105 protein-coding genes and 2 tRNA genes (2 of these 107 only partly in view) are annotated in these 112,244 nt (G+C 64.5%); 49 read left to right on the forward strand and 58 right to left on the reverse strand.

The genetic code is table 11. From position 1 onward, the window contains the following. Both aepY and NCR39_RS03505 read left to right on the forward strand, forming a co-directional pair. Positions 1-292, forward strand: the final stretch of a protein-coding gene (gene aepY, locus NCR39_RS03500; RefSeq protein WP_250450732.1) for a phosphonopyruvate decarboxylase. Its footprint begins 866 nt before the window's first position; 292 of the gene's 1,158 nt are visible here — the last part of the coding sequence; its start codon lies off the left edge, out of view; the stop codon is at positions 290-292. Next, positions 292-1,356 carry a 2-aminoethylphosphonate aminotransferase gene (locus NCR39_RS03505; protein ID WP_250450733.1) on the forward strand — a complete coding sequence of 355 codons (1,065 nt, stop codon included), beginning with the start codon at positions 292-294 and terminating at the stop codon, positions 1,354-1,356. Before aepY ends, NCR39_RS03505 begins: the two co-directional genes overlap by 1 nt. Here NCR39_RS03505 and NCR39_RS03510 read toward each other — a convergent pair whose 3' ends face one another. The 10 genes from NCR39_RS03510 to hemN all read right to left on the reverse strand — a co-directional run bounded on the left by NCR39_RS03510 (position 1,357) and on the right by hemN (position 14,538). Then, entirely contained in the window at positions 1,357-1,800 is a 444-nt protein-coding gene (locus NCR39_RS03510; protein ID WP_250450734.1) for a hypothetical protein, read from the reverse strand. A 92-nt stretch (positions 1,801-1,892) separates the two neighbouring features. After that, complete coding sequence (guaD, locus tag NCR39_RS03515; RefSeq protein WP_250450735.1) at positions 1,893-3,221, reverse strand: guanine deaminase; 1,329 nt, start codon at positions 3,219-3,221, stop codon at positions 1,893-1,895. Positions 3,222-3,250: 29 nt separating this feature from the next. Next, complete coding sequence (locus tag NCR39_RS03520) at positions 3,251-4,621, reverse strand: NCS2 family permease (RefSeq protein WP_250450736.1); 1,371 nt, start codon at positions 4,619-4,621, stop codon at positions 3,251-3,253. A gap of 48 nt (positions 4,622-4,669) precedes the next feature. Then, positions 4,670-5,692, reverse strand: a complete 1,023-nt coding sequence (locus NCR39_RS03525; RefSeq protein WP_250450737.1) for an adenosine deaminase — start codon at positions 5,690-5,692, stop codon at positions 4,670-4,672. An 18-nt stretch (positions 5,693-5,710) separates the two neighbouring features. Continuing rightward, positions 5,711-6,724: a xanthine dehydrogenase accessory protein XdhC gene (gene xdhC, locus NCR39_RS03530; RefSeq protein WP_250450738.1), complete on the reverse strand. Its 1,014-nt coding sequence runs from the start codon at positions 6,722-6,724 to the stop codon at positions 5,711-5,713. A 44-nt stretch (positions 6,725-6,768) separates the two neighbouring features. Further along, positions 6,769-9,135 carry a xanthine dehydrogenase molybdopterin binding subunit gene (gene xdhB / locus NCR39_RS03535; protein WP_250450739.1) on the reverse strand — a complete coding sequence of 789 codons (2,367 nt, stop codon included), beginning with the start codon at positions 9,133-9,135 and terminating at the stop codon, positions 6,769-6,771. Continuing rightward, the gene (gene xdhA / locus NCR39_RS03540) at positions 9,132-10,658 is read right to left on the reverse strand and encodes a xanthine dehydrogenase small subunit (protein ID WP_250450740.1); all 1,527 of its coding nucleotides are present in this window, start codon (positions 10,656-10,658) and stop codon (positions 9,132-9,134) included. Before xdhA ends, xdhB begins: the two co-directional genes overlap by 4 nt. Positions 10,659-10,908: 250 nt before the next feature. Beyond that, positions 10,909-11,427: a disulfide bond formation protein B gene (locus NCR39_RS03545; RefSeq protein WP_250451453.1), complete on the reverse strand. Its 519-nt coding sequence runs from the start codon at positions 11,425-11,427 to the stop codon at positions 10,909-10,911. A gap of 127 nt (positions 11,428-11,554) precedes the next feature. Next, a complete protein-coding gene (locus tag NCR39_RS03550; RefSeq protein ID WP_250451454.1) occupies positions 11,555-12,934 on the reverse strand; it encodes an amidase in 1,380 nt (459 codons plus the stop codon). Positions 12,935-13,155: 221 nt separating this feature from the next. Further along, complete coding sequence (hemN, locus tag NCR39_RS03555; protein WP_250450741.1) at positions 13,156-14,538, reverse strand: oxygen-independent coproporphyrinogen III oxidase; 1,383 nt, start codon at positions 14,536-14,538, stop codon at positions 13,156-13,158. Positions 14,539-14,658: 120 nt separating this feature from the next. Here hemN and NCR39_RS03560 point away from each other — a divergent pair, with 120 nt between their 5' ends. Genes NCR39_RS03560 through NCR39_RS03570 form a run of 3 tightly spaced genes read left to right on the forward strand, consistent with a single transcriptional unit; the run spans position 14,659 to position 16,462 of the window. After that, positions 14,659-14,931, forward strand: coding sequence for a YkgJ family cysteine cluster protein (locus NCR39_RS03560; RefSeq protein WP_350029650.1), 273 nt, complete (start codon positions 14,659-14,661; stop codon positions 14,929-14,931). Between the two features lie 49 nt (positions 14,932-14,980). Further along, a complete protein-coding gene (locus tag NCR39_RS03565) occupies positions 14,981-15,568 on the forward strand; it encodes a DUF1439 domain-containing protein (RefSeq protein WP_040051855.1) in 588 nt (195 codons plus the stop codon). Positions 15,569-15,628: 60 nt separating this feature from the next. Next, positions 15,629-16,462 (forward strand): undecaprenyl-diphosphate phosphatase, encoded by an 834-nt coding sequence (locus NCR39_RS03570; protein WP_250450745.1) that lies wholly within the window; start codon positions 15,629-15,631, stop codon positions 16,460-16,462. An 81-nt stretch (positions 16,463-16,543) separates the two neighbouring features. Here the strand turns inward: NCR39_RS03570 and trmB are convergent, their stop codons facing one another. The 3 genes from trmB to NCR39_RS03585 all read right to left on the reverse strand — a co-directional run bounded on the left by trmB (position 16,544) and on the right by NCR39_RS03585 (position 18,079). Beyond that, a complete protein-coding gene (gene trmB / locus NCR39_RS03575; RefSeq protein WP_250450747.1) occupies positions 16,544-17,278 on the reverse strand; it encodes a tRNA (guanosine(46)-N7)-methyltransferase TrmB in 735 nt (244 codons plus the stop codon). 106 nt (positions 17,279-17,384) lie between these two features. Then, positions 17,385-17,459 (reverse strand) — tRNA-Gly (locus NCR39_RS03580). A gap of 59 nt (positions 17,460-17,518) precedes the next feature. Next, complete coding sequence (locus tag NCR39_RS03585) at positions 17,519-18,079, reverse strand: YggT family protein (RefSeq protein WP_250450749.1); 561 nt, start codon at positions 18,077-18,079, stop codon at positions 17,519-17,521. Between the two features lie 741 nt (positions 18,080-18,820). Here NCR39_RS03585 and NCR39_RS03590 point away from each other — a divergent pair. The 3 genes from NCR39_RS03590 (at position 18,821) to NCR39_RS03600 (ending at position 20,723) form a co-directional block, all read left to right on the forward strand. Then, complete coding sequence (locus NCR39_RS03590; RefSeq protein WP_250450752.1) at positions 18,821-18,982, forward strand: hypothetical protein; 162 nt, start codon at positions 18,821-18,823, stop codon at positions 18,980-18,982. A 331-nt stretch (positions 18,983-19,313) separates the two neighbouring features. Further along, positions 19,314-19,625 (forward strand): hypothetical protein, encoded by a 312-nt coding sequence (locus tag NCR39_RS03595; protein WP_284507112.1) that lies wholly within the window; start codon positions 19,314-19,316, stop codon positions 19,623-19,625. 132 nt (positions 19,626-19,757) lie between these two features. Beyond that, on the forward strand, positions 19,758-20,723 hold the full coding sequence (locus NCR39_RS03600; protein WP_250450756.1) for a threo-3-hydroxy-L-aspartate ammonia-lyase: 966 nt from the start codon (positions 19,758-19,760) through the stop codon (positions 20,721-20,723). 12 nt (positions 20,724-20,735) lie between these two features. Here the strand turns inward: NCR39_RS03600 and NCR39_RS03605 are convergent, their stop codons facing one another. Genes NCR39_RS03605 through NCR39_RS03615 form a run of 3 tightly spaced genes read right to left on the reverse strand, consistent with a single transcriptional unit; the run spans position 20,736 to position 24,003 of the window. Then, positions 20,736-21,404, reverse strand: coding sequence for a LysE family translocator (locus NCR39_RS03605; RefSeq protein ID WP_250451455.1), 669 nt, complete (start codon positions 21,402-21,404; stop codon positions 20,736-20,738). Beyond that, positions 21,404-22,399 (reverse strand): asparaginase, encoded by a 996-nt coding sequence (locus NCR39_RS03610; RefSeq protein WP_250450757.1) that lies wholly within the window; start codon positions 22,397-22,399, stop codon positions 21,404-21,406. The genes NCR39_RS03605 and NCR39_RS03610 overlap by 1 nt, the downstream gene beginning before the upstream one ends. Beyond that, positions 22,396-24,003, reverse strand: a complete 1,608-nt coding sequence (locus NCR39_RS03615; RefSeq protein WP_250450758.1) for a UbiD family decarboxylase — start codon at positions 24,001-24,003, stop codon at positions 22,396-22,398. Before NCR39_RS03615 ends, NCR39_RS03610 begins: the two co-directional genes overlap by 4 nt. Before the next feature lie 589 nt (positions 24,004-24,592). On the opposite strand from NCR39_RS03615, the gene NCR39_RS03620 reads away from it, so the two are divergent. Beyond that, positions 24,593-25,747: a lytic transglycosylase domain-containing protein gene (locus NCR39_RS03620; RefSeq protein ID WP_250450759.1), complete on the forward strand. Its 1,155-nt coding sequence runs from the start codon at positions 24,593-24,595 to the stop codon at positions 25,745-25,747. A gap of 66 nt (positions 25,748-25,813) precedes the next feature. Here NCR39_RS03620 and NCR39_RS03625 read toward each other — a convergent pair whose 3' ends face one another. The 4 genes from NCR39_RS03625 to ribBA are packed head-to-tail and all read right to left on the reverse strand — an operon-like array spanning position 25,814 to position 29,181. After that, positions 25,814-27,007, reverse strand: a complete 1,194-nt coding sequence (locus tag NCR39_RS03625; RefSeq protein WP_250450760.1) for a pyridoxal phosphate-dependent aminotransferase — start codon at positions 27,005-27,007, stop codon at positions 25,814-25,816. Next, on the reverse strand, positions 27,004-27,432 hold the full coding sequence (nusB, locus tag NCR39_RS03630; protein WP_040051864.1) for a transcription antitermination factor NusB: 429 nt from the start codon (positions 27,430-27,432) through the stop codon (positions 27,004-27,006). The genes NCR39_RS03625 and nusB overlap by 4 nt, the downstream gene beginning before the upstream one ends. Beyond that, positions 27,429-27,947, reverse strand: a complete 519-nt coding sequence (gene ribH, locus NCR39_RS03635; RefSeq protein ID WP_250450761.1) for a 6,7-dimethyl-8-ribityllumazine synthase — start codon at positions 27,945-27,947, stop codon at positions 27,429-27,431. Before ribH ends, nusB begins: the two co-directional genes overlap by 4 nt. 58 nt (positions 27,948-28,005) lie before the next feature. Next, positions 28,006-29,181 (reverse strand): bifunctional 3,4-dihydroxy-2-butanone-4-phosphate synthase/GTP cyclohydrolase II, encoded by a 1,176-nt coding sequence (gene ribBA / locus NCR39_RS03640; RefSeq protein ID WP_250450762.1) that lies wholly within the window; start codon positions 29,179-29,181, stop codon positions 28,006-28,008. Between the two features lie 215 nt (positions 29,182-29,396). Between ribBA and NCR39_RS03645 the strand changes: the two genes are divergently transcribed. Further along, positions 29,397-29,720: a type II toxin-antitoxin system Phd/YefM family antitoxin gene (locus tag NCR39_RS03645; RefSeq protein ID WP_250450763.1), complete on the forward strand. Its 324-nt coding sequence runs from the start codon at positions 29,397-29,399 to the stop codon at positions 29,718-29,720. Beyond that, entirely contained in the window at positions 29,710-30,114 is a 405-nt protein-coding gene (locus tag NCR39_RS03650; protein ID WP_250450764.1) for a hypothetical protein, read from the forward strand. Before NCR39_RS03645 ends, NCR39_RS03650 begins: the two co-directional genes overlap by 11 nt. A gap of 33 nt (positions 30,115-30,147) precedes the next feature. Here NCR39_RS03650 and NCR39_RS03655 read toward each other — a convergent pair whose 3' ends face one another. The 4 genes from NCR39_RS03655 to NCR39_RS03670 form a co-directional block, all read right to left on the reverse strand. After that, a complete protein-coding gene (locus tag NCR39_RS03655) occupies positions 30,148-30,762 on the reverse strand; it encodes a riboflavin synthase (protein ID WP_250450766.1) in 615 nt (204 codons plus the stop codon). Positions 30,763-30,783: 21 nt separating this feature from the next. Next, complete coding sequence (ribD, locus tag NCR39_RS03660; RefSeq protein ID WP_250450768.1) at positions 30,784-31,905, reverse strand: bifunctional diaminohydroxyphosphoribosylaminopyrimidine deaminase/5-amino-6-(5-phosphoribosylamino)uracil reductase RibD; 1,122 nt, start codon at positions 31,903-31,905, stop codon at positions 30,784-30,786. Between the two features lie 24 nt (positions 31,906-31,929). Further along, on the reverse strand, positions 31,930-33,213 hold the full coding sequence (hemL, locus tag NCR39_RS03665) for a glutamate-1-semialdehyde 2,1-aminomutase (RefSeq protein WP_250450770.1): 1,284 nt from the start codon (positions 33,211-33,213) through the stop codon (positions 31,930-31,932). A 178-nt stretch (positions 33,214-33,391) separates the two neighbouring features. Next, positions 33,392-33,856 carry a hypothetical protein gene (locus NCR39_RS03670; RefSeq protein ID WP_250450772.1) on the reverse strand — a complete coding sequence of 155 codons (465 nt, stop codon included), beginning with the start codon at positions 33,854-33,856 and terminating at the stop codon, positions 33,392-33,394. A gap of 132 nt (positions 33,857-33,988) precedes the next feature. Here NCR39_RS03670 and NCR39_RS03675 point away from each other — a divergent pair, with 132 nt between their 5' ends. Beyond that, on the forward strand, positions 33,989-35,200 hold the full coding sequence (locus tag NCR39_RS03675; protein WP_250450774.1) for a Bcr/CflA family multidrug efflux MFS transporter: 1,212 nt from the start codon (positions 33,989-33,991) through the stop codon (positions 35,198-35,200). Positions 35,201-35,632: 432 nt separating this feature from the next. Here NCR39_RS03675 and NCR39_RS03680 read toward each other — a convergent pair whose 3' ends face one another. The 5 genes from NCR39_RS03680 to NCR39_RS03700 form a co-directional block, all read right to left on the reverse strand. After that, positions 35,633-37,765, reverse strand: a complete 2,133-nt coding sequence (locus NCR39_RS03680) for a prolyl oligopeptidase family serine peptidase (protein ID WP_250450776.1) — start codon at positions 37,763-37,765, stop codon at positions 35,633-35,635. A gap of 156 nt (positions 37,766-37,921) precedes the next feature. Beyond that, complete coding sequence (locus NCR39_RS03685) at positions 37,922-39,040, reverse strand: ABC transporter ATP-binding protein (protein ID WP_040051873.1); 1,119 nt, start codon at positions 39,038-39,040, stop codon at positions 37,922-37,924. 52 nt (positions 39,041-39,092) lie between these two features. Beyond that, positions 39,093-39,950 (reverse strand): carbohydrate ABC transporter permease, encoded by an 858-nt coding sequence (locus NCR39_RS03690; RefSeq protein ID WP_250450778.1) that lies wholly within the window; start codon positions 39,948-39,950, stop codon positions 39,093-39,095. Beyond that, entirely contained in the window at positions 39,940-40,881 is a 942-nt protein-coding gene (locus tag NCR39_RS03695; protein WP_040051875.1) for a carbohydrate ABC transporter permease, read from the reverse strand. The genes NCR39_RS03690 and NCR39_RS03695 overlap by 11 nt, the downstream gene beginning before the upstream one ends. A 200-nt stretch (positions 40,882-41,081) precedes the next feature. Then, a complete protein-coding gene (locus NCR39_RS03700; RefSeq protein WP_250450780.1) occupies positions 41,082-42,335 on the reverse strand; it encodes an ABC transporter substrate-binding protein in 1,254 nt (417 codons plus the stop codon). Between the two features lie 596 nt (positions 42,336-42,931). Here NCR39_RS03700 and zwf point away from each other — a divergent pair. From zwf to NCR39_RS03715, 3 genes are all read left to right on the forward strand, one after another. Beyond that, complete coding sequence (gene zwf / locus NCR39_RS03705) at positions 42,932-44,392, forward strand: glucose-6-phosphate dehydrogenase (RefSeq protein WP_250450782.1); 1,461 nt, start codon at positions 42,932-42,934, stop codon at positions 44,390-44,392. 138 nt (positions 44,393-44,530) lie between these two features. Continuing rightward, positions 44,531-45,253, forward strand: coding sequence for a 6-phosphogluconolactonase (gene pgl, locus NCR39_RS03710; protein ID WP_250450783.1), 723 nt, complete (start codon positions 44,531-44,533; stop codon positions 45,251-45,253). Then, positions 45,234-47,150 carry a bifunctional transcriptional regulator/glucokinase gene (locus tag NCR39_RS03715; RefSeq protein WP_250450785.1) on the forward strand — a complete coding sequence of 639 codons (1,917 nt, stop codon included), beginning with the start codon at positions 45,234-45,236 and terminating at the stop codon, positions 47,148-47,150. The genes pgl and NCR39_RS03715 overlap by 20 nt, the downstream gene beginning before the upstream one ends. Before the next feature lie 131 nt (positions 47,151-47,281). On the opposite strand, the gene NCR39_RS03720 is transcribed toward NCR39_RS03715, so the two are convergent. From NCR39_RS03720 to NCR39_RS03740, 5 genes are all read right to left on the reverse strand, one after another. After that, on the reverse strand, positions 47,282-48,403 hold the full coding sequence (locus tag NCR39_RS03720) for a porin (RefSeq protein ID WP_250451456.1): 1,122 nt from the start codon (positions 48,401-48,403) through the stop codon (positions 47,282-47,284). A 357-nt stretch (positions 48,404-48,760) separates the two neighbouring features. Beyond that, positions 48,761-49,930: a porin gene (locus NCR39_RS03725; protein WP_250451457.1), complete on the reverse strand. Its 1,170-nt coding sequence runs from the start codon at positions 49,928-49,930 to the stop codon at positions 48,761-48,763. A 514-nt stretch (positions 49,931-50,444) separates the two neighbouring features. Then, complete coding sequence (locus tag NCR39_RS03730) at positions 50,445-51,224, reverse strand: ABC transporter ATP-binding protein (protein ID WP_250450786.1); 780 nt, start codon at positions 51,222-51,224, stop codon at positions 50,445-50,447. A 31-nt stretch (positions 51,225-51,255) separates the two neighbouring features. Next, positions 51,256-51,969: an ABC transporter permease gene (locus tag NCR39_RS03735; protein ID WP_040051881.1), complete on the reverse strand. Its 714-nt coding sequence runs from the start codon at positions 51,967-51,969 to the stop codon at positions 51,256-51,258. A gap of 45 nt (positions 51,970-52,014) precedes the next feature. After that, positions 52,015-52,701, reverse strand: a complete 687-nt coding sequence (locus NCR39_RS03740; protein WP_040051882.1) for an ABC transporter permease — start codon at positions 52,699-52,701, stop codon at positions 52,015-52,017. 441 nt (positions 52,702-53,142) lie between these two features. Here NCR39_RS03740 and NCR39_RS03745 point away from each other — a divergent pair, with 441 nt between their 5' ends. Next, positions 53,143-53,841 (forward strand): pirin family protein, encoded by a 699-nt coding sequence (locus NCR39_RS03745; RefSeq protein ID WP_250450787.1) that lies wholly within the window; start codon positions 53,143-53,145, stop codon positions 53,839-53,841. A 98-nt stretch (positions 53,842-53,939) separates the two neighbouring features. Here NCR39_RS03745 and NCR39_RS03750 read toward each other — a convergent pair whose 3' ends face one another. Then, positions 53,940-54,530 (reverse strand): Spy/CpxP family protein refolding chaperone, encoded by a 591-nt coding sequence (locus NCR39_RS03750; RefSeq protein WP_250450788.1) that lies wholly within the window; start codon positions 54,528-54,530, stop codon positions 53,940-53,942. Between the two features lie 222 nt (positions 54,531-54,752). On the opposite strand from NCR39_RS03750, the gene NCR39_RS03755 reads away from it, so the two are divergent. Together NCR39_RS03755 and NCR39_RS03760 are read left to right on the forward strand one after the other, a co-directional pair. Then, positions 54,753-55,475, forward strand: coding sequence for a response regulator (locus NCR39_RS03755; protein WP_250450789.1), 723 nt, complete (start codon positions 54,753-54,755; stop codon positions 55,473-55,475). Further along, positions 55,459-56,799, forward strand: coding sequence for an ATP-binding protein (locus NCR39_RS03760; RefSeq protein ID WP_250450790.1), 1,341 nt, complete (start codon positions 55,459-55,461; stop codon positions 56,797-56,799). The genes NCR39_RS03755 and NCR39_RS03760 overlap by 17 nt, the downstream gene beginning before the upstream one ends. A gap of 46 nt (positions 56,800-56,845) precedes the next feature. Here the strand turns inward: NCR39_RS03760 and NCR39_RS03765 are convergent, their stop codons facing one another. Both NCR39_RS03765 and NCR39_RS03770 read right to left on the reverse strand, forming a co-directional pair. After that, positions 56,846-57,109, reverse strand: coding sequence for a double-stranded DNA-specific endonuclease (locus tag NCR39_RS03765; protein WP_040051887.1), 264 nt, complete (start codon positions 57,107-57,109; stop codon positions 56,846-56,848). 96 nt (positions 57,110-57,205) lie between these two features. After that, positions 57,206-58,891 carry a GGDEF domain-containing protein gene (locus NCR39_RS03770; protein ID WP_250450791.1) on the reverse strand — a complete coding sequence of 562 codons (1,686 nt, stop codon included), beginning with the start codon at positions 58,889-58,891 and terminating at the stop codon, positions 57,206-57,208. A 728-nt stretch (positions 58,892-59,619) separates the two neighbouring features. Here NCR39_RS03770 and NCR39_RS03775 point away from each other — a divergent pair. The 4 genes from NCR39_RS03775 (at position 59,620) to NCR39_RS03790 (ending at position 63,548) form a co-directional block, all read left to right on the forward strand. Then, positions 59,620-61,371, forward strand: a complete 1,752-nt coding sequence (locus NCR39_RS03775; RefSeq protein WP_250450792.1) for an ABC transporter permease — start codon at positions 59,620-59,622, stop codon at positions 61,369-61,371. Positions 61,372-61,383: 12 nt separating this feature from the next. Next, positions 61,384-62,754 carry an ABC transporter ATP-binding protein gene (locus tag NCR39_RS03780; protein WP_040051890.1) on the forward strand — a complete coding sequence of 457 codons (1,371 nt, stop codon included), beginning with the start codon at positions 61,384-61,386 and terminating at the stop codon, positions 62,752-62,754. Positions 62,755-62,934: 180 nt separating this feature from the next. After that, positions 62,935-63,129, forward strand: a complete 195-nt coding sequence (locus NCR39_RS03785; RefSeq protein ID WP_250450794.1) for a type II toxin-antitoxin system HicA family toxin — start codon at positions 62,935-62,937, stop codon at positions 63,127-63,129. A gap of 17 nt (positions 63,130-63,146) precedes the next feature. Beyond that, complete coding sequence (locus NCR39_RS03790) at positions 63,147-63,548, forward strand: type II toxin-antitoxin system HicB family antitoxin (protein ID WP_250450796.1); 402 nt, start codon at positions 63,147-63,149, stop codon at positions 63,546-63,548. 64 nt (positions 63,549-63,612) lie between these two features. Here the strand turns inward: NCR39_RS03790 and NCR39_RS03795 are convergent, their stop codons facing one another. The 3 genes from NCR39_RS03795 to NCR39_RS03805 form a co-directional block, all read right to left on the reverse strand. Next, positions 63,613-64,137: a hypothetical protein gene (locus tag NCR39_RS03795; protein WP_250451458.1), complete on the reverse strand. Its 525-nt coding sequence runs from the start codon at positions 64,135-64,137 to the stop codon at positions 63,613-63,615. Then, positions 64,134-64,688 carry a hypothetical protein gene (locus NCR39_RS03800; RefSeq protein ID WP_250450797.1) on the reverse strand — a complete coding sequence of 185 codons (555 nt, stop codon included), beginning with the start codon at positions 64,686-64,688 and terminating at the stop codon, positions 64,134-64,136. Before NCR39_RS03800 ends, NCR39_RS03795 begins: the two co-directional genes overlap by 4 nt. 249 nt (positions 64,689-64,937) lie before the next feature. Beyond that, complete coding sequence (locus tag NCR39_RS03805; RefSeq protein WP_250450799.1) at positions 64,938-66,005, reverse strand: sigma-54 interaction domain-containing protein; 1,068 nt, start codon at positions 66,003-66,005, stop codon at positions 64,938-64,940. A gap of 623 nt (positions 66,006-66,628) precedes the next feature. Between NCR39_RS03805 and NCR39_RS03810 the strand changes: the two genes are divergently transcribed. The 9 genes from NCR39_RS03810 to NCR39_RS03850 all read left to right on the forward strand — a co-directional run bounded on the left by NCR39_RS03810 (position 66,629) and on the right by NCR39_RS03850 (position 73,450). Next, positions 66,629-67,003, forward strand: a complete 375-nt coding sequence (locus NCR39_RS03810; RefSeq protein WP_250450801.1) for a hypothetical protein — start codon at positions 66,629-66,631, stop codon at positions 67,001-67,003. A 60-nt stretch (positions 67,004-67,063) separates the two neighbouring features. Then, positions 67,064-67,381, forward strand: coding sequence for an ElaB/YgaM/YqjD family protein (locus tag NCR39_RS03815; protein WP_250450802.1), 318 nt, complete (start codon positions 67,064-67,066; stop codon positions 67,379-67,381). Positions 67,382-67,446: 65 nt separating this feature from the next. After that, on the forward strand, positions 67,447-67,653 hold the full coding sequence (locus NCR39_RS03820; protein ID WP_250450804.1) for a hypothetical protein: 207 nt from the start codon (positions 67,447-67,449) through the stop codon (positions 67,651-67,653). 332 nt (positions 67,654-67,985) lie between these two features. Further along, on the forward strand, positions 67,986-69,389 hold the full coding sequence (locus tag NCR39_RS03825; RefSeq protein ID WP_250450806.1) for a sigma-54-dependent transcriptional regulator: 1,404 nt from the start codon (positions 67,986-67,988) through the stop codon (positions 69,387-69,389). Positions 69,390-69,599: 210 nt separating this feature from the next. Then, the gene (locus tag NCR39_RS03830) at positions 69,600-69,800 is read left to right on the forward strand and encodes a hypothetical protein (RefSeq protein WP_250450808.1); all 201 of its coding nucleotides are present in this window, start codon (positions 69,600-69,602) and stop codon (positions 69,798-69,800) included. Positions 69,801-70,048: 248 nt separating this feature from the next. After that, complete coding sequence (locus NCR39_RS03835) at positions 70,049-70,285, forward strand: hypothetical protein (protein WP_250451459.1); 237 nt, start codon at positions 70,049-70,051, stop codon at positions 70,283-70,285. A gap of 193 nt (positions 70,286-70,478) precedes the next feature. Next, positions 70,479-71,927, forward strand: coding sequence for an alpha,alpha-trehalose-phosphate synthase (UDP-forming) (otsA, locus tag NCR39_RS03840; protein ID WP_250450809.1), 1,449 nt, complete (start codon positions 70,479-70,481; stop codon positions 71,925-71,927). Positions 71,928-72,049: 122 nt separating this feature from the next. Further along, positions 72,050-72,409: a chemotaxis protein gene (locus NCR39_RS03845; RefSeq protein WP_502800173.1), complete on the forward strand. Its 360-nt coding sequence runs from the start codon at positions 72,050-72,052 to the stop codon at positions 72,407-72,409. Positions 72,410-72,532: 123 nt separating this feature from the next. Then, entirely contained in the window at positions 72,533-73,450 is a 918-nt protein-coding gene (locus tag NCR39_RS03850; protein WP_250450813.1) for a YihY/virulence factor BrkB family protein, read from the forward strand. Positions 73,451-73,604: 154 nt separating this feature from the next. Here NCR39_RS03850 and NCR39_RS03855 read toward each other — a convergent pair whose 3' ends face one another. After that, complete coding sequence (locus tag NCR39_RS03855) at positions 73,605-75,092, reverse strand: RNA polymerase factor sigma-54 (RefSeq protein ID WP_250450815.1); 1,488 nt, start codon at positions 75,090-75,092, stop codon at positions 73,605-73,607. 507 nt (positions 75,093-75,599) lie between these two features. Here NCR39_RS03855 and NCR39_RS03860 point away from each other — a divergent pair. After that, positions 75,600-75,941 carry a BON domain-containing protein gene (locus tag NCR39_RS03860; RefSeq protein ID WP_250450816.1) on the forward strand — a complete coding sequence of 114 codons (342 nt, stop codon included), beginning with the start codon at positions 75,600-75,602 and terminating at the stop codon, positions 75,939-75,941. Positions 75,942-76,269: 328 nt separating this feature from the next. After that, positions 76,270-76,506 (forward strand): hypothetical protein, encoded by a 237-nt coding sequence (locus NCR39_RS03865; protein ID WP_250450817.1) that lies wholly within the window; start codon positions 76,270-76,272, stop codon positions 76,504-76,506. Positions 76,507-76,663: 157 nt separating this feature from the next. Here NCR39_RS03865 and NCR39_RS03870 read toward each other — a convergent pair whose 3' ends face one another. Further along, positions 76,664-77,116 (reverse strand): PA2169 family four-helix-bundle protein, encoded by a 453-nt coding sequence (locus NCR39_RS03870; RefSeq protein ID WP_250450818.1) that lies wholly within the window; start codon positions 77,114-77,116, stop codon positions 76,664-76,666. Positions 77,117-77,307: 191 nt separating this feature from the next. Here NCR39_RS03870 and NCR39_RS03875 point away from each other — a divergent pair, with 191 nt between their 5' ends. Beyond that, positions 77,308-77,547, forward strand: a complete 240-nt coding sequence (locus tag NCR39_RS03875; RefSeq protein WP_250450819.1) for a hypothetical protein — start codon at positions 77,308-77,310, stop codon at positions 77,545-77,547. 62 nt (positions 77,548-77,609) lie between these two features. Here the strand turns inward: NCR39_RS03875 and NCR39_RS03880 are convergent, their stop codons facing one another. The 6 genes from NCR39_RS03880 to NCR39_RS03905 all read right to left on the reverse strand — a co-directional run bounded on the left by NCR39_RS03880 (position 77,610) and on the right by NCR39_RS03905 (position 81,917). Further along, positions 77,610-78,188, reverse strand: a complete 579-nt coding sequence (locus NCR39_RS03880; protein WP_250450820.1) for a glycine zipper 2TM domain-containing protein — start codon at positions 78,186-78,188, stop codon at positions 77,610-77,612. A gap of 82 nt (positions 78,189-78,270) precedes the next feature. Beyond that, positions 78,271-78,645 (reverse strand): DUF1488 family protein, encoded by a 375-nt coding sequence (locus NCR39_RS03885; RefSeq protein ID WP_250450821.1) that lies wholly within the window; start codon positions 78,643-78,645, stop codon positions 78,271-78,273. Continuing rightward, positions 78,642-79,193: a DUF4142 domain-containing protein gene (locus NCR39_RS03890; RefSeq protein ID WP_250450822.1), complete on the reverse strand. Its 552-nt coding sequence runs from the start codon at positions 79,191-79,193 to the stop codon at positions 78,642-78,644. Before NCR39_RS03890 ends, NCR39_RS03885 begins: the two co-directional genes overlap by 4 nt. Before the next feature lie 41 nt (positions 79,194-79,234). Then, complete coding sequence (locus NCR39_RS03895) at positions 79,235-79,786, reverse strand: type 1 glutamine amidotransferase domain-containing protein (protein WP_250450823.1); 552 nt, start codon at positions 79,784-79,786, stop codon at positions 79,235-79,237. A 143-nt stretch (positions 79,787-79,929) separates the two neighbouring features. Continuing rightward, positions 79,930-81,300, reverse strand: coding sequence for an MFS transporter (locus NCR39_RS03900; RefSeq protein ID WP_250450825.1), 1,371 nt, complete (start codon positions 81,298-81,300; stop codon positions 79,930-79,932). 113 nt (positions 81,301-81,413) lie between these two features. Then, on the reverse strand, positions 81,414-81,917 hold the full coding sequence (locus tag NCR39_RS03905) for a YbhB/YbcL family Raf kinase inhibitor-like protein (RefSeq protein ID WP_250450827.1): 504 nt from the start codon (positions 81,915-81,917) through the stop codon (positions 81,414-81,416). A 292-nt stretch (positions 81,918-82,209) separates the two neighbouring features. Between NCR39_RS03905 and NCR39_RS03910 the strand changes: the two genes are divergently transcribed. After that, positions 82,210-83,694 (forward strand): sensor domain-containing diguanylate cyclase, encoded by a 1,485-nt coding sequence (locus tag NCR39_RS03910; protein ID WP_250450829.1) that lies wholly within the window; start codon positions 82,210-82,212, stop codon positions 83,692-83,694. A 19-nt stretch (positions 83,695-83,713) separates the two neighbouring features. On the opposite strand, the gene NCR39_RS03915 is transcribed toward NCR39_RS03910, so the two are convergent. Then, entirely contained in the window at positions 83,714-84,088 is a 375-nt protein-coding gene (locus NCR39_RS03915; protein ID WP_250450831.1) for a hypothetical protein, read from the reverse strand. A gap of 140 nt (positions 84,089-84,228) precedes the next feature. On the opposite strand from NCR39_RS03915, the gene NCR39_RS03920 reads away from it, so the two are divergent. Further along, positions 84,229-84,918 (forward strand): TetR/AcrR family transcriptional regulator, encoded by a 690-nt coding sequence (locus NCR39_RS03920; protein WP_250450832.1) that lies wholly within the window; start codon positions 84,229-84,231, stop codon positions 84,916-84,918. A gap of 68 nt (positions 84,919-84,986) precedes the next feature. On the opposite strand, the gene NCR39_RS03925 is transcribed toward NCR39_RS03920, so the two are convergent. Continuing rightward, positions 84,987-85,844, reverse strand: coding sequence for a shikimate dehydrogenase (locus NCR39_RS03925; RefSeq protein ID WP_250450833.1), 858 nt, complete (start codon positions 85,842-85,844; stop codon positions 84,987-84,989). A gap of 271 nt (positions 85,845-86,115) precedes the next feature. On the opposite strand from NCR39_RS03925, the gene NCR39_RS03930 reads away from it, so the two are divergent. Together NCR39_RS03930 and NCR39_RS03935 are read left to right on the forward strand one after the other, a co-directional pair. Continuing rightward, on the forward strand, positions 86,116-88,005 hold the full coding sequence (locus NCR39_RS03930; protein ID WP_250451460.1) for a bifunctional sugar phosphate isomerase/epimerase/4-hydroxyphenylpyruvate dioxygenase family protein: 1,890 nt from the start codon (positions 86,116-86,118) through the stop codon (positions 88,003-88,005). A gap of 42 nt (positions 88,006-88,047) precedes the next feature. Beyond that, complete coding sequence (locus tag NCR39_RS03935) at positions 88,048-88,212, forward strand: hypothetical protein (RefSeq protein WP_250450834.1); 165 nt, start codon at positions 88,048-88,050, stop codon at positions 88,210-88,212. Between the two features lie 6 nt (positions 88,213-88,218). Here the strand turns inward: NCR39_RS03935 and NCR39_RS03940 are convergent, their stop codons facing one another. Beyond that, positions 88,219-88,608: a LamB/YcsF family protein gene (locus NCR39_RS03940; protein ID WP_250450835.1), complete on the reverse strand. Its 390-nt coding sequence runs from the start codon at positions 88,606-88,608 to the stop codon at positions 88,219-88,221. A gap of 68 nt (positions 88,609-88,676) precedes the next feature. Here NCR39_RS03940 and NCR39_RS03945 point away from each other — a divergent pair. After that, positions 88,677-88,751 (forward strand) — tRNA-Arg (locus tag NCR39_RS03945). Between the two features lie 107 nt (positions 88,752-88,858). On the opposite strand, the gene benD is transcribed toward NCR39_RS03945, so the two are convergent. The 5 genes from benD to catA form a co-directional block, all read right to left on the reverse strand. Then, positions 88,859-89,635, reverse strand: coding sequence for a benzoate diol dehydrogenase BenD (gene benD, locus NCR39_RS03950; protein ID WP_250450836.1), 777 nt, complete (start codon positions 89,633-89,635; stop codon positions 88,859-88,861). After that, entirely contained in the window at positions 89,632-90,654 is a 1,023-nt protein-coding gene (gene benC / locus NCR39_RS03955; RefSeq protein WP_250450837.1) for a benzoate 1,2-dioxygenase electron transfer component BenC, read from the reverse strand. Before benC ends, benD begins: the two co-directional genes overlap by 4 nt. A gap of 37 nt (positions 90,655-90,691) precedes the next feature. Next, the gene (gene benB / locus NCR39_RS03960; protein ID WP_250450838.1) at positions 90,692-91,180 is read right to left on the reverse strand and encodes a benzoate 1,2-dioxygenase small subunit; all 489 of its coding nucleotides are present in this window, start codon (positions 91,178-91,180) and stop codon (positions 90,692-90,694) included. Then, positions 91,177-92,535: a Rieske 2Fe-2S domain-containing protein gene (locus NCR39_RS03965; protein ID WP_250450839.1), complete on the reverse strand. Its 1,359-nt coding sequence runs from the start codon at positions 92,533-92,535 to the stop codon at positions 91,177-91,179. The genes benB and NCR39_RS03965 overlap by 4 nt, the downstream gene beginning before the upstream one ends. Positions 92,536-92,634: 99 nt before the next feature. Further along, a complete protein-coding gene (gene catA, locus NCR39_RS03970; RefSeq protein ID WP_250450840.1) occupies positions 92,635-93,570 on the reverse strand; it encodes a catechol 1,2-dioxygenase in 936 nt (311 codons plus the stop codon). Between the two features lie 175 nt (positions 93,571-93,745). Between catA and NCR39_RS03975 the strand changes: the two genes are divergently transcribed. The 3 genes from NCR39_RS03975 (at position 93,746) to catC (ending at position 96,246) form a co-directional block, all read left to right on the forward strand. Next, positions 93,746-94,669 carry a LysR family transcriptional regulator gene (locus NCR39_RS03975; RefSeq protein ID WP_250450841.1) on the forward strand — a complete coding sequence of 308 codons (924 nt, stop codon included), beginning with the start codon at positions 93,746-93,748 and terminating at the stop codon, positions 94,667-94,669. A gap of 103 nt (positions 94,670-94,772) precedes the next feature. Next, positions 94,773-95,900, forward strand: a complete 1,128-nt coding sequence (locus NCR39_RS03980; RefSeq protein WP_250450842.1) for a muconate/chloromuconate family cycloisomerase — start codon at positions 94,773-94,775, stop codon at positions 95,898-95,900. Positions 95,901-95,967: 67 nt separating this feature from the next. Beyond that, the gene (gene catC / locus NCR39_RS03985; protein ID WP_250450843.1) at positions 95,968-96,246 is read left to right on the forward strand and encodes a muconolactone Delta-isomerase; all 279 of its coding nucleotides are present in this window, start codon (positions 95,968-95,970) and stop codon (positions 96,244-96,246) included. Between the two features lie 19 nt (positions 96,247-96,265). On the opposite strand, the gene NCR39_RS03990 is transcribed toward catC, so the two are convergent. Next, positions 96,266-97,174, reverse strand: coding sequence for a LysR family transcriptional regulator (locus NCR39_RS03990; protein ID WP_284507083.1), 909 nt, complete (start codon positions 97,172-97,174; stop codon positions 96,266-96,268). A 195-nt stretch (positions 97,175-97,369) separates the two neighbouring features. Here NCR39_RS03990 and NCR39_RS03995 point away from each other — a divergent pair, with 195 nt between their 5' ends. The 6 genes from NCR39_RS03995 to NCR39_RS04020 all read left to right on the forward strand — a co-directional run bounded on the left by NCR39_RS03995 (position 97,370) and on the right by NCR39_RS04020 (position 109,640). After that, positions 97,370-99,283: an alkyl/aryl-sulfatase gene (locus NCR39_RS03995; RefSeq protein WP_250450845.1), complete on the forward strand. Its 1,914-nt coding sequence runs from the start codon at positions 97,370-97,372 to the stop codon at positions 99,281-99,283. A gap of 109 nt (positions 99,284-99,392) precedes the next feature. Next, the gene (locus NCR39_RS04000) at positions 99,393-103,217 is read left to right on the forward strand and encodes a LuxR C-terminal-related transcriptional regulator (RefSeq protein WP_250450846.1); all 3,825 of its coding nucleotides are present in this window, start codon (positions 99,393-99,395) and stop codon (positions 103,215-103,217) included. Between the two features lie 139 nt (positions 103,218-103,356). Then, the gene (locus NCR39_RS04005; protein WP_284507084.1) at positions 103,357-105,066 is read left to right on the forward strand and encodes a long-chain-fatty-acid--CoA ligase; all 1,710 of its coding nucleotides are present in this window, start codon (positions 103,357-103,359) and stop codon (positions 105,064-105,066) included. Between the two features lie 42 nt (positions 105,067-105,108). Beyond that, positions 105,109-106,539, forward strand: a complete 1,431-nt coding sequence (locus tag NCR39_RS04010) for an aldehyde dehydrogenase family protein (protein WP_250450848.1) — start codon at positions 105,109-105,111, stop codon at positions 106,537-106,539. 49 nt (positions 106,540-106,588) lie between these two features. After that, entirely contained in the window at positions 106,589-108,271 is a 1,683-nt protein-coding gene (locus NCR39_RS04015) for a GMC family oxidoreductase (RefSeq protein ID WP_250450850.1), read from the forward strand. Between the two features lie 55 nt (positions 108,272-108,326). Then, on the forward strand, positions 108,327-109,640 hold the full coding sequence (locus tag NCR39_RS04020) for an MFS transporter (RefSeq protein WP_250450852.1): 1,314 nt from the start codon (positions 108,327-108,329) through the stop codon (positions 109,638-109,640). Positions 109,641-109,773: 133 nt separating this feature from the next. Here the strand turns inward: NCR39_RS04020 and NCR39_RS04025 are convergent, their stop codons facing one another. After that, positions 109,774-110,904 carry a porin gene (locus tag NCR39_RS04025; protein ID WP_250450853.1) on the reverse strand — a complete coding sequence of 377 codons (1,131 nt, stop codon included), beginning with the start codon at positions 110,902-110,904 and terminating at the stop codon, positions 109,774-109,776. A gap of 352 nt (positions 110,905-111,256) precedes the next feature. Between NCR39_RS04025 and NCR39_RS04030 the strand changes: the two genes are divergently transcribed. Beyond that, positions 111,257-112,244: the 5' portion of an acyl-CoA dehydrogenase family protein gene (locus NCR39_RS04030; RefSeq protein WP_250450854.1), read on the forward strand. The gene runs 215 nt beyond the window's last position; only the first 988 of its 1,203 coding nucleotides appear in the window; its start codon is at positions 111,257-111,259; its stop codon lies beyond the right edge, outside the window.

Below are 112,244 nucleotides of genomic sequence, written 5' to 3' on the forward strand. Positions count from 1 at the left end.
GAACCTGCTGCATCTGTTGCTCGACAACGGCGCGCACGAATCGACCGGCGGGCAGGCGACCGTTTCGCGCGGCGTCGATTTCGCGTCGATCGCGTCGGCGTGCGGCTACGCGCTCGCGCTCGATGGCGACGACATCGGCGTGATCGATCGCCTGTTCGAAGCGAAAGCGCCCGAAGGCGCACGCTTTGCGCGGCTGTCGATCCGTACCGGCACGCCCGCCGACCTGCCGCGCCCGAAAATCACGCCCGAGGACGTGCGCGCGCGCCTGCAACGACACATTGGAGAACGCTGATGCTGCTGCTCAATCCTGGCCCCGTCACGCTGACCGAACGCGTGCGCAACAGTCTCCTGCAAACGGACTTGTGCCATCGCGAGCCCGAGTTCTTCGATCTGCAGGACGAAGCGCGCAAGCGTCTCGTCGCCGCCTACGAACTCGATCCCGCGAAATGGACGGCGGTGCTCATGACCGGCTCCGGCACGGCGGCGGTCGAAAGCATGGTCGCGGGCATCGTGCCGGAAGGCGGGCGTCTGCTCGTCGTCGAGAACGGCGTGTATGGCGACCGCATCGCGCAGATCGCGAAGCAGTACGGCATCGAGCATGAAGTCGTGAAGTACGAGTGGATGCAGGCGCCCGACATCGACGCGATCGTCGCCATGATCGACGCGAAGGCGTTCACGCATGTCGCGGTCATCCATCACGAAACGACGACCGGCCGCCTCAACGCCATCGATGCGCTCTCGCGTGCGTGCGGCGAGCGCGGCGTGGGCTTGCTCGTCGATGGCGTCAGCAGCTTCGGCGCCGAAGCGATCGATTTCGACGGCGGCGGCATCGTCGCGGTTGCGGCGACGGCGAACAAATGCCTGCACGGCGTGCCGGGCGCGGCGTTCGTGATCGTCCGGCGCGATGCATTGACGAAGGCCGCGAGCCGCACGTATTACCTCGGCATTGCGCGGCTCGCGAAGCTGCAGGACGAGCGCAACACGCCGTTCACGCCTTCCGTGCACGCGTATTACGCGCTCGTCGAAGCGCTGCGCGAGTTCGAGGACGAAGGCGGCTGGCGCGCGCGCCACGCTCGCTATGCGGCGCTGGCCGAACAGGTTCGCGCGGGGCTGGCCGCGCTGGGAATCGAGAGTGCGTTGCCGCCGGATGAATCGTCGGTGGTGTTGCGCGCGTATCGGCTGCCCGCGGGCGTCACGTACGAGACGCTGCACGACGCGCTCAAGGCCAAAGGCTTCGTGATCTACGCGGGGCAGGGCGGTTTGTCGAAGAGCCTGTTCCGCATCTCGACGATGGGCGCGCTCGATGCAAGCGACATGGACCGGCTGATCGCGTCGGTTAGCGAACTGCTGCGCTGATCAGGGCTTGCAGAAGATCGCCGTGACGAAGGGCGCGACGTGGTGCACCACCGCGTCGCTGCCCGCCGCGCGCACCCGCAGTTCCACTTCGTCGTCCCCGCCCCACACGACGGCGCCATACGCCGCGTCGCCGATCGGTTCGCCCTTGCCCTGCCTGAAGAGCGGATCGTCCTTCTGATACGCCACGAGCGCGTACACCTTGAAGCCATAAGCCGTCAGCGTCGATCCCTTCGTCGGCCTGAACGCGTTGACCGAATTCGGTTCGACGCGCATCGGCTTCTGTTCGAGCAAGCCGTCTTCCTGCAATGGCGCGATGAAGTCGTGCGGCGTGGACTTGCAATCGAGTTGCGATTCGATCGCCTTGACGCCGGCGTGCGCGAACGCAGCGGACGCAGTCAGCGCAACCGGCAAGGCGAGGCGGATGATTCGTCGGACGGGCGTCATGGCGAAGCGACGTAAATGGCATCGGGCATGCTAACCACAATGCAAAAAACATGCATGAGCCGCGTCGCGAAGAGAGCCCGCGCGAACGTCGCTCAGGCCGCCAGTTCCAGCTTCGCCGTCTTCCGGTTGTCGCGCGCATGCACGCGCTTGCCGGCCGCGTAGGTCTCGTACACCGCGCGATCGTCGCCCAGCAGCGCGAACGCAAAGAGCAATTCTTCGAGCGATTCCGTCCGCGCCGTGCGACGCGCAAGCAGCGGCGTCGCGGCCGGATCGAGCACGACGAAATCCGCTTCGCTGCCCGCCGCCAGCGTGCCGATCTTGTCGTCGAGATCGAGCACGCGCGCCGCGCCCGTCGTCGCGAGCCAGAACATGCGCGTCGCGGTCAGGTGATGCCCCGTCAGGCGCGCGACTTTATGCGCTTCGTTCATCGTTTGCAGCATCGAGAACGATGTCCCGCCGCCCACGTCCGTCGCGAGCGCGACCGGCATGTTTGACTTGCCAGCTTTCTCGAAATCAAACAAGCCGCTGCCGAGAAAAAGGTTCGATGTCGGACAGTGCGACGCCACCGCGCCGGTTTCGGCCATGCGCTGACGGTCGGCATCGTCGAGATAGATGCAGTGGCCATACACCGCACGCCGCCGCAACAAGTTGTAGTGATCGTAGATGTCGAGATAGCTGCGATGCCCCGGAAAGAGGCTCTCGACCCACTTGATCTCGTCGGTGTTCTCCGCGACGTGACTTTGGATGAACACGTCGTGATGCTTCTGCGCGAGCGCGCCGCACGCTTCGAGCTGCGCTTCGGTCGATGTCGGCGCGAAGCGCGGCGTCAGCGCGTAATGCTGGCGGCCGCGTCCGTGCCAGCGCGCGATGAGTTCTGCGCTGTCGTCATAGCCGGATTGCGCCGTGTCGCGCAGGAACTCGGGGCAATTGCGATCCATCAGCACCTTGCCCGCGACCATGCGCAGATCGCGCGCATCGCTTTCGGCGAAGAACGCATCGGCGGATTGCTTGTGGACCGTGCAGTAGACGAGCGCGGTCGTCGTGCCGCAAGCGAGCAGTTCATCGATGAAAAAGCTCGCCGTCTCGCGCGCGACGGCAGGATTCTCGAAGCCGCGTTCGACCGGAAACGTGTACGTGTTGAGCCACGGCAACAGGCCCGACGCGGGCGACGCGATCATGTCCGTCTGCGGATAGTGAATGTGCGAGTCGATGAAACCCGGCACGATCAGCTTGTCGCGCATGGTGTGGACGGTCGCGTCCGGGCCGAGCCTGTCGCGCAGGGACGCATACGCGCCAGCCGCGGCCACCTTGCCGTCCTCGACGATGAGCAGGCCATCGGCCTCGTACACGGCGCCGTCGGCGGCATGCGCGGGGTCGTCGCGGAAGGTGAGCAACTGGGCGCGGTAGGCGGTCTGAGTCATGATGCAACGTCTCCGATTTCTATGAATGTCTACAACTGCGAAAGCAGCACGATCGAGAATGCCGCGATGATCCACATCGCCGGCTTGATTTCCTTCGCGCGTCCCGTCGCCGACTTCAGCACGACGAACGCGATGAAGCCGTACGCGACGCCGTCCGTGATCGAGTACGTGAGCGGGATCAGGATCATCGCGAGGAACGCGGGAATGGCTTCATCGAAGCGATGCCATTCGATCTTCGTGATCGCTTCCATCATGAACACGCCGACGAGCACGAGCGCGGGCGCGGTCGCGATCGCGGGAACGAGCGAGAGAAGCGGCGAAAGGAACAGGAACGGCAGGAAGCACAGGCCCGCGACGACGGCGACGAGACCCGTGCGCCCGCCCGCCGAAATGCCCGCCGCCGATTCGATATACGCGTTCGCCGGGCTCGTGCCGAGCGGCGCGGAGACGAGCGCGGAGAAGGCGTCGACCATCATCGACTGGCGGATGTTGCGCGGATCGCCCTTCGCGTCGTAGAGCTTGCCGGCTTCGGAGATCGCCATGAACGTGGAGAGCGCGTCGAAGAACGACGTGAACAGCATCACGAAGATGAACGGCCAGTAGACCACTTTCAGCGCGCCGACGAGATCCAGTTGTCCGATGCCCGAGAAGTCCGGCGCGGAAAAGAGACCGTTCCAGTTGACGAGCGTTTTCGTGGCGATGGCGGCGGGCCAGTACGCGGTGCCGTCGCCCCAGACGCGGCCGATCGGAATCGCGATGATCGTCGTGAACACGATGCCGAGCATCAGCGCGCCGGTCACTTTGCGCGCGACGAGAATCGTCGTGACGGCGAGGCCGATCAGGAACGTGATGACGACCGGATTGAGCGATGCCGAATGCACGATGGTCACCGGATCGCCGACGACGAACTTCGCGTTCACGAGCCCGATCAGGCTGATGAACAAGCCGATGCCGCACGACACCGCATGCCGCAGGTTCGCGGGAATGGCATCGACGACGAGCTTGCGCGCGTTGAAGACCGCGAGCACCGCGAAGATCACGCCGGCCCAGAACACGCAGCCGAGCGCGGTCTGCCACGGCATCTTGCCGCCGTGAACCATCACGAACGCGAAGAGCGCGTTCATGCCCATGCCGGGCGCGACGAGCACCGGATTGCGCGCGTAGAGGCCCATCGCGCAGCTGCCGAGAAAACTGACGATGACGGTGGCCGTCAGCGCGGCCGGAAACGGCACGCCCGCCTGCGAAAGAATGCCCGGATTGACAACGATGATGTACATCGCCGTGAGAAACGTCGTGATGCCCGCGACGACTTCGGTCTTGGTGCGCGATCCCGCCGCGCGAATGCCGAAGAAGCGTTCGAGTGCGGTGGTGTCGCGTTGAGTGGTAACTGTGGTTTCCATCTTTATTGCTTGCAGTGCGTTATTGCGGTTATTGCGGGTTATTGCGGGTTATTGCTTCCAGTACGCGTCGAGGCGCGCGATCATGCCTTCGCGTTCTTCTTCGCTCACGAACGACGCTTCCAGGCTGTTGCGCAAGAGCGTGTAGACCTCCTTGTCGGAGAGCTTCAGCGCATCGACGATGGCGAAGTAATTCGCGTTGACGTAGCCGCCGAAGTACGCGGGATCGTCGGAGTTGATCATCACCGCGACGCCCTGATCGAGCAGGTCCTTCAGCGTGTGCTTCGTCATGTCGTCGAACACGCAGAGCTTGAGGTTCGACAGCGGGCACACCGTCAGCGCGATGCGTTCGTCCGCGAGACGCGCGACCAGCGCCGCGTCTTCGATGCTGCGCACGCCGTGATCGACGCGATCCACTTTCAGCAGATCGAGCGCTTCATAGACATACGACGGCGGGCCTTCCTCGCCCGCGTGCGCGACGAGCTTCAGCCCGCGTTCGCGCGCCTTCGCGAACACGCGCTCGAACTTCGACGGCGGATGGCCGCGTTCCGACGAATCCAGCCCGACGCCGATCAGCCGATGCGGATATTTGTCGAAGAGCGGCAGCGCGGAATCGAACGTGGCGAGCGCATCTTCTTCCGAAAGATGACGCAGGAAGCACAGGATGAGACGCGAACTCAGGCCGCGCGCTTCCGCTTCGGCGAGCGCGCCTTCGATGCCCGCGACGACCGTTTCGATCGGCACGCCGCGTTCGGTATGCGTTTGCGGATCGAAGAAGATTTCGGCATGCGCGACGTGGTCTTCGAGCGCGCGCTCGACGTAGGCCATCGTCATGTCGTAGAAATCCTGCTCGGTAAGCAGCACGCTCGCGCCGGCGTAATAGATGTCGAGGAACGATTGAAGATCGCTGAACGCGTAGGCGGCGCGCAGGGCGTCGATGGAGCCGTATGCGAGCTTCACGTTGTTGCGCTTCGCCAGTTCGAAGATCAGCTCGGGTTCGAGCGATCCTTCGATGTGGATATGCAGCTCCGCCTTGGGGGCGTGCGCGATCTTGTCGGCGAGTGTGGGATTCATGGGCTTGTTGTTGGGCAGTTAAACGGTTTGCGACGACGAAACATGCGCCATGTTGGCTTCGACCGCCTGCAGCAGTTGGGCTGCCGCTGCAACGGCGATCACTTCGGGCGCTTTATCGACGATGCCGTCGATGCCGATCGGACACACCATGCGTGCAATGCGCGCGGGGTCGATGCCGCGCGCCGCCAGCCGATGCTCGAACTGCCGGCGTTTCGTGTGCGAGCCGATCATGCCGAAGAACGCGAAGTCGCCGCGCGCGAGAATGCGTTCGGCGAGCGCGAGATCGACGGCATGGTTGTGCGTCATCACGACGAAATACGTGCCGGGCGGCGCGTTGTCGACGGCTTCGTCGGGGGCGTCGTTCGGCTCGATCGTCACGTTGCCGGGGACGAATTGCGCGGCCGGAAAAGCGGCGTCGCGTTCATCGACCCAGGTGACGTGACAAGGCAGCGTCGCGAGCACGCGCACGAGGGCCGCGCCCACGTGACCCGCGCCGAACAGCACCACCTTGAAGTCGCGCGGCGCGACGGTTTCGGTGAGCAGCGCGCCGCTTTCGTCGAAACCGGCGCCGTCCCACAACAGGCAGTCGGCGTCTTCCGCGCCCGGCTCGGGATCGGAGAGCATGACCGCGTCGGGCATCGGCGCGAACGAAACGCTGCGCACGGTCGAAAGACCTTGCGCCGTGCGTTTCGCAAGCGACGTCACCCAGTTGAGGTCCGACACGTCGAGCCGCTCGAAAGCGAGCACGACCGCGCCGCCGCAGCACTGGCCGAGGCTCGGGCCGAGCGCGAAACGCTCGAGCCTTCGCATGCGCTGCATGTGCATGCCGTCCTTCAGCACTTGCCGCGCGGTTTCGATCGCCTTCCATTCGAGATGGCCGCCGCCGATGGTATAGCGGGCGTCCTCGCGCGTGACGATCATTTTCGTGCCCGGCTCGCGCGGCGCGGAGCCTTCGACACGCGCGACCGTCACGAGCACGACGGCGTCGCCGTGCGCGAGCAGGTGTTGCAGGTCGGTCAGCCAAACTTGCATCGATGGGGCTCCGGAAAAAGATCGTGTTTGCGTCGTCGCAGGCGCTAGTTTACCGGCAGGGCTTCATTCGCCCCGACGGTGAGCGCGTCGAGCGCGTCGAGAATCGCTTCGGGCGTCGCGGGAGCGCGCAGTTTCGGCGCGTCGGGCGCATCGGGCGCGGTCGCCGCGATCGCACGCCGGATCGCCAGCAGCACCGAGAACGCGAGCAACAGCGGCGGCTCGCCGACCGCCTTCGAGCGGAAGATCGTCGGCTCGGCGTTGCCGTTTTCGTACAGCGCGACGTTGAACGCGGCGGGCGTGTCGTTGACGGCGGGAATCTTGTACGTGGACGGCGCGTGCGTCATGAGCCGCCCGTCGCGGTTCCACCAGAGTTCCTCGGTCGTGAGCCATCCCATGCCCTGGATGAAGCCGCCTTCCACTTGCCCGATGTCGATGGCCGGATTGATCGAGCGTCCCGCGTCGTGCAGAAGATCGGCGCGCAGGAGCTTCCATTCGCCGGTGAGCGTATCGACGACGACTTCCGACACCGCCGCGCCGTACGCGAAGTAATAGAACGGATGGCCGGTCAGCGTCTTCGCGTCCCAGTGAACTTTCGGCGTCGCGTAGAAGCCGTCCGACCACAACTGCACGCGCGCGAGATACGCGGCCGCGACGAGCTGATCGAACGGCATCTGCCCGCCGTTCGACGCCACGACGCCGCGGGAAAAGCGCACGTCCGCCGCCGCGCCGCCGAGCTGCTTCGCGGCGAGATCGGCGAGACGCGCGCGGATGGCGAGCGCGGCGTCTTCGGCCGCTTTGCCGTTGAGGTCGCTTCCGGTCGATGCCGCCGTCGCCGACGTATTCGCGACTTTCGACGTATCCGTTGCCGTCACCCGCACGCGCGCGAGGCCGATGCCGAACACGCTCGCCACGACCTGCGCGACCTTCGTGTTGAGTCCCTGGCCCATCTCCGTGCCGCCGTGATTGACGAGCACCGAGCCGTCCTTGTAGACGTGCACGAGCGCGCCCGCCTGGTTCAGGAACGGCACGTTGAACGAGATGCCGAACTTGACCGGCGTGAACGCGATGCCGCGCTTGAGCACCGCGCTCTTCGCATTGAACGCGGCGATGTCGGCGCGGCGCGCGGTGTAATCGCTCGATGCGATGAGCGCGTCGGAGAGCGGCGCGATCACGTTGTCCGCGACCGGCTGGCCGTACGGCGTGACGTCGCGCTCGCCGATGCCGTAGAAATTCGCACGCCGCACGTCGAGCGGATCGCGTTTCAGCCGATGCGCGATTTCATCGAGCATCACTTCCATCACGAGCGCGCCTTGCGGGCCGCCGAAGCCGCGAAACGCCGTGTTCGACTGCGTGTTCGTCTTGCAGCAGAACGCGCGGATATCGACATCGCTCAGGAAATACGCGTTGTCGAAGTGGCAGACCGCGCGCGTCGCGACCGCGCCGGACAGATCCGCCGAATAGCCCGCCCGCAGCGCGATGTCGACGCGCGCGCCTTCGATGCGGCCGTCGTCGTCGAAGCCCACTTCGTATTCGTAGACCGCGTCGTGGCGCTTGCCGGTGATCATGAAGTCGTCGTCGCGATCGGCGCGCAGCTTCACCGGGCGCTTCAACAGATGCGCCGCCAGCGACGCGACGCACGCGAACAGCGCCGATTGCGATTCCTTCCCGCCGAAGCCGCCGCCCATGCGCCGGCATTCGCACACCACCGCGTGCGACGGCCAGTCGAGCATATGCGCGACGACTTGCTGCATTTCGCTCGGATGCTGCGTCGAGCTGTAGACGAGGATGCCGTCCGATTCCTTCGGCACGGCGTACGCGACTTGTCCTTCGAGATAGAACTGCTCCTGGCCGCCGACTTCGAATTCCCCGCTAATGCGATGCTTCGCGCCCGCGATGCGCGCATCCGGATCGCCGCGTTTCAGATGCAGCGGCGGCAGCACGAACTGCTTGCGCGCTTTCGCTTCGCGCGGCGTCAGCACGGCTTCGAGCGGCTCGTAACGCACGACGTCCTCGCTGCGTGCGAGCGCGGCGGCGCGGCGCGCCTGATCGTGCGTCTCGGCGATGACCGCGAACACCGGCTGGCCGAGGTACTGGACTTCGTCGGCGGCGAGAATCGGATCGTCGTGCAGGACGGGGCCGCAGTTGTTCTCGCCGGGGATGTCGGTGGCGCTCAGCACGGCGATCACGCCCGGCGCGGCGCGCACGGCGTCGAGATCGAGCGAAACGATGCGCGCGTGCGCGTGCCTCGACAGCCCGAGCGCCGCGTGAAGCGTGCCGCGCAATTCGGCGATGTCGTCGGTGTAGATCGCCTCGCCGCTCACGTGCAGCGCCGCCGATTCGTGCGGCAGCGGGGCGCCCGCTGCGTCGCGCGCGGCGGCATCGAGTTCGACCGGTTCGCTGGCCTTGTTCATGGCTGCTCCTCGGAGACGGATGCGTGCGCGCCGAAGGCGAACGCGTTCACTTCGGCGAGCGCGAGCGGCGCGTCGGCACGCGTCTCCAGATAGAAACGCAACAGCACGTTGCGCGCCACCTTCGCGCGATACGCGCTCGATGCGCGCATGTCGGTGAGCGGCTGGAAATCGCTGTCGAGCGCGGCCATCGCGGCGCGCACGCTGGCTTCGGTCCAGTCGCGACCGGTGAGCGCGGCTTCCGCATTCGACGCGCGCTTCGGCGTCGCCGCCATGCCGCCGAACGCGATGCGCGCGTCCGTCACGCGATGCGCGCCGTCGAGCCTGATCGCGAACGCCGCGCAGACGGCGGAAATGTCCTGGTCGTAGCGCTTCGACACCTTGTAGGTGCGAAACCGCAAGCCGGCGTCCGGGCGCGGCACGCGGATCGCCGCGACGAATTCGCCCGCCGCGAGCGCGGTCTTTTGATACGCGAGATAGAACGCATCGAGCGGCACGGTGCGCGTCTTGTCGCCGTGTTGCAGCACGAGTTCGGCGTTCAGCGCGATGAGCGCGGGCATGGAATCGCCGATCGGCGAGCCGTTCGCCACGTTGCCGCCGATGGTGCCCGCATTGCGGATCGGCCGCGATGCAAAGCGCGTCCACAATTCCGCGAGTTCCGGGTAATCGGCGGTGAGCGCGGCGTAAGCATCTTCGAGCGATGCCGCCGCGCCGATCGTCAGATGCTGCGCGTCGCGCTCGATGCGCTTCAGTTCATCCACATTGCCGATGAACAGAATGTCGCCGAGATCGCGGAACTGCTTCGTGACCCACAGGCCGATGTCGGTGCTGCCCGCAAGCAGCCGCGCGTTCGGATTCGCTGCGCGCAGGCGGGCGAATTCGGCGCGCGTGACGGGCGCGCGATAGACGCTCGCGTCGCTGGCGTCGGTGCCATCGGCAGCGCGGTATTCGAAGGTCTGCGTGCGGCGCAATCGCGCGAGCGACGCCTCGATCGCCGCGCGGTCGAACGACGGCTGCGGGTAGTCGAACATGCGCTCGGCGGCATCGACGATCGGCCGGTAGCCGGTGCATCGGCACAGATTGCCGGAAATGGCGGTGGCGATTTCGTCGCGCGAAGGCGGGCCGGCATCGTTCGGATGCGCGTGATACAGCGCCCACAGCGACATCACGAAGCCCGGCGTGCAGAAGCCGCATTGCGAGCCGTGGCAATCGACGAGCGCCTGCTGCACCGGATGCAGCGCGCCGTCCGCGCCGCGCAGGTCTTCGACGGTGAAGAGGGCGCGGGAATCGAGCGTCGGCAGGAACTGAATGCACGCGTTGACGGCCTTGAGCGCGAGCTTGCCTGCTTCGTCGAGTTCGCCGACGACGACCGTGCACGCGCCGCAATCGCCCTCGGCGCAGCCTTCCTTCGTGCCGGTGCAAAGCTCGGTTTCACGCAGATGCTGGAGCACCGTGCGCGTGGCGGGCGCGTCGTCGATTTCGCGGACGGCGCCGCGCCAGAGAAAGCGGATGGTTTGCGTTGTCATGAGCGAGCAGGGACATTGCGGACCAGGCGCGCGTTACGCGGTTCGTCGCTTGTATCGCCAATAAGCGGCAAGCGGACTGCGCGCACGTAGATCGCCATCCAGCCTCGACCATAGCACCGCAATATCCCAAAAATATTTTCGGGACGGTATCAAGATTATGCGGAAGCGCTGATGCGGGGAAGCGAAAAGCGAAGGAGCGATTAAGCGACGCGCGCGGGCGGCAAACTGCGCGCCCGCGCGGAAGGAAGAATCAGCGGACGGCGGCGCGCAACCGGCGCTTCGAGAAAAGGCTCGCGAGCACGAGCACGAAGATGATGCCGAACGCAACGAGCGACCACTGCGGCAGCGAGAGGCCGAGTATCGGCGGATACGGCGTTTCGCAAAGACCGGCCACCTTGAACACCTGCGGCAACCAGCGCGCGGGCGGCAGGCTGTCGACGACGGGCTGCAGCGTATCGAAGCCGCAACTGAAGCCGGGACGCGCCTGCACGTAGACGTGCCGCACGGCCGTCGCGATGCCGCCGAGCGCGGAGAGCGCCACGAGCGTTTCGAGCACCGCAATGCCGCGCCAGCCGTTCAGCCCCGCGCCGAGAAACGCGAACAAGGCGATGAGCACGAAGAAATAGCGCTGGATGATGCAGAGCGGGCACGGATCTTCGTGCTGAAAGAACTGCAAATAGAGCGCGCCGCCGACGAGCGCCAGGCACACGAAGCCGAGCAGCGTGAGCAGCCGGCGTTCGCGTCGCAGGATGCGGTCGTCCTCGTGCATCGTGAAGTGATGGAGATGGTTGTTCATTATTTCGCAACGATTCGGGAAGAAGTGCGCCAGTTGGCGAGGATCGCGCGGGAATTCTAGCGCGATCCCCCGATGGCTCGATCGGGACGCGATGCCGCTTTCAGCGCGTCGTTTCCAGGACGGCTTCGACGGCGCGTCCGATGGACAGCAGCGTGTCGTCGCTGTTCGGCGCGCCCGCGAGCATCAGGCCGACGGGCGCCCCGCCGCGCGGATGGCACGGCAGCGACAGCGCGCAGGCATCGAGAAAATTGAAGGCGGTCGGATTGCGCAGAATCAGCGCGTTGGTGCGGTTGAACAGTTCGTCGTCGCCTTCCAGTTCCGCGATGCGCGGCGGCAGCACCGGCACCGTCGGGCAGAGAATGGCGTCGAAGCGCTGCCAGAGCGTCGTGCGCGCGGCTTCGATCATCGCAGCGCGCGCGTCGCACAGCTCGATGTAATCCGCCGCGCTCGCCGTTTCCGCGCGCATCAGACGCGCGAGCACGCGCGGGTCGTACTCCGCCGCGTGCTCCGCAATCAGCTTGCGATGCCACGCGTACGCTTCCATCGACACGAGGCCGAAGCGGTTCAATTCGGGCAGGCGGTCGAGCGGAGCGAAACGCACGTCGTCGACGAGCGCGCCCGCCGCCGACAGATGATTGACCGCCGCCTGAACCGCCTGCGCGACGGACGCTTCCACGCCGTCGGTCACGTAGTTCGTGAGTACGCCGAGGCGCACGCCGTCGAGCGGGCGCGTGGCGGGCACATCCGGCTCGCGCCCCGCCAGAATGCGATCCACCAGCGCGCAGCACGCGACCGATACGCCGATCGGCCCGAACGAATCGAGCGTTTTCGACAGCGGCACGCCGCCTTGCTTCGGGATGCGGCTCGCGGTCGGCTTGAAGCCGGCGAGACCGCACATCGCGGCGGGAATGCGGATGGAGCCGCCGGTATCGGTGCCGAGCGCGACGGCCGTCATGCCATCGGCCACCGACGCCGCCGCGCCCGCCGACGATCCGCCCGCGATGCGCGCGTCGCCCGGCACGTCGGCGTGATACGGCGAGCGCGGCGTGCCGTAGTGCGGATTCAGCCCGAGTCCGGAGAACGCGAACTCGCTCATGTTCGTGCGCCCGACGATGACCGCGCCCGCCCGCCGCAGCCGCGCGACCGTGATGGCGTCGGCTTTCGCGGGTGCTTCGTTTGCGAGCACGCGCGATCCGGCGCGCGTCACCTGGCCTTCGATATCGAAAAGGTCCTTCACGGAAACCGGAATGCCCGCGAGCGGCGACAGCACGATGCCCGCGCGGCGCAGCGCGTCGTGGGCGTCGGCGGCGGCGCGGGCGTGCTCGGGATCGACGTGCGTGAAGACGGTCGCGCCCTGGCCGTCCGGATCGGCAATGCGTTCGAGCGCTTTTTCGACGAGCGCGCGGCTGGTGGTGCGGCCGCATTTCAGGTCGGCGGCGAGGAGGGCGAGCGGGGCGAACTGCGGCGAAGTGGTCGGCATGGCGTCGGGCAGTGGCTTGCCGGCGGCAGGCTTCACTTCACGCATGCCGGACGGCGATCCGATGCGCCGCTTCGGGCGGGCGCATCGACGGTGTAAGGGCGGGCGCGGTCATCCGCCAGGGAAGACCGGGCGCCGAAGGTGGCTGTCATTCTAAGCCAGCGAAGTAAGAAATACTCGAAGAACGGCGCGTGCGCGGCGGAGTATTTCTGATGCGGATGCTTTCAGATGGTGCGCGAAAAGCGCTTGAGGCTCGCCTGTCCCAGATAGCGGTCGAATACCGATGCCACGTTGCGCACCAGCATGCGCCCGGCGGGAAGGACGCGGATCGCGTGGCCGGAAACGTCGATGAGACCGTCGTCGGCCATCGGCGCGAGGCGGGCGAGTTCATCGGCGAACGTGTCGGCGAACGCGATGCCGTGCGCGCGTTCCACGTCCGCGAAGTTGAGCGTGCCGCCGCACATGAGCCGCATGATGACGTCGCGGCGCAAGAGGTCGTCGGCGTTGAGACGCACGCCGCGTTGGATGGCGAACTGGCCGGCGTCGATGGCAGCGGCGTAATCGGCGAGATCGCGGGCGTTTTGCGCGTAGACGTTGCCGACCTTGCCGATCGACGATGCCCCGATGCCGATCAGATCGCAGTCCGCGTGCGTGCTGTAGCCCTGGAAGTTGCGCTGGAGCGTGCCGGCTTCGTACGCGCGCGCGAGTTCGTCGCCGGGCAGCGCGAAATGATCCATGCCGATATAGACGTAGCCCGCGTCGCTCATGCGCTCGATCACGCGCCGCAAAATGGCGAGCCGCACGGCGGACGACGGCAGCGCGCTTTCGTCGATCTGACGCTGCATCTTGAACAACGACGGCATGTGCGCGTAGCCGAACACGGAAACGCGGTCCGGCGCGAGCGCGATGATCGCGTCGAGCGTGCGCGTGAAGCGCTCGACGCTCTGATGCGGCAGGCCGTAGATCAGATCGACGCTCACCGACTTGAAGCCGTGATCGCGCGCGGCGCGCATGACGTCCTCGGTCATCGCGCGCGGCTGGATGCGGTTGACGGCTCGCTGCACGCGTTCGTCGAAATCCTGCACGCCGAGGCTCAGCCGGTTGAACCCGAGTTGGCGCAGCAACGCGATGGTTTCCGGCGACGCCTCGCGCGGATCGACTTCGATCGAATATTCGGCGCGCTCGTCGGCGACGAGATTGAAGTGCCCGGCGGTCGCGGCCATGAGTTCGACCATCTCGCCGTGCGAAAGGAAGGTTGGCGTGCCGCCGCCCCAGTGAAGCTGCGTGACGGGCCGCGCCGTGTCGAAGGAGGCGGCTTGCAGCGCCAGTTCGCGCTTCATGCGGTCGAGATACGGGCGGGCGTGCGCGCGATTCTTCGTCGCGACCTTGTTGCAGCCGCAGTAGAAGCAGACCGTGTCGCAGAAAGGAATGTGAAAGTACAGCGACAGATCCGCCGATGCGCCGCCGCGTGCGGCCGCTTCGAAGTAATGCGCGGGATCGAACGATTCCGTGAACTGGACGGCGGTGGGATACGACGTGTAGCGCGGGCCGTGTGCGTCGTAGCGGGCGAGCAGGTCCGGGCGGAAGAGGGTGTCGACGAGATTCATGGGCTGGCCTTTGCGATCCGTCAAGTTTAGCCAGAGCGGGCTAACGCGCCTTGCGTGATAACGTCGCAGCCGCGCGGGCGTGGGACAATGCCGGTTTCGTCGGCTTTATCTCGTATCGCCATGTCTTCCTCTTCCCATGCCTGCCGCGAAGGATGCGGCGCGTGCTGCATCGCGCCGTCGATCACGAGCGCGATTCCCGGCATGCCGCACGGCAAGCGCGCGGGCGAACCTTGCGTTCAGCTCGACGCCGACCTGCGCTGCAGGATCTTCGGCGACCCGCGACGGCCGGCTTGCTGCGGCGGTCTGCAGCCATCGGCCGAGATGTGCGGCGACACGCGCGAATACGCGATCGCCTGGCTGACGCAGCTCGAGGCCGAGACGCAACCGCAGTGACGTTCGCCTGTCCAAGCACCGTTCCAATATCGAATCGAGGAAACCCCGCATGACACACCCCGTCGCGCCGCGCCGGCGCCGGTTGATGCTGGCAGGGCTCGCCGCCTTGCCGGCGTTCGCGTTCGCATCGGCGGCGCGGGCCGCATCCATCTTTCCGTTTATTCCGGATCACTACACATTTTCGCAAAAGCAGGTGCAGGAAGCCGTCGCGCGCAAGTTTCCGCTGGAGCGCACGGCGCGGCAGATCTTCGATGTCGTGTTGAGCAATCCTGTCGTCGGCATGGCGGCGGATCGCAATCGCGTGACCGTGAAAGTCGATGCGCGGCTCGCCACGCCTTTCATGCCGAATCCGGTGAACGGCGCGTTCACGCTCTCGACGCAACTCGCCTACGACGCCCCGAGCCGCTCGGTCGTTTTGGTGTCGCCGACTGTTGACGATTCGCAGTTGACCGGTGACGCCGCGCAGTACAACCAACAAATCGCGGCGGCCGGCGCGATGCTCGCCGCCCAGCTCCTCGACCGCTATCCGATCTACACCTTCAAGCCCGAAGAATTGCAGTTTGCCGGCGTTTCTTACGAACCCGGTACAATCACAGTCCTTTCAAACGGCATACGCGTTCAGATCGTCGAGAAGTAAGTCGAAATCTTCGCGCGCAGTGCTCCGCCAACAGCGAAAACAGCAAACAAGGGCTGACGGATGGACTGGATTTTGATAGTGAAGGCGCTCGTTCTGGGCGTCGTCGAAGGCTTGACCGAGTTTTTGCCGGTTTCCAGCACGGGGCATCTGATCGTCGCGGGGAGTTTGCTCAATTTCACCGACGCGCAGGCGAAAACGTTCGACGTCGTCATCCAGTTCGGCGCGATTCTCGCGATCTGCTGGGAATATCGCGCGAAGATCGGCTCGGTGGTCGGCGGTTTGTCCAGCCGTCCGGACGCGCGGCGCTTCGCGGCCAACGTGATCATCGCGACGATTCCGGCCATCGTGCTCGGGCTGCTGCTCGAAAAGAAGATCAAGGCGGTGCTGTTTTCGCCGGTGCCGGTGTCGGTGGCGCTGATCGTGGGCGGCATCGTCATTTTGTGGGCGGAGGCGCGCCAGCGTGACCGCGCCGAGCCGCCGCGCGTGCATTCCGTCGACGATCTCACTTACGCCGATGCCTTCAAGGTCGGTCTCGCGCAATGTTTCGCGCTGATTCCGGGCACGTCGCGCTCGGGTGCGACGATCATCGGCGGGATGCTGTTCGGTCTCGACCGGCGCGCGGCCACCGAATTTTCGTTTTTCCTCGCGATCCCGATCATCTTCGGCGCGACGCTCTACGAAATGGCGAAGTACTGGCGCGCGCTGTCCGTCAACGATCTCGGGCTGTTCGCGATCGGCCTCGTGGCCGCGTTCGTGAGCGCGTTCGTCTGCGTGCGATGGCTGTTGCGCTACGTCGCGTCGCACGACTTCACGGCGTTCGCGTGGTATCGCATCGGCTTCGGGCTGCTGATTCTGATCGTCGGCTACAGCGGCGGGCTGAGCTGGGCGGATTGAGCTTTCTTCCTGCTCGCGCATGTGAAAACGCCACGGCTTGCCGTGGCGTTTTGCTTTCTGCTTTCCGCTTACGGCGTGGTGTTACTTGCGCCGGAACAGCAAATCCCACACGCCGTGTCCGAGCCGCAAGCCACGGCGTTCGAACTTCGTCACCGGGCGATACTCCGGGCGCGGCGCATAGCCGTCGGCGGTATTTTCGAGTTCGGCGTCCGCCGACAGCACTTCGAGCATCTGCTCGGCGTAGTTCTGCCAGTCCGTCGCGAGATGCAGATAGCCGCCCGGCTTCACGCGCGACACGAGCAGCGACACGAATTTCGGCTGAATCAGCCTGCGCTTGTGATGCCGCGCCTTGTGCCACGGATCGGGGAAATAGATGTGCACGCCGTCGAGGCTCGCGGGCGCGATCATGTGTTCGAGCACTTCCACGGCGTCGTGCTGGAGGATGCGGATGTTGCCGAGCTGCTGCTCGCCGATCAGCTTCAGCAGCGCGCCGACGCCCGGCTCATGCACTTCGACGCCGATGAAGTCATCGCCCGGGCGCGCGGCGGCGATTTCCGCGGTCGTCGCGCCCATGCCGAAGCCGATTTCCAGCACCCGCGGCGCGTTCCTGCCGAAGACGGCGCTCCAGTCGGCGAGTTCGGGCGAGTAGGGCACGATGAAGCGCGGACCGAGCTCGTCGATCGCGCGCTGCTGCCCCGGCGACACGCGGCCCGCGCGCGTGACGAAGCTGCGGATGCGGCGATGATGCAGCGTCGATGCTTCGCTGTCTGCGGGTTGCTCGGCGTCGTTGGCGTCGTCCTGGGGATCGTGATTCATGGCGAGATCGGAATGCGGATGCAAGAAGCGCTGCGCGGGATGGATAAAGCGCGCGCGGAAACTAAAAAGCCGCCTCGAAGATTGAAGGCGGCTTTCGCTGTGATGCTGGAGCGGGCGATGGGAATCGAACCCACGTCAGTAGCTTGGGAAGCTACGGTAATAGCCATTATACGACGCCCGCGTGAGTCGGCTATTGTAAGCGCAAGACGCGCCGCCGCGCAATTGCGGGCGGCGCCGCGCTCAGATGCCGAAGAGCGTCATGGAGACGGCGACGCGCGTGACCACCATCAGCAGCACCTGCACGATCACGAAAAGCAGGATCGGCGACAGGTCGATACCGCCGAGACGCGGCAGGATGCGCCGCAACGGATCGAGAAACGGCGCGGTGATCTGAAAGAGCAGCGGCATCGCGGGCGACTGCGGGTTGAGCCACGAGAGCAGCGCCATCAGGATCGTCATCCAGATGATGAGGTTCAGCGCCCACTTGACGACGGTCAGCACCGCGACCAGCAGAAGCATGGGCATCATGTAGGTCGGATCGACGCCGGCCAGCACGACCATCAGCGTGACATACACCGCCGCCGCGATGAACGCCGCGACGATGCTCGCCCAGTCGATCTTGCCGCCCGGCAGGATTTTTCGCAGCGGCAGCACGATCCAGTTCGTCGCCTGCATCACGGCGTTCGATACCGGGTTGTACGGCGGCATGCGCACGACCTGCATCCAGGCGCGCAGCAGAAGCGCCGCGCCGAAAAGGGTGAAAACGGTGTTGAGCAGAAAACGGGCGATATCGCCGAACATCTCGGGTCCTCTTGGAAACGTGCGCGGCGGTCAGCTGCGCCGGGGGTCGGAAAGCGACAACGAAAGCGAAAGCGATGGGGCGATGCGGCTCGTCAGCAGGCGGCGCCGGGCCGATGAGCGGCGGCATCGTCGTGAAAGAAAGCGCGCGGGTCGGGCGAGTCGTACGGACTGAGCTTGGTCATTGTTCGTTCTCTGGGCTGGATTTCACGCCGAAGTGCCCGCCGGAATACACCGTTGGCATCGGAAATGCCCGGGCATCGCGCGTCTCTTTTTTCCAACGATGGCGTCTTGCAATCCCCGCCCACCGCCAATGCCGGTGGGGCGCCGGACGTCACCTTAACATGGCTTGCGTATCGCTTGGGCGCGTTGGCGAACAAGCGTCAGCGATTGTGCCACGAGCAAAATGAAAGCGTACTGCAAGCACGCGGATCGGGCGCTCGCAGCGTTGGAAAACCCTGATGTTGTCAAAGCGATACTGTCCCGAGAAAGAGAAAAATGCCACGATACGATGACAGCATGCAAAAGAGATCAGCGAAGCCGGAAAATGAGCTGGATTTTCGGCATGGTTAGTGCTGAATGTGGCTTGGCACACGTCGAATGCAGTATTGGGTTTCCTTGCGAACATTAGTGGACGAACAGGGCGCGGAATACTTAACAAAAGACGGACTTCAACGGAATGGCATCGCGTGTCACTGCATGCGTGCGTTTCTCAAAGGTTTAATCGCTACGTTCGGAGGTCGCATGAGCATTTTCTCTTATCGAAAGCATCTGCGGTTCTTGAGCCAGGCTCAGCGGCGCCGCTGGTGGGATCAGAAGAAGCGGTTGACGCCGCGCGTCGTGATCGGGGCGGCGTATGTGCCGCCGAACGTTTCGCGCGAATTCGCTTATGTGAAAGTCGGCTGATATCAGCGGCTTTCAAGTTCGCGTAAAGCATTAAGTGCCCCGCTGGATGAACCGTCCAGCGGGGCTTTTCATTTCATTTGTAATCAGAAGTTACCTGCTTTGGCGCGTGTTTAATTCAGTTCCGCGACATGCATCCTCTTGAGGCGCGCCGGCCGGACGCGCGCTTCAATGCAGCGCATTTCCCTTAGCCGAAGCCGCCGATAAAGCTTGCAATTTGCAACACATGACTTCTGCGTCCCACCGCGATTTTCGCTAAATTCACCCTATGACGTTGCGCGCCGGACGCAGGCGATACGCAGCGAGGAGAACGAAAGTGAAAAAACTCAGTGGTATGGTGGTCGTCGGCGCACTCGCGCTGAGCGCCGCAGGGGCGGCGCAGGCAGGTGGCGTATCGATCGGTGTCGGCATCGGGGTGCCGGCGTATCCCGTTTATCAGGCGCCGCCCGCGCCGGTCTACGTCGCGCCCGCCGCGCCGGTGTATGTCGCGCCGCCGCCGCCCGTCGTTTATGGGCCAGCGCCTGCGGTCGTCGTCGGCGGATACAACTATGGTTACTATGGTCGGCCTTACGGTCGCCCGTATTGGCATCACCATGGTTATTACCGTGGCGGCTATGGTGGATATGGCGGCGGCTGGCACCGGTAACCGCTTGAACTCGATTCGATAAACGCAAGCCCCGTTCGGGCTTGCGTTTTTTTATGCGCGACGCGACGAACCTATTCCGATTCGCGCCCGAACTGCGGAGAATGGTGGCTTCTTCACACCACGTTTCCTCCGATGCCCTCACTTCCCGCTCCGACTTTCGATGACGTCGCCGATGCCGCCCAGCGCATCGACGGTTTCGCGCATCGCACGCCCGTCCTCACGTCCCGCACGGCGGACGAAATCGCGGGCGCGTCGCTGTTTTTCAAATGCGAGAACTTCCAGCGCATGGGCGCGTTCAAGTTCCGCGGCGCGTATAACGCCATTTCGCATTTCAACGACGATCAGCGCGCCGCCGGCGTCATTACATATTCGTCGGGGAATCACGCGCAGGCCATCGCGCTGTCGGCGAAACTGGCCGGCATCCGCGCGACCATCGTCATGCCCGAAGACGCGCCCGCCGCGAAGATGGAAGCGACGCGCGGCTACGGCGGCGAAGTCATCACGTACGACCGGTACACGCAGAATCGCGAGGAGATTGGCCGCGCGCTCGCAGAAGAGCGCGGCATGACGCTGATTCCGCCGTACGACCATCCGCACGTGATCGCGGGGCAGGGGACGGCTGCGAAGGAACTGATCGAGGAAACCGGCCCGCTCGATTATCTCTTCGTGTGTCTGGGCGGCGGCGGGCTGATCGCGGGCTGCGCGCTCGCGGCGGCGGCGCTTTCGCCGTCGTGCAAGGTGATCGGCGTGGAGCCGGAAGCGGGCAACGACGCGCAGCAGTCGCTCGCGCGCGGCGAGATCGTGCATATCGAGGTGCCGCGCACCATCGCCGATGGCGCGGCGTCCACGCACGTCGGCGAATACAACTTCCCGATCATCCAGAAGCATGTGGATCGCATCGTCACCGTGAGCGATGCGCAACTCATCGACACGCTGCGCTTCTTCGCGCAACGCATGAAGATGGTCGTCGAGCCGACCGGCTGTCTCGCGGCCGCCGCCGTGCTTCAGAAGGTGGTGCCGGTGGAAGGCAAGCGCGTCGGCGTGATCGTGAGCGGCGGCAACGTCGATCTGCCGCGGCTCGCGCAGTTCATCGCCTGACGAGAGCGGTCGTCACGACGCCGCGTGCACGATGAGATCGCGGTAACCGTCGACGATCACGCTGTACGAGAAATACGCGAACAGCACGGCGGAGAGCACATGGCACGCGCGCAACAGGCGCGTGCCGGCGCGCTTGCGGCCGTGGCTCGCGAGCGTGCAGATGAAGAGGGTCCAGCCGAGTCCGCCGCAGAAAAAGCCGAGCAGAAAGACGGATGCGCTCACCGGGCTCGTCGCGCCGGCCTTCGCGATGAGCGCGCCGCCGACCGCCGCGAACCACAGGATCGCGCTCGGCGACGACACCGCGAGCAGGCATCCGCGCAAAAAGCTCTTGAGATGACTCTGACGCGGCATGTGCGGATTCGCTTCGCCCGCGACGGGCGGCGCGGTGGCGGGCTTGAGCGCCTCGCGCGCCATCTTCCAGGTGAGCACGAGCAGCACGATGCCGCCGCCGATCCACACGACCCATCGCACGGCGGAAAACTGCAGCAGCGCCGACATGCCCGCGAGCGCGAGCGCCGCATAGAACAGATCGCCGAAGCACGTGCCGAGGCCGAGCACGAGGCCCGGCTTGAAGCCGTGCGAGAGCGCGAGCGAGATGATCGCCACATTCGCGATGCCGATATCCAGACACAACGACAGCGACAGGAAGAACCCGTCGGACATCAACGACCACGAATGCATCATCGACGTCCGTTCAGCGTGAGGGTGACGTCCAGGCGTCCGGTCTCGACGCCCATGGTGTTGCGCATCGCCGGATAACGGAAGTCGTCGAACGCCGCGCGCTGCTGCGCCGTGCCGATGCCGAGCAGCGCCAGCACGTGCGCGACGATCGCGTGCATGACGACGAGATTGCCGTCCTCCACCTTCACCGCGATGCCGAGCGCGCCTTCGTCGCGCTTCACGCCGATCGCATAGCTCGCATCCGCGCCCGTCTTGCCGACGACCGCGCCGCCGAACGCGCGCATGAGGCGCTCGCAGAAGCGGCCTTCGCCGGACACGAGTTCCGGATACGTCGTCATCGCGCGATGGATGCGCGCGAGCGGCGATCCTTCCTGCGCCGCCGCGATCTTCATGTACAAGCGCGCGAGCCGGTCGAGCGGGAACGCGGGCGTCGGCAGATTGCATCCGTCGATGGCCCAATGCACGTCGTCGTACGGCAGATCGACGGCACGCGCCACCGTGCGCTTCACGTGCGCCTGGAGCGCATGGCCGGGCAGGTGATAACCGTCGATGGGCGCGTCCATCGCGCGCGCGGCGGCGAGCATGCCGGCGTGCTTGCCCGAGCAGTTGCTGCACGCGGGCGTCGGCGTGAAATCGCGCCTGATCCAGTCTTTATAGACGGCGTCGGAAATCGGCGGATGGCCGCCGCAGCGCAGATCGGCTTCGCTCGCGTCGGACTTGGCGAGCATCGCGCGGGCGCGTTCGATATGCCGCGCTTCGCTGCTATGCGATCCGCACATCAGCGCGAGGTCGGCGTCGTCGAAACCGAAGCGTTCCAGCGCGCCCGTTTCCATGATCGCGAGCGCCTGCGCCGGCTTCACGGCAGAACGCGGCAGCGTCACCCGATGCGGATCGCCGAACGAATGCAGCAAGTCACCGTCCGCATCGACCACGGCGACGTGCGCGCGATGCGTATTCTCGATGGCGCTCCCACGATAAAGCGTTGCCGCGATCATGCTTGCTTCCCCGCATCGTCGAGACCGATTTCCGTCCACAGCGCATCGACGCGCCGCTTGACCGCCGCATCCATCACGATCGGGCGGCCCCATTCGCGGCTGGTTTCGCCGGGCCACTTGTTGGTCGCGTCGAGGCCCATTTTCGAGCCGAGCCCCGCCACCGGCGATGCGAAATCGAGATAGTCGATCGGCGTGTTGTCGACCATCACCGTATCGCGTGTGGGATCGACGCGCGTGGTGATCGCCCAGATGACTTCCTTCCAGTCGCGCACGTTGACGTCTTCATCCACGACGACGATGAACTTCGTATACATGAACTGCCGCAGGAAGCTCCAGACGCCGAGCATCACGCGCTTCGCATGGCCGGCGTAGCTCTTGCGCATTTGCACGATCGCCATGCGGTAGCTGCAGCCTTCGGGCGGCAAATAAAAATCGGTGATCTCGGGAAACTGCTTCTGCAGAAGCGGCACGAAAACTTCGTTCAGCGCGACGCCGAGCACCGCCGGCTCGTCGGGCGGCTTGCCGGTGTAGGTGGAATGGAAGAGCGCGTCGCGGCGCATCGTGATCCTCTCGACGGTGAAGACCGGAAACCATTCCTGTTCGTTGTAGTAGCCGGTGTGATCGCCGTACGGGCCTTCGAGCGCGTGTTCGTAACGTGCGGCCGCGCCCGCCGATGGTCGCGGCGGCGCGCCTTTCGGTGCCGGCGGCAGCGCGCCTTCCTGCGGATAGATGAAGCCTTCGAGCACGATTTCAGCGCGCGCCGGCACTTGCAGATCGACGCCCGGCGTCAGGCACTTCGCAAGCTCGGTGCGCGAGCCGCGCAAGAGTCCGGCGAACTGATATTCGGAGAGCGTATCGGGGACGGGCGTGACCGCGCCGAGTATCGTCGCGGGATCGGCGCCGAGCACGACCGCGACCGGATACGGCTTGCCGGGATTGGCGAGCGCGAACTCGCGGAAATCCAGCGCGCCGCCGCGATGCGCGAGCCATCGCATGATGAGCTTGTTGCGTCCGATCAACTGTTGACGATAGATGCCGAGATTCTGGCGCGGCTTGTTCGGTCCGCGCGTGACGGTGAGGCCCCAGGTCAGGAGCGGTCCGGCGTCGCCGGGCCAGCAGGTCTGGATCGGCAGACGCGCGAGATCGACGTCATTGCCTTCCCACACGATCTCCTGGCAAGGCGGCGCGCTCACCGATTTCGGCGCCATGTCCCATACGGCTTTCGCGAGCGAGAGCAGCTTGCCGGCGTCCTTCAGGCCGCGCGGCGGCTCGGGCTCTTTCAGCGCGGACAGCAGCCGGCCGACATCGCGCAGCGAACTTAGCGCGGCGGTGTCGCTGCCGAGGCTCGCGTCGGCGCTGGCCGGCGTCTGCGTTTCGATGCCCATGCCGAGCGCCACGCGGCGCGTCGTGCCGAACAGGTTGGCCAAGACGGGCATCGTATGACCGGTGGGCGCCTCGAAGAGCAGCGCCGGGCCGCCTGAGCGCAGGACGCGATCCGAGAGTTCGGTGATTTCGAGAACAGGGGAAACAGGCTGCCGGACGCGGCGCAGTTCACCGAGCGCTTCGAGGCGGGCGGTGAAGTCGCGCAGATCTTTATATTTCATCGATGGTCGGAGGATGACTCGAGGCCGCTCACGGATTGAAGCGAAAGGAGCGGGACGGCTGCGCGCTTGGCGATTGTCGATTTTACCTGCGTGCGCGTCCGTGCGCTGGGAGACGTTCGGCGATTTCCCGTGGAAACTGCGCCGCGGATGTGCGTTGGCGCTCCTAAACGGTGTTCATCATAACTGTAAGTAATTGAAACACAAAGCTATAGCATTGACGGATCATTAAACCCTGCTAGAATCGCTTCGCATCAGTTGCAGGTTTTGAAATTTTTCACCTCTGCCTCAGGTTTTCTTCAGACGCTGTGCGTCGCCTGCGCCGTACCTGCCCGGCGATTCATGGCTGTTGGTTGTCACTGCCGGCGTTTCTCACGCCGGTTTTCGCGTGGAAAGCCATCTGCGCACGTAGGGCACGCAGTTCGTGCCGCGCATCCCGGCGTGGTTTGCCGGACCGGTTTTCCAGACGGCGCATGCCGTTTCCCCGATGCCGCTTACGCCTTGCCAAGAGCGAGCGGTGTCTGATTTACGCTTCGATTTCCTGGTTTAGCCGGTAATCATCAGCGTAAATCATGCAACATTGGGAGCATCGATGAACGCTTGGTTAACGTGGCGTCCCGACACGCGTGCCGCGCAGGTTCTGCGCGCCGCGCTGCGTCGTGGCAGCCGTATGAGTCACTATCTGTTTAGTCTGGTCGGCTGCGCGGCCGTCGTCACGGCGCTCGCGCTTTGGCTGTTGCCTTCCTGGCGCACCACCTTCGCCGCACGAATCATGCCTTTCGTGTCCGCGGCGGTGCAGGCCGGTCCCGCGCGTCTTCTCGCCGGCCAGCCGATTCCGCCGTTCTCGGCGGTGCATCGCCAGCCGGGCGATGCCGGTACGTCCGTCGCCCTCGCGGCGAACACGGGCGCGCCCGTCGCACCGACGCCGCTCGTGCCGTCGCTCGGCGCGGCCGCCAGCGACGACGAAAGCACGCGCCAGTTGACCGGCGGCATCAGCCTCGCCGTGTCGCCTAACGGCCTCGATCCGCGTTCGATGCCCTCCGTCGCCATGCTGGCGAACGCGATCCCCACGCAGCGCGTTGTCGCCGATGCGCGCGACGACCGCATCCTCGTTTCGACGCGCGAGCAGAAGCTCGTCGCCAATTTCATCGCGCGGCGGTATCGCGTGGCCGAAGAGCCGGTGACGGAACTCGTGCGCGCCGCGTTCGATACGGGCCGCGAAGTCGGTCTCGATCCGCTGCTGCTGCTGTCGGTCATGGCGATCGAATCGGGCTTCAATCCGTACGCCGAAAGCGGCGTGGGCGCGCAGGGCCTGATGCAGGTCATGTCGAAGGTGCATTCGGACAAGTTCCAGTACTTCGGCGGCTCGCACGCGGCGCTCGATCCGCTCGCGAACATCAAGGTCGGCGCGCTGGTGCTGAAGGACTGCATCGCGCGCGGCGGCTCGGTGGCGGGCGGTCTGCGCTATTACGTCGGCTCGACGACGCAGGACGACGGCGGCTACGGCGCGAAAGTGCTGGCCGAGCGTTCGCGTCTGCGCGATATCGCGCGCGGCCGCAACGTGCCGATCAACGCGCCTCAGGCGCCGGTTCAGGCTGCGCCGAAGCAGGTGCTGGCGTCGGCATCGACGAACGATGCAGCCAAGCGCGTCCACGTGACGATCGACACGCCGAAGAAAGCCGATGCGCAAGACGATGGCGACACCGGCGAATCGAAGCACGTGGCGTCGGCGGAATACGGCGCTTGATGCTTGTCTGACGTTTTGCGGAACAAAAAAGGGCGCCTCGACGGCGCCCTTTTTCTCAACGTGCGGTCAGCGCCGGAAAAGATCGCCGAGCCGCCCGACCGCTTCTTCCAGCTTGGCATACGCCGTCGCATACGAGAGCCGTATGTAGCGCTCCGGCGCGTGCACGCCGAAATCCGCGCCCGGCACGAGCACGACGCCCGCATCGCGCAGCATCGAACGCGTGAGCGCTTCGCTGTCGCCGGCGGCCGGATGATGAACGCCCGCAGTGTCCGCGTAGACATAGAACGCGCCGTCCGGCACGACCGGCACGCCGAATCCGAGCGAGCGCAGCGCCGGCACGATGTAGTCGCGCCGCCGCTTGAATTCGAGCCGCCGCGCTTCGTAAATCGCGATGGTTTCCGGCTCGAAGCACGCGAGCGCCGCATGCTGCGCCAGCGCCGACGCGCAAATGAACAGGTTCTGCGACAGCTTTTCGAGCGCGCCGACCATCGCATGCGGCACGACCAGCCAGCCGAGCCGCCAGCCCGTCATGCTGAAGTACTTCGAGAAGCTGTTGACGGTGACGACGTCATCGCCGAACGAGAGCGCCGACACCGGTTTCGCGTCGTAGCTCAGGCCCTGATAGATCTCGTCGACGATCGTGAAGCCGCCGCGCTCGCGCACCGACTCGACGATCCGCGCGAGTTCGCCCGGTTCGATGGACGTGCCCGTCGGGTTCGACGGCGACGCCAGCAGCACGCCGCGCGTCTTGTCGCTCCAATGTTCCGCGACCTGATCGGCCGTCAACTGGAAGCGTTCCGCCGGGCCGCTCGCGATCAGTACCGGCTTGCCGTCCGCCGCCGACACGAAATGCCGGTTGCACGGATAGCACGGATCGGGCATCAACACTTCGTCGCCGTGATCGACGAGCGCCATGCACGCGAGCAGCAGCGCCGCCGACGCGCCCGCCGTCACCACGATGCGCGCCGGATCGATGGTCAGGCCAAATACATCGCGATAATGCGCGGCGATCGCCTCGCGCAACGCCGTCACGCCGAGCGCGTTGGTGTACTGCGTGACGCCGCGGTGCAGCGCATTCGCGGCGGCGCGCGTGACGGGCTCGGGCGCCGTGAAGTCCGGCTCGCCGATGCCCATGTGGATGATGTCGCGCCCGGCGCGTTCCAGCGCCTGCGCGTCCTTCATCAGCTCCATCACATAGAACGGCTCGATCGCGTCGACGCGCGACGCAAGCCGCATCAACGGCTCGGAAACGGTGCTCATCTGCGTGCCTGCGCTTCGGTCGGGCGCATCGCGACGGCGAGCTTGTCCAGCACGCCGTTCACGTACTTGTAGCCGTCCGAGCCGCCGAAGGTCTTCGTCAGTTCGACCGCCTCGTTGATGACCACGCGATACGGAATGTCGATGTGATGCTTGAACTCGAACGCGGCGACGAGCAGCACCGCGCGCTCCACCGGCGACAACTGTTCGATCGGCCGGTCGAGGCAGGGCTGCAGTTGCGCGGACAGCGCGTCGGATTCCTTGATCACGCCGTGCAGGATGGCGTCGAGATGGGCGCGGTCCGCCTTGTCGAAGCCTTGCGCGTTGCGCAACTGCGCGTCGATCTCGCCGCCGGGCGCGCCCGACAGCAGCCATTGGTAAAGCCCTTGCGTCGCGAGTTCACGCGAGCGGCGTCGAGCGCTCTTCATGCGCGGTCCTCGTCTTCGTCTTCGTCTTCATCTTCGTCGTCTTCGTCGCCGCCGAGCTGCTCCAGCGCGACCGACAGATTCGCCATCTCGACCGCCACGCGCGCCGCGTCGCGGCCCTTTTCCGTCATGCGGGCGACGGCTTGCTCGTCGTCTTCGGTCGTGAGCACGGCGTTCGCCACCGGAATGCCGAAGTCGAGCGCGATGCGCGAAATGCCCGAGCCGCTTTCGTTCGATACGAGTTCGAAGTGATACGTCTCGCCGCGCACGACCGCGCCGAGCGCGATCAGGGCGTCGAACTGGCCGGATTCGGCGAGCTTTTGCAGCGCGAGCGGAATTTCGAGCGCGCCCGGCACGGTGACGAGCAGCACGTCCTGGCCGATCACGCCGAGGCGTTCGAGTTCTTCGATGCACGCATCGGCGAGGCCGTTGCACACCGGTTCGTTGAAGCGCGACTGGACGATGCCGATGCGCAGGCCGTCGCCGTCGAGATTCGGCTGATATTGTCCGATTTCCATGTAGTGGTCCGTTGGTTTGGAATAGGGTAGGCGCCTAAGTGTTCGCTGAAGGCGGCGCTCAGGCCGAACGCAGATGCGGGACGGTCGAGTCCGGCGCGCCGGCCGCGCTTGCCGCCGTGGCGGGCGAGCCGGGCATCGGAACGAAGCCGGTCACTTCGAGCCCGTATCCCGACATGCTGCCGAGCTTGCGCGGCGTGGCGAGCACCTGCATCTTGCCGACGCCCAGATCGCGCAGGATCTGTGCGCCGATGCCGTAAGTCTTGAAGTCGATCGGACGGCGCGCCGGTTTGGCCGACGTGTCGTTCGGATCGAGCGCGCGGAAAGCGTCCACGAGATGATCTTTCGTGTCGCCGCAATTGAGCATGACGACCGCGCCGAGATCGCGGGCGGCGATTTCGCGCAAGGCGGCGTCGATGGTCCAGGAGTGCGTGGACGCGTCGATGTCGAGCAGGTCGAGCACCGACAGCGGCTCGTGCACGCGCACGGGCGTTTCCGTGTCCGGCGACGGCGTGCCGCGCACCAGCGCGATATGCGGCGAGCCGCTCGGTTCGTCGCGATACAGCACCGCGCGGAACGGGCCGTGAGCGGTATGCATGGTGCGCTCGCTGACCTTTTCGATGATCGATTCCGTGCGGCTGCGGTAATGAATCAGATCCGCGATGGTGCCGATCTTGATGCCGTGCTGCGCGCCGAATTCGATGAGATCGGGCAGGCGCGCCATTTCTCCGTCGTCGCGGATGATTTCGCAGATGACCGCCGCCGGCGACAGTCCGGCGAGCGCGGTCAGATCGCAACCGGCTTCCGTGTGGCCGGCGCGCACGAGCACGCCGCCAGGCTGCGCCATGATGGGAAATATGTGACCCGGCTGCACGATGTGCTCGGCGCGCGCATCGGGCGCACACGCCGCGGCGATGGTCCGCGCGCGGTCGGCCGCCGAGATGCCGGTGGTCACGCCTTCGGCCGCTTCGATGCTGACCGTGAACGCGGTGCCGTATTGCGTGCCGTTGCGCTGCGTCATCAGCGGCAGGTTCAGGAGCTTGCAGCGTTCCTGCGTGAGCGTGAGGCAGATGAGGCCGCGGCCGTAGCGCGCCATGAAGTTGATGGCTTCGGGCGTGATGAAATCGGCGGCCACGACCAGGTCGCCTTCGTTCTCGCGGTCTTCTTCGTCGACGAGGATCACCATGCGGCCGGCTTGCAACTCGGCGATGATTTCAGGGGTGGAGGCGATCGACATGGTGCGTCCCGATGGGTGCGTTTGGGAAAGGGCGTATTTTACGCCACGGCCGATGGACAGGCGGTGAAATCGCGGAGGGGCGGGTCGGGGATTCGGCTTATGGCTTTTGGGGGAGTGGTGGGGCGGGGGTGGGGATGCAAGAATGAATTCTTCCGAACATTTGGGAACCTAAATTCTGTACCATGTTATGTACGATAAACATTCTGGAGCCAGTCATGGCTTTCACCCCAAAAGACATCGTGTCCTTGTCGCAGGCGCGTGCCAATCTCTCGGAACTCATCGATGAAGTGCGGGAGGGTGTCGACAAGATCATCACCAAGAACGGCGAGAGCAGCGTTGCGCTGATCAGCACGGAGAAGCTCGAGCATTACTATCGTGCGGAGCGGGCGCGCATTCATATGCAATTGCTTGAAGATGCCCGCGCCGGCCTCGCAGACGTGAAAGCCGGCCGCACGACCGACGCTCGGGAGGCGCTGGCGCGGATCAGGGCGCGCTTGCGGGCCAAGCGGGAAGAAGGAGGTCCGTCGGATGACGAGTGATGAACGTACGCGGATTGTCGTCGAATTCACCGACGTCTTCGAGGCGCGACTCGCCGATATGGAAAGGTACTGGACACGGGCGGGGCACCCGCACAGCTATGACCGGCTGCTCGATTCGCTCGATGCGAAGGTGATTCCGCTTCTGGAACGGTTCCCGGCCATTGGCCGCGTGTTTCTCAACACGACGCCGGATACCTACGATGCGCTGCTGATGTGCGAAAAACTGATCGAAGAAACGGAAGGCGCGCAACAGCCGGCCGAGCTTCGCGAGCACATATTCGACGACTACGTGTTGCTGTATTGGCTGTCGGGCGCGGCGGTCAAGCTGCTGTCGATCCGTCGAAGCAAAGAACTCTCCTTCGACTTCGACCAGATCTGGGGCCCGGAGCGCTGACGATGGCCGTTATTCAGCACCCCGCGCGATGAATCACGCCCCGCTCATCATCCGCTCGACATACCGCGCGATCAGATCGATCTCCAGATTGACCTTCGCGCCGGCGTGCAGCGCCTTGAGCGTCGTGACTTCCACGGTATGCGGAATCAGGTTGATGGAGAACTCGCAGCCGTCGGCCTGATCGCTGACCGAGTTGACCGTGAGGCTTACGCCGTTCACCGTCACCGATCCCTTGTAGGCCAGATATTTGCCGATGTCCTTCGGTGCAACGACGCGCAGTTCGTGCGACTCGCCGACGCGCTCGAACCGCGACACCACGCCGAGTCCATCGACGTGGCCGGACACGAGATGCCCGCCCAGCCGGTCATGCGCACGCAACGCTTTTTCCAGATTGACTTCCGCGCTAGCCTGCCCGAGTCCGACGGTCTTGTTCAGGCTTTCGCGCGACACGTCGACATCGAACGAACCGGGCGACTTCTCGACCACCGTCATGCACGCGCCCTGAATGGCGATGCTGTCGCCAAGCTCGACATCCGCGAGATCGAGCCCGCCTGCCGCGACGGTCAGACGCACGCCCGCTTCCGGCTCCGAGCCGAGCGGCGTGACTTTTTCGATGCGGCCCACCGCCGCGACGATTCCTGTGAACATGAAATGCCTTCCTCGGTTCTATTAACGCGTTTCGCTGGCGCCGTGCGTCCCGGCGAACCGCGCGAGTATGCGCAGATCGTCGCCGAGCCGGTCGATGCGATGAAATTTCAGATGCGGCCGCGCGTCGAGCGTGGCGGGCGGCGCGAAGTCGAACATGCCCGGCGCGTTGCCAAGCAAACTCGGCGCGAGATAGATCAGCAGCTCGTCGACGCAGCCTTCGCGCAACAGCGAGCCGTTCAGCTTGTGCCCCGCTTCGACGTGCAACTCGTTGATGCCGCGATCGGCGAGCGCGGTGAGCATCGCGGGTAGATCGACCTTGCCGTGCTCGTTCGACAGTTCCACGAGTTCCGCGCCTTTGTCGCGCAAGACGTCGGCGCGGGCGGGGTCCGCATCGGCGGAATGGAAAATCCACGGCGGCGCGCCATCGAGAATGCGCGCATCGAGCGGCACCTCGAGCCGGCTATCGATCAGCACGCGCTGCGGCTGGCGCGGCGTGTCGACCGCGCGCACGGTGAGCTGCGGATCGTCCTCGCGCACCGTGCCGATGCCCGTCAGGATCGCGCAGGCGCGCGCACGCCAGGCGTGGCCGTCGGCGCGTGCGTCTTCGCCCGTGATCCACTGGCTTTCGCCCGATGGCAGGCCGGTGCGCCCGTCGAGCGTCGCCGCGACCTTCATGCGCACCCACGGACGCCGCCGCGTCATGCGCGAGACGAAGCCGATATTCATCTCGTGCGCTTCGTTCGCGAGCAGCCCGCAGCGCACGTCGATGCCCGCGTCGCGCAGCATCGCGAGGCCGCGTCCGGAGACGGTCGGGTTCGGATCTTCCATCGCCGCGATCACTTTCTCGACACGCGCGTCGATGAGCGCATGCGCGCACGGCGGCGTGCGTCCGAAGTGGCTGCACGGTTCGAGCGTCACGTAGGCGGTCGCGCCGCGCGGATCTTTGCCGCGCGAGCGGGCGTCCTTCAGCGCGCGCACTTCGGCGTGATCCTGGCCGGCCGGCTGCGTGAAGCCCATGCCGATCACTTCGCCGTTCTTGACGAGCACGCAGCCGACGCGCGGATTCGGCGTCGTCGTGTACATGCCGCGCGACGCGAGCGCGAGCGCGCGCTCCATGTAGGTGAAGTCGGATTGCGAGAACATCGTGGCGGCCCGGGCGACGCGCCGTTAAGCCGCGACCGACGCGAACGCGCCGCGCGCGGCGTCGATCGTGGCGTCGATGACCGCGTCGTCGTGCGCGCTCGACACGAAGCCCGCTTCGAACGCGGACGGCGCGAAGTACACGCCGGCATCGAGCATCGCGTGGAAGAAGGCGTTGAAGCGCTTCGTGTCGCCGTGCGCGATCTCCGCGAAGCTGCCCGGCACCTTGTCCATGAAATAAAGGCCGAACATGCCGCCGATGGAGTCGGCGGAGAAGGGTACGTTCGCCGCGCGCGCGGCGGCGCCGAGGCCATCGACGAGCTTGCGCGTCTGTTTCGCGAGGTCGTCGTAGAAGCCGGGGCGCTGGATCAGTTGCAGCGTCTTCAAGCCCGCCGCGACGGCGATCGGATTGCCCGACAGCGTGCCCGCCTGATAGACGCCGCCGAGCGGCGCGAGATGCGCCATGATGTCGCGTCGGCCGCCGAAAGCCGCCGCCGGCATGCCGCCGCCGATGACCTTGCCGAGGCACGTGAGGTCCGGCTTGATGCCGTAGACCTGTTGCGCCCCGCCGAGCGCGACGCGAAAGCCGCACATCACTTCGTCGAAGATCAGCACGGCGCCGTATTCGTCGCAGCGTGCGCGCAGCGCGTCGAGGAACTCCGGCGTCGCGCGCACGAGGTTCATGTTGCCCGCGACCGGCTCGACGATCACCGACGCGATCTCCGCGCCGAACGCCGCGAAGGCTTCGTTCAGCTGCTCGACGTTGTTGTATTCGAGCACGGTCGTGTGCTTGGCGATGTCCGCCGGCACGCCCGCCGAAGTCGGATTGCCGAAGGTCAGCAGGCCGGAGCCGGCCTTGACGAGCAGGCTGTCCGCGTGCCCGTGATAGCAGCCCTCGAACTTGACGATGCGGCTGCGGTTCGTGAAGCCGCGCGCGAGACGCAGCGCGCTCATCGTCGCTTCGGTGCCGGAGGACACCATCCGCACCTGTTCGATCGACGGCACCAGCTTGCAGATTTCCTCCGCGATCTCGATTTCCGCTTCGGTGGGCGCGCCGAACGAGAAGCCGTCGGCGAGCACGCGCTGCACCGCTTCGAGCACTTCGGGATGAACGTGGCCGAGAATCATCGGTCCCCACGAACCGATGTAGTCGATATAGCGCTTGCCGTCCGCGTCCCAGAAATACGGGCCTTGCGCGCGCTCGATGAAGCGCGGCGTGCCGCCGACCGAGCGGAACGCCCGCACCGGCGAATTCACGCCGCCGGGAATGGTCCGCTGGGCGCGTTCGAAGAGAGCTTGATTCTTGGACATGGATGGAGCCTGCTGAAAGTGGATGCAAGACGCGCGTGGGACGTGCAATCGGCCGTGGCGCAAGGCGCGGCGCGAAGAAGCGCGCTGCCGGCGCCCGGCCTCCGGCGCGACGATTGTTGCTGAAATTGTACCGGAGTCGTTGCAAGCGGGCGGGGTCGGGCGGACCCTCCGGCGGCCTTCAGCGATGCAGCGCGCCGGGACGCCCGCGCCGGCCCGTGCGCTCGGTCCAGAGCTTTTCGAGCGCGCCTTCGGCCATCGGCTTGATGATCGTGCCGGAGCTTTGCGCGTCCCACGTCTGCACGGAAAACGGATGCGCGCGCAACTCGTCGCGCGTGACGACAACATGTTCGCGCGCATCGGCGAGCCAGTCGTACACGAAGTCGATGCACAGCCGATAGCCGCGCTTCGACTGCGCATCGGGCACTTCGTACGGCGCGCGCGTGACGTGGCCCGACGCGAAGATGCCCTTCGGCTCCTGCGACACGCGATGCACGAACACGCGATCGCCCGGCAGCAGGCCGCGCGCCGTGCCGCAGCCCCAGACATCGGCGACGGCTTCGCCCGCTGCCACGCGGCGCGCGACATCGGGCAACTCGGGCCACGGCCATTTGCGCGGGCTCCAGATCAGCAGGAAGGCGGTCATCGTTCGGGGAAACGGGAAGCGGATCGAGCGCCGAGCTTAGCGCAACGCGAAAAAAGAGGGTCGCGTACAATGGCTCGCTCGCCTTCAACGCCACCGAGCCGAGAAGCGCCTCGTCTCTTTCCAGCGCACCCGATGTCAGACACCATCCGTCGCCGGCCCGATGGCCGGCTGATCCTGTTGCTCGGCGCGCTCGCCGCATGCGGCCCGCTGTCGATCGACATGTATCTGCCGAGCCTGCCGTCGCTCGCCGCCGCGTTCGGCACGAGCCCGGCCGCCGCGCAAAGCACGCTGACGAGCTTCATGTTCGGCTTTTCGTTCGGCATGCTGCTCTACGGTCCGCTTTCCGATGCCTATGGCCGCCGTCCGGTCCTGCTCGGCGGCATCGCGCTTTACGCGCTCGCGAGCGTCGCGTGCGCGGCGGCGTTTTCCATCGATGCGCTCGTCGTCGTGCGCTTCCTACAGGCGCTCGGCGCGGGCGCGGCGTCCGTGCTGGCGCGCGCGATCGCCCGCGACGCGCACGAGCCGGCCGATGCCGCCCGCGTCCTGTCGATGCTTTCCATCGTCACGTCGATCGGCCCGTTGCTCGCGCCGCTGATCGGCGGGCAACTGCTGCTTCTGGGCGGCTGGCGCGTGGTGTTCGTCGCGCTGACGCTCTTCGGCGCGGTCTGCGCCTTGACCGCATTCCTGCGCGTGCCCGAAACGTGGCCGAAGGAAAAGCGCGCGGGCGCGGCGCTCGGCAAGTCGTTCGCGGCCTACGGGCATCTGCTGACCGATCCGGTCACGTGGGGTCATGTGCTGTGCGGCGGCATGGCGTTCGCGTCGATGTTCGCGTACATCACCGCGACGCCGTTCGTTTATATCGACTACTTCCACGTGAAGCCGCAGCATTACGGGCTGTTGTTCGGGCTGAATATCATCGGGATCATTGGCGGCAACGTGCTGAACACGAAGCTCGTCGGGCGCGTCGGCGCGTTGAAGATGATCTCGGGCGCGGCGTTCGTCAGCGTGGTCGCGGCGCTCGTGGTCGCGCTCGTCGCGCTGACCGGCTGGGGCGGCTTGTGGTCGATCGTCGCGAGCCTCTTCTTCGTCGTGGGCGTGGTGGGCTTGCTGTCGGCCAATTGCACGACCGAACTCATGCACCGCTATCCGCGCAACGCGGGCGCGGCGGCGGCCGTCTTCGGCGCGATGCAGCTTGCGCTCGGCGCGCTGGCCAGCCTCGCGGTCGGGCTTTTTCACGATGTGTCGCCGCACGGCATGGGCGTCGTCATCGGCGTGTGCGGGGTGCTGACGTTCGCCGGGCGCACGCTGGTGCTGCGTTCGCATGCCGCCCCGGTGCGGGTTTGACCGGGTCTGACGCGGCTTCGACGCGAGCACGTTCGCCGGCAAGCGCAGGCGAAAAAAACCTCGCGCGATGGCGAGGTTCAATGGGTCAGAGTGTTTCTCTCGGTCTTCTTTCAGTCCATGACTTGGGTCAGAAGTGTGTCCTGAGTCGAGCCGTTGTGGGCCGGCATTCTCCGGGTCAGAGATGAATGGCCGGTCGATTTCATTCTGGCGATAGGCGTCTCCTCCTGGTCATGAATCGGAACTGGCTGGGTCAGAGGCGTTCCGGATCGTTTTGATGGAATGAAACAGTCGGCACTTCGTAGTACTGCTCGCCGTTGCAACAAGCAGTGCTCAAACTATAGGCGCGCTGTAATGCCGGCTATATCGACCGAATTCGAATTCGTAAGGACGCGCGGCGCTTTCGCGAGAAAAGTCTGAATTACGTGACGAATCTCAAGCCGCCGGCGGCAGCGGTCCAATGGTCGATGCGAGGAAGGTGAACGCCGCCGCCTCGGCCTGCGCGACGGCTTCCGGCTCGACGCCCGCACCGTGCCCGCCGTCGCCCGTTTCCTGATACCAGACGCGCTCGTGCCCCTGCGCCTGCATCTTCGCGGCCATCTTGCGCGCGTGACCGGGATGCACGCGGTCATCGCTCGCGGACGACGTAAAGAGCACGGGCGGATATGTCGCATCGGCTTTCACGTTCTGATACGGCGAATACGCGACGAGATGACGACGATCCGCGGCATCGTCGGGATCGCCGTATTCGTCGATCCACGATGCGCCCTGCAACAGCGTATGGAATCGCATCATGTCGAGCAACGGCACTTCGGAAAGCACTGCGCCGAAGCAATCGGGCCGCTGCACCATGCAGACGCCGGTCAGCAAGCCGCCGTTGCTCGCGCCGCGAATGGCGAGCTGTTGCGCGCTCGTGACGCCGCTTTCGGCGAGCGCTTCGGCAACCGCGACGAAATCGTCGAACGAAACTTGCCGGTTCTCGCGCAGCGCCGACTGATGCCACTGCGGGCCGAATTCGCCGCCGCCGCGAATGTTCGCGACCGCGTAGAGACCGCCGCGTTCGAGCCACGCGATGCCCGTCGTCGCGTCGTAGCTCGGATCGAGCGCGACTTCGAAGCCGCCGTAGCCGTAGAGCAGGCAGGGGCGCGGTTGCGCGGGCGATTGCGCGTCGACGTCGCGGCCGATCAGCCAGTACGGAATGCGCTCGCCGTCGGGCGCGATCGCGTGACGGCGCACGGCGGTGAGGCCGGCCGCGTCGAACTGCGCGGGCAGGCGCGCGAGCAGCGTCCACGGCGCGTCGCCGGCGAGGTCGGCGTGGTAGAGCGACGGCGGCGTGAGGAAATGCTCGACGTGGATCAGCACCGTGTCGTCGCGCTCGCTGTCGATGGAATCGACATACGACTGGCTCGCCTCCGGCAACGCGAAGTCGCGCGAGTGCCACGCGGCGTCGGCATCGGCGTTCGCGGGCGGCTGCCACAGCGTGACGCGCGGGGCGCCGTCGTCCATCTGCGAAGCGATCAGCCAATGCTTCGTGAAGTCGATGCCCGCAAGCACCCGACGCTCCGCCGGCTCGAAAAGCACGGTGAAGTCGCGTGCGCCGTCGAGAAACGCCGCGCGCCGGATGACGAGCAGCGAACCCGCCGCGTGGCGCCGGCCGCCCGTCGTCCACGCCTTGCGCGGCGTGACGAAGAGCCAGCCGTCCCAATGCTCGATTTCCACGTGCTGCGGCAGATCGTACTGGCGCCATTCGTTCGCGGTTTCATCGAGCCAGAAATGCAGCGTGTCCCAGAACGTGACGGCGCGCGAGGCCAGATGCAGCTTTTCGAGCGGATCGTAGTCCGCGCCCGCCGACACGTCGCGCCGCTTGCCTTCGAACACGACCGGCGCATCCGCGAGCGGCGTCGCGCGCTTCCAGCGCCGCGCCTGACGCGGAAAGCCCGACGTGGTGAGCGCGGGGCGCGCGTTCGTCTTGCTGTCGTCCCAGCCGACGTACACCGTGTCGCGATCGATCCACGATACGTCGTGCTTGCCGACGTCCGGCAGCACGAAGCCATCGTCGACGAAGCGGCGCGCGGCGATATCGAACTCGCGCACGATGCACGCGTCCGAGCCGCCCGGCGACAGCGAGACCAGCGCGCGGTCGTAAGCGGGGTAGAGCATGTCGAAGTCGGAGAGCGCCCAGCGCGTGTCGTCGTCCTCGTTCGTGTTGAGATCGAGCGCGTCGACATCGAGCACGATGTCCCAGTCCGGCGTCCCGGCGAGCCACGCGCTCCAAGGCGTGCGCCGCACGATGCCGAGCGGATGCGCGTCGTCCTGCCACGTGTTGTACGCCCAGTCGCCGTAGCGCGAACAGGTGACGATGCGGTCCTGCGACGTGTATGCCGCTTCGAGCCGCGCGGCGAGCGCGCGCGCATCGGGCGTCTCGCCGAACGCGGCTTCGGTGCGGCGATTCTGGGCATCGACCCAGGCTTGCGCGGCGGGATCGTCGAGGGATTCGAGGCCGATGTACGGATCGGGGCCATTGGAAGCCGGCCAGGCGAGGGCGGGATGCTTGGAAAGCAAAGTCATGAACGATGGCAGCGCGAGATGCTCGATCGAGTGGTGAAACGGTGATTGTGCCGCATCCGCTCAATGGGCCGCTTTGCGCGCGGAACGATGCGGCCGCGCAAAGAAAAAGCCGCGCAACGTGCGCGGCTTCCGAAGGACTGCGGCGAGGAAAAGCGCTCAGGCGAGCCGCTCTTCCGTCTGCGGATCGAACAGCACCGCCTTCGATACGTCGAAGAGCAGCGTCATGTTCGTCATCGGCTGCGGATTGCTCGCCGGGTGCACGCGCGACACGACGCGCTTGCCGTTGACCTGCGCGAACACGAGCGTGTCCGGGCCGGTCGGCTCGATCACGTCGACGCGCACGTCGATCGGCTGCAGGCTCGCGTCTTCGACGTTATGCGCGCTGCGCGCGTCGGTGATGCGCTCCGGACGCAGCCCGAGCACCACGTCCTGCCCGACCTTGCCGCGCAGCCGCGATGCATCGAACGGCAGGTTCAGCACTTTCTTCGCGACGCCCGTATCGATCTGCAAGCCGACGCCCGAGCCCGACTCGACCAGCTTGCCGGTGATGAAGTTCATCGGCGGCGCGCCGATGAAGCCCGCGACGAACAGGTTCGACGGCGAATCGTAGATTTCCTGCGGCGCGCCGAACTGCTGCACGATGCCGTCCTTCATCACCGCGATGCGGTCGCCGAGCGTCATCGCTTCGATCTGGTCGTGCGTCACGTACACGATCGTCGTGCCGAGACGCTGATGCAGCAGCTTGATTTCCGAGCGCATCTCGATACGCAGCTTCGCGTCGAGGTTCGAGAGCGGCTCGTCGAACAGGAACATCACGGGATCGCGTGCGAGCGCGCGGCCCATCGCGACGCGCTGACGCTGGCCGCCCGACAACTGCCCCGGCTTGCGGTCCAGCAGATGGCCGATCTGCAGCGTTTCCGACACGCGATCGACGATCTTCTTCTGCTCGTCCTTCGGCACCTTGCGGATGTTGAGGCCGAACGAGATGTTGTCGCGCACGCTCATGGAAGGGTAGAGCGCGTACGACTGGAACACCATCGCGATGTCGCGGTCTTTCGGCGAGAGATTGTTGACCGTCTTGCCGTCGATCATGATGTCGCCGCGCGTCACGGTTTCGAGACCCGCGATCATGTTGAGCAGCGTGGACTTGCCGCAGCCCGAGCCGCCGACGAGGATCAGGAACTGACCGTCCTCGATGTCGATGTTGACGCCCTTGAGAACCGGCACCCCGTTCGGGTAGGTCTTGTACACGTCACGGATGGAAAGGCTTGCCATGCTTGAATCCTCTATGTTGTCTGTTCAGCAGGGGACGCGCGTCGACGCGCGCTCAACCCTTCACCGCGCCCGCCGTCAGGCCGCGCACGAAATAACGTCCCGCGATCATGTAGACGAGAATCGTTGGCAATGCCGCGATGATCGCGCCCGCCATGTCGACGTTGTATTCCTTCACGCCCGTCGACGTGTTCACGAGATTGTTCAGCGCGACCGTGATCGGCATGGAATCCACGCCCGAAAACACGATGCCGAACAGGAAGTCGTTCCAGATCTGCGTGAATTGCCAGATGAGGCAGACCATGAAAATCGGCAGCGACACGGGCAGCAGAATCTTCGTGAAGATCATGAAGAAGCCCGCACCGTCGATGCGCGCCGCCTTCACGAGCTCAGCCGGAATGCTCACGTAGAAATTGCGGAAGAACATGGTTGTGAACGCGATGCCGTAGATCACGTGCACGAGCACGAGGCCGCTCGTCGTGTTCGACAGGCCGAGAAGGCCCTGCAGGCGCGCCATCGGCAGCAGAATGGCCTGGAACGGAATGAAGCAGCCGACGAGCAGCATGGTGAAGAACGCATCCGCGCCGCGAAAACGCCAGTGCGTGAGCACGTAACCGTTGAACGCGCCGACGATCGACGAGATCAGCACGGCGGGAATCACCATGCGCACCGAGTTCATGAAGAACGGCTGCATGCCGTCGCAACGCACGCCGGTACACGCTTCCTGCCACGCCTTCACCCACGGCGCGAACGTGAAGTGCGTCGGCGGCGTCAGCAGGTTGCCCGTGCGAAGCTGGTCGAGGTCCTTGAACGACGTGGACAGCATCACGTAGATCGGGAACAGGAAGTACAGCGCAAACAGTATGAGCACCGCGTAAATGACGGCGCGGCTGATCGTCATCTTAGGCTGCATTGCGGGTGCTCCTCGATTCGAGATACATGAGCGGCACGAGCACCGCGACGACGGTGGCGAGCATCATCATCGACGAAGCGGCGCCCACGCCCAGTTGTCCCCGGTTGAACGAGAACGTGTACATGAAGATGGCCGGCAGCGACGACGACGTGCCCGGACCGCCCGCCGTCAGCGCGACGACGAGGTCGAAGGTCTTGATGGTGATGTGGCAGAGAATCAGCAGCACGGAGAAAAACACCGGCCGCATGCTCGGAATCACGATCTTGCGATAGATGGTCGGCAGCGTCGCGCCGTCCACTTGCGCGGCCTTGAAGATTTCGCTGTCGACGCCCCGCAGGCCCGCGAGGAAGAGCGCCATCACGAAGCCGCTCGACTGCCAGACCGCCGCGATCACGACGCAGAAAATAGCCTTGTCCGGATTGCCGAGCCAGTCGAACGAAAAGCTCGTCCAGCCCCAGTCGTGCAGCACTTTTTCAATGCCGAGGCCGGGATTCAGAATCCACTGCCACGCAGTGCCGGTCACGATGAACGACAGCGCCATCGGGTAGAGAAAGACCGCGCGCAATGCGCCTTCGTTGCGGATTTTCTGATCGAGCAGGATGGCGAGGAACAGCCCGAGCGCCACGCAGATGCCGATGAACGGAATGCCGAACCAGCCGAGATTGGCGGCGGAAGTCCACCAGACGTCGTTGTCGAAGAGTTGCCGGTAACGGTCGAGGCCCGAGAATTCGTAGCGTGGCATCAGCCGTGAATTCGTGAGCGACAGATAGCCGGTGATGAGAATGAACCCGTACACGAACACGAGCGCGATCAGAATGCTGGGAGCGAGCACCAGCTTGGGAATCCAGCGATCGGCGAGCGCCGCTGTGGGCGAAGCACGGCGAGGCTGGGGCGGCGTTTTTTCCGCGGTACCGCTGAGGGAGGCAGTCACAACTCGACTCCTGGAAGATGCGCCGGCGCTTGTTCGCGCTCTTGCGCGCTGTAGGACACTGACTCGCGCGCTTGTGGCGACAGGTGGTGCTTTCGGATTGGGCTGGCTTGGAGCGCAACGGCGCTCGATTCAAGGTGTTGCTGGCCGGGCGGCGCGCGGCGAGGGTTCGCCGCACGCCGCCCGGCTTTTCGACTTCGTTCTTACTTCGTCTTGGCGGCGTTCGCGAGCGCTGCAACCGCGCTCTTCGAATCCTGCGACGAATTCATGAACTTGGTCACGACGTCGGTCATGGCGCCCGCGGTGGCGTCGCCCTGAGCCATGCCATGGGCGAGCGACGGAACGTAGCCGCCCGACTTGATGGCCGTCTGTTCATCAGAGTAGGACTTCTTCGCGCAGTCGTCGAACTTGTCCATCTTCACGCCGAGGCGAACCGGGATCGAGCCCTTGTTCAGGCTGAACTGTTCCTGGAAATCCGGCGACATGATGGTCTTCGCGAGCGCGAGCTGGCCCGGCGTGGCGGTCTTCTGGCCCTTCTGCTGGAAGAAGACGAACGAATCGACGTTGAACGTGTACGACTTCTCCGTGCCCGGCACCGCGGCGCAGATGTAGTCCGTACCGGCCTTCTTGTTCGCGCCGGCGAATTCGCCCTTCGCCCAGTCGCCCATGAACTGCATGCCGGCCTTGCCGTTGATGACCATGGCCGTGGCGAGGTTCCAGTCACGGCCCGTGCGGCCGTTGTCGAAGTAGCCCTGGATCTTGCGGACCGTGTCGAACACCTGAACCATCTTGTCGGACGTCAGCGTCTTCTGGTCCAGATCGACGATAGCCTTCTTGTAGAAATCCGCGCCCTGCGACAGCACGACGTCTTCCCACAGCGTCAGGTCTTGCCACGGCTGGCCGCCCATCGCGATCGGCATGATGCCCGCGGCCTTCATCTTGTCGGCCACCTGGAAGAATTCGGCCCAGGTCGTCGGCACCTTGCCGCCTGCCTTGTCGAGCGCGGCCTTGTTGATGTACAGCCAGTTCACGCGATGCACCGAGAACGGCGCGGCGACGTAGTGGCCGTCGGCGTGGATGATCTTGTCGATTTCAGGCGGCAGGTTCTTCTTCCAGTCGCCGGCGACGGAGTCGATCGGCACGAGCACGCCTTGCTCCGACCATTCCTGGATCAGCGGCCCCTTGATCTGAGCCGCCGACGGCGCGTTGCCCGAGATCACCTGCGTCTTCAGCGCGGTCATCGCGGCAGCGCCCGCGCCGCCCGCGACGGCGAAGTCCTTCCAGGTGTAACCCTGCTTGGTCATGTCGTCCTTGAGCACGCCGACCGCCTTCGATTCGCCGCCCGAGGTCCACCAGTGCAGCACGGACACGGCTTCGGCAGCCTGCACCGCCGACGCCGTCGCGCCGCACAGAAGACCTGCGGCGCACAGCGCGCCCATGAGCTTACGGACTTTCATTGTTTATCTCCTCCAGACACCTGAACAAAAAACGATTGGCCCCTGATGTCGCCAGAAGCGTTGGAAAAAGGTGGTTCAAACGGGCACTGCTGGGTGGCCGGGGAATCGGCGGTGTCGGCGGGGAAGCGAGCGGCGTGCTGAATGAGTCGCACACGCGCGTGCAGGGCCGGCAGACCGATGATCGGCCGCACGGCTCTCAAGGAATGAGTGAGTTGGATCGCAACGACTGTCTCCTCTCGACCGAAGCCGGCGGTTTTGCGCCTTTTCCGGTCCCATGCAAAGTAATTGCTTTTGGTTTTTGCCTGCGCAGACGGCCGACATGCGTTCGGACAGCCGATGCGAGCGGGAGGCCGACCGCACGAAAAGCCCGAACGTGCCTGAAAGCAGCGATGTCCGGACTCCGTTAACATGCGTTCAGAACGATCACCTTAGGGAAAACACTCGGCTTTTGATTGACAAGCCATTTTTTTCCCGGATGACATTTCCTCTTGATTTGGATTGTAGTTAAACTACAATTCAGTGTCAAAAAAAATTTTGTCGAACTACGATGCCCTTTCGTTCGACGTCCCACCGACTTCACAACCGGCCTCAAACCCATGCAAAGCGACTCGAATTTCATCTTCGTGCTGTTCGGCGGGACCGGCGACCTGTCGATGCGCAAGATCCTCCCCGCGCTGTTCGAGGCGCATCGCGCAGGCATGCTCGCGGCATCGGGCAAGATCGTCGCGGTGGCGCGCGGTGCGCAGGCGCCGGGCGAATACCTCGCGTGGGTCGAGGAGCACGTGAAGCCGCACGTGTCGAAAGAGGGTATCGATGAAACCGCGTGGCGCAGCTTTCTCGATCGCATCCAGTATGTGCAGCTCGATCTCGGCCGCGCCGAAGACTTCGTCGTGCTGCGCGACGCGCTCGCCCAGCACGACGGCACGCGCGTCTTTTATCTGGCGACGGGGCCGTCGCTCTTCGTGCCGATTTGCCGCGCGCTCGCGGACGTCGGGCTGAACCAGAACGCGCGCATCGTGCTGGAAAAGCCGCTCGGCTATGACCTGAAGTCGTCGAACGCGATCAACGACGCCGTCGGCGAAATCTTCCAGGAAGAGCAGATCTACCGGATCGACCATTATCTCGGCAAGGAGCCGGTGCAGAACCTGCTCGCGCTGCGTTTCGGCAACGCGCTGTTCGAACCGCTGTGGCGGCGCGAATGGGTCGAGAGCATTCAGATCACCATCGCGGAAGAACTCGGCGTGGAAGCGCGCGGCGACTTCTACGACAACACCGGCGCGCTGCGCGACATGGTGCAGAATCACTTGCTGCAACTGCTCTCCATCGTGACGATGGAGCCGCCGCACTCGATGGATTCCGACTCCGTGCGCGACGAAAAGCTGCGTGTGCTGCGGGCGCTGAAGCCCATCGACGAGCGGGACATCAGCCGCGTCGCGGTGCGCGGCCAGTACCATGGAGGCGTGATCCGCGGGGCATCGGTGCCCGCGTACGCAACCGAGCCGGGCGTGCGGCCGGACAGCACGACGGAAACCTTCGTCGCGCTGAAGGTGGAGATCGAGAACTGGCGCTGGGCCGGCGTGCCGTTTTTCCTGCGCACGGGCAAGCGGCTGGCGGATCGCGTCGCGGAAATCGTCGTCAATTTCCGGCCGGTGCCGCATTCGGCGCTCGGCGCGAACGCGTTGCGCGCGGGCGCGAACCGGCTTGTCATTCGCCTGCAGCCGAACGAAACCATCCGCCTTTATTGCCTCGCGAAGCAGCCGGGCGAGGGCATGAATCTGGCAAGCGTTCACCTGGATCTGGCCTTCGACCAGTTCTTCAAGGAAGGGCAGATGGAGGCGTATCAGCGGCTCTTGCTGGACGTCATTCACGGCCGCCTCGCGCTTTTCGTGCGGCGCGACGAGCAGGAAGCCGCGTGGCGCTGGGTGGAACCTATCCTGAACGCGTGGGCATCGTCGACGAGCAAGCCCAAGCCCTACGCGGCAGGCACGTGGGGACCGGCGGCATCGAGCGCGATGCTGGCCCAGCATGGCACATGCTGGCTGGAAGAAGAAAATTGAGACAATGGGGCGCCCAGCCGACGGTCTCCGCAAGAGAGACGCGGCGCGGACGCCAGCACCGAACACCGCTTCGCGGGCCGCTCGCGGCATCGCGGTAAAGGCGGGTCGATAAACCAAGACAAGCAGGATGGAGGAGCAGTGATCGAGCTTCGCACTTTCGACGACCCGCGCGCCCACTCGGACGCGCTGGCGAAAGCCGTCAGCGACGCGCTTGCCGCGTCCCTCGCGGCCAGAGGCGCCGCATCGGCCGATGCCAGCGCGCAGCCAACCGGACAATCCGCTCACGCCACGCTCGCGGTATCGGGCGGCACGAGCCCGCGTCCGTTCTTGCAGACGCTTTCGCAAGAAGCGCTCGACTGGGCGCATATCGACGTCACGCTGGTCGACGACCGCTGGGTGCCCGAATCCGACGCCGCGAGCAACGCGCGCCTCGTGCGCGAGACGCTTCTGCAAAACGCGGGCGCGGCGGCGTATTTCCTGCCGCTCGTCGATACGTCCGCATCGCTCGACGCGCACGTCGCCGCATTGAACGCCGACGCGCGCCGCGGCCTGCCGGACGTCGCCGTGCTCGGCATGGGCGAGGACGGCCACACGGCATCTATATTCGCGGACGCGCCCGAGTGGGACTTCGCCATTTCCACGCCGGACCGCTTCGTCGCCGTGCATCCGGGCAGCGCGCCGCACGCGCGCGTGAGCCTGTCGATGACCGCGCTCAAAGAAGTCAGCCAGCTTTTTCTCTTCATCTCCGGCCAGAAGAAGCTCGACGTACTGAATGCGGCGCTCGCCGCCCGTCAAAAGAACGCCATCTCGACGTTGGCCAACGATGAAGGAGTGAAGCTCGATGTCTACTGGTGTGCATAAGGCCGCGCCGGCCGCGAGCCACGCCGATGGACCGAGGCTGCTTGCCGACATCGGCGGCACCAACGCGCGCTTCGCGCTGGAGACGGCGCCGGGCGAGATCGGGCAAATCCGCGTGTATCCGGGCGCCGATTACCCCGGCATCGCGGAAGTGATGCAGCAGTATTTGAAGGACACGAAGGTCGGCCGCGTGAATCATGCGGCGATCGCGATCGCGAATCCGGTGGACGGCGATCACGTGAAGATGACCAATCACGACTGGAGCTTTTCGATCGAAGCGACGCGCCGCGCGCTCGGCTTCGATACGCTGCTGGTCGTCAATGACTTCACCGCGCTCGCGATGGCGCTGCCCGGCCTGACCGATGCGCAGCGCGTGCAGATCGGCGGCGGGGCGCGTCGGCAGAACAGCGTGATCGGCCTGCTCGGTCCGGGTACGGGTCTCGGCGTGTCCGGCCTGATTCCCGCCGACGATCGCTGGATCGCGCTCGGCAGCGAAGGCGGCCATGCCACGTTCTCGCCGTTCGACGAGCGCGAGGACGTCGTCACGCGCTATGCGCGCCGCAAGTTTCCGCACGTGTCGTTCGAGCGCGTGTGCGCGGGGCAGGGGCTGGAGTTGATCTACCGGGCGCTCGCGGAGCGCGACAACGTGACGGTCGCCGACAGTTTCACCGCGGCCGACGTCACCGCACGCGCGCTGGCAGGCGAAGCGCTCGCGCTCGAAACGGTGAACTGCTTCTGCGCGATCCTCGGCACGTTCGCGGGCAATATCGCGGTGACGCTGGGCGCGCTGGGCGGCATCTATATCGGCGGCGGCATCGTCCTCAAGCTGGGCGAACTCTTCCACAAGTCGCCGTTTCGCGAGCGATTCGAGGCGAAAGGGCGCTTCCAGCAATATCTGTCGGGCATTCCGACCTACGTCATCACGGCGGAATATCCGGCGTTTCTCGGCGTGTCCGCGATTCTCGCCGAACAGTTGTCGAACCGCGCGAACAGCGGATCGTCGGCGGTGTTCGAGCGCATTCGCCAGATGCGCGACGCGCTCACGCCCGCCGAGCGGCGCGTGGCGGATCTTGCGCTGAATCATCCGCGCTCGATCATCAACGATCCGATCATCGACATCGCGCGCAAGGCCGACGTGAGTCAGCCGACGGTGATCCGCTTCTGCCGCTCGCTCGGCTGCCAGGGTTTGTCCGACTTCAAGCTCAAGCTGGCAACGGGCCTGACCGGCACGATTCCGGTGAGCCACAGTCAGGTGCATCTCGGCGACACCGCCACCGATTTCGGCGCGAAGGTGCTGGACAACACCGTGTCCGCCATTCTGCAGTTGCGCGAGCATCTGAACTTCGACAACGTCGAGCGCGCGATCGAGATTCTCAACGGCGCGCGGCGTATCGAGTTTTACGGGCTCGGGAATTCGAACATCGTCGCGCAGGACGCGCACTACAAGTTCTTCCGCTTCGGCATCCCGACTATCGCTTATGGCGATCTGTACATGCAGGCGGCGTCGGCGGCGCTGCTCGGCAAGGGCGACGTGATCGTGGCCGTGTCGAAGTCGGGCCGCGCGCCGGAGTTGCTGCGCGTGCTCGAAGTGGCGATGCAGCAGGGCGCAACCGTGATCGCGATCACGTCGAGCAACACGCCGCTCGCCAAGCGCGCGAACGTGGCGCTCGAGACGGATCACATCGAGATTCGCGAGTCGCAACTGTCGATGATTTCGCGCATTCTGCATCTCGTCATCATCGACATTCTCGCGGTCGGCGTGGCGATTCGCCGTGCCGCGCCGAAGCCGGGCGCGAAGATCAGCGAGACGGTGGAGAAGGCACGTCAATCGAGCGACGATGACGCCGCCGCCGTGCTCGACTGGCTGAGCCACGGGGCATCGGGGGTGGCGAAGGATTAGCGCTTAACGCGCGCGCAATGACGAAGGGGCCGCCGATGAAGAATCGGCGGCCCTTTTTTATACGCGCAAGCGGCGATGAAAAACGGCGCGGCGTCCCGAAGGACGCCGCTGCGTGATGCACTTACCGTTGATTAGAACGAGTGCTGAACGCCCGCGTACACGCCCGTCTGGCTGCGGCCCGGGAACGGATTGTCCGTCGATGCCGCCGTGCCGAAGTTGTTGGCGTTCAGACCGTAGTTGGCCGTCTTGCTGTTCTGCACCGTCGCGACTTGCAGGTCGAGCAGCGTGCGCTTCGACAGGTTGTACGAGCCGCCCAGCGTGTACATCGTCGCGTTGCCCGCGCCGTTGTTGCCGTTCACGTGATAGACGGCGGCGGTCAGCGCGGCCGCCGGCGTGGCTTGCCACGTCACGCCGCCCCATTCGTGATCGAGCGTCGTCGGCTGGCCGGGAAGCTGGCCCGTCATGCCCGACGAGCGGACGGCCTGATAGCCGGCCTGCACCTTGAACTGGCCGAGGAACACGTTGGCCATCGCCGAGTACTCGCGGGAGTACGAGTAGACGCCGTTGTCGCCAGCGTAGTCGCCGCCCAGCGTGCCGTTGGCCGGATTGCGGATTTCATCGTACATGCCGCGGACCTGGAAGTAGGGCGACGTGTACGTGACGTACGCGCCGGCCTGACGGCCCTGTTCCGTGCTGCCGTTACCATTCCAGCTCGTCGCGTTCGACAGCGAATATTGGCCGTAGAAGTCGAAGCCCGCGAACTTCGGCGATTGATACGAGATGTTGTTGCTCGATTGCGGCCAGTTGCGTCCGCGCACCAGCGATGCCGACGACCACGCCGACTGCCCGAACGGATCGAAGTCCCACACGCCGTTCGACACGAACAATTCACGGCCCAGCAGCAACGTACCGAACTGGTTGTTCGCGATACCGACCGTCGCCCAGCGATTGAAAATGCGGTTGCTGCCCGGACCTTGTCCGTTCATCGTGTTGAAGCTGCCTTCGAGCTGGAACACGGCGCGATTGCCGCCGCCCAGGTCTTCAGCGCCCTTCAGGCCCCACAGGCTCGTGCCCCAGTCGCCGCTTTCGGCGCGGATGCGGCTCGCCGTGACGTTCGATGCGTTGCCGGTCGGCACGCCGTTCATGTATTCGAGCCCGGCGTCCAGGCGGCCGTACAGCGTCACGCTGCTTTGGGCATGCGCCGCGGCGCCGAACGTCATCAGCGCTGCCGCTGCAAGCAAAGCTTTCTTCATCATCTCCTCCAACTCCGTCAAAGTGAACTCACTGCTGCCAAGCGGTTCGATGCGGAATGCATCGACCGGAATTCGAGCGGGGAGACGCTCGCGGCGCCGTCAAAGCGCGCGCTGAGGTCCCCGTTTTGCGGACGGATTTTGAAGGAAAACTACTTTTTGGAAGGGGGTGTTTCTGTACTTTTGATTCAATTTGACAAACGGCACCACACTGCGAAGACGCCCGTTAAAGCGCGCCAAACCGCCGCGCCAATAAAAAACGGTGCGATACCCTTTCGGGCACCGCACCGATACGCGCCTCTCGCAGCAGCGTGAAAACTCTATAAGACTATTCTTTGCTCAGACCCGCCGATCAAACGATCAGAACGAGTGCTGAATGCCTGCATACACGCCCGTCTGGCTGTGGCCCGGGAACGGGTTGTCCGTCGCGGCAGCCGTGCCGTAGTTGTTGGCGTTCAGGCCATAGTTCGCGGTCTTGCTGTTCTGCACGGTGGCAACCTGCAGGTCGAGCAGCGTGCGCTTCGACAGGTTGTACGAACCGCCGACCGTGTAGATGTTCGCGTTACCCGCGCCGTTGTTGCCGTTCACGTGGTAGACCGCTGCGATCAGCGCCGCCGCCGGCGTGGCTTGCCACGTCACGCCGCCCCATTCGTGATCGAGCGTCGTCGGCTGGCCGGGCAACTGGCCTGCCATGCCGGACGAACGGATCGCCTGGTAAGCGCCCTGAATCTTGAACTGGCCGAGGAACAGGTTGAACATCGCCGTGTACTCGCGCGAGTACGCGTAGATGCCGTTGCCGTTTGCGTTGTTCGCGGCAGTGGTGCCGCCGTTGAGCGCGTTGTACACGCCGCCGAGCGTACCGTTGGCCGGATTGCGGATTTCGTCGTACATGCCGCGGATCTGGAACAGCGGCGTGGTGTAGGTGACGTACGCGCCAGCTTCGCGGCCTTGCGGCGTGGAGCCGTTACCGTTCCAGTTCGTCGCGTTCGACAGCGAGTACTGGCCGTAGAAGTCGAGGCCCGCGAACTTCGGCGACTGATACGAAATGTTGTTGCTCGACTGCGGCCAGTTGCGGCCACGGACCAGCGACGCCGACGACCAGTTCGACTGGCCGAACGGATCGAAGTCCCACACGCCGTTCGCGATGAAGAGTTCGCGGCCCAACAGCAGCGTACCGAACTGGTTGTTCGCGACACCGACCGTCGCCCAGCGATTGAAGATGCCGTTGTTGCCCGGGCCCTGACCCGTCATGGTGTTGAAGCTGCCTTCCAACTGGAACACGGCGCGATAGCCGCCGCCCAGATCTTCGACGCCCTTCAAACCCCACAGGCTCGTGCCCCAGTCGCCGCTTTCCGCGCGGAAGCGGTGCGACGAGCCGGTGGCGGCGCCGTTAGCACCGACACCGGTCGGGACGCCGTTCATGTATTCGAGCCCTGCGTCCAGGCGACCATACAGCGTCACGCTGCTTTGAGCGTGCGCTACCGCGCTGAACGTCAGCAGTGCTGCTGCCGCGAGCAAAGCTTTCTTCATCATCTCCTCCAACCCTGTCAAGAAATAGAACCCAAGTGCTGCCGTGTGCGGTTCGATGCGAGCGCACCCAACCGAAAATTGTTTTCAGAGGAAGGACACACGCGCGGGCAGTAGTGCTCATGGCGATTCGCGCGACGGACGCGAACGTGACGCCGACCCGTCGATCGGTGTCTCCTCTTCTTGTTTTGAAGTAAAACTACTTTTTGGGTACTTCGTTTTGGTACTTTAGTTACCAATTTAACAAAATACGTCGCACACGCCAAAAGAATTTGGCACCGCGTGAAGCTCTGTGTCAAAAAAGCAATGGCGATGTGGCGTAAGTGCGACCCAAAGCGTGGGAACCGCCGCGCAAAGCCTTGTGGGATAAGGGTTTGCGATAGCGCCGTTTAAGGGGTCAGGTGTGACGCCTATTGACGAGCGGGCGCGGCAGCGCTAGGCCGCGAAAACGGCCTCGAAGCGCCATCCGGACGTAAAAAAAGCGCCTTTCGGCGCTTTTTTGAGGACTTTCGTCAGCTTATTTGAGGCTACCAGAGAGGAACTGCTTGAGCCGTTCGCTCTTCGTGTTGCCGAAGACATCGTCCGGACGACCTTCTTCCTCGATGCGCCCCTGATGCAGAAACACCACGTGATTCGAGACATTGCGCGCGAACGCCATCTCGTGCGTGACGACGATCATCGTGCGGCCTTCTTCCGCGAGCGTCTGCATGACCTTCAGCACTTCGCCGACGAGTTCCGGATCGAGCGCGGAGGTCGGTTCGTCGAAGAGCATGACGTCGGGATGCATGGCGAGCGCGCGCGCAATCGCGACGCGCTGCTGCTGTCCGCCCGACAAATGCGACGGATACTGCTTCTCCAGCCGCGGCGCGAGCCCGACCTTCTCCAGATACGTGCGCGCCCGCTCCTCGGCTTCCTTCTTCGAGAGGCCGAGCACGTTCACGGGCGCTTCGATCACGTTCTCGAGCACGTTCATGTGCGACCACAGGTTGAAGTGCTGGAACACCATCGACAGCTTCGAGCGGACCTGGCGCAACTGCTTCGGATCGGCGACCTTCAGCGCGCCGGCCTTGTCGAGCAGGGTGCGGACTTCGTTGCCGTCGACGAAAATGCGCCCGCGATTCGGCTGTTCGAGGAAGTTGATACAGCGCAGCATCGTGCTCTTGCCCGAGCCCGACGACCCGATGATGCTGATCACGTCGCCGGCGTTCGCCTTCAGCGATACGCCTTTCAGAACTTCGTTGCTGCCGTACTGCTTGTGGATGTCATCGACGAACAGCTTGTGCTTCTGGGAATTCATGAACGGTCCTTGGCCGGAGCGATTGCCTGACTTATTTGCCTTGAGGCCGCAGGTACGCGAGCCAGCGATACTCGGCGCGGCGGAACAGCCACACGAGCGCAAACGAAATGACGAGATAGAGCAGGGCGGCGATGCCGAACGCCTGGAACGACTGATACGTCGCCGAGTTCACGTCGCGGGCGATCTTCAGGATGTCCGGCACGGTCGCGGTGAACGCGACGGTCGTCGCGTGCAGCATGAGGATGACCTCGTTGCTGTAATAGGGCAGCGCGCGTCGCAGCGCCGACGGCAGAATCACCCGGCGATACAGCGTGAAGCTCGACATGCCATAGGCGCGTGCGGCTTCGATTTCGCCGTAGGGCGTCGCCTTGATCGCGCCGGCGAAGATTTCCGTCGTGTAGGCGCACGTGTTGAGCGTGAACGCGAGCAGCGTGCAGTTCATGCCGCTGCGAAAGAATTCGCCGAGCAGTTGATGATCGCGCACGACCTGCAGGCTGTAGAGGCCCGTGTAGCACAGCAGCAGTTGCACGTAGAGCGGCGTGCCGCGAAAGACGTACGTATAAAGCCACACCGAGCGCGACAGCAGCTTGTTCTTCGATACCCGCGCCACCGCGAGCGGCACCGAGAGGCAGAATCCGAAGCCGATGGAAACGACGAGCAGCCACATCGTGATCGCGAGACCGGTGATGCGATAGCCGTCGGTGAAAAGGTAGTTCTTCCAGTATTCCTGGATGATTTCGATCATGAAGTCCGCCGCTCTTAATCGCTTTAGATGGCTGGTTGAAGGTGATCAGAGATCCGCTTTGCGCACGCCGATGGAATAGCGCCGCTCGAGCCAGATCAGCACGAAGTTCGAGATCGTGGTGATCGCGAGATAGACCACGCCTGCCAGCAGCGTGAAGAAGAAGAACCGCTGCGTGCCCTTGCCGGCGTCCTGCGCGGCTTTCACGACATCCGCGAGGCCGATGATCGACACGAGGGCGGTCGCCTTGACCATCACCTGCCAGTTATTGCCGATGCCCGGCAGCGCGAAGCGCATCATCTGCGGAAACATGATGCGCGAGAAGGTCTGCCACGGCGTCATGCCGTAGGCCGCGCCCGCTTCGAGCTGGCCGCGCGGCACCGAAAGAAAGGCGCCGCGGAAGGTCTCGGTGAAGTACGCGCCGTAGATGAAGCCGAGCACCAGAATGCCGGCGAGGAACGGATCGATGTCGATCTGATCCCAGCCGAGCTGATCGGTCAGCAGATTCAGCCAGATCTGGATGCTGTAGAAGAGCAGCAGCATCAGCACCAGATCGGGCACGCCGCGGATGAGCGTCGTGTAGACGGTGCCGACGCCCGAGGCGAGCCGGTTCTTCGACAGCTTCGCCGCCGCGCCGATCAGGCCGATCACGAAGGCGAGCCCGAGCGACAGCACCGCCAGCTTGACGGTCTGCCAGGTGCCCGCGAGGATCAGCGGACCGTAGCCTTGCAACATGGTGATTCCTTCCTAAGGTGCGCCACATATGACGGGCGCGCACTGGGCGGCTTTCGGCCGCCATCCGTCCGCGTGAGTTGCGCTCGCGACATGCCTGCTTCCGGCGTTTCGCCGGCGGTGCGTATTCTAGGTGGCCAAAATTGGCGAGCCCGCTGTGTTCCTGCTGCACTTTCCGGCGATCTTCCTGGCGCGCGGTGGTCCGCCACGCATGAAACGGCAAGAATGACCGCCAACCGGCGTCCGCGCCGCGCCGCAGCGACGCCGCTGGCCGAAAAGCGCGGTATTTTACCCGAACCCGGTTCGCGCGCGGGCGATGTCCGGACATGTCCGATTACATCCACCGGCGGGACGGTGTAGTGCCGGCGCGCTCGTTGTTCCGGCGGACGGCCGCCCTTACATTCTGTCCATCGCAGTTCAACGTCTACACCGGGAGCAATCATCATGTTCCAGATTCGCCGCAGCAACGAACGCGGTCATGCCAACCACGGCTGGCTCGACTCGTATCACACGTTCTCGTTCGCCGATTACCACGATCCGGAGCACGTCCACTTCGGCGCGCTGCGCGTGATCAACGAAGATCGCGTCGCGGGCGGGCAGGGTTTCGGCACGCACGGCCATCGCGACATGGGAATCGTGAGCTACGTGCTCGAAGGCGCGCTCGCGCATCGCGACAGCATGGGCAACGGATCGACCATTCGCCCCGGCGACGTCCAGCGCATGAGCGCCGGAACCGGCGTGCGGCATAGCGAGTTCAACGGATCGCCGAGCGAAACGGCGCATTTCCTGCAGATCTGGATCATTCCGGATGCGCCGGGCGGCGCGCCGGGCTACGAGGAAAAGCGCTTCACCGACGATGAAAAGCGCGGCCGCCTGCGCGTGATCGCGTCGCCGGACGGGGCGGACGGGTCGGTGAAGATCGGCGCGGACGCGCGTATTTTCGCGGGGCTCTTCACTGGCGACGAGCGCGCGGAGTTCGCGGTGCCGGCGGGCCGTCGCGTGTATGTGCACGTGGCGCGCGGCAAGGTGTCGGTGAACGGCGAGGCGCTCGGCGCGGGCGATGCCGCGAAGATCGAAGACACCGCGACCGTCACGCTCGACGCGGGCGACAACGCCGAAGTGCTGCTGTTCGACCTGGCCTGAGGCTGCTGCTGTATCAGCGACAAAACCGCGGAGCGCGCGAAGCGCCCGCGGTTTTTTTGCGCGCCGGGCATCGTCGGCGCGCGTCCGTTCATCAAGACTTAAGGCTTCGCCGTGGCCGACGCCCCCGCCGCCGCGCCCGGTGTGCCGTCCGCGCCGCCGCGATGCTTGCCCCAGCGCTCATGCATCTTTTGCTCATGCTCGCGCATCCTGGCGAAGTGCTTCTTGAGCGCGGTGCTGACGGTCGTCTTCTGCTGATCGTTCAGCGCGTTGTAGAAGTTGAGCCACGCGGTCGAGGTCTCTTCGCGCAGTTGCGCCTGCTGCTGCTCCAGCTTCTGATGCGCCGCGTGCATCGCGTTCAGGTCGAGAATCGGCTGATTCTGCATCGCCTCGAATTGCTGATGCATCTGGCGATGCGCCTCGCGCATGGTGTCGCGCTGATGCTTCATCGTGTCGAGCGCGGTCTGCCAGAGCTTTTCCTGATCCGCGTTGAGCTTCAACTGGCCGTGCAACTGGTCCAGTTGCTTCTGCATGCGCATTCCCATGTGATGACCGCCGGGGCCGCCCATCATCATGCCCGGAGCGCCGGGCGGCGGCGCGCTCGGCGCATCGTTGGTGGCGGCGTAAGCCGAGCCGAAGGTCAGCGCGAGTGCGGTGGCAGCGGCGGTGAGGATGCGGTATTGCTTGCCCATCGTGAGACTCCCTTTATTGATTGTCGGAGCCGAATTGCGAGCCTCGTCGAGGTTTCGCGCTTCCGGTGAGACACAGCGTAGAGGCTCGCGCGGCATCGCGTGTTACCGCTTCGGCGTTTCGTATTACGCTGGTTTACGCGCTCCTTTCGCGGTAACACCCGGTAACCCTTTGGGGCGCGCACGCCGTCAAACGGTCCGGGCTCACGCGCTAAACTTCTTCACATGACTACACAAATCCTTGTCGTCGACGACGACGCCGAACTGCGCGACCTTCTGCGCGACTATCTGGTCCGGCAGGGCATCGAAGTATCGGTGCTGCATGACGCCGGTTCGCTCGAACGCCGCCTGGAGCGCGAGCGCCCCGATCTGATCGTGCTCGATCTGATGATGCCGGGCGTCGATGGCCTGACCGCGCTGCGAAAGCTGCGCGCATCGGGCGACGACATCCCCGTCATCATGCTGACGGCGCGCGCGGACGACGTGGACCGCATCGTCGGACTCGAACTCGGCGCGGACGATTATCTCGGCAAGCCGTTCAATCCGCGCGAACTGCTCGCCCGCGTGCAGGCGGTGCTGCGCCGGCGCCGCACGATTCCGTCCGCCGCGCCGGAACAGCGCGAGCCGTACTCGTTCGGGCGCTTCCGGCTGGATTTCCAGTCGCGCACGCTTCAGCAGGACGAGAAGCCGCTCACGCTGTCCGGCAGCGAATTCGCGCTCCTGAAGATTTTCGTCAACAACCCGATGCGCACGCTCACGCGCGAGCGTCTGCTCGAACTGCTGCACGGCCCCGAATACGACGGCACGGACCGCGGCATCGACGTGCAGGTGTGGCGTCTGCGCCGCATTCTGGAAAGCGATCCGTCCGCGCCGCGCTTCATCCAGACGGTGCGGGGGCGCGGCTACGTGTTCGTTCCTGACGGCGAGCAGAATGCGCCGACCCATTGATTCGCTTTTCGGGCGTCTCGTCGTTCTGGTGATCGGCGTGCTGGTGCTGTCGCACCTCGCGTGGTTCGCGGTCATCCGCGTCGAGCGCGACAACTCGCAGACGCGCTATGCCGTCGAAGAGGCCGCGTTCCTGGTCGAGGCGGTGCGCCAGCACGTCGCCAACAATCCCGATCAGCCGCTGCCGTCGCGCGTGCGCGTCGTGCCGCTGAACGCGCCGGACGTGCCGCAGCCCGCCAGCGACGCGATCCCGCCGCCGCTGTCGCGCTTTCTCGACGACATGAGGGACCGCCTGCCCGACGACACCGACGTGCGCCCCGGCGAACCCGGCGCGCCGCCGAGCGTGTGGGTGCACGGCGCGAAGGACGCGGGCTGGATCGTCGTGCCGGTGCAGCCGCTGCGTCCGCCGCGCTCGCGCGACCGCATGCTGGTCTGGCTCGCCATCATCTTTTCGACGGCCGTGCTGGCCGCGCTCTTCGCCGCGTGGCAGTTGCAGTCGCCGTTGCGCTCGCTCGCGCAGGCGGTCGGCCGCTTCGGTCGCGGCCAGCCGACGCCGCCCGTGCCCGAACGCGGCCCGCGCGAATTGCGCCAGTTGACGCACGGTTTCAATCAGATGGTGCGCGAGGTGTCGCAGACCGAAAGCGATCGCGCGGTGATGCTCGCGGGCGTCGCGCACGATCTCAAGACGCCGCTCGCGCGTCTGCGTCTGCGCGCCGAAATGATGGACGACGAAAAAGTCCGCGACGGCGTCGTGCGCGATGTCGATTCCATGGCGCATATCGTCGATCAGTTTCTGGTGTTCGCGCACGACCGTCCGGACGGCAGCGAGCCGGTGCCGGTGGATCAGACGTGCGAGCGCATCGCGCGAGCGTATCGGGCGGTGTCGCCGAACGCGGAGCCGATTCGCCTCGCGCTCGAAGCCGGGCCGAGCTTCGTGCTGCCCGCGGCGACGCTGGACCGGCTGCTGTCGAATCTGCTCGATAACGCGCATGCGTACGGCGCGCCGCCGATCGTCATCGAGACGCGGCGCGGGCCGAATGGCTGGGTGCTGGTGGTGGCGGATCACGGCAACGGCATCGCGCCCGACGACCTGATCAAGGCGAGCCGTCCGTTTGTGCGGCTCGATCCGGCGCGCGGCGGCAGCGGACATAGCGGACTCGGACTTGCGATCGTCGAGCGTCTTGCGCGGCGCGCGGGCGGGGAGTGCGAAGTCGGCAATCACGCGCAAGGCGGCTTGCAGGTCTTGATGACGTTTCCGTTCGACATCGCCACGCGGCCGGTCACGGAGCGCCGCGCAGGGCCGCAGCACGAGGAGCGCGCGCTCTAGCGAAGGCGCGCGTCCTTCAGTCGCGGCAGGAAAAGCGCGGGCGGTCTCAGTCGAACAGCGTTTCGAGCGCCGAGGCCGCCTCGCTGTCCACCGTGTTGTACGTCACCGTCGACGCCTCGAAGATGTAATGCGTCGTGTACTTGCCGAGCCGCGAGAGAATCTCCTCCTGGATCACCTCGGGCGCGATGTCGATCTTCAGATACCACGCGGTGGACGAGAGCCGCGTCTGAAACGACCCGTACTCGGCGAGCAGTTGGTCGAACGTTTCAGCATCCTGATCGCGGCACACGATGACCAGATTCCCCTTCATGCAATCCTCCCGATGACGGCAACGGCATTCGATATCCAAAGTCGATGATACCTGCCCGCACGCGGCAGTGCCGTGTCCATCGGCGCGTCCGCGCGCTTATTTGCCGGCCAGCGAGTTTTCGGGATGACGCGCCGGCGGCACGGGATCGGCGGGGCGCACTTCGCTGCGGTCGCGCCCGCGCGATTTCGCTTCGTAGAGCGCGAGGTCGGCGCGGGAGAGAATCCATTCGAGCGCGTCGCCGCCGGCCAGCTCGGTAATGCCGATGCTCACGGACAGCTCGGCATCGTCGGGAAGATGCCCGCAGTGTTCGTGATTGAAGCGCTTGCGCAGGCGTTCGAGCACGGCTTGCGCGTCCGCGAGCGACGTCTGCGGCAGCAAGATGCCGAATTCCTCGCCGCCGAGCCGGCCGATCGCGTCGTTCGGGCGAAGCTGCGCGCGGCACACGTCCGCGAAATGCTCGAGCGCGCGGTCGCCCGTTGCGTGGCCGTAGCGGTCGTTGATCTGCTTGAAATGGTCGAGATCGGCGATGGCCACCGAAAGCGGCGTGCCCGAGGAGCGCGCCAGCTCCACCTCGTGACGCAGCGTATCGAGGAAATAGCGGCGCGACAGGGCGCCGGTGAGCGCATCGTGGCGGGCTTCGGCGGAAAGCATCGTATTGGCCGACTGCAACTGCTCGGCGAGATCGCGCGTCGCGCGGTGCAGTCGGCGTTCGCGCGAATACGACGTCGCGATCACCACTGCGAGCGTGACCACGCCGAGCATCGTCAGAAACACGAGCAGGCGGTCGCGGCTATGGTTGCGGCTGATTTCCGGCCAGCTCGTGAGCGGATGCACGATATGCGCCGACAGACCGGAGTTGAGCCCCGTGCGCTCGTCGTAGAGCGAGGGCGACGCGTCGCCGTTCGCGGTGTAGACGCTCTGCGCGAGCGCGGGCGCGAGCCACGGCGCGGACTCGCGCATCTGCTCGCCGACCGGCGCGACGCGCAGCGGCGGAAACGAATCGCGGCGATAGTGCTCGAAGCGCTCCGCAGGCGTCATGCGGGCGACGGGGGCGTCGGGCATCGCCTGATATTCGAGGCGGCCGTCGTGCGCCATCACGACGACGCCGTTTTCGTCGGTCACGAACGTGCCCGCGCGCGACACCCAGTGCCGCAGCCGGTCGATGCTTACCTTCGCGATCACCGCGCCGACGAGCAGTCCGTCCTCATAAACCGGCGCCGCGATGAAGATGCCCGGCTCGCCCGACAGCCTGCCGACGCCGTACATTTCCGCGAAGCCGCCGAGGAGCGCCCGCCCGACGTAGGCGCGCGCGCTCATGTCATAGCCGATGAAGCTGTTCGCATCCGCCGCATTGCTCGACGCGATGCAGAAGCCCCGGTCGTTCACGAGCCAGATCGAATCGAGGCCGGAGAAGCCCTGGGCGTCGTGCAGGAAAGCATCGACCCGGACGAGGTTCGGCAGCGCCATCCATTCCGTGCGGCGCGCCGTTTCCGTCGCCTTCCGGTTCAGGGCATAATGCCGCGACTCGGCGAGGGCGCGCTGCATCAGGTCCATTTGCGCGAGCGTGGCAGGAATGGCGCGGGACATGGCCAGATCGCTCGCGATGCTCTGCGCCATGTTGTCGACGATGGACGCCGCCATCTGCCGTTCGGTGCGCACCGTGGCGGTCATCTCCTGCTGTACCATCCGGTCCGAAAGCAGGCCGGCGGCGGCCCAGCACCCGAACACGAGCAACGCGAGGCAGAGCGTCGCGATTACGCGGTGCAGAGTGAGCTTGTTCATCATTCGGCCGGTACGGACGTCACACCGCACGCGTCGGGCGCGCGAATGGCGCACCGCCCGCAGCGAACGTGCCGGCCCCGCGCCGGGACTCGCCGCCGTCAGCCGAAAACGGGATAATCGCCGGCCTGAGCGCGCGGCTCAGCCGGACGTAGCGGGCGCGTTCATTGCGTCGCGCCCGAACGGCAGCCGCGGTCCTTCCACGCGTACCCGGCCGGGCGACGCGGCAAGGACGGTCTCTCGAGTCTGTCGGACGGCCTTCCGACTTGGATTTGGCGTCACGCATTGCATCGGCGCTCAATTTATTGTTTGTGGTAAGTCAAGATTGGACGATGTTTTTTGTCGTCTATCAAGGGTCTTCTCGCCGCGGGCGACGTGTCTCCAACACAATGCTGCGCCGCCGTGCTCGCGCTTGACTCGTCACCCCGGCTGACGGCCGCTGCATCGGCGGTCTCTTCATTTTTGCCTTCGCCGTGCCGAAGAGCAACAGAAGCATCGCACGAATGGACGAAGTTCGGGGCGAAGGTTGTGCCTGTCATCGTGCTTGGTGTAGTGTCGCCCGGTTCGGCGCGCTTTGCGTGTAGTCGATTCGGCGGCCGGGCGCGTTGAACGTCTGGCGGCGCGAGAGGAGAGCGTTGGGGACGCCTCCGGTCCGGACGACGGCGCTGGCCGTCGCGAGCATCACCCGCGCCTTGCGCGGTCGGAAGAAAGCCTTACGGGGAGGGCCTTGAATGGAATTTGGTTTCAATCTGAATCGCACGGCGAACGCGTCGGCGTGGCGGCTCCTGCCCAACCGGTGGGACTTCGTCGCGTTCCCGATGATCATCTGCATCATCGCGCTCGCCGCTGTCGGTTTCCATGAGACCCTCGCGCCGATTTCGACCCTGCAGACGCAGGCGATCTCGCTCGACCCCGCGAATCTCCCCGAATACGCGCTGCGAACGACCTTGCGCATGCTCGCCGCGATGGTCGCCTCGCTCATCTTCACGCTCGTCTACGGCACGCTCGCGGCGAAGAGCCGGCGCGCGTCCATCGTGCTCGTGCCGATTCTCGACATTCTTCAGTCGGTGCCGGTGCTCGGTTACATCTCCTTTACCGTCACGTTCTTTCTCGCGCTGTTCCCCGGGCGCGTGATCGGCGCGGAATGCGCGGCGATCTTCGCCATCTTCACGAGCCAGGCGTGGAACATGACGTTCAGCTTCTATCAGTCGCTGCGCACGGTGCCGCGCGACCTCGACGAAGTGTCGCGCGGCTTTCATCTCACCAACTGGCAGCGCTTCTGGAAGCTCGAAGTGCCGTTCTCGATGCCCGGCCTCATCTGGAACATGATGATGTCGATGTCGGGCGGCTGGTTCTTCGTCGTGGCGTCCGAGGCGATCACGGTCGGCAATCGCACCGTCGTGCTGCCGGGTATCGGTGCGTATCTGGCGGCGGCCATCGGCGAGCGAAATCTGAGCGCGATCGGCTGGGTCATTCTGGCGATGACCGTCGTGATTCTCGCCTACGATCAGCTGATGTTCCGCCCGCTCGTCGCGTGGGCGGACAAGTTCCGCATGGAGAACACGAGTTCGGGCAACGCGCCCGAGTCGTGGCTGCTCGATCTGATTCGCCGCACGCGTCTGATTCACCGGCTGCTCGTGCCGGCCGGATGGATTCTCGCGCGCGCCGCGCGCGTGCCGATCCGCCTGCCGTCCATTCAGGGCGTGAAGCTGCCGTTGCGCGCGCCGGTCGCATCCACGCGCGCGGGCGACATCGCCTGGGGCGCGGTCGTGCTGCTGCTCACGGTGTTCGTCGTGTGGAAAGTGGTGTCGTTCGTCGCGACGGGCGTCACGTGGGGCGAAGTGGGCCACGTGTTCGTGCTCGGCTTCATCACGCTGATCCGCGTGGTCGTGCTGATTGCGATCGCGTCGGTCGTGTGGGTGCCGGTGGGCGTGCTGATCGGGCTGCGTCCCGCGCTCGCCGAGAAATTCCAGCCGCTCGCGCAGTTCCTCGCGGCGTTCCCGGCGAACCTGCTGTTTCCGGTGTTCGTCGTCGTGATCGTGCGATGGCATCTGAACCCCGACATCTGGCTCTCGCCGCTCATCGTGCTCGGGACGCAGTGGTATATCCTGTTCAACGTGATCGCGGGCGCATCGGCCTATCCGAACGATTATCGAGAAGCCGCGACCAACTTTCAGATTCGCGGCTGGCAGTGGTGGAAGAAGGCCATGCTGCCCGGCATTTTTCCTTACTACGTTACCGGCGCGATCACCGCGTCGGGCGGCGCGTGGAACGCGAGCATCGTCGCGGAGGCGGTGTCGTGGGGCAACACGAAAGTCGTCGCGCATGGCTTGGGCGCGTATATCGCGCAGACCACCGCTGACGGCGATTATCCGAAGATCATCCTCGGCATCGCGGTGATGTCGCTCTTCGTGACGCTCTTCAACCGATTGTTGTGGCGTCCGCTGTACGCCTACGCCGAAGCACGGCTTCGACTGGATTAAGGACGAGTTCCGATGCAGAACCTCAAGAACACGCAGACGCCCGCCGCGCAGGTCGCCCAGCGCACGGGCGCGGCCGCGCAGCCGACCAAGCCGCCGCGTATCGGCAACGAAATCCTGCGCGTGCAGAACGTGAGCCGCGGCTTCAACAAGACGCAGGGCGAACTGCTCGTGCTCGACGACGCCAATCTCTCGTTGCGCGAAGGCGAGATCGTCGGCTTGCTGGGGCGTTCGGGCTCGGGCAAATCGACGCTGCTGCGCATCATCGCCGGATTGATCGAGCCGACTGCCGGCGAAGTCACGTATCTCAACGAGCCGTTGCGCGGACCCGCGAAGGGCGTCGCGATGGTGTTCCAGACGTTCGCGCTGTTCCCGTGGCTGACCGTGCTGCAGAACGTGGAAGCGGGTCTGGAAGCGCAGGGCGTCGGCGCGCGGGAACGTCGCGAACGGGCGCTGGCGGCGATCGACCTGATCGGTCTCGACGGCTTCGAGAACGCGTATCCCCGCGAGCTTTCCGGCGGCATGCGGCAACGCGTGGGATTTGCGCGCGCGCTCGTTGTCGATCCGACTCTTTTGCTGATGGACGAGCCGTTTTCCGCGCTCGACGTGCTGACCGCCGAGAACCTCCGCACCGATCTGCTCGATCTGTGGACGCAGGGCCGGCTGCCGATCAAGTCGGTGCTGATCGTGACGCACAACATCGAGGAAGCGGTGTTCATGTGCGACCGGATTCTCGTGCTGTCGTCGAATCCGGGCCGCGTGATGGCCGAGATCAAGGTGCCGTTCAAGCATCCGCGCAATCGGCTGGATCCGGCGTTCCGGCGGCTCGTCGACGACATCTACGCGAAGATGACCGCGCGCCAGATGGACGAAGCGAAGAAGAAGGGGCTGGAACTCGGAAGCTGGCTGCCGTCGGTATCGACGAACCTGATGGCCGGTCTCATCGAAACGCTCGCGGCCGAGCCGTACCACGGTCGCGCGGACATGCCGGAAATCGCGCGGTCGCTGCATCTCGAAGTGGACGATCTCTTTCCGGTCGCGGAAGTGCTGCAGCATCTCGGCTTCGCGGACGTGCGCGAGGGCGACATCTACCTGACGCCGCAGGCGCGCGTGTTCGCGGAATTCGGCACGCAGGAGCGCAAGATGATGTTCGCCGAACATCTGCTGCGGCACGTGCCGCTCGCCGCGCGAATCAAGAAGGTGCTGAACGAGCGGCCGGGGCATCGTGCGCCGCGCGTGCGCTTCGAGCAGGAACTCGAAGACTTTCTCTCCGACAAGGCCGCGCAGGAAACGCTCGATGCGGTCATCGACTGGGGTCGCTACGGCGAGATCTTCTCGTATAACGACCAGACGGAGATGCTGAGCCTGGAGGATGTGGAGGCTTGAGGCTTTCGCTCGTTGTCGAATGGTTCAGGGAAAGCGCGGTTGCCAGAGATGGCGCCGCGCTTTTGCTTTTGGCTTAGGCCGTTTGGATGACTGTCGAGGAAAGGCTGCGCTCGCTACATTTCTCATCTCTAACACCCGCGCGTCGTGTGTAGAATTACACACGACGCATTCGGAGATGAGATGAATTCATCGCGCCTGATACGAATGCTTATGGAACACGGCTGGCAATTGATGCGCATCACCGGCAGTCATCACACCTTCAAACATCCGAGCGTCAACAAGCTCGTCACCGTGCCGCACCCAAACAAGGATCTTTGCGTGGGGACGTACCGGAGCATCTTGAAGCGTGCCGGCTTGCTCGAGCGACTGCACTAGTAACGGAGAGAGTGGACATGAGATTTCCGATCGCAATTCACAAGGACGAAGGGAGCGTCTATGGCGTGACCGTTCCTGACATACCCGGCGTATTTTCCTGGGGCGAGACCATCGATCACGCAATCGAGAACACGAAGGAAGCGATCTTCGGCCACGTCGCGACGCTGATCGAACTGGGTGAGGAGGTCGGGATCACTACTTCGTCGATGGACGAACTCGTCGTCGCCCCCGACTATGCCGACGCCATCTGGGCGTTCGTCGAAGTGGACCTTTCAAAGCTCGACTCCAAACCCGAACGCATCAACATCAGCTTGCCGCGCTTCGTCCTTCACAAGATCGACAGCTACGTCGAAGCGCGCCACGAAACGCGCAGTGGCTTTCTCGCGCGCGCCGCGCTGGAGGCGATCGCGCACGGCTGACGCAACAAAAAGCGCGGTTCCCGTCGCCGGAAACCGCGCTTCTCGCATGGCACGCACGTCACGCTTACTGCAGATTCCCCCATCGCTCGACCGCAGGCTCCGCCGACGCCCACTTCCAGCCTTCGGTCTGCTTGCACGCCGTCGCGATGAACCAGTCCGCATGCGAATTCGGCTCGTCGCTGTCCGCGACGGAGAACGCGAATTCCTTGCAGCTCGCGAGCGCGTTGTCGAATTCCCGCAGCACGCGCACATCGCCGTGGCCGTTCTCTATCGGCAGCGTGTGTTTCACCTTCCAGGGCCGCGTCTCGCCGACCGTCGACACACCCGCCGCCGACGCGATCGCCACTTGCTGATCCGTGTGCAGCGACTTCGACACGCGTTTGACTGCTTCGTCGGTAGCCGCCTGAACCGCGATACCCACGCCGATGCCGATTGCCGGATTGGTCGTGACCGCGCCCGTCGCGACGCCCGCGACCGCGCCCGTCGCCGCGCCGATGGACGCGCATCCGCTCACGGCCGCGCACGCCGCCGCGACGGCGACCAGAAGCGCGAGGCGCAGCGCGCCTGCATTCGTCAGGCGCACCGTCATTGCAGCGAGCCCCAGCGCGGCGTGGCCGGTTCCGCCGACGCCCATTTCCATTTCTGACCGTCGCGGCAGACGGATGCCACGTAGAACGCGCTGTCCGGGGCGCGATCCTTGGTGGCGTCGCGATCGACCGAGAACACGATTTCCTTGCAATCCAGCGCGCCGCTGCTAATCGCGCGGCTCACGGTCACGCGGCCTTTCTCGTCCTCTTCGAGCGGGACGGAATGCACGGCGACCCACGGCGCGACCGCGCCGACGGCGAGCGGTCCGGCGGCGGCGGCGATCTTGTCCTGCGTATCGGTATGGATGACGCGCTGCGTGTACTGCACGCCCGCGCGCGCCGCCGCAACCGCGCCCAGGCCGATGCCGGTCGCCACTGCCGCGTTGTTCGTCACCTTCGCGGCGACGGCCGCGCCCGCGATACCCGCGCCCGCTGTCGCGCCTTCACTGTAGAGCGAGTTGCATCCGCTCAAACCCAGGCACGCGACGGCGCCTGACAGAAACGCGGTGAACGCGGCGACGCGTCGGCCGCGCCGGGGGACACAGATCTGCATGTTGCTTTTCCTTCGTCTGCCGTTTTTATTGGCGCTGCGATCGAACGAACGCGGCCGATTTTTCCCTTCCACTTAACGCGGAGACTTGTCGCACAAGGCTCGAGAGCGCGACAGGCCGCGAGCTTCGCGCATTTTGAAGCATGCTTCTAATTACAGGTGCGGGAAAATTGCAAGAAATTGCAAGCGGGCGGAACGCGTTTCGCGTCTTGTAATACTGAACGGACGATTCGTTCCCGAATCGCCCGACGATCAGTTTTCGCTGGCCGACGACGAATTGTCGCTGCCGTCGGTGTCTTCGTTCTCGTAGGCGCCGAGCCGGTTGTACAGCGTCTTGAGGCTCACGCCGAGCGCCTTCGCCGCGCGCCGCTTGTCGCCGCCGCAATGCTTGAGCGTGCCGAGGATGATCTGCTTTTGCGCGTCGGCGAGCGGCGTGCCGACCCAGACGTTCATCGCGTCGCCCTGAGTGATCGGCTTCTTCACGCGCGATGCGAGATGCGGATGCGCGATCTCCACCGTCTTCTCCGCGAGAATGAACGCGCGATAGACCGTGTTTTTTAGCTCGCGCACGTTGCCCGGCCACGAATAGGTGCGCAGCACGTCGAGCGCGCGCTTGCTGAACGCCTTGTTCGTGCCTTCCTGCGCGTTCATTTCAGAGAGGAAATGCTGCGCGAGAAATTCGCGGTCCGAATCGCGCTCGCGCAACGGCGGCGCGCGCAGCGGAAACACGGCGAGGCGATACATCAGATCCTCGCGCAGCCCGTTTTCCCTGACGGCAACGACGGGATCGCGATTGGTGGCAGCGATCACGCGCACGTCCGAACTGATGAGATCGTTGCCGCCGACGCGAAAGAACGTGCCGGTTTCGAGCGCCCGCAGCAGCTTCACTTGTCGGACCGGCGACATTTCCGTCACTTCGTCCAGAAAGAGCGTGCCGCCATTGGCGTGCTCGAAATAGCCGACGCGACCCTGCACCGCGCCCGTGAAGCTGCCTTTCTCGTGGCCGAAAAGCTCGGCTTCGATCAGATTGTCCGGAATCGCGCCGCAGTTCACCGCGATGAACGGCGCGTCCTTGCGTCCGCTCTGATCGTGGATGGTCCGCGCGATGAGTTCCTTGCCGGTGCCCGATTCGCCGATGATGAGCGCCGTCGCGTCGGTGCCGGCGACGCGCTCGATCTGCGAATACAACTCCAGCATCACGGGCGATGAGCCGTACAGCAGTCCATAAGACTTCAAACCCGGCACGTCGCCCGCTGTGCGCTTTTTCTGCGCGGGTGTTTCGCCTGCGACGAGCGGCGGGTCAAGATCGGTTGACGCCATAAGTCCTGATGGTTCCTGAGTTCTGCGAATGTGGTTGGTCGGAGGGCGCTTCGCAGCAATCGAAAGAGAAGCGCCGCCGAAGCGGGCAGAGGCTCGATCGCGGTTGCACGCCGGGCCGGGCCTCGATCGTGCTGTGGACTTCATCGCGCGTGGCATGACGCACGCGCGTATCGACCGTCCGCATCAGCGATCGCGCGCTGGCGCTGCTGTCGTGCTCTCGATCGCGATGAGCCGATTCCCTCTCCATGCGTCGGTCCGGAGTCTCGCGCGGCGCGGCATTGCACGCCGGTTGCGGCGCGTCGATCGCGCATCGCCGCGGACGACTCTATCTCATAAACGCTATTTAACCATTCGCGGCGATATTGCGGCAATGCGCTCTTGAGCGCCCGGAGGCAATTTGTCTGATTGCCTGTCGCCGCGTCCGGCGCTTCCGGAAAGGTTCTCCGCATGCGCCGCGAATTTACAAGCCGACGGCGTAAGACTTACCCGCGATTCATGCCGCGGGATCGACCGTGGCGCGTGAGCGCGATATGGCACGAATGCTGCTCCACGGTGTTCATCCTTATTCGAATGCCCGAAAAAACGTTGAAGACCGCAGGGCAGTGCGAGAGGCCGAACACATCATGAAAGACATCTTCGATATCGATTTAACCGCGCGCGATTACCGTGCGCCCGCCAGCACGAGCCGGCTTCGCACGGCGCCTGCGACGGGCGGCCGCGAACGGGCGGCGGGCGACCGGCAGGAACTCGCGACAGGCGAGGCGATCGACATTTATCACTGGGCGGCCGTCGCGCTCGTGACGGCGCTGATGTGCGCGGTGCTCGCCTACGCGGCAGGCACGCCGGCGCTGGCAGGCGCGGCCAACGTGACGAGCCTCGTGTTCGGCGCGGCGGGCGGCGCGTTGACGGCAAGCGGCATCGTGCGCCGGCTGCGCGCGCGCCTCGCCGCGAACGGATCGCGCGATCCGTTGACGGTGACGGTCGCGAAGACGCAATGACGGCGAATCAAGGGCGATCGGCTAACTCGAATGGCAAACCCAATGTGGAGGACTGATTCCATGACTCAAACGACTGTCCAGCTTGCGTTGGGCAAGCAGAAAATCATCGAAGACATCAAGGTGCTGCTGAACGACTCGGAAGAGTTGCTGCGGCTTTCGGCGACGCTGCCGGGCGAAGGCGTCGACGCGTTGCGCTCGCGCTTGCGCACGCACACCGATACGGCGCGCGCCGCGCTCGAAGACGCGCAGGCGAATGCGCAAAGCCGCTATCGCGCGGGCGTCGACTGCACGGAGAAATATGTGCGCGAGAACCCGTGGCAATCGCTGGGCATGGCGGCTGCCGCCGGATTCGTGCTGGCGCTCCTGATTCAGCGCTAAAGGCGCGCTAACTACGCCGCCGCCTGGCGGCATCGATCATTGACAACGACAGGAGAAAAAACACCATGGCACGTTCTTCGATTGGAGTCTTCGGGGCGCTGTTCGCTGTCGGCAGCGTGCTCGCGTGGAAATGGATGCAGTCGCAGGACGCGGCCGGACGCCGCTTCGGGCGCGATCCGAATCGCGCGGTTTCGTCGTCGCGGCGGCGCTCGGCGATGAACGGCTACGTCGTCGGCGGCACGCCCGACGCGTGGCACTTCCCGCGAAGCTGACGACGGCCGGAGCCGCAGTCCGGCTCCGAACCGACGATCGCATGATTCACCGAAGCAGACGCACGCCTTTACCGGCGTGCGTTTTTATCTTAATAAACCCTTATAATTGAGAAACCTCTGCTATAAGTGGCCTAAATGGCAAAACTTACGGCGGTCGCCCCAAGCGTGCGGAAATTTCGGAAATTATTTTATTTTTAGCGCTTCCAGCCGGGTTCGATCGATGATCCCCGGCCGCAAGACGCACCGGCCCGGACGGCGCCTTGTCGCCCGGAGAAGACCACGCTGCCGCGCAGCGTGTGACCCTGAAACGCTTTGGAAGAATTCGAGACGCAATGCCACACGTATTGATTGTCGATGACGATCCCAGTACCCGCGAGGCGCTAGCCGCGATCATCGGCGAAGATGGATTGACGACGGCCACCGCCAGCGATTTGCGCGAGGCGCGCATTCAGCTTGTGAGGCAGACGCCGGACGTCGTGTTCACGGACCTCAAGCTGCCCGACGGAACGGGCGTCGACCTGTTCGAGGATCTCGATCCGCGCTCCGGCGTGGAAGTGATCGTGATCACCGGTCACGCGACCGTGGAATCGGCCGTGAGCGCGCTCAAGATGGGCGCGACCGACTATCTGGTCAAGCCGATCAACATGCAGCGCGTGAAGGCCATCCTCTCGCGCCTGCCGCGCGCCGGCGACCTGAAGGCGGAAATCGGCACGTTGCGCGGCGAGTTGCGCCGCATGGGCCGCTTCGGCCTGATGCTCGGCAATTCGCCCGCGATGCAGACGGTCTACGACCAGGTCGGCCGCGTCGCGCCGACGGCGGCTTCGGTGCTGCTGATCGGCGAATCGGGCACGGGCAAGGAAGTCGCCGCGCAGACGCTGCACGAGCTGAGCCTACGCCGCAAGCATTCGTTCATCGCCGTGAACTGCGGGGCGATTTCGCCGAATCTGATCGAGTCCGAAATGTTCGGCCACGAACGCGGATCGTTCACGGGCGCGGATCGGCAGCACAAGGGGTATTTCGAACGCGCGAACGGCGGCACGCTGTTCCTCGACGAAATCACCGAAATGCCGATCGAGCTTCAGGTGAAGCTGCTGCGCGTGCTGGAAACCGGCATGTTCATGCGCGTCGGCACGACGAAGGAACTGGAAACCGACGTGCGCCTGATCGCGGCGACCAACCGCGATCCGGAGCAGGCCGTGCTCGAAGGCAAGCTGCGCCTCGACCTGTATCACCGGCTGAACGTGTTCCCGATCAACCTGCCGCCGTTGCGCGAGCGGGGCAAGGACGTCGAACTGCTGGCGCAGGCGTTCCTCGACGAGCTGAACTCGCGCTACAACACGCGCAAGGACTTCCCGCCGGCCGTGCGCGACATGCTCGCGTCGTACAACTGGCCCGGCAACGTGCGCGAGCTGAAGAACTACGTGCAGCGCGCGTACATCATGTCGGCGTCGGATTCGGACAGCACGGCGACCGTGCCGCTGCAGATTTCGCTATCGAAGGCATCGGCGGGAACGGCGGTGACGATTCCGTTCGGCACGTCGCTCGCGCAGGCGGATCGGCAGCTGATTCTCGCGACGCTCGAGCAGTGCGGCGGCGTGAAGACGCGCGCGGCGGAAATCCTGGGCATCAGCCTGAAGACGCTCTATAACCGGCTCGTGGAATACGGCGAGGATGCGAACAAGGCGGCCGTCGGCGAGGGTGGCGATCCGAACGACGCAGACGGCGAAAATCTCTGAACGTCGGTTATCTTCACACGAAAACAACGCCCGTTGCTTGCAAAAAGCGCGGGCGTTTTTGTTGGCAGGCGCGCTTTGACCCACCATAATGGGGTCCATGGACGCGACTGGAATCGCGGAAATTGGGGAACAGACCTTGCGTGAGAATGAGCGCATCCTTCCGACCTAGCCGGGATGCAATCACGATCACAAGACCGCAAGGAGCCCGACATGACCGATTCCGCCCGCGCGCCCATCAGTGCGCAGACGCCGCAGCCGCCGGACCCGCCGGTGACGCCGCCCGATCAGCCGCCGCCGAATCCGATTCCGCCCGACACGAACCCGGACCCGACGCGCGATCCGCCCGAGCAGCCGATGCAGCCCATCGGCGATCCGCCGCCCGGGCCGAACGACGCGCCGCCGGTGGCTTGAGCGGCATGTCGGACGCATCGGCGGTGTCTTCCGGACCGATTCACCGAATTCGTGCAAGGCTTGAATAAGTTTCCATCCCGAAGGTAGGGATTACAACGAATGCCGCAAGAATGACCGGTTTCCGTGTGTCATTGCCGGTCCTTTTTTCCCAAGAACGCGCGAATTCGAAGCCCGGAAACGGCGGCGAACCGCGCATCGGTCTGACGCCGCCGAGGTCCATACACGACGGCCTTCTTTCTGGAGGCACCATGAGGCATCCCGCACTTCGACGCTCCGCGCGTCACTCTTCTAAACGCGAAGCACGCGCCGAAGCCGCCAAAAACGGCACGGCCCAGAACGCCTCTTCGCCCCCCGCCGATCACGACCCCGCCGGCCAGAACCGCCCCGCGCCTGGCGCTCCGCCCGATGGCGAACACAACCAGGGCGGCGTGCGCCGCGAGGGCATCGACTATCAGCGCGACCTCGGTTCCGAGCAGGACGCGTGACTTGCCGCGATCGCGCGGCGCACCGACACCGACGAAAAGTTCGACGCGCCAGCGGTTTGGCGCGTGCTTTCGCTCGTCCGTAACATCTGGATACGAATTTTTCACCGGGAATGTGCGCAAAACGGCATAAGACTTGCATGACTTGATGCCGTCCATTCGGGCATGCAACGACAACTGAAGAGGTGAGCCTGTAATGAGCAGATTGATCGTGGTATCGAATCGCGTCGCGCCGGTGCAGGAGGGCAAGCCCAGCGCGGGCGGTCTCGCTATCGGCGTGTTGGATGCGCTCAAGGAAACGGGCGGCGTGTGGTTCGGCTGGAGCGGCGAGATCGTCGGCGAATCGGCCGCGCCGGTCGTCGAAAAGAACGGCAATGTGACCTATGCGACCGTCGGCCTCACGCGGCGCGACTACGACCAGTACTATCGCGGCTTCTCGAACGCGACGCTGTGGCCGACCTTCCACTATCGCAACGACCTCTCGCGCTTCGATCGCGAGGAATACGCGGGCTACATGCGCGTCAACGCGACGCTGGCCGCGAAGCTGAAGACGCTGCTTCAGCCGGACGACATCATCTGGGTACACGACTACCACATGCTGCCGTTCGCGCAGGAGCTGCGCAAAATCGGCGTGACGAATCCCATCGGCTTCTTCCTGCATATTCCGTTTCCGGTGCCGGAAGTCATGCGCACCGTGCCGCCGCACGAGGAACTGATGGCGGCGATGTGCCAGTACGACGTCGTCGGCTTCCAGACGGACAGCGACAAGCAGTCGTTCGTCGATTACGTCGAGCGCAGCGGACGCGGCCATTTCAGCGACGACGGCATGCTGCAGGCATTCGGCCGGATGCTCAAGGTCGGCGCGTATCCGATCGGCATCTATCCCGACGCGATCGCGAAGGCCGCCGCGCAGTTCTCGACGCGCAAGCAGGTCAAGAGCCTGCGCGACAGCATGCGCGGCCGCAAGCTCATCATGAGCGTGGATCGCCTCGATTATTCGAAGGGTCTCGTCGAGCGCTTCCAGGCGTTCGAGCGCCTGCTGCTGAATGCGCCCGGCTGGCATGGGCGCGTGTCGCTCGTGCAGATCGCGCCGCCGACGCGCGCGGACGTGCAGACGTACCAGCGCATTCGCCAGAATCTGGAAGGCGAAGCGGGGCGCATCAACGGGCGTTTCGCGCAGCTCGACTGGACGCCGATTCAATATCTCAACCGGAAGTACGAGCGCAATCTGCTGATGGCGCTGTTCCGTCTCTCGCAGGTCGGCTACGTGACGCCGTTGCGCGACGGCATGAATCTCGTCGCGAAGGAGTACGTCGCATCGCAGGATCCGGAAGATCCGGGCGCGCTCGTGCTGTCGCAGTTCGCGGGCGCGGCGGATCAGTTGCCGGGCGCGCTCGTCGTCAATCCGTTCGATCTGTCGCAGATGTCCGAGGCGCTGGAGCGCGCATTGTCGATGCCGCTCGCCGAGCGCCAGGCGCGCCACGCCGACATGATGGCGCCGCTGCGCGAGAACAATCTCTCCGTGTGGCGCGATTCGTTCCTGTCCGATCTGCGCAGCGTCGCGACGGCCACGTCGGTGACGGCGAAGACGGTCAACACGGTGAAGCAGGGCGCGGCCGAAGCGAAGAACGCGGCGAAGGCCTGAACCGCGCGACGTCGCATCGCGCACGAAAGCCCCGCGTCTCGCACGAGCGCGGGGTTTTTTCATGGCGAATCGCATGCGGAACGGGACTTGCGATCCTGTCATCGACACAATCGAAGGAGGTCATCATGACGGGAAGCACACTGAATCCGCCGGATGAAGGCGGCACGGAATGGGGCAAGGGTCACGGCACGGGCGCGCTCGGTCCGAGCGATTCGTCGGATAGCGGATCGGACGTGCAAGGCGAAATGCGCCGTCCGGCCGATATCGAGGACGAACTCGACGGCCACGCGCTCGGCTTGTCGGACGCGCAGCTCGCGAGCGATACCGACCGCTTCGGCACGGGCGAAGACGCATCCGCCGACGGCGACAACAATCTCGCGGTCGACGGCGACATCCTGCCGGACGAAGTGGAAGACGAGGACGTGGAGTCGCTGAGCGACGAAGGCGCCGATCCGGCCGACGACGACGACGAACGCATCTGAACGCCGCTTCCAGCAAGACCCGAAGGCGCGCGCGGACTTTCCGCCCGCGCCTTTTTTACACGCATCGCGCGCGGGGAGGCTAACATCGGCGCTTGACGCTTCAAACTGGTTTCGCACTCGCCGATGAACCGCGAAGTCCCCCAAGTCCCCAATCCGTCCGCTCCGCTCGCCGAAGGCCGCACGTCGCGGTTCGGGTGGCTGTCGTGGCTCGCCGATCCCGTCACGCAATGGGTTCAGGACCACTGCCTCATGTTCTCGGCGGCGATCTCGTTCTTCGCCGCGTTTTCGCTCGCGCCGACGCTTGTCATCGTCATTTCGGTGGCGAGCATTTTCTTCGGCGCCGATGCCGTGCAGGGCCGGCTCTTCGCCGAAATCAGCGGCGTCGTGGGCGCGGATGCGGCGCACACGCTCGAAGCGATCGTCGCAAACGCGTGGCACGCCGACATGGCGCGGCGCACGGCCGTGCTGTCGATCGCGGGCGTGCTGATCGGCGCGTCGGCGACCTTTTCGTCGCTGCATAGCGCGCTAAACGTGATCTGGCCGACGCCCGCCGTCGGCACGCGCGCGAGCATCTTCGCGCTTCTGCGCGTGCGGCTGATGTCGTTCCTGCTCGTGGTGGGCGCGGGGTTGCTGGTGGTGGCGCTCCTCGTGCTCGATGCGCTCGTCGAAGTGCTCGGCCACTGGGCATTCGGCGACGGCAATCCGTTCGTCGTGCTATCGACGGTGACGCGCCGCGCGATCTCGCTCGCCATGCTGATGCTCGCGTTCACCGTCCTGCTCAAGTTCCTGCCGACGACGCGCATGCGCTGGCGCGACGCCGCGCTCGGCGCCACCGCCGCCGCGATGCTGTTCGAATGCGGCAAGCGGCTCTTCGCGTTCTACCTGCAGCACGCGGGCACGGCGAACATGTTCGGCGCGGCGGGATCGCTCGCGATCATCCTCATGTGGCTCTATTACTCGGCGGCGGTGTTTCTGCTGGGCGCGGAACTGTCGGCGACGGCGGCGCGCAAGCGCACGCATCGCGAGTCCGGCTGGCGCTAGAAACGCGCACGGAAAAGGCACGAGAAGCGCGGGCGAAAAAAAGGCCGCCCACGAAAGGCGGCCCGACAGCTACGCTCCCTTGATTCCACTCATGCGACTCGCTTTGACCGGGTCGTCGCTCGAGCGCCGGGAGCGCAAAACCGTTAGCGGTGCTTCATGCCTGGCGGCGCAGTTCCGCCGGCGGCACCTTCATCAAATGCCGATACTTCGCCACCGTGCGGCGCGCGACGATCACGCCCTGATCGGCGAGCATCTTCGCGAGGCTCACGTCGGAGAGCGGATCGCGCGTGTTTTCCTTCGAGATCATTTCCTTCAGGAGCGCGCGCACGGCGGCGGCCGAGCACGTGCCGCCGCTTTCGGTCGACAATTCGCGCGGGAAGAAGTGCTTGAATTCGAAGATGCCGCGCGGCGTGGCCATGTACTTGTTGCCCGTGGCGCGCGAGATGGTCGATTCGTGCAGGCCGAGTTCGTCGGCGACATCGCGCAGAACGAGCGGCTTCAGCGCGATTTCGCCGTAATCGAAGAACGCCTTCTGATGCGAGACGATGCATTCGGCCACGCGCTGGATCGTCGTGAAGCGCTGCTGTGCGTTGCGAATGAGCCAGCGCGCTTCCTGCAACTGCTGCGCGAGCGGCGAACGGCTCGCGCCGGCCGATTGCGCGAAAAGCTCCGCATACATGCGATGAATCCGCGCGCGCGGCAGCACCGCCGGATTGATCGTCACGACCCATTGCTTCTTGACCTGACGCACGATGACGTCCGGCACCACGTAGTTGTCCTCGCTCTGGCCGTAGTTCTCGCCCGGCTTCGGATCGAGACGGCGCACGAGCGCGCACGCAATGCGCAGTTCTTCCGCGCTGCAGCCGATCTTCTTCTGCAGTTCGGCCTGCTCGCGGCGCGCGAGCCGTTCGAGATGATGCACGACGATTTCGCGCGCCACTTCGCGGCCCGGCGTGTCGTGCGGCAGCGCGTCGAGCTGAAGCGTCAGGCATTCGGACAGATTGCGCGCGCCGACGCCCGGCTTGTCGAGCGACTGCACGAGCTTCAGCGCGATGCTGAGTTCGTCTTCGCTGATGGCCGGCTCGATATCGACGACGTCCGCCAGTTCGCTCAGTTCCTGGCGCAGATAGCCGTCGTCGTCGAGCGCTTCGATGATCAGTTGCGCGACCGCGCGATCGCGCTCGTTGAGCTGATACATGCGCAGCGTGTCGTGGAGCGTTTCATGCAGCGACGGTTCGATGCGCACCCAGTCGGCGGGATCGGAGCCTTCGCCGTCGCCGTTGTTGCGCGATGCGCTGCGGCCGAACGGATCGGACGAGAACTCGCTCATGGAGTCGTCGCGCGAACCGGAATCGGCGCCGGAGTCGCCGTCCATGCTGGATTCAGCCGAGAGCGGCGCTTCGGCCGTGCTCTCGGTGGAAGTCGAGAGCGATGCTTCGCTCATCGAATTGCCGTTGTCCGCGCCGAGGGCGTTGTCCTCGGTCTGCGATTCGTCGTATTCGAGGAAAGGATTCGTGTCGAGCGCGTTGCGCAACTCCTGCTGGAATTCCAGCGACGAAAGTTGCAGAAGGCGGACCGACTGTTGCAGACGCGGCGTCAGGGCCAGGCTTTGCTTGGTGCGGAGTTCGAGTGAAGGCGGCATTGCTGGCTAATCCTCGAGTATTCGTTCGTGATCGATATGTTCGTCGATCAGCAAAAGCAACCACCGTGCCATGCGTCGCTAAGGTCATGCTTCGCATACGTTTTTGGTTCTGGCGAGCGTTCGTTCGAACTGTGCGGCGCCCCGCTTTCACGCAGTTTTTACACGGCCTCAGACAAAAGGACGGCCCGCCGCGCGGCCCGTTCGACGGGCTTTTGACAGCGCGCGCCCGCCTGTTCATGATTTGTCGCCTGGGCTTCGCGCGTCGGCGGTTCAAGGCGTCGCGCCGATGTTCGGTCGCACACGCGAGCCATCCGATCCGGACCCGGCACGCAAGTTGCGGTACCGTTCATGCGATCGGCGCGGCGACGCGCGGACGCTATCGAGGCAACAACGATCATCACGAAGAAGCGGGGCGCCTCGTGCGTGTGCTCGGCAAGACGCGAGCATGCGGGCACGTCAGCGTGACAGGGGCGCGCAAGACTAAAACCGAGAACAAGGAGTATCACTATGAAGACGACTCAATTCCTCAAGGCAGCCGGCGGTATCGCATGTGTCGTGTTCGCGCTGAACGTGAACGCGCAGATCAACTCGACGTCGTCCTCGGGTGCTTCGGACACGTCCGTCGGCCAGAAGGTCGATGACAGCGCCGTGACGACGAAGGTCAAGGCCGAACTGCTGAGCGCCAAGAACGTCAAGTCGACGCACATCCACGTAAAGACGCGTCGCGGCGTCGTCTCGCTGACCGGCACCGTGCCGTCGGCTGAAGACAAGACCGCCGCGGAAGAAGTGGTGAAGGAAGTGTCGGGTGTTGCATCCGTGAAGAACCATCTCAAAATTGCTGCCAAGTAAGACGGAAGTAATGGCATAGTTCGTATGCCCGGCGCGCTTGATGCGGGCCGGGCTCGAAACCGCAGTACCGGAACCCGCGCGGGGTTCGATGATTCGTCGTCGCACGAGACATCGGGCCTTTCAGCGCGGGTTCGCACATCGGGCGGCGCTTCATGCCGCTTGTTTGTTCGCTTCGCCTGCTTCGCTTGTTTCACACGGCACGTGCATCACCTCGCAGCATGTTTGAAACCCTAAAAACGAAGGACGGCCGGTTCAGGTCGTTACTCACAGGTGGCTCACGAAGCGTCGTGCATGCGGCGCTCGAAGGCCCCGGCAAAAGGAGCTCTTCATGAAGACGAAAAAGATGGCATTGATCGGCGCGCTGGCTCTCGCATTCTCGACGACGGCGTTCGCACAGGCGGCATCGGATACGGCGGGCATGGCAGCCCCGGCATCCGGCGCTCACGCAAAGAAAAGCAAGGGCACGACGCTGCATCAGCAGAACAAGGCGCACAAGCTGAAGGGCGCGTCGGCGGCTGCGGCAGCTTCCTCGCTCGGCACCAACGACAAGGGACAGCCGCAGTAATCATCGGCTGCATCCGCGCTCGACGAAACGGCCACGCAAGTGGCCGTTTCGTTTTGCGGCGATGCGTGTAGTCGCATCGTCGCATCGTCGTGCGAAAAAAATCGCCGCCCGAAGGCGGCGATGATGCGTGCATCGTGTAGCTATGCGGCGAAGCGCATTACGACTTCGTGGCCGCGTACTGATCGCGCAGGTCGCGGATGCGATCGTGGTTCTCGATCACGCCCTGATACTGACGCTCGACGATCGCGCGCACATCGGCCGGCAGGTCCTTTTCGAGCGCCTCGCGATAGTTCTTCTTCGCGGCGTCTTCACCGCGCTCGCATTCGGCGAGGATCGCGTGGTCGCTGTGGCCGCTCACTGCCGACTTCACGTCGACCCAGCCGCGATGCAGCGCGCCCGCGACGGAGCCGCCCGTTTCCGGCTTGCCGCCCAGACGCTGAACCAGGCCCTGCAACTCGATCGCGCCTTGCGAGCATGCTTCGGCGCGGTTCTGGAACAGGAGCTTGAGGCTCGGATCACGCGTGTCTTCGGCGGCCTTGAGGAAACCCTTCTCTCCGTCCTTCGAGGTTTCGATGAGATCATTGAGTACCGATACGACGTTCGTGCTCATAGGGATACCTCCTTTGTTGGCGAATTGGCTTTGAGCGCTGCGTCCCTTGCGGGATGCGCTGCATTTAGCCCTTGCACGCAGCGTGCCCGGAAAGGGTCGATGGCGAGCGGCACGTCGTTTGCTTGATGGTCGCGCATTCCGACGTTCGTCCCACGCAGGACGACGCAACGACAAGGCAACAGGAGAAGCCGATGAAAAGATTCAACGCGCTCGCGAATCGCGAATTTCTACTATTGGTGGCGATCGTCGCGTCGGCGGTCACGCTGCATGTGCGCGAACGGGCGATCGAAACGCCCGTGGCGTCGCAAGCCAGCTATCCGCACATGTGCGAGCCGACCGGCGCGGCCGGTAACAAGGCGAAGATCCTGCCCGCCGGATGCGACGTCCGCACCGACACGAAAAAGGATCGCAACGCACGTCCGTGGGTTTGACGCGAACCGAATGAAAAACGCCCCGGACGTCGAACCTCCGGGGCGCATCAGGAACACTTGCTTCACGCGCGCGGTTGCGCGAATTCCTTCACCGGTTGCGGCGGCTTCAAAGGATCGAAGTCGCTCCAGCGGCCTTGCTTCCAGCGGCCCGACGCACGCTCGATCTCCATTCCGCCTGCTTCCTGCAAAATCGACGCAGCCCTGTCATGCGTTTCCGGCGACACGTGCACGGCCACCAGCACGCCGGAATGGCGCGTCGGTTCCTCGGCCTGCATGGGCGCGGCGTTGGGCTTCTTCTTCGTATGCGACATCGCGCCTGCAAGCGAGCCGATATACGCGCCGACGCCCGCCGCGACCACCGACACGAAGAGCGGCGCCTTGAAGACGGCGAAGATCGCCGCGCCGATGATCGCGCCCACGACCGCGCCGATCGTCACGCCCTTGCCGGCGCCTTTCGGCGCGGCGCCCGCGCCTTTATCGGTGGACACGTCGCCGCCAATCGGAAAGCGCGCGTGCTGGCCGCTCGGGTTGACGAAGAAGAGCGTCACGTCTTCTTCCACGAAGCCGTTCGCGAAAAGCCGCTGCGCGGCTGCTTCGGCGGCGGGAAAGGTCTCGAATCGGCCAGCGATGATCAGGGACATGTTCCCTCCTTCTGAGTGATGGGTTGCGTGGAATCGGCCAGCACGCGCCTCGGAGCGCGCGCGGTTCGATGAGCGGCCGCGATCATTCGGGCTCCAGTCCCGCGACGCGGAAGAGGCCGCTGCGCAGCACGACCGGCTGGCCGCCGTTGTCGTCGAGCGCTTCGGCGCATACCGCGCGGATGCGCGCCGCGCCGCCTTCGAACGCGGGCATCAAGTCTTCCTCGCGCGGGGATGGCGCGCCGAAGTGGTCTTCGAGCGCCTCGGCGCTGATCGAGCAGACGACCGGCTCGCCGTCGACGAGCGCGGTGAAATGAATCGCGAGGTCGTCGCCGTCGAACACGGGGCGTTCTTCCGAAAACGTGATGTGCATGGTCGAGTCCTCATAAGCCGGCCTGGGACCGGCGGGCGCGCGAACGGGCAGGCCGTCGGCGCGTTCGATGAAATGCGGGGCGTTCATGGCGCGGCCTTCGGCGAAGCGTTGCCGAGTTGCTGCGCCATCTCGTAGTGGTGACGGATGACCGGCAGCGCCTTCGCGGCGGCGGCCTTCAGCGCGGCATCGTTGCCGTTTTCGCTTTCCTTCGCGAAAAGCTCAACGGCCTTCTGATGACCCGCCAGCGCGACCTTTTCAATATAGGCTTTGTCGAAGTCGGCTCCCTGAAGATTTTGCAGACTGCCGACGACCGACGAATCGGATGCCGGCGGCGTCGTGATGCCGTGGCGTTTCGCGATCACATCGAGATTGCGCGCGAGCGCCGTGTGATCCGCGATCATTCGCTGTGCGAAGTCCTTCACCTGTTTGTCGCCCGAACGCGCGAGCGCGAGCTTGCTGGCGGCGATTTCCGTCGCGCCCGCGGCGCCTGCGTCCTGGATGAACTGCTGATCGACGGTGGAGAGCTTCTGCGTCTGCATCTTGCTCGCGCCGTCCCGGGTCTGGGCGTGCGCGGGCGCGAGCGCGGCAGAAGCCGTCAGCGCAAGGGCGATGAAGCACGATGAAACGCGTGGCATCGGCTCGGCTCCGGTGGGGTCGAATGAGTCGGATCTGGCGATCAGGCCGCGCGCGACTTGCCGAGCGCGTCGATCAGCGCCTTGTTGAACGCGGGCAGGTCGTCGGGCTTGCGGCTCGTGATGAGATTGCCGTCGATCTGCACTTCCTGATCGACCCACGTGCCGCCCGCGTTGCGCACGTCGTCCTGAAGGCTCGGCCAGCTCGTGATCGTGCGGCCCGCGATGATGCCCGCCGAGATCGGCAGCCAGCCGCCGTGGCAGATCACCGCGATGGGCTTCTTCGCCTGATTCGCTTCCTTCACGAAGGCTTGCGCCTTGGCGTCGAGCCGGATGGCGTCGCCGTTCACCACGCCGCCCGGCAGCACGACCGCGTCGTATTCGCCAGAGGTGGCTTCGTCGAGCGTGCGATCGACGGCGACGGCATCGCCCTTGTCGACGTGTTTGAAGCCCTGAATCTGCCCCGGCTTCTGCGAGATGACGTCGACCTGCGCGCCGGCTTCCTTCAGCGCGCGCTGCGGCTCGACGAGTTCAGCCTGCTCGAAACCATCGACGGCGAGGATCGCGACCTTGCGGCCATTGAGGGAACTTGCCATTGGATACACCTCCTTTTTATTGCTTGTTTCGGACGTCCGCGGCGAGCGAGTCGCGCGCGGATGGACGTTCGAAACGGCAGCAAGGTGTGTGCCCAAATGGAGGCGCGGTGGCCGCTGCGGACCATCGCGGTGAAGAGGTCGTACTACGAAACCGTTTCGACTCGACGCTTGCCCGTGAGTCTCAGCATGCTGACGACAGCGGCCGCCGCCGCGAACACGGCCGCGACCGCCAGCGCGATCACCGGCCCGCGCTGCGGCTCGACGCCGAAGATCAGCGCGACGATCGCGGCGCCGAGCGTCTGCCCGGTAAGACGCGCGGTGCCGAGCATGCCGCTCGCGCCGCCGCTGCGATGACGTGGCGCGGACGACAGCATCTGCCGGTTGTTCGGCGATTGGAATAGCCCGAAGCCGAAGCCGCATATCGCCATGCGCCACGCCACGTCGGCCGGCGCCGGATGGGCGCCCACGGTCGCGAGCAGCACGAGGCCGACGCACAGCACCGCGAGCCCGACGCCGCCGAGCAAGCCCGCCGAATAGCGGTCCGCGAGTATGCCCGCGACCGGCGCGACGAACACGATGACGAGCGGCCACGGCGTCATCAGAAAACCGGTTTCAACCTGGCTCATGCCGAAGCCGTTTTGCAGCAGAAAGGGCAGCGAGACGAACGCCAGCATTTGCGCGCAGAACGAGCAGACCGACGTGCCGATCGACAGCGCGAACACCGGAATGCGCAGCAGGTCGACGGGCAGAAGCGGCGCGCTTTGCGTGAGCTGCCGCCGCACGAAGAAGTAGCCGATGACCGCCGTCGCGACGAACTCGCCGATCACATACGGACGATGCTCGCCGTGCCCGAGCCCGTCGACGGCGACGATCGCGATGCCGAAGAAGAGCGCGTTCATCACCGCGCTCACGTAGTCGTACGGTTGCCGATGCCCCGGCGTGCGCGGCAGCGCCTTCGCTCCGATGGCGAGCGCGGCGATGCCGATGGGCACGTTGATCGCGAAGAGCCACGGCCACGGCGCGACGGCCAGCACACCGGAGGCGACAGTCGGCCCGATCACCGACGAAATGGCCACCACGGTCGCGTTGATGCTCACGCCGCGCCCGAGCTGATCGTGCGGATAGATCATGCGGACGATCGCCGTGTTCACGCTCATGATGCCCGCCGCGCCGAAGCCCTGAACGACGCGCGCGATGGTGAGCGTGACGAGCGTGCCCGACAGCGCGCACGCCAGCGACGACACCGTGAAGAGCGCAAGCCCGCCCATGTACACGCGCCGATAGCCGATGCGATCGCCGAGCGAGGCGAGCGGCAGCAGCGAAATGGTGATCGCGAGCTGATACGCGTTGACGACCCAGATGGAATCGGCGGGGGAAGCGTTGAGATTGCGCGCGATGGTCGGCAGCGCGACGTTGGCGATGGCGCCGTCGAGCACCGCGAGCGTGATGCCGAGCGCGACGACGGCAATCGCCCAATAACGTTGGGGAAGGGGAAGACCTTGGTCGGAATCCATCGGAGGGCTGTGGGTGGCCGGGCGGCGCATTGTATGCCGCGCTGTTTTCAAATCGCTTGTGACTTCTTTCGATGACGCAGCCGCGAAACTCACGCGGCCGCGTTCGCTCCATGTCACTTGAGTTCGTAAAGCCCCGTGTAAGTCGCCGAATCGATCTCGTTCAGATGCGTCATGAAACGCGCGACGGCGTTCGTCGTGTTGGGATCGAGCGGCAGATTCTCGGCTTCGAGCGCATGAATGCGGAAGATATAGCGATGCGGCTTGTCGCCGCGCGGAGGCGCCGCGCCGCCGAAGCCGACCGTGCCGTAGTCGTTGCGAAGCTGCAGCGCGCCGGCGGGCAGCAGGCTGCCGTCGGCCTTGCCCGCGTTGCGCGGCAGCGACCGGACATCGGCCGGAATGTTGACGACGATCCAGTGCCAGAAGCCGCTGCCGGTGGGCGCGTCGGGATCGTAGACGGTGAGCGCGAAGCTCTTCGTGTCGGCGGGCGGGTCTTCCCACTGAAGCGCGGGAGAGATGTTTTCGCCGGATGCGCCGAAGGCTTGCTGATCGAATTCCTGCGCGCGGGTGAGAAAGCCGTTCGCCGGAAATTCGTCGGACCAGATGCGGAAATCAGCCATGAGAGTCATGCCTCCTTGTGAGCTTCAGTGAGCGATGGGGAATGCGGCGATGCACGGCACGTCGCGCAGCCAGTGTGCCCGGCGAGACGCGAGGCGCGGCCATGCTCGATAAGGCCGGATAGCCGATCGAGTGTAGCATCCGCCCCTCATTCGGACATGCGCCCGGAGATCGAATCGCCTGGCGTAATAAAGGCGGGAAATATGGCGGGCTACAATTATGAGATGAGACGAGCGCCCGTAAGAATGACCGGGGAAACGTTCTAATAATCCGGCGCGAGCCGGGAGGATGACGATGCCAAACGACCCGCGCCGCGCCGCCGGCCAATTCACGCCGGCCAGGCTTCCCGAAGACGACGCCGACATGTTCGACCTCGCGCCCGTTTCCCTGTGGCTCGAAGATTTCAGCGCCGTGCGCGAGCGGCTGGACCAGTGGCGCGCCGCCGGCGTCACCGATCTGCGCGCGTTTCTGTCGGAAGACGCGGCGCGCATTGCCGAATGCTCGTCGCGGATTCGCGTCGTGAAGGTGAACCGGCGCACGCTGACGCTGTTCGGCGCGCGGGACATCGACGATCTCGTGCAGAACCTCGCCCGCGTCTTTCGCGACGACATGCTGACCACGCACGTCGACGAACTCGATCAGCTCTGGTCCGGCAAGCTGCGCTTCGTGAGCCAGACGGTCAACTACACGCTCGACGGCAGGCGGCTGGACGTGCTGCTGAAAGCCGTCGTGCTGCCGGGACACGAGGACACGTGGAACCGCGTGCTCGTCACGATAGAAGACATCACCGAACTCGAAACCATGCGCCGCAAGGCCGCGCAGAGCGAACTGTACGCGCGCGGCTTGTTCGAGCATTCGCCGGTCTCGCTGTGGGTCGAAGACTTCAGTTCCGTGAAGATGCTGCTGGACGAAGTGCGCGAGCGGGGCATCGTCGACTTCCGGACGTTCGTGAATGTGCATCCCGAATTCGTCGAGCGATGCATGCAGGAGATTCACGTCCTCGACGTCAACGAGCACACGCTGCGCATGTTCGCCGCCTCCGACAAGGCGACGCTGCTCGCGCGTCTGCCGGACGTCTTTCGCGACGACATGCAGCAGCACTTTCAGGAGCAGCTTGCCGATCTATGGGAACACAAGCTCTTTCATCAGCGCGAAGTGCTCAACTATTCGCTCGATGGAAGCGAAGTGCATGTGCATCTGCAATTCTCGGTGTTTCCGGGGCACGAGGCGCGCTGGGATCTCGTGCTCGTCGCGCTCACGGACATCACCGCGCGCAAGAAGGCCGAAGCGTATCTGGAATTTCTCGGCAAGCACGACGTGCTGACCAAGCTGAAGAATCGCTCGTTTTATATCGATGAAATCAATCGGCTCGAACGCAAGGGGCCGTTCCCGGTGACGGCGATCGCGGTCGATGTGAACGGGCTGAAGAGCGTCAACGATCAACTGGGCCACGCCGCCGGCGATGCGCTCCTGCGGCGCGCGGGCGAGGTGCTGTCGAAGGCCGTCGAGAAGCCGTTTCAGGCGGCGCGCATCGGCGGCGACGAGTTCATGCTGCTCTTGCCCGGCACCGACGAACGCGGCGCGGAAACGGTGATGGACGGCATCCGCCAGTTGCTGGAGGTGAACAATCAGTTCTACTCGGGCATGCCGTTGAGCTTCGCGATGGGCGCGGCGACATCGCGCGAAGGCGAGCGGCTCGAAGCCATGCTGCAACGCGCCGATGCCGCGATGTATGTCGAAAAGCGCGCGCAATACACGCAGGGCGCGCAGGGGGAGTGACGAAAGCGGGTGAATAAAACTACTGCGTGACTTCGTCGATCCCGCGATCCAGCGCGGGACACGCCTCATCGATTTCCTTCTTGTACTCGGCGGGATTGCTCGTCTTGAGCTTGTCGAAGCGATCGACCGTCGCCTGCGCCTGCCGGTAGCCGAGTGCCCATTCGGCTTCGAAGTCGGGCGCATCGCGGAAGTTGGCGCGCGCGGCGTCCTTGAAATGCGCGACTTTCGCGGCGTCGATATGACAGACATCCGCTGCGCCGCGCGCGATGTTCGCGCTCGTCATCACGCCTTCGGCCGCGAGCAGTTGCGGCGACGACGGGTGGCCAGGCGGCAGTTGCGTCTGCGCGGAAGCGCCCAACGCAAAAAGCACGAGCGGGAAGGCGACGATTTTCAATGGCGACATGCGGTAAATGAAAGCGGTGACTGGATCGAAAAAGTATAGATGAAGCCCCTGGAAAACCGGTGTCCTGAAGGCGAAAGACGCTATGACCCCCATGCTAGAATCGATTCCCACCGCCGTTCTCAGACACAACAATGAAAAAAGGAAGCAAGGCCGCGACGCCCGCCAGTGCTGCGCCCTCGCCGACCGGGTCGGAAGGGCGGCGCAAGTACGATCCTGAAGAAACCAAGCGCAATATTCTCGATATCGCCACGCAGGAATTCTCGGCGATGGGTCTGACGGGCGCGCGCGTCGATGCCATCGCGGAGCGCACGAACACCACGAAGCGCATGCTGTACTACTACTTCGGCAGCAAGGAAGGGCTGTACGAAGCGGTGCTCGAACAGGTCTACGGCGACATCCGCGCGCTCGAACAGGAACTGCATCTCGCGGACATGGAACCCGAGGAAGCGTTGCGCGAATTCATCGGTTTCACGTTCGATTATCACGACAAGCATCGCGATTTCGTGCGCCTCGTCACCATCGAGAACGTGCATTCGGCCAAGTACATCGAGCAGTCGAAAACCTTCAAGACGCGCAATTCGACGGTGGTGAAGACCATCGAGGATCTCATCGCGCGCGGCGTGGCGGCGGGGCGCTTTCGCGACGACGTCGATCCCATCGATCTGCATCTGATGATCAGCTCGTTCTGCTTTCATCGCGTGGCGAATCGCCATACGTGGAGCGCGGCGTTCGGGCGCGATCCGTCCGGTCCGCGCTCGCGGGCGCGGCATCGCGAGATGATCATCGACGCCGTGCTCTGCTTCATGCGTCGCGAAGACTGAACGGCAAAAATAAAACGGCGGCTCTCATGCGAGGCCGCCGTTTTTCATGATGCTTCGCGTCAGTCGAATCAGGCTTCGAGCAAGCGCTGGAAATGCGCGAACATGCGCTCGGCGTCGGGTTCGCGGCCCGTGAAGATGCGCAGCGCATCCACGGCCTGACACACCGCCATGCCGCCGCCACTGGCCGTCTTGCAGCCGAGCGCCTTCGCGGCCTTCAGCAGTTCCGTTTCGAGCGGAAAATAGACGATCTCCGCGACCCACAGATCCTCGTGCAGATACTCCGCCGGCAGCGGCAGGCCGGGCAGCTTCGCCATGCCGGTCGGCGTCGCGTGGATGAGGCCGCTCGCCGCGCGCAATGTCTCGCGCAAGTCGCCGCCGCTCGTCACTTCGCGATCCGGAAAGCGCGCCGCGAGTTCCTGCGCAAGCGACGATGCACGCGCGTCGTCGGAATCGAACAGCGTGAGCGCGCGCGCGCCCATCGCGAGCGCGGCATGCGCGACGGCCGCGCCCGCGCCGCCCGCGCCCAACTGCACGACGCGATCGAGCGGCGCATCGGGCAGGGCGCGCTGAAACGCGCGCGCGAAGCCCGACCAGTCCGTGTTGTAGCCGATGCGCTTGCCGTCCTTCAGCACGACCGTGTTGACCGCGCCGAGCGCGCGCGCGTCGGGGTCGAGATCGTCGAGCAACGGGATCACGCTTTGCTTGCACGGATACGTGATGTTCAGGCCGTCGTAGCCCATGCGTTCGGCGGCCTGAAGCAGTTCGGGCAGCGCCGATGGCTCGAGCTTCAGCGCCTGCAGGTCGATGCGCCGATACACGTAGTTGAGCCCGAGGACGCGGCCTTCTTCTTCGTGCATGGCCGGCGTGAGCGAACCGCCAATGCCCGAGCCGATGAGTCCGATGAGGTATGAAGTTTTGCTGGTCATGCGAGATGCTCCCGCGAAAGAAGCCAGGCGACAACGCCTAGCGTACTGCAGAAAATGAGGGCGCGATGTTGCATCGCGACAGCGACGGAACTTAGGACCGAAGTGTGACCGCCGCAGCGGCCGGTGTCCGTCCGTATTTTCACGGATTTTGTACGATCTGGTTAGTTTGTTATGCTGCAGCACAATGACGTGGCATGCGTGCGTAGCGCCTACACTGAATCGATCACCCCGCATCACACCGAATGCACGAGGAGGCAGCATGCCGCGTTCAATCCCGACATCCATCGCGACGGTATCCATTAGCGGAACGCTCGTGGAGAAACTGAAGGCCATCCGCGCGGCGGGCTTCGACGGCGTCGAAATCTTCGAAAACGATCTCCTGTATTTCGACGGCACGCCCGCCGATGTCCGGCGCATCTGCGAAGACTTAGGCCTCGCCATCTACCTGTTTCAGCCGTTTCGCGACTTCGAGGGCGTGAACCCCGAGCGCTTCACGAAGAACATCGAGCGCGTGAAGCGCAAGTTCGACTTGATGCACGAACTCGGCGCGGACCGCATGCTCGCGTGCAGCAACGTGTCGCCGGAGACGATCGGCGATGACGCGCTCATCGTCGATCAGCTCGGCACGCTTGCGCGGCTCGCGAAGGAAGCGGGCGTCGTCGTCGGCTACGAGGCGCTCGCGTGGGGCCGGCACGTGAATTCGTACAAGCACGCGTGGCGTCTCGTCGATGCCGTGAATCACCCGAATCTCGGCCTCGTGCTCGACAGTTTCCATACGTTGTCCATCGGCGATTCCGTCGATGAAATCGCCACGATTCCCGGCGATCGCATCGCGTTCGTGCAGATCGCCGATGCGCCCGTGCTCGCGATGGACGTGCTCGAATGGAGCCGTCACTATCGCTGTTTTCCGGGGCAGGGCGCGTTCGATGTCGCGGGCTTCACCGCGCGCGTGTTCGAGGCGGGCTATGCGGGGCCGCTGTCGCTCGAAATCTTCAACGACGGCTTTCGCGCCGCGCCGACCGCGATCACCGCGGCGGACGGGCATCGGTCGCTGCGGTTTCTGGAAGAACAGACGCGCGCCGCGATGGGCGACAACGCGCCCGCCGCGCTCTTCGATCCGCCCGCGCCGCCGGAGCACATCGGCTTCCAGTTCCTCGAATTCGCCGTCGACGATACGACGCGCGAGCACGTCGCCGAATGGCTCGGCAAGCTCGGCTTCCGGCTCGCGGGACGGCATCGATCGAAGGACGTGACGCTCTTTCGGCATGGCGCGGGATCGATCGTGCTCAACGCCGAGGCCGATTCTTTCGCGAGCGCGTTTTATCAGCAGCACGGTTTGTCGCTGTGCGCGTCGGCGTTTCATGTCGATGACGCGAAGCTCGCGTTCGAGCGCGCCGCTGCTTACGGATCGAAGCCGTTCTCGGGGCAGGTCGGGCCGAACGAGCGCGTGGTGCCGGGCGTGCAGTCGCCGGATGGCAGCCTCGATTATTTCGTCGATGAAGCGCCCGGCGCGCCCACGCTGTGGGAATCGGATTTCGTGCTGACGGATATCGACGGCCCGTATGAAGTCGGGCCGCTGTCGCGTATCGATCATGTATGTCTTTCGCTGCCGGCCGAAGCGCTCGATACGTGGGTGCTCTTTTTCCGCAGCGCGTTCGGCTTCGAGACCGAGCCGAGCGTGATCGTGCCGGACCCGTACGGCCTCGTGCGCAGCCGCGCGGTGCGAAGCCGCGACGGGTCGGTGCGCATTGCGCTGAACGCGTCGGTGGATCGATACACGGCGGTGGCCGAATCGCTTTCGACGTATCGCGGATCGGGGCTGAATCACGTCGCGTTCAGCACGCCCGATATCTTCGATGCGATCCCGCGCCTCGCCGCCGATGGCGTCAAGTTCCTGCGCATCCCGCGCAATTACTACGACGATCTCGTCGCGCGCTACGGCTTGCCCGACGAGCAGATCGACGCGATGCACGAGCACAACATTCTTTACGACCGCGACGAGCGCGGTGGCGAGTTCTTCCATGCGTACACGGAGCAGCTCGATCAGCGCTTCTTTCTGGAAGTGATCGAGCGGCGCGGCGGATACGATGGCTATGGCGCGGCGAACGCGGCCGTGCGGCTCGCGGCGCACGCACAGCAGCAGCGCGCGCGCCAGGCGTGACTATCATGAAGACATGGCGGCAATCGATAGCGGGAGGGCGCCATGATGGACTTATCCGGCATACTGATCGGCGTCGCGATGATGGCGGCGCTCGGCATCGTGTTGTTCGCGCATGACTGGCGGATCGCGCATCGCAAGGACGAGCCAATGCACACCGGCGCGCGGCGTCATACGCTGCGCGACTGGTGGATGCGACATCGTCATTGAGCGACGCTAGCGGCTCTGTCCGCCCGCCGCCGCGATGGGCGGGTCGTCGCGCACGGCGGATGCGGTCTCGAAGGCATCGATATAAAGATATAGCCGATGCACGATCTGCACTTGCGTCGGCGAAAGATGTGACTGGCGCGTGACGGCGGCGAGCCGCTCGCGCCAGTACGAAGGCGGCAGCAATGGACCGCCAAGATCGCACGACAACGAACGACGCATCACCCTTTGCAGGTGAGCCAGGTCCTGGTCTGCCATCAGCGCCGCAAACGCGCCGTGGGGTTTCATGTGATGAATGGGGTCCATTACTCCGATGGCGGCATTGCGCGCGGAAACTTGATAGGTGCAAACCCTCGTTTTCGTGTGCCGTGCGCTGAGGCCGACTTTTCTGCGCCCCACGTTCGATGATGCCGCGATGCGTTTGCTATACTCTGCGCTCTCGCCGCTCAGGCGGGATCCACGGTCCGCTCCCCGTAGTTCAATGGATAGAACGAGTGCCTCCTAAGCGCTAGATGCAGGTTCGATTCCTGCCGGGGGGACCAGAAAAAAGTATTTATTCGGCGTTGGCGCTAAGTTGGCGTAACGCGCTCGAAAACAAAAAACCCCGCACAAAGCGGGGTTTCGTTTTATGCGCCCTTGTCGCGAGGTGCTAGCCGTTGTCGCCGCCCGCCACCGGCAACACGGCGCCTGTGATGTAGCCTGCTTCGTCGGATGCGAGGAAGAGAATCGGCGCGATCTGTTCGTCGAGCGTGGCGTATCGCTTGAAAAAGGTCAATTCGGTCACTTGCTTCACCGCTTCGCTCATCCACATCTTCTCTTGCTCGCTGTCGCCGGCGGCGTTGCGAGGCACGCGTCGCGCAGGCGCTTCGGTACCGCCGGGCGCAGCAGCCACCACGCGGATGTTGTGCTCGCCGTACTCCATCGCAAGCGACTGCGTCATCGCATTGACGCCGCCCTTGGCCGCCGAGTACGGCACGCGTCGAATGCCGCGCGTCGCATTCGACGACACGTTGACGATCGTTCCGCGCCCTTGCGCGAGCATCGCCGGCAGCACCGCGTGGCACGCATACAGCGTCGGCATGAGCGAGCGGCGGATTTCCGCATCGATCTGCGCCGGTTCGAACGCCGCATACGGTCTCATGCGAATGGCGCCGCCCACACCGTTGACGAGAATATCGATCCGGCCGAACTTCGCAACCGCGAAAGCCATTGCCGATGCCGCGCCTTCATACGTTTCGAGGTCCGCGACGAAGCCCGCCGTATCCGCGCCCGTTGCTTCGGCTGCGACTTCGGAAACGAAATCGGCACGATCGACGAACAGCACCTTCGCACCTTCAGCGGCTGCACGCAGCGCGACGCCACGCCCGATACCCTGCGCCGCACCGGTGACGACCATCACCTTGCCTTCGAATCGCTGCGTATTCATGCGGTCACCGGCGCTGCGTTGGGCGTGAACTTCTCGTAATGGAAGCTGTTGGGTTTGACGCCGTTGTCGTCGAAGTGCTTGCGCACTGCATCGACCATCGGAGGCGGGCCGCACAAGTACACGTCGACGTCGCCATCGTTCAGACATTCGGCCGGCATATGCTGCGTGACCCAGCCCTTGCGCGGATGACCGGACGCGGCTTCGGCGACCACGGTGCTGAACGTGAAGTTCGGCAGCTTCGATGCATACGCCTCGATGGCATCGACCTGTACGAGATCGAGATCGCGCGTCACGCCGTAGATGAGATGCACCTTCTGCTGCGAGTTCGCGCGAACGAGGACTTCGAGCATCGAAAGAAACGGAGCGAGACCCGTGCCGCCCGCGAGGAACAGAAGCGGTCGCTCGACAGCGCGCAAGTAGAAGCTGCCGAGCGGCCCGGTCAGCGAGACCGTGTTGCCCGCCTGCGCGGATTCGAGCCACGTGCTCATCACGCCGCCGGGAATCTTCTTGATCAGGAAGCTGATCTTCGATTCACCGGGCGACGATGAGAAGGAATACGAACGATGTTGGCCGCTGCCCGGAACATCGATATTCACATACTGTCCAGCGAGAAAGACCGGCGGAACGCCTTGCACATCCAGTTCGAGGACCACGGCTGCATCGTTGTGCTGTTCGACTTTCGTGACGGTTGCCGCGAACTTGCTTTGCTCCGTCTTGCATGCCGTCGACGATGCGGGCACCGCGATCACGCAATCGCTTTGCGGCACCATCTGGCAGGTGAGCACGATGCCGCTTTCCTTTTCGTCCTCGCTGAGCGCGTCTTCGATGTAATCGTCGCCGAGGTCGTAACGGCCGCTTTCCGCGCGGCATTTGCAGGTGCCGCATACGCCGTCTGAGCAGTCCATCGGCAGATTGATCCTGGCGCGAAAGGCTGCATCGAGGACCTTCTCGCCGGCCTTGCATTCGACGAAGCGCGTCACGCCGTCTTCGAAGTTCAGTGCGATGTTGTAGCTGGACATGTTGCCTCCTACTTCCTGTTTCGTTCCGGGTCGTGCGTCAGACGTGATAGACGTCGAGCACCTGGCGGATGTAGTCGTTTTTCAACGCGATCTTCTTCTTCGCGATCAGCAAGCGACCGTCGACCTTGCGGAACGTGACGTTGATGGTGCCGAAGAACTGGTCCGTGATCTTGTAGCGATGGCTCAGCGTGTTGAAGTTGTATCGAACGTCCACTTCGCTATCGCGCTCGGCCAGCACTTCCACATTGGTGACGTTGTGGCTCGTGCGCGGCTCCGGCATGGATGCGCCGCTGCGCTCGGTCTTGATGCGAAACACGCGGTCTTCGAGGCCGCCCCGGTCCGCGTAGTACATCAGCGATATCTCGCAATGCGGATCATCGGTGAGCCTGTCGTCGTCGTCCCATGCGGGCATCCAGTACGTGACGTCTTCCGTGTAGCAGGAAAGCCATTCGTCCCATTGACGGTCATCGAGGAAGCGCGCTTCCTGATACAGCGCATTGCAGATCTTTTGATAATCGACGCTCATGATGTCGCCTCCGCTTGTTCCTTGCGCAGGGCGTCTCGCATCACCTGCACCCAGTATTCATGCTGCACCACGAAGAGACCTTCGTCCTCGCTGCGTTCGCCCGAGATCAGCGGATTCAGGCCCATGTTGCGGGCGTTTTCATCCGGCCCGTGTATCCACAGCGGCGCGCCGCGCGAGAGGTCGTTCCACATGGTCGTCGAACCCGCGTAGCCGGACTGGCACGCGCGGAATTCTTCGAGGTCGTCGCTCGTGCCCATGCCCGAGACGTTGAAGAAGTCCTCGTATTGGCGGATGCGCGTCGCGCGGTCTTCGGCGCTTTCGCCCTTCGGGGCGAAGCAGAAGATGCTGACTTCGGTCTTGTCGACGCTGATCGGGCGAACCACGCGAATCTGCGTGCTGAACTGGTCCATGAGGAACACGTTCGGATAGAGGCACAGATTGCGCGTCTGGTTGACGACGAACTTCGCCTGGTCTTCGCCCATGCGCGCAACGATTTCATCGCGATGCTGGTAGACCGGCCGCACTTCCGGATTCATCGTGTTGGTCCACAGCAGAATGTGGCCGTGCTCGAATCCGTACACGCCGGCCACGGACTTGCTCCAGCTATTCGCATCCACGGCTTTCGTGCCTTCGATCTTGCGGCGGCCCATCGTGGCGGCGTAGTTCCAGTGAACGGTGCTGACGTGATAGCCGTCGCAGCCGTTCTCCATCTGCATCTTCCAGTTGCCGTCGTAGATGTACGAGGAATTCCCGCGCAACACTTCGATGCCATCCGGTGCCTGAGCCACGATCTGATCGATGATGACCTTCGTCTCACCGAGATAGTCTTCGAGCGGCATGACGTCCGCATTGAGGCTGCCGAAGAGAAAGCCGCGGTAGCTTTGAAAGCGCGCGACTTTCTTCAGATCGTGCGAGCCTTGTTTGTTGAATTGCACTGGATATTCAGTGGTTTTTTCGTCCTTCACCTTCAGGAGCTTTCCCGCGTTGGAGAAAGTCCAGCCGTGGAACGGACACGTGAAGCTGCCCTTGTTGCCATGCTTGCGGCGGCAGAGCATCGCGCCCTTGTGTGCGCACACGTTGATCACTGCGTGCAATTCACCGGTCTTGTCGCGCGTGATGACGATCGGCTGCCGGCCAATCCACGTCGTGTAGTAATCGTTGTTGTTCGGGATCTGGCTCTCGTGTGCGAGATAGACCCAGTTACTCTCGAAGATATGCTTCATCTCCAGTTCGTACAGATCGGCGTTCGTGAAGATATCGCGGCGGCAACGGAAGACACCGGCTTCCTTGTCATCCTGAACGGCCGAGCTGAGCAAGTCTTCGAGTTGCCGGGCTTTGTCGATAGTTGCGGACATGTGTGCTCTCCCTATGCCGGCCTGCAGCGAGGCCGGACATCGGTTCAAAATTAAGTCGAAGGAGTCGGTGGCGGGCGCGTCGGTCGCCGCCTTAAGCGATTACGCCGTGACGGATACGCGCGGGCGATTGACGAGCTGGTTGTCCTTGCCTTCGACGAGCGGCGTCAGCGCGATGTCGAATTGAATCTCTTTATACGCATCGTCCTTGAGACCGAGCGCCGTGCCTCCGGTCTTCTCGGCCACATGAGGCACGAGTTCTTCGCGGGTCGCATAGGCGAAGTCGTCCCAGATGAGCGGGTCGCCTTCGATGTTGATCTGCGTCGTCAGCTTGCGCGTGTTCTCGCTCGTGATGAAGAAGTGCACATGCGCCGGGCGGTTGCCGTGACGCGCCATCGCGTCGAGCAGTTGCTGCGTCGCGCCTTGCGGCGGGCAGCCGTATCCGACGGGCATGAGCGTGCGGAATTCGTACTTGCCGTCCGCGTCCGTTTTCACTGCGCCGCGAAGATTGAACTCGCTTTGCGTGCCGGTCGGGTCGAAGTGCGAATAAAACCCCTTTGAGTTGGCATGCCAGCATTCGACGATAGCGCCCGCCACGGGCTTGTGGTCCAGCCCGGTCACCGTGCCGCGGATGATGAGCGGGCCCGCGTTTTCGTCAGCGTCGATATCGATTTTCGATACCCCGTCACGCACCGGCGCGCCGGCGACATACAACGGTCCTTCGATGGTGCGCGGCGTGCCGCCGTGAATATCGGCTTCGCGGTCTTCCGCATCCATGCGGATGTCGAGATACTTCTCCAGACCGAGGCCGGCAGCGAGCAGCGCCGCTTCGCCGTCGCGTCCGAGCTTGTTGAAGTAGTTCACGCCGGTCCAGATCTCGTCGGGGGTCATGTCGAGGTCATCGATGGCCTTGAACAGGTCGCTCAGCAGACGATGCGTGATCTGCTTGGTGCGGGCATTGCCATCGTTGCTGCCAAGGTTCGCGGCCGCCTTGAGAAGGTCTTGCACTTCCTTCGTATCGAACACTTTGATGTTCATCGTCTGCTCCTGACTCTCTATTCTTTGGTGGGGGTTAACCCTCGTTTCAGCCCCGTTCGAGTATGCTCAGAAGGTATGATCGGGCTGTGAAACTCGGTGTGAATGCAGAATAGTTGACGGCAAATACCCTAGTCCAACACTGATTTAGTATTGGGCTATATCCAGGAGGTATCGAATGGAACTGCGACACCTTCGTTACTTCGTGGCGGTAGCCGAAGAGCGCAATTTCACGCGGGCGGCGCAGCGGCTTCACATCGCACAGCCGCCGCTCAGCCGGCAGATTCAGCAGCTCGAAGAAATTCTCGGTGTGCAACTCTTCGAAAGAAACTCACGCCCGCTGAAACTCACTGAAACGGGTAAGTTCTTTTACGCGCACGCGGTGCAATTGCTTGCGCAGACATCCGAACTCGAATCGATGACACGGCGAGTCGGCAATATCGAGCGCAGCATGTCGGTAGGTTTCGTCGCATCGACGCTTTATGGGCTATTGCCGAAGATCATCCGCCGCTTTCGCGACGAGAATCCGACCGTCGAACTGAGCCTGCACGAGATGTCGACGACGGATCAAATCAGGGCGCTCAAGGACGGACGAATCGACGTGGGTTTCGGCCGCATTCGCCTGGAAGATGCGAATATCCGGCGCGTGGTCCTGCGTGAAGAAAAGATGATCGTTGCGTTTCCTGCCGGTCATCCGCTCTCGATTGCCAAGCCCGTTTCGGCCTTGCGCGATCTCGTCAACGAGACGCTCATCATCTATCCGAAAACGCCTCGTCCGAGTTACGCGGATCAGGTGCTCGCCGCCTTTCAGGACCGGGGTCTGAAGCCGCGCAAGATCTACGAGGTGCGTGAGATTCAGATTGCGCTCGGGCTCGTCGCGGCGGGCGAGGGCATCTCCATCGTGCCAAGCAGCGTCTATGGCCTGAAGCGCGATGACGTGAGCTACAAGGAACTGGACGACCCGACGCTCGTGTCGCCCATCATCATGAGCATGCGTGCGATGGACGAATCGCGCGATATCAAAGAGATGCTCGACCTGATTTACCGGCTATACGAGGAAGCGCAGATTCCTTTCGTCGCCCGCACCGGCAAGGGGCAATGAGCGATCATACCCCGGGGGTATGGCACTAGACGTCGATGGTCTTGGACAGGCGAATATTGCGCACGCAATACTTCATCAACCCATCCACTTCGTCATTTCAGGTATGAACCCCCAAATCATCTCCGTCGAAGCGATTCTGGTCGATCTTCCGACCATTCGCGCGCATCAGCTATCCATGGCGACGATGCAGCAGCAAACCATGGTCATCATCCGCTTGCGTTCGAGCGATGGCATCGAGGGCATCGGCGAAGCCACGACCATCGGCGGTCTTTCCTATGGCGAAGAGAGTCCCGAAGGCATGAAGCTGACGATTGATACTTATCTCGCGCCGGCGCTCGTCGGAGAGGATGCGACGAACATCAACGCCCTGATGCTCAGGCTGAACAAGGTCGCGCGCGGCAACCGCTTCGCCAAGTCGGGCATCGAAACGGCGCTGCTGGACGCGCAGGGCAAACGTCTCGGCGTGCCGGTATCGACACTGCTCGGCGGCGCGGTCCGCAAGACGCTTCCTGTTCTGTGGACGCTCGCGAGCGGCGATACGAATCGCGATATTGAGGAAGCCGAAATGTTATTGGCGGAGCGTCGCCACGACACGTTCAAGCTGAAGATCGGACGACGCAGCGTTCGCGATGACGTCGCGCATGTGTCGAAGATCAAGGCCGCGCTGGGCGATCGCGCCAAGGTAACGGTGGATGTGAATCAGGCGTGGAACGAAGTCGATGCCGCGCTGGGTATCGAAGCGCTGGAAGCGGCGGGCATCGATCTCATCGAGCAGCCGACGCCGCGCGAGCATCGCGGGGCGCTGGCGCGGCTGGCTGCGCGTTTCATCGTGCCGATCATGGCCGATGAAGGCGTCACCGGTCCCGAAGACGCGCTCGAACTCGTGCGTGGCGCGTGCGCCGATGTGTTCGCGCTGAAGATCGCCAAGTCCGGCGGCATCTACGGAATGATGCGCACGGCCGCTGTCGCCGATGCCGCGGGCGTGCTGCTCTACGGCGGCACGATGCTCGAAGGCAGCATCGGTTCCATCGCTTCGGCGCACGGCTTCTGTGCGCTTCCGCAATTGTCCTGGGGAACGGAGTTGTTCGGTCCGCTGCTGCTCAAGGATGACATCGTGACCGCGCGTCCTCAATACCGCGACTTCGATCTCCATATGCCCGAAGGCCCGGGGCTCGGGCTTGAAATCGACGAGGCAAAGCTCGCGTTCTATCGCCGCGACAAGCGTGGTTGAGCGCAGCACGGCAATCATCGAGCATTCACGCGGCGCTCATGCGTTGAGCGCCCTTCGAGGAGACATCATGCTTTATCTCGTACGAATGGACGTGCGCTTGCCGCACGATATGCCGCCCGCGCAGGCCGAAGACATCAAGGCGCGCGAGAAGGCTTACTCTCAGCAATTGCAGCGTGAAGGGAAGTGGCAACAGTTGCATCGCGTCGTGGGTGAATATGCGAACTACAGCGTCTTCGATGTCGACTCGCACGACGAACTGCACGACATTCTCTCGGGCCTGCCGCTGTTTCCTTACATGACGATGCAGGTCACGGCGCTCGCGCGGCATCCGTCGTCTATTCGCTAATAGAGGCGTGACCGGGCGCTTAGCTGAGCGCTTCGATCGTCGCGATCGCTTTTTCCGCAGCGGGCGACAGCGTCCGTTGCGCGAGATAGGCGATGGAATATTGCACGTTGAGATCGCGAATATCTTCGATACGCAGCCGGACCAGCGCGCCCGATTCCAGTTCGTACTTCAGCGCGCGGTCCGGCGCGATGAGCACCGCGTCCTCGTGAATGGCAAGCTGAGTCAGCGCGCGAAAGTCGTTGCTTTCGACGCGCGAGGTCACGTCTTCGCCGGGGCGGCATCGAAGGAGCGTGCGCCACTGCTCGTGTGCCGCGACCGGTAGCGGCACCGAAGCAAGTCTTGCCTCGCGGATCTGCGCCAGTTCCACCGTATTCCCGCACAGCGGATGAAGCGGCCGCACGAAGAAGCCGATCGGCTCCGGCTTCAGCGGGCGCAGTGCCATTTCGACGGTCAGCGGCATCAAACGATTAGCAGTCAGAACGAAATCCAGTTGCTCCGATTGCAACGCTGCAAACAGGACTTCGCTGCAATTCACATCAGCGGCGACGCGCAGATTCGGCCAGTCGCGCTGCATGACGCGAAGCACGTCCGACAGCAGGATTGCCGCTGGAAACGGCCCCATCCCGAACCGCACGCTGCCCATTTCATGTTGACGAAGAAGCTGCAAATCGCGCTCAAGGCAACCTGCCTCGAAGAGAATGCGTCGTGCACGCTCCAGCACCATCTGACCCGTCGATGTCAGCGTCACCCCGCGCGCGCCGCGATCGAAGAGCGCCATGCCCACTTCGTCTTCGAGCGCCTGAATGCTGCGGGTTAATGCGGGTTGCGTGAGATTGACGTTTCGTGCGGCGGCTGCAAGCGTTCCTTGCTCAACGACCGCCACTAAATGTTCCAGCCGCTTAAGGTTCACGATTAACCTTTTATGCATATTTCGGATGAAAAACCTGCAATTGCATTATATGAGCCTTGGTTGTGAAATGTGGGTGGCCCACCCGCTTGGGCCTCGCAACATGCTGGTCGTTTGCTGCCTTGTTCTGACGTAACGCCATGCGATGTATCCGGCATGCAGTCGCGTGGACATCGTTCGCAACGAGTCATTCAATCAAGAGCCGGAACCTCAACGATGTCGCATCCACAAGATCAGTCAGCCGAGAAAGCCACCCTTGCGACCGTGGCGGCGCACAAGCAGGCCCTTCAGGATTTACCCTTAGAAGATCATCTCGACGAGGAGGAGGCAAGGCGAGGGTTCATCGGCACCGTGCCCGACGCAGAAGTGCGCGATGCATACGGTGCGCTCGTCTGGAGCGTGGCCGACTATCGGTTCCTCGACGATCCCGTCGCGCCCGCGACCGCGCATCCCGCGCTCTGGCGTCAGGCGCGGCTCAATCTCATTCACGGCCTCTTCAAGGTCACCGATCGCATCTATCAGGTTCGCGGCTTCGACCTGGCGAACATGACGATCATCGAAGGCGACTCGGGCCTCATCATCATCGATCCGTTGACGTGTCGCGAAACGGCGAAGGCAGCGCTCGATCTGTATCTGAGTCATCGTCCGGGAAAACCCGTGGTCGCCGTCATCTATAGCCACAGTCACGCCGATCACTTCGGCGGTGTGAAGGGCGTGACGGACGAAGCCAGCGTGCGCAGCGGCAAGGTCGCGGTGATCGCGCCCGAAGGGTTCATGGAAGCGGCCATCTCCGAGAACGTCATGGCCGGCACGGTCATGTGGCGGCGCGCGCAGTTTCAGGGCGGATCGACCTTGCCGCGCAACGCCTGCTGTCAGATCGACGCGGGCCTCGGCAAGACCGGCCCGAGAGGCACCGTGACGCTGATCGAACCTACAAGGCTCATCCGCGAAGAGACCGAAACGCATGTGATCGACGGCATCGAGATCGTGTTTCAGTTGACGCCGGAAAGCGAAGCGCCCGCCGAGATGCACTTCTTTTTCCCGCAACTGCGCGCATTGAATCTGGCGGAGAACGGCACGCGCACGCTGCACAATCTCTGCCCGCTGCGCGGCGCGCAAGTGCGTGACGCTCGACTGTGGTCGCGCTATCTGAACGATTCGCTGGAACGTTACGCGCCTCATGCCGATGTCGTGTTTGCACAGCATCATTGGCCTACGTGGGGCAGGGCGCGCATCACGGCGTTCATCGAGCAGCAACGCGATCTCTACAAGTTCCTGCACGACCAGACCGTGCGGATGATGAATCATGGCCTCACCGGTATCGAGATCGCGGAGCGCATGCGGCTCCCCGATAGCCTTCATGCGCAATGGCACGCGCGGGGCTATTACGGCACGGTATCGCACAACGTCAAGGCCATTTACCAGTATTACCTGAGCTGGTACGACGGCAATCCGAGCAACCTGCATGCGTTGCCGCCGGAGATGTCGGGGCCGCGCTATGTCGAGTACATGGGCGGTGCGCAGGCAATGATCGAGCGGGCGCGCAAGGACTATGAGCGCGGCGAGTATCGCTGGGTCGCGCAGGTGATGAATCACCTGATCTTCGCCGAGCCGCAGAACAAGGACGCGCGCGAACTCGGCGCGGCGGCGCTCGAACAGATGGGATTTCAGGCGGAGTCGGCCACGTGGCGCAATGCGTTCCTGCTCGGCGCCCGCGAACTGCGGGAAGGTCGCGGACGTGCCGCTACGGTCAATCCGCGCAGCGCGGACATGGTCTGCGCAATCAGCGATTCTTTGTTCTTCGACTATCTCGCGATCCGCATCGATGGTTTGAAGGCGCAGCACATGCATAGCCGCATCGCGTGGAATTTCACCGATACGCACAAGCGTTACGCGCTGACGCTTCAGCACGGCGCGCTGACCTGCTCCGAGATGCCGCATGTCGCGCCCGCGCATGTGACGGTCTCGATGTCCCGCGAACTGCTCAACGAAATTCTGCTGGCGAAGACCACGTTTGCAGATGCCATCGTTCAGGGGCACATCGTGCTCGAAGGCGAAGTCGAGCGCTTTACCTCATTGCTCGACATGCTCGATCGCTTTAACGGAGATTTCAACGTCGTCGAGCCGTAATTCTTCAGCGCACCGGCACGCCGCGTGACGTGGCGTGCTTCCGGCCGCAGCGGTATGTCGTTCCGGCTGGTTTGCAAGATGCTTCGTAGTCCGTATATATGGAATGGTTATGCGCGTTGCTCCTCCCGTCGTTCTTACGTCCGTCGAGCGCGACGAACTCGTTGCGTTGATTGCTCCAGTCGATGGCAATTCCAAACTGGCCCAGCGTGCGCGCATCGTGCTGATGGCGGCAGACGGCGTTCAAAACAAGCGGATCGCAAGTGAACTGGGTATCGGCCGCGTGCAGGTGGCGCGATGGCGCGAGCGGTATGCGCGTTCGCGGCTCTCGGGCATCAAGGAGGAGTTGCCGCGCGGTGCGCCGCCTGTCAGAGTGGACGTCGCGCGCCTCGTCGCACTGACCACCGACGCGCCCGGCATGGGCGGCAAGACATGGAGCACGCGCAAGCTCGCGGCGGAACTCGGCGTCAGCGCCGCGAGCGTGTCGCGGCACTGGCGCGCGACGGGCATTGCATCGCATGTGGGAAGCGCGCAGCGCAGCGAGGGATTGCTCGACTTGTACGGGCAACGCGCCGCGATCGTCGGGCTCTATGTCGCGCCGCCCGAGCACGCGCTCGTATTCGCGCTGGAATCCGCGGACGAATCGCCCATGCGAGCACGCGAGGCAGTGCGTCCCATCCACGCGTGGCAGCGCCATCTGGCGACATCGCTCATCACGTCGCTCAAAGGATTGATGAGCAACGCTTCCGGCGTCAACATCGAAGTGCAGCGGCATGTGTCGTGGCTCGGCTTCTTAGGCGAACTCGAACGGAACGTGCCGCCGGGAAAGGTGCTGCTCGTTGTCGCGGACAATCATCTTTCGCATCATCATCCGGCGGTTCAGCAGTGGCTTCGCGGCCACGAACGCATTCAGGTGCGGCTCGCGCCCAACGCGGGCGCGTGGCTGCGCCTCTTGCAAGGCTATTTGCGCGATGCGCAGTCCGGGCTATGCGCAGGCGGGTTACCCGAGCATATTGCCGATGTGCTGTCGTTCATCGAGCGGCAACGCGGGTCGCAGCTTAGTCACGCGTTCCATTGGTGCATGGGCGCGCACGCGGCGGGCGAATTGCGTGCGATCGAGTGTGAAGACGACGCCCCGGCCGACGCCGAAGCGCCCGCGCACGAAGCCGCGCTCATCGCCGATGCGCCATCCAGCGACGACATGCAGCTCGATCGCGCCGTCCGCCCCGTTGCCAGCACGAAGCTGCTGCCGCCGCGCAGCACGCGTCGCCTGATGTCGCGGGACAGCTTCATGACGCGCCTGCTCGACGCGCGGCGTCATCGTTGCGTCGTCATTCAGGGGCAGGCCGGCAGCGGCAAGACCAGCACGATGATCGTTTGGCGCAAGGCGCTGATCTCGCTCGGCTTCGACGTGAGCTGGCTGTCGCTTTCCAGCGAGGACAACGAGCCGGCGAGATTCTTCGACTGCCTGCTCGCGAGCATCGCCGAAGTGGATCCCGTCGTCGTGCGCGATGCGGCGCTTCTCGTGGCGCAAGCGGGCGGCGATACCGCTATCGAGCATTGGGTCATCACGCTCGTGCAGGCGCTCGCCAAGCGTCAGCGCCACATCATGCTGATGATCGACGATCTGCATCACGTCTGCGATCCGCGCATTTTCGAAGCCCTGCAATGGCTGCTCGACTATGCGCCCGCGCAGTTGCATCTCGCGCTGTGTTCGCGCAGCGCGCTGCCGCTTTCCATGGAGCGGCTGCGATCGCAACACGTGCTGAGCGAGTTCGACATGCGGGATTTGCGTTTCACCGAATCCGAATCCGAACGTTATTTGCGCGAGCAGCTCGGCAGCATCGATTCGCGCGACGCGGCGGCGCTCCATGCGCTGACGGAAGGTTGGGTCGCTGGCCTTCAGCTCTTCGCCGTCGATCTGCGCACGCGGCAGGGGAACGACTATCCGGTGGTGAAGGTGCACGATCCACGCACGTTCGCGAGTTATTTCGAATGCGAAGTGCTCACGCGGCTCGCAACGGACGATCTCGACATGTTGACGCGCGTGGCCGTGTGTCATCGCTTCAATGCGCCGCTCTGCGCGAGCGTGATCGGGCAGAACGCGGATATGTCCCGCATCGGGGCGCGGCTCACGCAGCTCGAAGCCGACAATCTCTTCATCACTGAAGTGGGCAGTCACGACCGCGAGACGTGGTATCGCATTCATCCGTTGCTGCGCGAGACGCTTCTCACGCGGCTCGCGGAACACGACGCCGAAGCGCTGCGCGCCTCGCACGCGGTGGCGTGGCGCTGGTTCGAAGCGCATGGTCAGATCGACAGTGCGGTGTTTCATGCGGTCAAGGCCGGCGATCCCGCTGCCGCCGCCGCCATGGTCGAGCGATGCGCGCAGGCGCTCTTGGCGCAGGGCGAACTGAACCAGTTGTCGGGCCTGCTGCGAATGCTGCCGCTCGAGTTCGTGCAGAAAGGCTTCGCGCTGCATATCGCGATGGCGTACCTCCATCTTTATTCGCGCAACTTCAAGGCGCTCGGGCGAAGCCTCGAACAACTGGAAGCGTCCGCCGATGCGCTCGACAAGCGGCAGCGCTATACGCTGTGCCTGCTGCGAGCCGGTCTCGCGCTCCAGCAGGACGACACCGATGCGCTCGTCGCCATGCTGCCCGAACTGCGCGCCATCCCCGAAGACGCCGACGATTTCGCCTGGAACGGCCGCAGCAACGTGCTGTCGTGGCTGCATATGTCGCGCGGCGAATACGACGAAGCGCGCGCCGTGCTCGACGACATGGGCCGGCACGCGGGCGCGCCGCGCAGCAGTCTGCTCGGGCGTTGCATGGGCGCGCTCAGTTTGTCGATGGAAGGGCGCATCAAGGAGGCGGAAAAGATCATTCGCGGCGTGCTGCACGAATCCGAGCGGCAGGGCCCGCCGTATGTGGGCGTGTCGTGCATGGCGGCAAGCCTTCTCGCCGATACGCTCTACGAACTCAACGACTTCGAGTCGGCGTGCCAGTTGCTGGAATCGCGCATCGGCATGCTCGAACGGGTGTCGTTGCCGGAGATCGTCTTGCGTGCGTTCACGGTGCTGTCGAACGCGCACTGGGCGGCGGGACGGCGCGCGCAAGCCTGTTCGTGGCTCGATCGTCTCGAAGCCTATGCCGGCCGCTACGGACTCGATCGCGTGCTCGCGGAAACGCTCGTTCTGCGCTTGCGCCGGCATCTGGAACAAGTGGAAACCGAACGCGCCAATACCGTGCTCGAACGCCTCGCCGTGCTCGAAATGCGTTACGCCGATTCGGGGCCAGACATGGCGGCGCGCATCCGTTTCGCCGCTGCGCGCGCCTGCGTCGAAATGTGCCTGCACACCAGCGACTATGCGGGTCTCGCGAGCCGTCTCGAAGCGCTGATCGCGACGGCCGAGCAGAGCGGGCGACGGCTTCTCTCCACGACGCTGAGACTGCAGCTTGCCGTCGCGCAACACGGAACCGGCAACGAACAGGCTGCGGCCAAGGCGTTCGGCCAGGCTATCCGGCAGGGGCATGCGCTCGGCCTCATGCGCACGCTGCTCGACGCGGCGGCGGGCGCACCGGGCAGCTTTGCCGCGCTGGCCAGCCAGTCCATCGCCGATCCCGTCCTCGCGTTCTACGCGGAACGCCTGCTGTCGGCGGCGGAAGCGCGCGCGGCGATCGCGTCGGTTGCCCGTCCGTCCACAGCCGCGTTGCCCGTCGATGCCCTGAGCGAACGCGAGCGCGAAATTCTCGCGTTGCTCGCGCAGGCCATGTCGAACAAGAAGATCGCGACGGTGCTCAACGTGTCGGCGGAAACGGTGAAGTGGCATCTGAAGAACATTTACCTGAAGCTCGGCGTGGGCGGACGGGGCGGCGCGGCCGCGCGCTTCCGCGATCTCAGCGCGCGCGACGCCGGTACGCACGAGTCCGCGTGAGACACGCCGCATGACGGGGCGAAACATATGGATAAGTCCTGTCACTGCGCCCCCCGCGCCGGGGAGTGGAGTGTCAAAGGCGCGCAGTGATGATTCGATGAACGGGACGCCGTCCCGCCCAACCTTGTGACCCACCTCCATGGCGCGACTGACCCGACACTATGCTCATTGGCCTCCGGGGGTGCCTCACACCCTGGAAGCGCCCGAATGCAATCTCTTCGACTTTCTGGCAGCCAGTGCCGCGCGGTGCCCTGAGAAGACCGCCATCGACTATTACGGCGCGCAGATGAGCTACCGCACGCTGCTCGACGCCGTGCTCAAGCTCGCGGGCTACATGCAGCAGCGCCTGTCGGTGCGTCGCGGCGAGCGTGTGGTGCTGCTCATGCAGAACTGTCCGCAATTCGCCATCGCGTACTACGCGGTGTTGCGTTGCGGCGCGGTCGTCGTTCCGGCGAATCCCATGTGCACGCCCGCCGAGGTCGCCTATTACGTGGCGGACTCCGGCGCTCGCGTGGCCGTCACCACGCAGGACATGCTGCCGCGCCTCACGCCGCTGCTCGATAACGGCGCGCTCGCCGGATGTCTCGTCGGCGCGTGCTCCGAGTTCGCCGGCCAGCCGCGCGACGTGCCGTTCATGGAGATTCCCGCGTTCGTGCGCGAGCCGCGTCAGCGCTTCACGCATCCGGGCGTGCACGAATTCGCGGGCGCGCTGGCCGCGGGCATCGCGCCGACGCCGCTCGTCGATACGGCGGGGCTGGCGGTCATCGGCTACACGTCCGGCACGACCGGCGAACCGAAGGGCGCGATGCTCAGCCATCGCGCGTTCTCGTATGTGGTCAGCCAGCGCGTGCTGTGGTTCTCCGACAATCCCGATAGCAGCGACCTGATCACGCTGCCCGTGAATCACGTGGCGGGCATGTGTGCGCTCAATCAGGCGCTGGTTCAGGCGCGGACCATGGTGATGCTCGCGCGCTGGGACGCGGCGGCCGTGCCGCGTTTGATCGAGCACCATCGCATCGGTTGCTGGGCGGCGGTCACGCCGATGCTCGTCGAACTGCTCGGGCGCCCGGAACTGGCCCAGCACGACGTGTCGTCGCTCAGGCGGCTCTACGGCGGCGCCACCGCGATGCCCGAAGCCGTGGCGCGTCAGGTCGAGCAACGCCTGGGCGTGCCGTACATCGAGTGCTACGGCATGACCGAAACCTGCGGCAGCACGCACATGAATCCGCCGCAAGCGCCGCGTCTGCAGTGCGCCGGTATCCCGCAGATCAACGTCGATTCCCGGGTGATCGATCCCGACAGCGGCGTCGAACTCGGGGTCAATCAACCCGGCGAACTGGTGATGCACTGTCCCACGCAGTTCGACGGCTACTGGGGACGGCCGGAGGCGAGCGCGAGCGCGTTCATCGAGATCGAGGGAAAGCGCTTCGTGCGCAGCGGCGACATCGGCCATTTTGACGACGACGGCTACTTCTACATCACGGACCGGCTCAAGCGAATGATCAACGCGTCCGGGCTGAAGGTATGGCCGGCGGAAATCGAATCGCGCCTGCACGGGCACCCGGCGGTGCAAGAGGCGTGCGTGATCGCGGCACACGATGCGCGCCGGGGCGAGACGGTCAAGGCGCTCGTGGTGCTGCGCGACGATGCGCGCGGCACGCTCACGCCCGACGCGCTGATCGAATGGGCGCGCGGCTGCATGGCTGCCTACAAGGTGCCGCGTCAGATCGAATTTGTTCAAAGCCTGCCGCGCTCGGCCGCCGGCAAGCTGCTGTGGCGCATGGTGCAGGATCAGCAGAATCAGATCGACAGCAAAACGAATCATGTAGCACAGACAGAGGACCGGTGAAACGCCGATCGGCGCGCCAGGTTCCATCGACAGGAGACGGAAGTGAAGCAAATGAACACGTTCTACATCGACGGCTCGTGGGTCGAGCCATCGGTGCCCGCGACATTCGTCGATATCGTCGATCCCTCCACGGAGACCGTCATCGGCAAGCTGGCGATGGGTGGTCCGCAAGACGTCGATCGTGCGGTGGCCGCCGCGCGCGCGGCGTTTCCCGAATGGTCGCGCACGAGCCGCCAGATGCGGCTCGCATTGCTCGAGCGCGTCGTGCAGTGCTACAAGGCGCGCATGGCGGATCTTGCCGCCGCCGTGACCGATGAAATGGGCGCGCCGTCGTGGCTGAGCCGCGACCTGCATGTGCCGGCCGGGCTCGGTCAGATCGCCACGACCATCGACGCGTTGAGGGACTTTCCCTTCGAGACGCAACGAGGTGCGACGCGCATTGTGCGCGAGGCGGTCGGCGTTGCCGCGCTCATCACACCGTGGAACTGGCCGCTCAATCAGATCGCCGCGAAGGTGGCGCCCGCGCTGGCGGCGGGTTGCACGGTGGTGTTGAAGCCATCCGAAGCCGCGCCGCTCGACGCGTACCTGTTCGCCGAGATTCTTCACGAGGCGGGCGTGCCGCGCGGCGTCTTCAACATGATTCATGGCGATGGCGAACGTGTCGGCGCGGCATTGTCCGCGAACCGCGACGTCGATATGGTGTCGATCACCGGCTCCACGCGCGCGGGCGTCGCGGTCGCGATGAACGCGGCGCCGACCGTGAAGCGCGTCGCGCAGGAGCTGGGCGGCAAGTCTCCGTATCTCATTCTCGACGACGCGGACCTCGCGTCGGCCGTCGCAGCCGGCGTGACCAGTTGCATGATGAACTCGGGGCAAACGTGCATCGCGCCGACGCGCATGCTCGTGCCGCGGCAACACTATGCGGCGGCGGTGGAGATCGCGGCTGCCACGGCGTCCGCGCTGACCGTGGGCGATCCGCGCGATGCCGCGACCAAGCTCGGGCCGCTCGCCAATCGCGCGCAGTTCGACCGCGTGCAGCAGATGATCGCGACGGGCATGCGCGAAGGCGCGCGGATCGTCGCGGGCGGTCCGGGCCGTCCCGATGGCATCACGCATGGCTTCTACGTTAGGCCGACCGTCTTCGCGGACGTCGGCTACGGCATGACAATCGCGCGCGAAGAAATCTTCGCTCCGGTTCTCGTGATGCTTCCCTACGACGACGAATCGCACGGCATCTTCGTCGCCAACGATACCGACTACGGCCTCGCAGCCTACGTTTGGTCCGCCGACGCCGCGCGCGCGCAACGCGTGGCGGGCGAACTGCGCGCCGGCGCGGTGATGATCAACGGCGCGCGCATGGACCTGGGTGCGCCGTTCGGCGGCTACAAGCGCTCGGGCAACGGGCGCGAGTTCGGCGAATACGGCATCGCGGAATTTCTCGAGTTCAAGTCGGTGGTCGCTGGCGCGCGCTGAAAGGCGCCGCGAATGAATACAGTTCGCGCTACAGAATAAGGATTGCGAAATGAGTCATGACGGGAAGAACAATCACAACGCGTCGAACGTGACGGAGTTCGACTATATCGTCGTCGGAGCGGGGTCGGCGGGGTGTGCCGTGGCAAGCCGGCTCGCCGAAGACGACGGCGTGACGGTGGCATTGCTCGAAGCCGGACCGAACGATCACCATTACACGGTATGGACGCCCATCGGCATCGCGAAGACGGCGGGACGCCAGGGGCTGCGCAACTACGGCTACTACTCGGAGCCGCAGAGCGGCATGGACGGCCGATGCTCGTGGCAGCCGCGCGGACGTGGTCTGGGCGGTTCGTCGTCGATCAACGCGATGGTGTATATCCGCGGTCATCGCCACGATTACGACCACTGGGCCAAGCTCGGCTGCGACGGCTGGAGTTACGCGGATGTGCTGCCGTACTTCCGGCGCAGCGAATGCAACGAGCGTTATGAAGGCCGCGACGACAATCCGTGGCACGGCGGTTCCGGGCCGCTCTACGTGAGCGATCTGCGCAGTCCGAATCCTTATTCGCGACGCTTCCTGCAGGCCGCGCAACAGGCGGGCGTCCGTCCGAACAACGACTTCAACGGCGAGCGGCAGGAAGGCGTCGGACTGTTTCAGGTCACGCAGCACAACGGCGAGCGCTGGAATGCCGCACGCGCTTATTTGCATCGGGGCAACGCGCACGACTTGAACCTGAACGGAGGCCGCAACGGACTGTCCGTGCTGACCGATACGCAGGTTTTGCGCATCGACTTCGAAGGGCGTCGCGCGGTCGGCGTGACCGTCGTGCGCGCGGGCGTGGAGCATACGCTGCGCGCCCGGCGCGAAGTGATCGTGAGCGGCGGAACCTACAATTCTCCGCAATTGCTCATGGCCTCGGGCGTCGGACCGGCCGAGCACTTGCGCAGCCTCGGCATCGACATCGTGCACGATCTGCCGGGCGTGGGCGAGAACCTGCACGATCATCCGGACATCGTCATCAATAAACAGGTCGATTCGATCGACCTGTTCGGCTATTCGGCGCGCGGTTTCGTGCGCATGTTCAGCGAGGTGATGCGTTACCGGCGTCATCGGACGGGCATGGTGGCGTCGAACATCGCGGAGGCGGGCGCGTTCGTGCGCAGCCGTCCCGAGCTTGCCGCGCCGGATCTGCAACTGCACTTCGCGGCGGCGATGGTCGGCGACCGCGGCAAGGGCAGCAAGCCGAAGCACGGCTATTCGTGTCACGCGTGCGTCTTGCGGCCGCATAGCCGGGGCCATGTCCGACTGAAGTCGGCCGATATGCGCGAAGCGCCGCTGATCGACCCGCGGCTGCTTTCCGACGAGCGCGATCTCGAAGGTCTCGTCACGGGCGTCAAGCTGATTCGCCGCATCTTCGCGCAACCCGCGCTCGCGAGCGAAGGCGGGCGCGAGCTTGCGACGGAAGCCTTCGGCGACGACAACGCCAACGACGAGGCCATTCGCGAGTTCGTCCGGGCGAAGGCGGACACGGTGTTTCACCCGGTCGGCACCTGCCGCATGGGCACCGACGACATGGCGGTGGTCGATCCGCAACTTCGCGTGCGCGGCGTCGAGGGGCTGCGTGTCGTGGATGCGTCGATCATGCCCACGGTGCCGGCCGGCAACACGAACGCTCCAGCCATCATGGTGGGCGAAAAAGCTGCTTCCATGATCCGAAGCGCCAACAGATGAAAGCTCGCCCGCACGCGCGCCGCGCGCGTGCGCAACGCGACTCAACGGAGACAATATGAGCACCACATACGAGCCCTTCAAAGCATGGCGCGTCGCATTGCTGATGCTGGCGTTTCTGATGGTCAACTTCTTCGACAAGGTGGTCATCGGCTTGCTGGCCGTGCCCATCATGGACGAACTTCACATGACGCCGATGCAGTTCGGCATCGTCAGCAGCAGCTTCTTCTGGCTGTTCGCGGCGGGCGGCATCGGCGGCGGCTTTCTCGCGAACCGCTTCTCCGCGCGCACGCTCGCCTTGCTGATGGCGCTCGCCTGGTCGCTGTGCCAGTTGCCGCTGGTCGTTTCGACGTCGATGGCGGTGTTCATCGTGGCGCGCGTCGCGCTCGGATTGACGGAGGGGCCTGCTTATCCCGTCGCCGTGCATGCCGTCTACAAATGGTTTCCGCCCAGCAAGCGGATTCTGCCCGTGTCGCTCTTCGTGGCGGGCGGCAGCCTGGGGCTGCTGGGCGCGGGCGTGCTGGTGCCGCTCGTGACCCGGCACTGGGGATGGCGGACGAACTTCATCATGATGTGCATCATCGGCGTGATCTGGTCGATCATCTGGATGGCCTTCGGCAAGGAAGGCCGTCTCGATGAAGCCGCCACTTCGACCGGCTCGCAGGCGACCGTGCCGTATCGCCGCCTGCTTTCGGATAGAACCGTGCTCGGCAGCATGCTGCTGCAGTTCGCCTCGTACTGGGGCGTCGCGCTCGGCTTCACGTGGTTGCCCGTGTACTTCCAGAAGGGCTTGTCCTACGACGCCGTCGCCTCGGGACGCTACTACGCTCTCGTGATGGCGGCGGCGGTGCCGGTATCGCTCGGCCTGTCGTTCTTCGCGCAGCGCATGATCGCGCGCGGCGTGCGATCGCGCATCTCGCGCGGCTGGTTCACCGCCGCGTGTCTCTTCACGTCGGGTCTCGGTTTCATGAGCGTGCTCGACGGTCACATGCCGCTGGGCCTGCGTCTCGGCATTCTGATCGTGACCTTCGGCTGCACGCCGATCGCCTATGGACTGTGCCCGGCGATGCTCGCCGAAGTCACGCCCGCGCCCCAACGCGCCGCGATTCTGGCGATCGGCAATTCGGTGGCGTCGCTGGCCGGCGTCATCGCGCCCGTGGTGATGGGCCGGCTCGTGCAGAACATAGCCGGCGCGTCCGGCTATGAAGCGGGATTCGCGGTATGCGGCGCGCTGGGCGTGGCGGGGAGCATCATCGGCGCCATGCTCATTCATCCGGAGCGCACCATGAAGCGTCTGCGAGTGGGGCCGTTCCACGCCGAGCTTTCGACGGGCGAGTCTCCCGCGACTGCGACGGCTGCAAGGGCAAGCTGAGCCTACTCGCAGTTCATCGGCGCGGCAAAGGTGCAATCTCAAGCGCCTTTGCCGCGCATTTCTTTGCGCCAGTAAATGAAACGGGCGTCGCCTCTTGTGAAGGCGACGCCCGTTGTGTCTTGCGGCTCGATGGTTAGAACGAGTGCCGGACGCCGAGCAGCACCGCGATGGTCGCCTTGTCCGGCGCGACGAGCTGACCGTACGTGACCGGCACGCGCATCGTGCCCATGTTGTTCACGCCGCCCAGGTCCGCGTAGAAGACGGTCCGCTTCGACACGCTGTAGTCGGCGGCCACCACCCACGTGATCGACTTGTTCGCCGAGTTGTTCTTGTCCCGCAGGTAATAGACGCCGCTCGTCACGTCGAAGGCCGGCGTGAAGCGATATCCCGCACCGAGCGACCAGAGGTCGTAGTTCACGAGATTCGAATGCGCGGGGCTTCGGCCATTGCTGTACGAACCCGATACCGAAAAGCCGCTGAACGTGTATTTCGCACCGAAGTACAGTTGCCGGTTGTTGTCGACGCCGGTGGGCGCGGCGGGCGCGACGGGCGACGGGTTCGTGTCGTGCGCGTCGTAGAAGGCCGCGGCGAGATCGAGACCATAGTTCTGATACGTCAGCACAGCCGATTCGCGCTGATTGGCCGGGAAGCTGCCCGCGACGCCGCCCGGCGCATATTCGAGCGCGAGCTGCGCGCCCGCGATGCGAGGCGTCCGGTAGATGAGCGCGTTGCTGTCGAAGAGCGCGCCGATCGGCACATTCGTGCTCGCGCCCGACCATCCCGCCTGGAAGTTCATGCCCGCCCACGCAGTCAGCACGCTGCCGAAGTATTGCGCGTGACGAACGTCGGTATCGACCATCGCGATGGCAATGGGTGCGATCTGGCGGCCGACATCGAACGAACCGAACGGCCCCGATACGCCGACACGCGCGATCTGGTTGAAGAGCGCCACGGTGCCGGCCGTATCGGGCAGGCCCATGGCGCCGGTGCCGGTGTTGAACGCGCTTTGCAGCTTGAAGTTGAGACGATAGCCGCCGCCCAGGTCTTCGGTTCCCAGCAAACCCCAGAAGCTGGAATAGATGCCTCCGTCCTTGTAGCGGAACACGGACCCCGTATTGGCCGCCCTCGGCGCGAGCGTCGCGGCAGAGGTGTTTTGATAAAGCAAGCCCGCATCGAGTGCGCCGAACAGCGTGACCGAGCTTTGCGCGTGTGCTCCTGTTGCCATGACTGCGAGTGCAGCGGCAGCGACCAACCTCAACTTCATAGCGTCTCCTGTCTGTGTATCCGGTCGCCTCGAGGCGGCCGTTTATGTAGCGTCCGCCGAACGGGCAACGCTCCGCTTGGTCCGGACATAGATAAGGTGCAGCGCAAAGCGCAATTTGATGCCCCCCAACGTTGGGGGGCGCGCACGCATCGGCCATAAGCACTGTTGTGCATGCACGGACACCTTTGACCGGCACCATCGCGGGCCGGTACGCCACGACGATGTTCACTACCTGGCGACGCTTATGAACCCCCAGCGGTGGGGGGCTTTTCGATCGGGGCGCTCCCGTACGATCGATCAAACTGGACAGGCGCTTATGCATCGCGTTTGCCGTTATTCTGGAGAGCTACGCATGGATTTTCGATCGGATCCGGGCCTCAGTGCATTCCGCGAAGAGGTACGCGATTTTCTGCGCAAGCATTTGCCGTCCGGCTTGCCGCGCCGGCGCGACCGCGTGCGTTCGCCGCGCGAAGAGCTGAGACAGTGGCAACGCATTCTGAACGAATACGGATGGGGCGCGCCGTATTGGGCGGAAGAACACGGCGGCACGGGCTGGAGCGTGCCTCAGTGTCTCGTGTTCGATGAAGAGTGTTCGGCGGCAGGCACGCCTTCGCAGGATACGTTCGCGCAAAGGCTGGTCGGTCCGGTGCTCAATCATTTCGCGACGTCCGAGCAGAAGGCCGAACACGTGACGCCCATTCTTCGTGGCGAGCGCATCTGGTGCCAGGGCTTTTCCGAGCCCGGCTCCGGGTCCGATCTGGCGTCGCTGCGCACGCAGGCCGTGCGTGACGGCGACCATTACGTCGTGAATGGACAGAAGATCTGGACGAGCTACGGTCATGAAGCCGACTGGATCTTCCTGCTCGTGCGCACGGATACGACCGTCAAGAAGCAGGCCGGCATCAGCTTCCTGCTCGTCGATATGAAATCGCCGGGCATCACGGTGCGGCCGATCATCAGCATCGACGGCCGTCATCACCTGAACGAAACGTTCTTCGACAACGTTCGCGTGCCCGTGGGCAACCGCATCGGCGCGGAAGGTGACGGCTGGACGCTCACGAAGTTCCTGCTCAACAACGAACATGCATCGACGGCCGATCTGCCGTCGCTGAAGCGCTTTCAGCGCAAGCTGCGCACGCTCGCGCGCGAAACCCGTTTCGGCGATGCGCCGCTCATCGAACGCAGCGATGTGGCGTTGCGGCTCGCCGGCCTCGACGCCGAGTTGCAAGCCATCACGGTGCTCGTGCAGCGCGTGGCCGCGCTGGAAAAGGACCATAGCCCCGCCACGCATGCGCTCGGTTCCATCCTCAAGGTTCGCGGCACGGAGTTGCAGCAGAAGA

Source organism: Caballeronia sp. ATUFL_M2_KS44, assembly GCF_023630965.1.
Taxonomy (GTDB): Bacteria; Pseudomonadota; Gammaproteobacteria; order Burkholderiales; family Burkholderiaceae; genus Caballeronia; species Caballeronia concitans.

What these genes read in the sequence shown, in the direction of transcription:
- NCR39_RS03505 (WP_250450733.1), top strand. Translation starts at nt 292, where the DNA reads ATGCTGCTGCTCAATCCTGGCCCCGTCACGCTGACCGAACGCGTGCGC.
- NCR39_RS03510 (WP_250450734.1), bottom strand. Translation starts at nt 1,800, where the DNA reads ATGACGCCCGTCCGACGAATCATCCGCCTCGCCTTGCCGGTTGCGCTG.
- guaD (WP_250450735.1), bottom strand. Translation starts at nt 3,221, where the DNA reads ATGACTCAGACCGCCTACCGCGCCCAGTTGCTCACCTTCCGCGACGAC.
- NCR39_RS03520 (WP_250450736.1), bottom strand. Translation starts at nt 4,621, where the DNA reads ATGGAAACCACAGTTACCACTCAACGCGACACCACCGCACTCGAACGC.
- NCR39_RS03525 (WP_250450737.1), bottom strand. Translation starts at nt 5,692, where the DNA reads ATGAATCCCACACTCGCCGACAAGATCGCGCACGCCCCCAAGGCGGAG.
- xdhC (WP_250450738.1), bottom strand. Translation starts at nt 6,724, where the DNA reads ATGCAAGTTTGGCTGACCGACCTGCAACACCTGCTCGCGCACGGCGAC.
- xdhB (WP_250450739.1), bottom strand. Translation starts at nt 9,135, where the DNA reads ATGAACAAGGCCAGCGAACCGGTCGAACTCGATGCCGCCGCGCGCGAC.
- xdhA (WP_250450740.1), bottom strand. Translation starts at nt 10,658, where the DNA reads ATGACAACGCAAACCATCCGCTTTCTCTGGCGCGGCGCCGTCCGCGAA.
- NCR39_RS03545 (WP_250451453.1), bottom strand. Translation starts at nt 11,427, where the DNA reads ATGCACGAGGACGACCGCATCCTGCGACGCGAACGCCGGCTGCTCACG.
- NCR39_RS03550 (WP_250451454.1), bottom strand. Translation starts at nt 12,934, where the DNA reads ATGCCGACCACTTCGCCGCAGTTCGCCCCGCTCGCCCTCCTCGCCGCC.
- hemN (WP_250450741.1), bottom strand. Translation starts at nt 14,538, where the DNA reads ATGAATCTCGTCGACACCCTCTTCCGCCCGGACCTGCTCGCCCGCTAC.
- NCR39_RS03560 (WP_350029650.1), top strand. Translation starts at nt 14,659, where the DNA reads ATGTCTTCCTCTTCCCATGCCTGCCGCGAAGGATGCGGCGCGTGCTGC.
- NCR39_RS03565 (WP_040051855.1), top strand. Translation starts at nt 14,981, where the DNA reads ATGACACACCCCGTCGCGCCGCGCCGGCGCCGGTTGATGCTGGCAGGG.
- NCR39_RS03570 (WP_250450745.1), top strand. Translation starts at nt 15,629, where the DNA reads ATGGACTGGATTTTGATAGTGAAGGCGCTCGTTCTGGGCGTCGTCGAA.
- trmB (WP_250450747.1), bottom strand. Translation starts at nt 17,278, where the DNA reads ATGAATCACGATCCCCAGGACGACGCCAACGACGCCGAGCAACCCGCA.
- NCR39_RS03585 (WP_250450749.1), bottom strand. Translation starts at nt 18,079, where the DNA reads ATGTTCGGCGATATCGCCCGTTTTCTGCTCAACACCGTTTTCACCCTT.
- NCR39_RS03590 (WP_250450752.1), top strand. Translation starts at nt 18,821, where the DNA reads ATGAGCATTTTCTCTTATCGAAAGCATCTGCGGTTCTTGAGCCAGGCT.
- NCR39_RS03595 (WP_284507112.1), top strand. Translation starts at nt 19,314, where the DNA reads ATGGTGGTCGTCGGCGCACTCGCGCTGAGCGCCGCAGGGGCGGCGCAG.
- NCR39_RS03600 (WP_250450756.1), top strand. Translation starts at nt 19,758, where the DNA reads ATGCCCTCACTTCCCGCTCCGACTTTCGATGACGTCGCCGATGCCGCC.
- NCR39_RS03605 (WP_250451455.1), bottom strand. Translation starts at nt 21,404, where the DNA reads ATGCATTCGTGGTCGTTGATGTCCGACGGGTTCTTCCTGTCGCTGTCG.
- NCR39_RS03610 (WP_250450757.1), bottom strand. Translation starts at nt 22,399, where the DNA reads ATGATCGCGGCAACGCTTTATCGTGGGAGCGCCATCGAGAATACGCAT.
- NCR39_RS03615 (WP_250450758.1), bottom strand. Translation starts at nt 24,003, where the DNA reads ATGAAATATAAAGATCTGCGCGACTTCACCGCCCGCCTCGAAGCGCTC.
- NCR39_RS03620 (WP_250450759.1), top strand. Translation starts at nt 24,593, where the DNA reads ATGAACGCTTGGTTAACGTGGCGTCCCGACACGCGTGCCGCGCAGGTT.
- NCR39_RS03625 (WP_250450760.1), bottom strand. Translation starts at nt 27,007, where the DNA reads ATGAGCACCGTTTCCGAGCCGTTGATGCGGCTTGCGTCGCGCGTCGAC.
- nusB (WP_040051864.1), bottom strand. Translation starts at nt 27,432, where the DNA reads ATGAAGAGCGCTCGACGCCGCTCGCGTGAACTCGCGACGCAAGGGCTT.
- ribH (WP_250450761.1), bottom strand. Translation starts at nt 27,947, where the DNA reads ATGGAAATCGGACAATATCAGCCGAATCTCGACGGCGACGGCCTGCGC.
- ribBA (WP_250450762.1), bottom strand. Translation starts at nt 29,181, where the DNA reads ATGTCGATCGCCTCCACCCCTGAAATCATCGCCGAGTTGCAAGCCGGC.
- NCR39_RS03645 (WP_250450763.1), top strand. Translation starts at nt 29,397, where the DNA reads ATGGCTTTCACCCCAAAAGACATCGTGTCCTTGTCGCAGGCGCGTGCC.
- NCR39_RS03650 (WP_250450764.1), top strand. Translation starts at nt 29,710, where the DNA reads ATGACGAGTGATGAACGTACGCGGATTGTCGTCGAATTCACCGACGTC.
- NCR39_RS03655 (WP_250450766.1), bottom strand. Translation starts at nt 30,762, where the DNA reads ATGTTCACAGGAATCGTCGCGGCGGTGGGCCGCATCGAAAAAGTCACG.
- ribD (WP_250450768.1), bottom strand. Translation starts at nt 31,905, where the DNA reads ATGTTCTCGCAATCCGACTTCACCTACATGGAGCGCGCGCTCGCGCTC.
- hemL (WP_250450770.1), bottom strand. Translation starts at nt 33,213, where the DNA reads ATGTCCAAGAATCAAGCTCTCTTCGAACGCGCCCAGCGGACCATTCCC.
- NCR39_RS03670 (WP_250450772.1), bottom strand. Translation starts at nt 33,856, where the DNA reads ATGACCGCCTTCCTGCTGATCTGGAGCCCGCGCAAATGGCCGTGGCCC.
- NCR39_RS03675 (WP_250450774.1), top strand. Translation starts at nt 33,989, where the DNA reads ATGTCAGACACCATCCGTCGCCGGCCCGATGGCCGGCTGATCCTGTTG.
- NCR39_RS03680 (WP_250450776.1), bottom strand. Translation starts at nt 37,765, where the DNA reads ATGACTTTGCTTTCCAAGCATCCCGCCCTCGCCTGGCCGGCTTCCAAT.
- NCR39_RS03685 (WP_040051873.1), bottom strand. Translation starts at nt 39,040, where the DNA reads ATGGCAAGCCTTTCCATCCGTGACGTGTACAAGACCTACCCGAACGGG.
- NCR39_RS03690 (WP_250450778.1), bottom strand. Translation starts at nt 39,950, where the DNA reads ATGCAGCCTAAGATGACGATCAGCCGCGCCGTCATTTACGCGGTGCTC.
- NCR39_RS03700 (WP_250450780.1), bottom strand. Translation starts at nt 42,335, where the DNA reads ATGAAAGTCCGTAAGCTCATGGGCGCGCTGTGCGCCGCAGGTCTTCTG.
- zwf (WP_250450782.1), top strand. Translation starts at nt 42,932, where the DNA reads ATGCAAAGCGACTCGAATTTCATCTTCGTGCTGTTCGGCGGGACCGGC.
- NCR39_RS03715 (WP_250450785.1), top strand. Translation starts at nt 45,234, where the DNA reads ATGTCTACTGGTGTGCATAAGGCCGCGCCGGCCGCGAGCCACGCCGAT.
- NCR39_RS03720 (WP_250451456.1), bottom strand. Translation starts at nt 48,403, where the DNA reads ATGAAGAAAGCTTTGCTTGCAGCGGCAGCGCTGATGACGTTCGGCGCC.
- NCR39_RS03725 (WP_250451457.1), bottom strand. Translation starts at nt 49,930, where the DNA reads ATGAAGAAAGCTTTGCTCGCGGCAGCAGCACTGCTGACGTTCAGCGCG.
- NCR39_RS03730 (WP_250450786.1), bottom strand. Translation starts at nt 51,224, where the DNA reads ATGAATTCCCAGAAGCACAAGCTGTTCGTCGATGACATCCACAAGCAG.
- NCR39_RS03735 (WP_040051881.1), bottom strand. Translation starts at nt 51,969, where the DNA reads ATGATCGAAATCATCCAGGAATACTGGAAGAACTACCTTTTCACCGAC.
- NCR39_RS03740 (WP_040051882.1), bottom strand. Translation starts at nt 52,701, where the DNA reads ATGTTGCAAGGCTACGGTCCGCTGATCCTCGCGGGCACCTGGCAGACC.
- NCR39_RS03745 (WP_250450787.1), top strand. Translation starts at nt 53,143, where the DNA reads ATGTTCCAGATTCGCCGCAGCAACGAACGCGGTCATGCCAACCACGGC.
- NCR39_RS03750 (WP_250450788.1), bottom strand. Translation starts at nt 54,530, where the DNA reads ATGGGCAAGCAATACCGCATCCTCACCGCCGCTGCCACCGCACTCGCG.
- NCR39_RS03755 (WP_250450789.1), top strand. Translation starts at nt 54,753, where the DNA reads ATGACTACACAAATCCTTGTCGTCGACGACGACGCCGAACTGCGCGAC.
- NCR39_RS03760 (WP_250450790.1), top strand. Translation starts at nt 55,459, where the DNA reads ATGCGCCGACCCATTGATTCGCTTTTCGGGCGTCTCGTCGTTCTGGTG.
- NCR39_RS03765 (WP_040051887.1), bottom strand. Translation starts at nt 57,109, where the DNA reads ATGAAGGGGAATCTGGTCATCGTGTGCCGCGATCAGGATGCTGAAACG.
- NCR39_RS03770 (WP_250450791.1), bottom strand. Translation starts at nt 58,891, where the DNA reads ATGAACAAGCTCACTCTGCACCGCGTAATCGCGACGCTCTGCCTCGCG.
- NCR39_RS03775 (WP_250450792.1), top strand. Translation starts at nt 59,620, where the DNA reads ATGGAATTTGGTTTCAATCTGAATCGCACGGCGAACGCGTCGGCGTGG.
- NCR39_RS03780 (WP_040051890.1), top strand. Translation starts at nt 61,384, where the DNA reads ATGCAGAACCTCAAGAACACGCAGACGCCCGCCGCGCAGGTCGCCCAG.
- NCR39_RS03785 (WP_250450794.1), top strand. Translation starts at nt 62,935, where the DNA reads ATGAATTCATCGCGCCTGATACGAATGCTTATGGAACACGGCTGGCAA.
- NCR39_RS03790 (WP_250450796.1), top strand. Translation starts at nt 63,147, where the DNA reads ATGAGATTTCCGATCGCAATTCACAAGGACGAAGGGAGCGTCTATGGC.
- NCR39_RS03795 (WP_250451458.1), bottom strand. Translation starts at nt 64,137, where the DNA reads ATGACGGTGCGCCTGACGAATGCAGGCGCGCTGCGCCTCGCGCTTCTG.
- NCR39_RS03800 (WP_250450797.1), bottom strand. Translation starts at nt 64,688, where the DNA reads ATGCAGATCTGTGTCCCCCGGCGCGGCCGACGCGTCGCCGCGTTCACC.
- NCR39_RS03805 (WP_250450799.1), bottom strand. Translation starts at nt 66,005, where the DNA reads ATGGCGTCAACCGATCTTGACCCGCCGCTCGTCGCAGGCGAAACACCC.
- NCR39_RS03810 (WP_250450801.1), top strand. Translation starts at nt 66,629, where the DNA reads ATGAAAGACATCTTCGATATCGATTTAACCGCGCGCGATTACCGTGCG.
- NCR39_RS03815 (WP_250450802.1), top strand. Translation starts at nt 67,064, where the DNA reads ATGACTCAAACGACTGTCCAGCTTGCGTTGGGCAAGCAGAAAATCATC.
- NCR39_RS03820 (WP_250450804.1), top strand. Translation starts at nt 67,447, where the DNA reads ATGGCACGTTCTTCGATTGGAGTCTTCGGGGCGCTGTTCGCTGTCGGC.
- NCR39_RS03825 (WP_250450806.1), top strand. Translation starts at nt 67,986, where the DNA reads ATGCCACACGTATTGATTGTCGATGACGATCCCAGTACCCGCGAGGCG.
- NCR39_RS03830 (WP_250450808.1), top strand. Translation starts at nt 69,600, where the DNA reads ATGACCGATTCCGCCCGCGCGCCCATCAGTGCGCAGACGCCGCAGCCG.
- NCR39_RS03835 (WP_250451459.1), top strand. Translation starts at nt 70,049, where the DNA reads ATGAGGCATCCCGCACTTCGACGCTCCGCGCGTCACTCTTCTAAACGC.
- otsA (WP_250450809.1), top strand. Translation starts at nt 70,479, where the DNA reads ATGAGCAGATTGATCGTGGTATCGAATCGCGTCGCGCCGGTGCAGGAG.
- NCR39_RS03850 (WP_250450813.1), top strand. Translation starts at nt 72,533, where the DNA reads ATGAACCGCGAAGTCCCCCAAGTCCCCAATCCGTCCGCTCCGCTCGCC.
- NCR39_RS03855 (WP_250450815.1), bottom strand. Translation starts at nt 75,092, where the DNA reads ATGCCGCCTTCACTCGAACTCCGCACCAAGCAAAGCCTGGCCCTGACG.
- NCR39_RS03860 (WP_250450816.1), top strand. Translation starts at nt 75,600, where the DNA reads ATGAAGACGACTCAATTCCTCAAGGCAGCCGGCGGTATCGCATGTGTC.
- NCR39_RS03865 (WP_250450817.1), top strand. Translation starts at nt 76,270, where the DNA reads ATGAAGACGAAAAAGATGGCATTGATCGGCGCGCTGGCTCTCGCATTC.
- NCR39_RS03870 (WP_250450818.1), bottom strand. Translation starts at nt 77,116, where the DNA reads ATGAGCACGAACGTCGTATCGGTACTCAATGATCTCATCGAAACCTCG.
- NCR39_RS03875 (WP_250450819.1), top strand. Translation starts at nt 77,308, where the DNA reads ATGAAAAGATTCAACGCGCTCGCGAATCGCGAATTTCTACTATTGGTG.
- NCR39_RS03880 (WP_250450820.1), bottom strand. Translation starts at nt 78,188, where the DNA reads ATGTCCCTGATCATCGCTGGCCGATTCGAGACCTTTCCCGCCGCCGAA.
- NCR39_RS03885 (WP_250450821.1), bottom strand. Translation starts at nt 78,645, where the DNA reads ATGAACGCCCCGCATTTCATCGAACGCGCCGACGGCCTGCCCGTTCGC.
- NCR39_RS03890 (WP_250450822.1), bottom strand. Translation starts at nt 79,193, where the DNA reads ATGCCACGCGTTTCATCGTGCTTCATCGCCCTTGCGCTGACGGCTTCT.
- NCR39_RS03895 (WP_250450823.1), bottom strand. Translation starts at nt 79,786, where the DNA reads ATGGCAAGTTCCCTCAATGGCCGCAAGGTCGCGATCCTCGCCGTCGAT.
- NCR39_RS03900 (WP_250450825.1), bottom strand. Translation starts at nt 81,300, where the DNA reads ATGGATTCCGACCAAGGTCTTCCCCTTCCCCAACGTTATTGGGCGATT.
- NCR39_RS03905 (WP_250450827.1), bottom strand. Translation starts at nt 81,917, where the DNA reads ATGGCTGATTTCCGCATCTGGTCCGACGAATTTCCGGCGAACGGCTTT.
- NCR39_RS03910 (WP_250450829.1), top strand. Translation starts at nt 82,210, where the DNA reads ATGCCAAACGACCCGCGCCGCGCCGCCGGCCAATTCACGCCGGCCAGG.
- NCR39_RS03920 (WP_250450832.1), top strand. Translation starts at nt 84,229, where the DNA reads ATGAAAAAAGGAAGCAAGGCCGCGACGCCCGCCAGTGCTGCGCCCTCG.
- NCR39_RS03925 (WP_250450833.1), bottom strand. Translation starts at nt 85,844, where the DNA reads ATGACCAGCAAAACTTCATACCTCATCGGACTCATCGGCTCGGGCATT.
- NCR39_RS03935 (WP_250450834.1), top strand. Translation starts at nt 88,048, where the DNA reads ATGATGGACTTATCCGGCATACTGATCGGCGTCGCGATGATGGCGGCG.
- benD (WP_250450836.1), bottom strand. Translation starts at nt 89,635, where the DNA reads ATGAATACGCAGCGATTCGAAGGCAAGGTGATGGTCGTCACCGGTGCG.
- benC (WP_250450837.1), bottom strand. Translation starts at nt 90,654, where the DNA reads ATGTCCAGCTACAACATCGCACTGAACTTCGAAGACGGCGTGACGCGC.
- benB (WP_250450838.1), bottom strand. Translation starts at nt 91,180, where the DNA reads ATGAGCGTCGATTATCAAAAGATCTGCAATGCGCTGTATCAGGAAGCG.
- NCR39_RS03965 (WP_250450839.1), bottom strand. Translation starts at nt 92,535, where the DNA reads ATGTCCGCAACTATCGACAAAGCCCGGCAACTCGAAGACTTGCTCAGC.
- catA (WP_250450840.1), bottom strand. Translation starts at nt 93,570, where the DNA reads ATGAACATCAAAGTGTTCGATACGAAGGAAGTGCAAGACCTTCTCAAG.
- NCR39_RS03975 (WP_250450841.1), top strand. Translation starts at nt 93,746, where the DNA reads ATGGAACTGCGACACCTTCGTTACTTCGTGGCGGTAGCCGAAGAGCGC.
- NCR39_RS03980 (WP_250450842.1), top strand. Translation starts at nt 94,773, where the DNA reads ATGAACCCCCAAATCATCTCCGTCGAAGCGATTCTGGTCGATCTTCCG.
- catC (WP_250450843.1), top strand. Translation starts at nt 95,968, where the DNA reads ATGCTTTATCTCGTACGAATGGACGTGCGCTTGCCGCACGATATGCCG.
- NCR39_RS03990 (WP_284507083.1), bottom strand. Translation starts at nt 97,174, where the DNA reads ATGCATAAAAGGTTAATCGTGAACCTTAAGCGGCTGGAACATTTAGTG.
- NCR39_RS03995 (WP_250450845.1), top strand. Translation starts at nt 97,370, where the DNA reads ATGTCGCATCCACAAGATCAGTCAGCCGAGAAAGCCACCCTTGCGACC.
- NCR39_RS04000 (WP_250450846.1), top strand. Translation starts at nt 99,393, where the DNA reads ATGCGCGTTGCTCCTCCCGTCGTTCTTACGTCCGTCGAGCGCGACGAA.
- NCR39_RS04005 (WP_284507084.1), top strand. Translation starts at nt 103,357, where the DNA reads ATGGCGCGACTGACCCGACACTATGCTCATTGGCCTCCGGGGGTGCCT.
- NCR39_RS04015 (WP_250450850.1), top strand. Translation starts at nt 106,589, where the DNA reads ATGAGTCATGACGGGAAGAACAATCACAACGCGTCGAACGTGACGGAG.
- NCR39_RS04020 (WP_250450852.1), top strand. Translation starts at nt 108,327, where the DNA reads ATGAGCACCACATACGAGCCCTTCAAAGCATGGCGCGTCGCATTGCTG.
- NCR39_RS04025 (WP_250450853.1), bottom strand. Translation starts at nt 110,904, where the DNA reads ATGAAGTTGAGGTTGGTCGCTGCCGCTGCACTCGCAGTCATGGCAACA.